Genomic DNA, 112,410 nt, shown 5'->3' on the forward strand with positions numbered 1-112,410 from the left:
CGGCCCTCCGCGTGCTCGGCGAGACCCCCGGGCCCGAGGCGAACGCAGCCATCGTCGAAGCTCTGCACAACGACGACTTCTCCGTCCAGCTGAACGCCGCCTGGGAGCTGTCGCACGCCGACCGCATCGACGACCACCGCGAACTCCTCGCACAGGTCATCGAGTCCTGGCCAGCAGATATGACCGGCCGCTCAGGTTTCCTCGCCAAGCAGATCCGCCAGCGCCTCCAGGAACCACGCCCAGTCAACTGAAAAGCTCAGCGGTAGCCTCCATCGTGGCCGCCCGCCTCACCCACTCCTGAAGCTGGTCGATGTCGCAACACGAGGTGATGCGCTCGCGCTCCACAGCGCTCACCTCAAGGCCACGGGCATTTAGAACGGTCAACAAGGCTCGTCGCTCACCCTTCTCTTCGCCACGGCGTTCATGTTCTTTAGCGAACGGGCTGCTCGCGGGCCAGGGAGCGGACTTCATGATCTCCTCCAGGACGCGTTGCTGGCGGTCGCGGCCGGTCAGCTGAAAAGGTCGGCGGTCTTGACGGCCGTTTTCGCCTGTTCGATCCACTTTCGAAGTTGATCGACGTCATGGCACGAGGTAATGCGTTCGTGCTCCGCAGCGCTCACCTCCAAGCCACGGATGTCCAGCAGGGCCAAGAGGGCTTCCGCAGCCACCTCGCAGCCTTCCTCAACGCCACGGCCGTAGTGTTCTTTGGCGAACGGGGTGCTGACGAGCCAGGGCGAACGTTCCATGGGGTGCTCCACAGCGCATTGCGGCCGTCGTGGCCGTTCAGCTGAAGACGTCGGCGGTGGCTTCGACCTTGACCGCCCGCCCGATCCACTCCTCAAACTGGTCCTCGTCAGAACACGAGGTAATGCGCTGGCGCTCCGCAGCGCTCACCTCCAGGCCACGGGCATCCAAGAGGGCAAACAAACTCCGCCGCATGCCCTCCGCGAGCTGTTCTTTGCCGAACGGACTGCTGACGATCAAGGGCGAGGGCTTCAAGGTCTCCTCCAGGACGCGCTGCAGGCCGTCGCGACCAGTCAGCTGAAGAGGTCGGCGGCGGCTTCAACCTTGTCTGCCCTGTCGATCCACATCTGAAGTTGGTCGATGTTGGAGCATGAATTGATGCGTTCGCGTTCCGCAGCGCTCACCTCGAGGCCGCGGACGTTCAGCAGGGCCAACAAGGCGCGTGCGGCCAACCGTCGGCCCTCTTCGCGACTGCGGCTTTCATGTTCCTTAGCGAACGGGCTGCTCGCAGGCCAGGGAGCGGGGCTCATGATCTCCTCCAGGACGCGTTGCTGGCGGCCGCGGCCAGTCAGCTGAAAAGGTCGGCGGTAGCCTCGATCGTGACAGCCCGCTGTACCCACTCCTCCAACTGGTCGGCGTCCGAGCATGAGGTGATGCGCTCGCGCTCTGCAGCGCTCACCTCCAGGCCACGTGCATTTAGCTGGGCCAACAAACTCCGCTGCATACCCTCCGCGAGCTGTTCTTTGCCGAAGGGACTGACGATCCAGGTCGAGGACTTCATGGTCTCCTCCAGGAGGCGTTTGACCGGTGTCGTGGCCATACCGTAGGCGTGTTCATAGTATCGCCCAGCGTAATCATTGTTCGCCAGTCCGCTGGTGAAGGCTTCCGTGGCCTTCCTGTCTGGGCCGTGCGCCCCAATGCCCAGGGTGGCCAGCTCAGGATGTGCCGCCACCTCGCTGGGATCGGTGATCACCGGGATCTGATTCGGGCCGAGGACGAACGGCTGGCAGATGTAGCCGGGCAGCTTGGTGTGGATCGGTTCGGCGTAACGGGACGCCACGGCGTCCTTGGGGCAGATCACCAGAAGGGTGACCGGGCGCTGCAGCTTCAGCCAGAGAGCCGCCGCGTAGCGAGGTAGCTGATCACGCTTGCGCGCGTCCCATTCCTGCTGGAACTCAATGATGATCGCGTGTGCGGGGTCCTGCGCTGGGCCCAGCGCGATCACCTTGTCGGCCTGCAGGTCAGACGATGGGCGGGTGTTGAACGTCCCGTCCATCACGCGTGCCGGAGCGCCGACGGGTAGCTCCACACGCAGGAGGTCGGTGAGGATCTCGGCGGCGAAGGCGGGCCGTTCGTCGAACAACGCTCCCAGCGCATCATGTCGATTGGAGGGCATGTCGCGGAAAGTTAGCATGCGGATACGCATAGTGGTGAATTTATTGACCGGCTGGCCACGCGACGAGCTCGAACCAGACGACCTTGCCCGCACCCTCGGTCAGGTGAACGCCGTGGTCGTGTGCGACCGTCGCGACCATGAGGAGGCCCCATCCGGATTCCCGGAGCTCGCCCACCTCGTCCCGCGCGTGCGGTAGATCGCGGCTCGGATCGTGCACCTCCGTAAGCAGGCGATCTCCGTCTCGGATGAGCGACAGCCCGAGCTCTGTCCCGGGACGTTTGCGGCCGACGTGGACGACACCGTTGGTCACGAGTTCGGACGTCAGCAGCTCGGCGTTGTCCATCGCCGCCGCGTCCGCCTCGTACAGCTCCAGCACGCCTCGTACTTGATGCCGCGCCACCTCGACCGCCGCCGGGCACGCGGGCAGTCGCACGCTCAGCAGGACCGACAGCTCTTCACAGCGGCAGCGCCCCCGCCGCCCCGCACCACACGCGTCGTACACGCCGGACTCCCTCCGGATGACTTCCGAGGCTTCCCAGCGTGGACGTGAACGATTACCGTGTGTGCACGGATCATCACAAGACCAACAACCTTGAAGATCACCGCGCGCTCTTGAAGGTCGTTGAACTCCACCCCCCGGAGAAGCCAATGACCGACCCGTACAGCCCGAAAGCCATCTGGGGCCGCGAACTCCGCCACTACCGCGAAACCGCCGGCTACACCCAGTCCCAGCTCGCCGCTCTGATCAACTTCGCGCCCTCGCTCATCAGCGGCATCGAGAACGGTCACGTCCCGGCCGTACCCGAGTTCGCCGAAGCCTGCGACGAGGTCCTCAACACCGGCGGCGCACTGACGCGCGGCCTCGACTACCGCAAGTCCAAAACGGAGCGCTACCCGCCCTGGTTCGGCGAGTGGCCCATCATCGAGACCAAGTCGACCGTGCTGCGCACTTACCAACTGTCCGTGGTCTACGGCTTGCTGCAAACGGAGGCGTACGCGACAGCGCTGTTCGACGGAGATAAGGAGGCAGTTGACAGCCGCCTAGAGCGACAACACGTGCTCACGCGCGAGGAGCCCCGTCCACCAAAAGTGCGCTTCGTGATGGATCAGGGCGTCCTGTACCGCCCTTTCGGGACTGCCGAAGTCATGCAGGAGCAACTGCTCCATGTCGCAGGCGCCGCAGAAGCGTCTTCCCGGGTCAGCGTCCAGATCCTCCCCTACGGTTCGAACACAGGGCTGCTCGGCTCCTTCGTGCTTGCCACTCTCCAGGATGGGAAGGGCGAGGTAGCTTACGTAGAGACGGCCGTGCGCGGGCAGATCCTTCGCGCCCAAGAGGACCTCGAGCACCTCAACGACGCCTGGGAAACCCTCCGCACGGACGCACTCCCAGAGCGTGACTCCCTTGAGCTCATTCGAAGAACGGCGGAAGAACGATGGACCTGACCGGCGCCCTATGGCAGAAGAGCAGCCACAGTGGTCCAAACGGCGGTGACTGCATCGAGGTGGCCGCGTGGCGCAAGAGCAGCCGGAGCGGCTCCAACGGCGGTCAATGCGTCGAAGTGGCCGCGTGGCACACGTCCAGCCACAGCGGCTCGAACGGCGGTGAATGCGTCGAGGTGGCGCCGTTGGCTGGGGTTGTTGCTGTGCGTGACTCGAAGGACCCCGATGGGCCGGCGCTGGCGTTCAGCCATGAGGCTTGGCGTGCGTTCACCGGTCGCCTGAAGAGCGACGACTAGATCAGGCCGAGTCGCTGAAGCGTCTCCTTATCCCAGGGGAGGATCGACGTGTCGGTGAAGAGGGCCTGATAGACGCGGACTGTGCCCGGGTCGGCGTTGAAGAGGTTGAGGTTTACCGGCTGCTCCATCTCCTCACGGGTCAGAAGCTTGAGACCCGCGCTGGAGAGCTTGTTGATGAGCCAGCGTTCCTCTTCGAGCAGACCCGGGACCGTCGCGGTGAGGATGGTGTCCCATGACTTGCCGAGGCGGGCGAACGCCGCGTAGGGGCCAACGAGGGAGATAGTGAGAACCCAGCGTCGGCCCTCGCGGTCCAGGCCGTACATGAAGCCGTGGTCGTCGTCCGGGTCGGTGTCGTCCTCGACCTGGAAGACCTGGCCGACCTCTTCCATGAGCGGCGCGTACGGGCGCGCTTCCAGACCCGACGCGATGAATCCGAAGTGCGGCTCCGAGAGGGAGCCGTAGGCGCTCTCGATGCGTCGCAGGATCTCATCCACTGTGCGGTGTCCTCTTCTACTTCGGGTGCCCGTGGATCATGCCTTCGTTGTTCATGTGGACCTTGACCTTGTGCTGCGGTTGGCCCTGTGGACTGTAGCCGGTGACATGGCCCGGCCCGTAGTCGTAAACGCGCACTTCAGGTCGCCTTGAGTCGGGAGTCCCCTTGTACCACGCCTCGAACGTGTGGGCGTTCGCGTAACTCTCGTCGCCGTTCCACGTCGAGGTGGCCTTGCCCTGTTTCCGCCGGTTGTCGTACTGCGGCGTGCCCTTGATGTGCCCCTTTTGCTGCTGATCATTGATGCCCCTCGGGTGTTCGTGGGGCGCGCCTCGGGCTCCTGGAGGTGTCCTGGGACGGGCGCCGCCGCCTCCTGGGGCGCCCTTGCCTGGCTTGAACATGCCCATGCGCAGCGGCCGGGCGATCGGGCCGCGCCCGCCCTTCTTTCCGCCGCCGCCCCCTCCGCCCCGACGGCGCCGAGCGGCCTGCTGGGCTGGGGCGGTCGTGATGGGGAGGGCCCTATGAACGGCGCCGGGCAGGAGAAGGGCGGCGGCCAGGAACGCGGCTGGGATCCGCCGTTTGAGATCAGTCATTGAGCAACGCCTCGATGGCCTGGTCGATCAGCAGATCGATGATGGTGCCAGCGATGATCTTGAAGATCGGGATCTCGGCGAGCGAGGCACCGAAGGTGACCGGGGCGGTCGCGATGGCCTGGGCGATCTGGATCGCCAGCATGATCAGCTGAACGATCACCTGGATCTTCAGGGCGAGCACGACGATCGCGGCCACCATCAGCCCGGCCGCGACCATCATGCAGCCGTTCGCGGCGCCGGCGAGGTTCTGGGTCGCCGATTCCTCGCCGGTCCATTCGGTGCGGAAGGCGTCGAAGTCCGTGCCCTTGTTGTCGGTCCAGATCCGCTGCGCCACGGCGTCGGCGTCGGCCACCCCCGACTGCAACGTCGAGGCGAGCCCCATCCACGCGTTGCCGAGCTCGAACAGCTTGGTCTCGTCCGCCTCGGGCCAGGTGTAACCGAGCATCCCGAGAAGGCCGATCAGCTCGCCCGGCAGCTGCATCCCCATCAGAGGAGCTCGTTGATCTTGTTGACGTACAGCTTGTTCGTGTCTTCCATCTGCACGTAGTTGTCGGCGACCACCCCGAGTGTCTCCGCGTGGCCGGTGATCTCGTCGAGGTTCGTGGTGAAGCACTCCATCGCGCCCTCGAACACCGCCGCGTGCGCCGTGCCGATGATCATCCCGATGTCGTCCGCTCCCCAGCAGTCCCCGAGCCCGGTCACCTCGCCCTGGAACGACTGCACGGCCTGCGACAACCGGTCGGCGACCGCGCGGAGATCCGAAGCGGACGAACGCACATGGTCGGGCGAGACCTCAAAGCCGTTCCCTGTCACGGGCCACCTCCACGTCGAGTCGCGTGCCACGGATGCCCACAGGGCTCAGACGCCACCCGGACCGCCAGGGTTCACACGAGATCGGGGGACTGTCGGACACGCACTTTACGGTGTGGGGGCATGGACGAGGACACCTTGGTCATCCCGCCGACGTGGCGGCGGCGGTTGCATCCCCGGCGCGGGGGGACGCCGGTGGCGGTCACGCTCGACGCCGGGGCCGGGCAGGCGTTGCGGTCCAGGATCGAAGACCAGGCCGACGAGATCGAGGAGTTGCTCGGGAACGCGCAGAGCGACCCCGGGCTCGTGGCGGCGGCCCGGCGCTATCTGGCCGGGGAGGACGATCCGCTCGGGGCCGCGGTGGTCGGGCAGATCGTGTTCCGGCGGACGGATTGGCGGGACGACCCGTACCTCTCCCTCGTGGACGCCTGGTGCGCGGAGCGCGGTGCCGCCTTCGCGGCGGCGGCCGCCGCCGGGATCAGCAGGTGCGAGCCCACCTGGCGGTGGATCGAAAGGGGGAAGGTGATGGAGGCGTGGGTGCGCCTCCGGGATCCCGAGGAGGAGTACGGCCACTGGTGGTCGACGCGGAGTGCCGTACGCCGGATCAGGGCCGTGCTCGCCGGCGCGGAGGACGTTGAGTACGAACGGGCCGTCGCTCGTCTGGCGGAGTGCCGGGACAACTTCCTTCTGCGCATGGTCACCGCCTACATCGTCCCGACTCGGCAGGACTGGGTGAACGAGTCGCTGGCAGAGCTGGGTCCCCTGCGGCACATGTACGACTGGATGTTGTGGTGTTCCGTTGAGTCGGCTGAACAGCTGCCTCCTCTCGGACCGCTCAGAGTGACGGCCACACAGGCCGACCTGGTGACCACGGCTGTGGAGGGCGTCGGTGTCGCCATGGCGCCGTTGCTGGCCGATGCCTACGACTCTGCCTACAAGGCCGCCGGGAGACGGCACTCCGCTGAGCTTCTCGCGATCCTCCCTAGCGACGAGGCCTTCCAAGCCCTTCTGGACCGGGCCGACAAAGAACGTGTGCGGCCGGCCTTGGCAGCAGCGATGAAACGTTTCCCCAAACGTGCTGCACGCCTGCTTCCGGCCGCCGCAGAGGGTCAGGGGAAGGCCGCCGCGATCGCCGCCGATCTTGTGGACCCGGGGCCTGTAGCAAGGGGAGTCGCCGAGGCGTCGGTGGCCGAGCTCCCGCGGATGCTCGCTGATCCACCCTGGAAGCGCGAGCGCCCTGCCCGCACGCTGGTCGTGATCAAGGATCTGGCGGCGCCGGATTGCGACGCCGTCACGTGGGCGCCAGGAGAACGCGGGGGGCACTCGTCGGACGCCCCGGCGGAATACTGGGCCGGGCAGATCGCCGAGTTCGAGGCGGGCAGACTGTCGGACTGGGAGGCCGCCATCCTGCTCACGGACGGTCCCGAGGCCTTGGTACGGCCGCTGTTCAACGGCTGGAAGCCACAGAATCTCCGCGCCGTGGAATGGCGCGCCAGGCAGCTCGGCGCCCGTTACGAGCTGGATGCCGTGCCGCTTCTGATCGACATCGCCGCCCGGAACCCCGGCGGCAACGGCGAGGCGCTGCTGCCGTTCCTCACCACGGAGATCGCCGCCTTGATGGCGGAATGGGCGCTCCGGTTGAAGTCCGCGCGGCACGTCGCGTTCAGCTGGTTCAAGCGCCATGGCGTCGCCGCCGCGGTGGCGCTGATACCGGCCGCGCTCGGTCCGGCAGGGCGGCAACGGCAGTTCGCGGAGGCCGCCCTGCTCCACATCGCCGACCGTGAGGGCGACAAGCCGATCGTGGAGGCCGCCCGTGTCCACGGTGAACGGGCCGCAGCCGCCATCGCGGACCTCATGACGGCCGACCTCACCCCGCTCCGGGTGCCGAAGGTCGGCGAGTGGGCCGATCCCAAGCTGCTCCCACAGGTGCTGCTCAAGGACCGTGACCGTGCCCTCCCTGCGGCGGCGACGCGCCACCTGATGACGATGCTGGCGCTGTCCGAGCCGGACGCGCCATACGTGGGCATCACCGAGGTCCGCGCGGCCTGCGACCCTGCGTCACTGGCGGCGTTCTCCTGGGCGATCTTCGAACGGTGGCAGGCGGTCGGCGCCCCGGCCAAGGACGGCTGGGCGCTCGGCCAGCTCGGTCTGATCGGCGGGGACGAGGCCGTCCGGGGGCTCACACCGTTGATCAAGATGTGGCCGGGCCAGAGCCGCCACAAGAACGCCTCGGCCGGTCTCGACGTGCTCGCCGCGATCGGCTCCGACCTCGCGCTGGCGCACCTGCACGGCATCGCCCAGAAGCTGAAGTTCAAGGGCCTCAAGCGGCAGGCTCAGGAGAAGATCGACCAGATCGCCGGCGAGCTCGGTCTCACGCACAAGGAGCTCGCCGACCGGCTCGTACCGGACTTCGGCCTCGGCCCGGACGGCAGCCTCGTCCTGGACTACGGGCCGCGCAGCTTCATGGTGGGCTTCGACGAGCAGCTCAAACCATACGTTCGTGACGAGCGGGGCAAGCCACGCCAGACGCTGCCCAAGCCCGGCGCGAAGGACGACCCCGATCTGGCGCCCGCTGCGTACAAGCGGTTCGCGGCGCTCAAGAAGGACGTCCGCACGGTCGCGGCCGACCAGATCCAGCGGCTGGAGACCGCCATGATCGAACGCAGGGACTGGGCCCTTCCAGACTTCCAGCGTCTCCTGGTGTCCCATCCCCTCCTCCGCCACATCGCCCGCCGCCTGGTCTGGCTGGCCGGGGACGGCAGCTCCTTCCGGGTCGCCGAGGACGGCACGTTCGCGGACTCCACCGACGACACCTGCACGCTCCCGCCCACTGCGTCTGTCCGCATCGCCCATCCACTCGACCTGTCCGGCCCCCTGACCGGCTCCTTGGCCGACTCCCTGGCCGGCTCTCTGGCCGGCTCTCTGGCCGCATGGTCTGAGGTGTTCGCCGACTACGAGATCGCCCAGCCGTTCCCGCAGCTCGGCCGTCCCGTCCATGCCCTCACGCCCGCCGAACGCGAGACCGGCCGGCTGGAGCGCTTCGAGAACGTTCCCGTCCCGCTGGGGCGGCTCCTGGCGCTGGAGCGGCGCGGCTGGGAGCACGAGACCCCGGCCGACGCGGGCATCGTCGGGAGCATGTCGCGCCGCCTGCCCGGCGGGGCCGAGGTGCAGATCGGCTTCGACACCGCGGTCGCCATCGGCCACCGCGACCCCGCCCAGGAGGTCACCATCGCCGTCTGGGTCACCGGCGATCTCGATCCGATCGTCGCCTCCGAACTCCTCACCGAACTCGCGGCGGTGACGGGCTCTCCGTAGGCCGGACGGCCTCACCGACTCCGCTTTCGGGGGCCGTGTTCGTGCGGCGCGTCGGGCCCATCGGCAAGCGGTAACGTTCATGTCATGCCCGTGCCCCGGCTCGCCGTCGTCGTCGACCTCGTCGTCCTCACCGTGCGGGAGCAGCGGCTCTGCGCGCTGATGTGGCGGCGTGACCGGGCGCCTTACGACGGCTGCTGGTCGCTGCCCGGCGGGTTCATCCAGCTGGAGGAGGACCTTCCGGTCGCCGCTGCCCGGTTGATGGCCGAACGGGCCGGGCTGGCGGACGTACGGATCCATCTGGAGCAGCTCGCCACGTACGGCTATCCGGACCGGGACCCCCGCCAGCGCGTGGTGAGCGTCGCCTATCTGGGGCTGGCGCCCGACCTTCCCGCGTCCACCCGGGCGCAGGTGTTGTGGTCGGCCGTCGACGAGCTGATCAGCCGCGATCGGGCCGCGTTCGATCATCGCCGGATCCTGTGCGACGGGGTGGAGCGGGCCCGGGCCAAGCTGGAGTACACCTCGCTGGCCGCCGCGTTCTGCCCACCGGAGTTCACCGTGGCGGAGCTCCGCAGGGTGTACGAGATCGTCTGGGGTACGCCGCTGGATCCGCGGAACTTCCATCGCAAGGTCACGGGCGCCGAGGGTTTCCTGGTGCCGACCGGGCGCACGACCACCCGTGACGGGGGCCGTCCCGCGCGCCTCTACACACGGGGACACGCGGAGCAGCTGCGCCCGCCCATGCTCCGCCCCTCTCCCCACGCCGTCTCGACGTTCTGACCTGGAACATTAAAGAAATGGCCCCGGCGGACCGGGCAGTCTCGGGGCGTTGCTAGCTTTTTGTCCTATGAGTGGCGAAATGTCCGAGGAGCTGACCCTTCTCGTGCGCGACATCGGGGACGCCGGAGTCGCCGAAATGGCCGGTGCACCAGGGCTTGCGGCGGCGGTCGACCAGCATGTGGCCGCCGTCCGCGACCAGATCGGGGTGGGGCGGCCGCCGCAGCACGCGCTGATGGACTACCTGCACGGCTTCGCGGAGGATGCGTTCCGGCGGGGCTGGTGGCCGGGCAGCACGCACGACTGGGAGTTCGTGCGCATCGTCGCGGTCTGCTGGATGATGCGCGAGAACGCTGAGGCGCATCAACGATCGGGGCAACTCGACGATTGAGGCACACCGCCTTCTTCACGACCTGGCGCGATCCGTAGGCTGAGCGCATCCCCACCCTGTACGACTGGAGGACAACGGTGTCCGAGGCAACCACTCCGCGCTTCCGCTCAGTCCTCGACCGGTTCGTGGCCTACAAGCCCGGCAAGGTCGTGGTGTCGCCCGAAGGGCGCTCCTACAAGCTGTCGTCGAACGAGTCGCCGAACGGACCGCTGCCCTCGGTCGTGCAGGCGATCACTGAGGCGGCCCAGAAGGTCAACCGTTACCCCGACAACAACTGCACCGCCCTGGTCGAGGCCATCAGCACGAAGTTCGGGGTCCCGGGTGATCGCATCGCGGTGGGCTGCGGTTCGGTCGGGGTCACGCAGATGTTGCTGGAGGCGGTGGCCGAGCCCGGCGCCGAAGTGATCTACGCCTGGCGCTCGTTCGAGGCGTACCCGCTGCTGGTCTCGCTGTCCGGCGCCACCTCGGTCCAGGTGCCGCTGCTCGACGAGACGCACGACCTGGACGCGATCGCCGCCGCCATCACCGAGCACACCCGGTTGATCTTCATCTGCAATCCCAACAACCCGACCGGCACGATCGTCCGGCGCGCCGAACTGGAGGCGTTCCTCGACCGCGTCCCTGCCGACTGCCTGGTGGTGCTGGACGAGGCCTACCGCGAGTACGTCCGGGACAAGGACGTGCCCGACGGCCTGGAACTGTACGGAGACCGCCCCAACCTGGCGATCCTGAGGACCTTCTCCAAGGCCTACGGGCTGGCCGGGCTCCGGATCGGCTTCATGGTCGCGCACCCCGTGGTCGCCGAGGCCGTCCGCAAGACCTACCTCCCGTTCAGCGTGAACGCCGTGGTCCAGGCCGCGGCCATCGCGTCCCTGGCCGCCACCGACGAGCTGCTGACGCGGGTCGAGAACACCGTCAAGGAGCGTGAGCGCGTCCGCGACGCCCTGCTGGCCGACGGCTGGTCCGTCCCGCCGACCGAGGCCAACTTCGTATGGCTCCGTCTGAACGAGCGGACCATGGAGTTCTCCGCCGCATGCGACGCCCAGGGCATCAGCGTGCGCCCGTTCCCCGGCGAGGGCGCCCGCGTCTCGATCGGCACTCCCGAGGAGAACGACGCCTTCCTGGCCGTCACCAAGGCCTTGCCGTACCGCAACTGATCCCCCGCCGCCCGGCGATCAACTAGCGGCCACCGGATCAGCCGTAAGCCAGTGAGTCAGTTCGTGGCCACCGTCAGTCCGTGACCACAGCGTCAGTCGGCAGCCATCCGTCGCCTCCTAGCCACCGGTCAGCCGACAGCCACCGGCCAGCCCGTAGCCACCGGCCAGTCGGCGCCAACGGGGTCAGCCGGTGCGGATTGGATCAGCCGGTGTTCGCTGGGTCGGGTGTGAGTGGCGGGTCACCGCCGGTCGGGGGGTCGGTCGCCGGGGGTGGGGTGGTCGCGCCCGGGTTCGAACCGGATTCGGGCTCTTCGACCGGCCGCACCTCATCGCGCGGCCGTCGGCTCACAAGTCTCCATGCTTGTCCGACGCGGCATCGAGCGGCCGGGTTGGCCCCGGCCGCTCGATACCTTGCGGAACCCCAACGGGCCTCAGGTGGTGGCCTTCGGCCCCAGCTTTTCGACGATGAGACGGTAGAGCTGGCGTGGCCGGCCGGGCTGCGGCGTGCGGTTGGGCGGGAGGGGCCAGGCAAGGCCCTCCTCGACCAGCGTGCGCAGCAGGCGCCGGGCTGTGCGGGGAGTGACGCCGAGCATCTTTCCGGCGTTCTCCGCGTCCACGATGAGCGGCTGGTCCTGATCGCCCAACTTGTCGGCCAGGCGGGCAAGGATCTCCAGCCCCTTCGGCTTGGCCTGCGGTTGCGCCCGGGGCGGCGTGCGGGGCGCGGGCACCAGGGCCCGGCCGTCGCGGTCGAGAGCGAAGCCCTGGGCGCGCTGCGAGCTCTGCGAGCGGGCCAGCGCGGCCCGGGCGTGGGTCTCGGCCTCGTGCGCCGTCCGGCCCATGCCGATGCCGACCTCGATCGCCAGCCCGAGCTCCTCCCGGACCCGTTCCACGAAGGGCGGCGTACGGAAACCCTCGGTGGACGCGGTGACCGACCCGCGTGTGGCGATCACCAGGTAGCTGTGGTCGTCCAGCGGCCATACCGACGCGTTCATCCGGTGCGCCTCCTGGAGGAGCACGCGGTGCAGCGCCAGCTTGAGCTCGTCCCGCCAGTAACGCGGCGTGACCCGGCGTGGTGTCTCGCGGAGCGTGGGCACGTCGACCAGGACGGTGACGAGCTGCGACTCCTCGAGACGGTGGTGTGCGCCCAGGAGCGCGGCGGTCTGCAGCGAACTGCGGATCGCGGCACCGGTCGGCCGAACCCGGATGGTGGGCACGCCGGCCATCTCCATACGTTCGGCGGTGGCGTGGACGCAGGTCATCGCGACCGTCGTCGCCCCGCGCCGCCACAGCCGCTCGTGGAACGCGGCCAGGGTGCCGGGCCCCGCCGCCTCCTCACGCAGATGGACCTGGTCGGTGGCCAGGTTGATCTCGGCGTACGCCTCCTCGACCTCGGCTCGGCCGAGCACGTCGATGCTCACCCGGGACGGATCGAAACGTTCGTCGAGGGAGGCGCGCAGCAGCGCACCCTGGAGTGCCGCCCCGTTCAGGGGCACGTAGGTGGCGGGCATCGTGAGCACGCCCGCCTTACGTGCGAAGTCGTACGGCACCGGGCTCGCGAACAGGCACACGTCCACGCCCGATCCCAGCCGTACGACCTTGTCGGCCGCTTCCTGTTCGTCGCGATATGCGGCGGCCACGAGCCGGCTCGGCACCGGCGTCGGGCCGTGGCCCATCAGCATGACCCGTTCCACAAGGTCATGCGGACCCACGACGCCGATCGTCAGGTCGGGGGTCACCGACCCCGTCCTCGCTCCCGTCATCAGCGCCCGCTCGCTTCCCGGTCTGCCTCGCTCACTTCCCGGTCTGCCCTGTGCCGGGGGCCCGGCCCCGGCCATGCGTTCGCGCACGCTCCGCCCAACGGTTGACTCATGGCTTGTCGCCCCTGCCTTCTGACCCAGCACCGCAGTTCCCGTGCGATTCGCCTTCGCTCAGCCCAACCACCCTTTCGTGGGAGGAGCTTCGCTCGGCGTCCTTCAAGTGGCAGATCGGGTCAGGGCGACGATGTGTGACGCCCAGACGCGAAATCGAATCAAGAGTGCGGCGAAAAAGTAACCTACGCGACCCCTTGGTCAGTAATTTGTCACCATTCGGTCAGTCTTGATTCTGCATCTTCGGTCGTCCGAAGATGAAAAACAAGACCCGAAAACACCGCAGGGGTCCCCCCATGGCGCTGATGCGCACTGAGGAGACCCCTGCGGCGTCCGTTTGGTTTACATGCGGCCCGAAAATCGACCGTCCTGGTAGCTCCTGCACGGCAGATGACCGTATCGGCTATCGGTTGGACGTTTGTCCGTGATTCGGGCGCACTGTCCGAGTAAAGATTGACCGTTTACGGTCAAGTCCGTCACCGGTCCCGTCACCCCGCCCGTCAGCAGCTCGTCAAGGCGACGGGTCAGCCGACGTCGCCGGTCGTTACGTCAGCCGGATCGCGGTCGTTACGTCAGTCGGTTTCGCCCGTCGTTACGTCAGTCGGTTTCGCGGACGATGTCGGCGCCCAGTTGCGAGAGCCGTTCCGCCGTGTGGGCGTGACCGCGGTCGAGGTAGTAGGCCGAGGTGATGGTGGTCTCGCCCTCGGCGGCCAGACCGGCCAGCACCAGGGCGCTGCCACAGCGGAGGTCGTGCGCCTCCACCTCGGCGCCGCGCAGCACGTTGGGGCCGTTCACCTTGGCGCGGTTGCCGTTGACCTCGATGTCGGCGCCCATCTTGGTGAGCTCGTCGGCCAGCTTGAAGCGGCCGTCGAAGATGCGCTCGTAGATGTAGGACGGGCCGTCGGCGAAGCAGGACAGCGCCATGATCGGCGACTGCAGGTCGGTGGCGAACCCGGGGTACTCGTCGGTGATGACGTTGATCGGCCGCAGCGGCCGCTCGCGGCGCACCTGCAGGACCGCGCCCTGCTGGTGGAACTCCACGCCCATCTGCTCCAGCTTGTCGGCCGCGACGCCCAGGTGCTCCAGGGACGCGCCGACCAGGCTGAGCTCGCCACCGGTGATGGCGGCGGCCATGACGAACACGCCCGCGTCGATCCGGTCCGGCATCACGGTGTGCTCGATGCCGCTGAGCTCGTCAACGCCCTCCACGGTGATGAAGCCGGTGCCGCCACCGCTGATCCGCGCGCCCATGCGCTGCAGGATCTTGATGTTGTCCAGCACCTCGGGCTCGAGGGCCGCGTTCTTGATCAGCGTGGTGCCGTGCGCCAGCGCGGCGGCCATGATGAGGTTCTCGGTGCCGGTGTGCGAGGGCGTGTCGCAGTAGAGCGTGCCGCCGCGCAGCTCGCCGGCCTTGATGTGGATGATGCCGTCGCCGTTGTCGGCGATCTGCTCGGTGACCGTGGCACCCATCCGCTTGAAGCCGTTGTAGTGGAAGTCCAGGTTGCGGCTGCCCAGATTGCAGCCGCCGACGCCCTCGATCACGGCCTCGCCGAGCCGGTGCAGCAGCGCCGGCACGAACAGGAACGAGCCCCGGAACCGGGAGGCGATGTCCGCCGGCAGCACCGGGCTGCTGAGCGTCGACGCGTCGATCACGAGTGTGCGCTCCGCCTCGTGCAGCTCCGCCTTGGCCCCGATGGCCCGGGCCAGCTCGACCGCGCGGCGGACGTCCTCGATGATCGGGACGTTGCGCAGGACCGTCCGGCCCTTGGCCGCCATCAGCGAGGCGCCGATCATCGGCAGGACCGCGTTCTTCGCGCCCTGGATGAAAACGGTGCCCTGCAGAGGTCGGCCTCCGCGCACGCGGTAACGAACGTCTTGGCCCATGCTCATGCCGCCTAACTCCTTTAACTGCGGAAAGTGTGTAGTAAACCACTGCGCCGGGAGTGAGGTGTCCGCCCAGCACGGCACGTAGCGGCGGTGTAGTCCCTCTTCCCCCGCCACGTTCACTTGGACTGCGACCAAGCCCGGAAAGTTCGCGTTCTGCCGCGTCTGGTGTGCGGGTCCCGCCGCAGCCGTCGTCAGCTCCCGGTCTGGCGTGTCCGAACGTAAGCGTGTCCGAACGTCAGCGTTGTCCGAACACAAGCCCCACGGCCAAGCCTAGACCGCCTCACCCCGCCACAAGGTAGGGCGCGTCTCTCATTTACGCCTTATGTCGTTACGGGTGCCTCTAGGGTGATCGCCCATGGGGATCGACGACACGGACGAGTCGCCTGGCTGGGCGGCGATCGACGGGGCGCTGGCGCACATCTACGGCGACGCCGAGCCGCATCACTGGGGAACACTCCACAAGTGGGTGCTCGGCGGGCCGGATCCGCTCGACGGGATCAGCGTCTACCCGCGTGACGAGCCTGTCCCGCACTGGCACTACGTCTCGTACGGCATGACCGAGTTGTACGAGAAGCAGTCCGAGAACCCCGACGAGTCCGGCTGGGGATTCGAGTTCACCTTCCGGCTCGCGCGGAAGCCGGGCGAGACCACTCCGCCGGTCTGGGCCGCGAACCTCCTGCAGAACCTGGGCCGGTACGTCTTCAACAGCGGCAACTGGTTCGAGTCCGGGCATCACATGGACGTCAACGGACCGATCGCCTCCGACCGCGACGACTCGGCGATCCGCGCGATCGCGTTCATCCTGGATCCCGAGCTCGGCCAGATCGGCACACCGCACGGGAGTGTGCAGTTCCTGCAGGTCGTCGGACTCGCCACTGAGGAGTACGAGGCCGCCCGGCAGTGGCGGACCGAGTCCCTCCTGGAGGTGCTCGCGCCACGGATCCCGCTCTACGTCACCGACATCGATCGTGGCTCGCTGCTCGATGACCCTCAGCTGGCCGCGACCGTGGCAGCGGGGATCGCACGCGACGGTTCGAGCGCCGGCCTGCTGTACGTGACGACGGCCCATTGGGAGTCCGGCTCCGGCACGACCACTCTCCGCGTCGGGGCGCTGCAGGCCACGTCGATCGCCGAGGCCCTGCGCGGACGCCTGCCGCATGGCAACGAGCTCATCCTCAAATCCGAGGACAGCCTGCTGCGGTTCGCCCCGGGCGACACGTTCGCCGTGGCGGAGGCGGAGCCGAACGCCCTCCACATCGATGTCCCGCTCGCGACCCTCGACGAACTCACCGCCGCGCTGCGACCCCAGGCGGGCAGCAGGCCGGTCGCCGCCCTGCCCGGCCTGGTCGTGGAGGTCGTCCCCACCACGATGCGCGACGAGTACGGCAACGAAACCGGCGAAGTAATCGGCTGAGTAATCGGCTATGCCAGGATTTCCACAGGGTCTCCGACGGTGAGCGCGCCGGTCAGCCGAGGGACCGCGTTCATCCCGAACCGGATGCCGCGGTCGATGGTCCGGTAGCGCGCCAGTGTCCGCAGCGGCTCGCGGCCCCGTTCGCCGCTCTCCTGGTCGGTGGTGGTGACGACGCACCGCGCGCAGGCCTTGACCAGCTCGATCTCCGTCGCGCCGATCCGCAGCCGCCGGACGGTGTCCTCGCCGAACGCGCCGAGCCCCGACACGACGAGGTTGGGACGGAAACGGTTCATCGGCAGCGGGACGTCGAGCCGTTCGTTCAGGTCGGCCAGCGACTCCGCCGAGATCAGCAGCAGGGGATAGCCGTCCGCGAAGGCGATCTCACCGCCGCCCCGGCTCGTGGCGCGGTGGCCGGTGAAACGGACCAGGCGCACCTCGGTGTCCAGCAGCGCGCCGAACCAGTCGGCGGCCTCGTCGCCCTGGTCGATGCCCTGGCACTCCTGCCGCTGCACGATCACGTCCAGTACCGCCCCGTCATCCACAGGCTTGTGGAAAAGTGGCGTGAACGCGAACGCCGGGTCGGCCACCTCGACGGCCAGTTCCACGCCGTCGTACGACGGACGCAGCAACGCCATGCGTGCGTGGTCGCGCTGCGACAGGAACCGGCCCTCCGGCGTCGTCAGCATGAACTCGCGGTCGTACGGCAGGCCCTTGGGCGTCAGTTCGGCGTTGTCGAGGCGCGTGCCGCCGCCGCTCTTGAGGGGATAGACGTTCAGCTCGGTGAGTACCGCGCCCAAAGAGATCTCCTGTCGGGTCGTGACTCAGACGAGCGCCGAGAGGCGGTCGAACATCGGGCTGAGCCGTTCGACGAAGCGCTCCGGGCGGCACACCGCGTCGAGCCGTCCCTCGTCCAGCGCCAGCCCCGCCTCTGCCGCGTGCTTGCGCAGCGTCTCGCGGAACGGGACACCGGTCTGCCACGTGTCCATCGCGGCCTTCTGTACGAGCGGGTACGCCTCGTCGTCACGGGACATCCCGGCCTCGACGAGCTCCAGCAACACCGTCGAGGTGTAGATCAGGCCACCGGTCGACTCCAGGTTGGTCTTCATCTGGCCGGTGTCCACGACGAGGCCGGACATCAGCCGGTTGGTGAGGTTGAGCATGTAGTCGAGCGCGATCGAGGCGTCCGGCAACGCGATCCGTTCGGTGGACGAGTGCGAGATGTCGCGCTCGTGCCAGAGCGGGATGCCCTCCATGACCGGGACGATCTGCGCGCGGACGACGCGGGCCATCCCGGCGAGCCGCTCGGAGATGATCGGGTTCTTCTTGTGCGGCATCGCCGACGAACCCTTCTGGCCCTTGCCGAAGGGCTCCCAGAGCTCGCGGACCTCGGTGCGCTGGCCGTGCCGCACCTCCAGCGCGATGGCCTCCAGGACCGTCGCCATGATCGCCAGGCTGGACACCCATTCGCTGATGCCGTCGCGGATGACCACCTGGGTCGACACGTCGGCGGACTTGAGCCCCAGCCTGCGCGCGACGTGCCGCTCGACCTCGGGGTCGATGTTGGAGTACGTGCCGACGGCGCCGGAGATGGCCATCACGCCGACCGCCTCGCGGGCCTTCTTGAGCCGGTCGCGGGACCGTGCCATCGCGAACGCGAAGTCGGCCACCCGGTGGCCCCAGACGTCGGGCTCACCGTGGATGCCGTGCGTACGGCCGACGCGGAGGCTGCTGCGATGCTCCAGCGCGTGGTCCCGGAGCGTCACGACCAGCGCGTCGGCCTTGGCCAGGAGGATGTCGGTCGCCTCGACCAGCTGCAGCGCCAGCGCGGTGTCGAGCAGGTCGGACGAGGTCATGCCGAAGTGCACGTAGCGCGCGGCCTCGCGGGGCTCGGTGTTGTCCGCCCAGGCCGAGAGGAACGCGATCACGTCATGCTGGGTGACCGCCTCGATCTCGTGCACGGCCTCCGGGGTGGGCGGCGGGGCCTTGCGGACCGGCTCCACCACCTCCGCCGGGATTGTGCCGGCCTCAGCGTGGGCCTCGACCACCAGGGTCTCGACCTGACACCAAAGCTCATATTTGTGCGCGTCACTCCAGACGCGTCCCATCTCCGGAAGGGTGTACCGCTCAATCACAAGGCGATTGTTCCAGGTGGCTCTAGATGCTCTCACCGGCGGGTGTCGCCACGGCCGTACGGGCACGGTATTCGAGCAACAGCGCCACCGTGACGACGAGGATCAGGGCTGCGAGCTCGGCGGCGGCCACCCAGAGCCCGAGGGGGATGGTCGCCAGGGAGACGACGGCTGTCGCCAGCCGGATACGGGACGGGCCGATGCGGACGATCCGGCGATAGAGGACATCGCCGGCGAGGTAGAGCGCGACGCCGCCCGCGAGAGCGACCGCGGGGCCTGTGGCGAGGTCTTCCCAGGCATGGCCGACGGCCTTCTTCAGACCCGCCGCCATCACGATCACGCCGATGATGACCGGGATGTGCGCGTAGAAGTAGCCGAACATCGTCATCTGGGCGCGGCTCGGATCGTCCGCCGCCGCCAGTGACTCCTCGGCTCGCTCGTCGTCGCTTACGAAGTACGTCCACCAGATCGCGGCTGCCAGGGCGAGCCCGAGCAACGCCGCCACGACCAGGTCGGCGTCCAGCTCGGCGCCCTCAGCACCGATGCCGATCGCGATGATCGACTCCCCCAGCGTGACGATGACCAGCAGGCCGTGCCGTTCCACGATGTGCGCGGCCTGGATGATGAAGCGCCCGCCCGGCGCGACGATATAGGGCTGCACGATGGGCACGATCAGCGCGATCGTCCACAACACGTACACCATGACGCCGTCGAGCAACCCCGCGACGATGATCAGCGCGGCCGCGAGCAGGTTGGCCGGCACCACGCGCAGGATGTTGGGGTTGCCCTGGGCGAAGAGCGCGACGTGGGCGAGGACGAGCACGAGATAGCCGAGGCCCCACACGACCCCGCCGTCCTTGAACGCGGTCGGGGTGGCGAGCGCGACCATGAAGAAGCCGCCCATGCCGATCAGGATCAGCAGCCTGCGCCGGGCGGAGGACGGGGCGAGCATGTTCGTCAGCCAGGCGTAGCCGCTGTACATCCACCACAGGACGCCGAACATGAGGACCACCTGGAACAGCCCGAGCAGGCTGAGCTCCTTGACGAGCACACCGGTGAGCTGCGTGACCGCGAAGACGAAGACCAGGTCGAAGAAGAGCTCCAGCGTGGTGACGCGGTAGATCTCCTCCCCCGGGGACGGGGCAGGAGGAGGTGGCGAAAAGGATGAAGACATGGCGGCCTCGGACTGCAGGGGGACGATGAAGACCCAGATGTAATCAAGTAATCATATGCCCGGGGCAAGGCCGTTCAGGCGGTGGCCCTTCAGGCGGTGGCCTTCAGGCGGTGGCCTTCAGGCGGTGGCCTTCAGGCGGTGGCCTTCAGGCGGGGGGCGCTCAGGCGGGGGCCGGAGCCACGGGCGAGGCCGATTTCAGCAGATCGTCGGCCTTTTGGTCCAGCGAACCCGTGAGCAGTTGCTGCCCGTACCCGAGAAGCAGTGCCCCGAAGAGCAGCGCGGGCTGCGAGGTGACCTCAGACGGCCCCGGTAGAAGGCCGGAGCCGAGCGCGACAAGACCGAAGACCGCGATGGCCGGCCCCATCGCCACCTTGAGCAGGACGAGCGGGACCGCGAGGGAGTACCGGGTGGGCAACTCCTGGTGGACGCGGAGCGCGCGGGCGGCGGAGAGCGCCGCGCCGATCAGGCCGAGCAGAGCCACCTGGGGCGCGTCGCCGCCGGTGGCCGAACGGTGCAGGCCGGTCGGGCACATGAGGCCGTCGCCTCCGGGGAAGCAGAGCGGCACGGCCCCAGGCCAGTGCACGCCCGCCGCCACGAATCCACCGACCAGCACGGTGAGGATGAGGAACGTTCCCAGGAGGCCGTTGCGGAAGCGACGCACCCGGCCGTTCGCCACGGCCTGCAGGAGGTAGGCACCCTGCAGTGCGGCCCCCAGCAAGTGCCTGTCGCTCTCGGCCACGTCGGAGGGCCTGAGGTCGTGAGCGGTGCCGAACCGCCGCTCCACCGCCACGCGGCGGGGATCCTCCGGCGGTAGGTAGGCCCGTACGAGCGCCAGCACCTCTGGCACACGCCCGCACACCTGCTCCGGCGGCTGGATCGCCAGAAGCTGCGTCGAACCGGTGTTGATGTTGAACCAGGCACCGTCGACGGCCCGACCCGACAGCCAGTCGCGCAGCCGCCGCCGGTTGGCTGCGTAATAACGGGCGAGAACGACCTGACGCAGGATCGCGTCATAGGTCACCGCGATGCTCATCGCGATCTCGTCAGCTTCCCGCGACCGATCCGCCCCCGTACAGCCTGAGTCCCGCAATCGAGCCGCCCCCGTACCGCCAGAATCCCGGGACGGGCGCGCGCGACTGGCATGGGTGAAGCTCAGCGTCCCGGACTGGGCGACCGAGCGCTTGGCGTCCGTGAGCACCTGGATGGCGCGCGCCTCCACGTACGTTCGCCAAGCCCCGGAGGCTCCGAACCTGCGGTACGCCCACCTCCTCGGCGCCCGCAATGTCCGCCGAAAGAGCCGCCGCTTACGCACCATCGTCGCCCCCATCGCCGAAGGTAGTCATTCGACTATCAGCAGCGACAGGCGCGTGCGCCATCGGAACGGCCCGAACTATGGCGTCGCAGTGAGTCCTCTACCCCCCTACCGGGACGCCTGGAGGACCCCTAACGGGACGCCTGGAGGGCGATGTCGGTGCGGTGGTGGGAACCACGGAGCCTGATCTTGGCGGTCGCCTCGTAGGCGGCGATGCGGGCCGCGGCGACATCGGATCCCGTGCCCACCACGTTCAGCACGCGACCTCCGGCGGCGACCAGATTGCCCTCGAAGTCGCGCTGGGTGCCTGCGTGCAGTACGTACGCGCCGGGCACCTGGGAAGCCTCCTGCAAACCCGTGATCACGTCGCCCTTGACCGGCGAGGCCGGGTAGTTCTCGGCGGCGATCACGACCGTCACGGCGGCACCGGGGTGCCAGGAAAGGCGGCCGCTCCGGGCAAGGCCGCCGATGGCGCACGCCTGGAGCAGGCCGCCCAGCGGGGTCGCCAGGCGGTCCAGCACGACCTGGGTCTCCGGGTCCCCGAAGCGCGCGTTGAACTCGACCACCCGAAGGCCCTTGGACGTCAACGCAAGGCCCGCGTACAGCACGCCCACGTACGGCGTCTCGCGGCGGCGCAGCTCGTCGACGGTCGGCTGGACGACGGTGGCCATCACCTCGTCGACGAGACCCTCTGGAATCCAGGGCAGCGGTGTGTAGGCGCCCATGCCGCCGGTGTTGGGCCCGGCATCGTTGTCGTAGGCACGCTTGAAGTCCTGGGCGGGCATGAGCGGCACCGCGTCCTGACCGTCGCAGAGCGCGAAGAGCGAGACCTCGGGGCCGTCCAGATAATCCTCGATCACGACGCGTTCGCAGGCGGCGGCGTGGTCGAGCGCGGCAGTCCGGTCATCGGTCACGACGACGCCCTTGCCTGCGGCGAGACCGTCGTCCTTCACCACGTACGGCGGGCCGAACTCGTCGAGCGCCTCGGCGGCCTCGTCGGTGCTCTCGCAGACCCGGGCGGCGGCGGTCGGCACCTTGGCCGAGGCCATGACCTCCTTGGCGAACGCCTTGGAGCCCTCGATGCGGGCCGCCTCCTTGTCAGGGCCGAAGCACGGGATCCCGGCCGCGCGCAGCGCGTCGCCGACACCGGCAACCAGCGGCGCCTCGGGGCCGATCACCACGAGCCCGGCACGCAGCCGTCCGGCGAGCTCGACCACCGCCGTCGGATCGGTCGGATCGAGCGTATGGTTGGCCGCGATCTCCGCCGTGCCGGGGTTTCCGGGCGCGCAGTGGAGCGCGGTGACAGACGGGTCGCGATGCAGGGCGCGGGCGATCGCATGCTCGCGGCCGCCGGATCCAAGGACGAGTACTCGCACGTCGGAGCAGCCTAGTCGGCCGGACGCCGGGACGGTTGCCCCGGGCGGGCTTTCGGGCGCGCGTCGCTGTGATCGGGACCATGTGACCGAGACCATGCTGCGCGGACGTCAACTTGAACGATGTCCACAACGTCAAATATGTCGACTGATAAGCTCGTCAAAGTTGTGGCCTGATGCCCAGGTGTGAAGGGAGGTGGTCGGGATGAGTCCTGGTGATCCTTGCAGTTCTGCGGAGCCCCCTCACAGTCCGAGCTGGACCGTTCACCCGACCGCCTCTACTCGGCGTCCGGCCACCATGTTCGCGCGCTCCCCTCGCTGACCGCGTGGGTTGAGCGCGCATTGCGCGCGTGGCCGGAGGCATAGGAGCACCTCATGGCCATGACTCGAGTCCGCCCTGGCCGGGCGACCAAATCCCTGTTCAAGACGCGCGGGCGTCCTGCCTCCATGACCGCGGCCGTCGTCCAGCGAGATTCGGCCGTCATCGACTGGGCCGCCTACATCGATGGCCATCGTGTGTCGACCGACACCATCGAGGACGCCGTACGCATGATCCGCGACGGCCAGCTCAAGCACGCCGCCGGCACCGCCCGCCGGGGCTCGGCGGCCGGGGCGGCGGAGAGCGCCGGCTTCGTGTGGGTCGGCCTGCACGAGCCGTCCGAGACCGAGCTCACCGAGCTGGCGGAGGTCTTCGGGCTGCACGAGCTCGCCGTCGAGGACGCCATCAACGCCCATCAGCGTCCCAAGCTGGAACGCTACGACGACGTGAACTTCTTCGTCATGAAGACGGTCGGCTACGTGCGGCGCGGGCCGGACGGCGCCGAGGTCGTCGAGACCGGCGAAGTAATGATCTTCTGCGGCCCGGATTTCGTGGTGACGGTGCGGCACGGCACGCACTGCGCGCTCGGCTGCGTCCGCAACGACCTCGAAGAGGACCCGGCGCGGCTCAGCCTGGGCCCGAGCGCGGTGCTGCACGCCGTCGCCGACCGTGTGGTGGACGGCTACGTGAACGTCGCGGACGCCGTTCAGGAGGACATCGACGAGGTCGAGGAGGCGGTGTTCTCCCCCGAGCGCACCGACGAGTCGCGGCGGATCTACCAGCTCAAGCGCGAGGTGATCCAGCTCAAGCGGGCGGTCGGGCCGCTGGCGGGGCCGCTGCGCAACCTCACCAACCGCCGGTTCGTCCCGAACGAGATCAAGGAGTACCTGCGCGACGTCGAGGACCACCTGACCCGCGTCCGCGAGCAGGTCGAGTCCTACGACGAGCTCCTGAACCCGATCCTGCAGGCGCACATGACCCAGGTGACGGTGGCCGACAACCAGGACATGCGCAAGATCTCCGCCTGGGGCGCGATCTTCATGGTGCCCACCGCGATCACCGGAATCTACGGCATGAACTTCGACTTCATGCCCGAGACCAAGTGGGCCTTCGGCTACCCGCTGATCCTGGGCGTCATCGCGACCGCCTGCCTGTCGCTCTACCGGGGCTTCCGCCGCAACGGCTGGATGTAGCGCAACGGCTTGCTCTGGCGGTAGCCGCTGGCCGTAGGCGCAATGGCTGGATGTAGGCGCAGCCGCTGGACGTTGCTGCAGCGGCTGGATGTAGGCCCGGCATGGGTTGAACGGCGCAAGGGAGCTGGCTCGCGCTGGGGACGGAACGTGCCGTCAGCGGAGGATGGGGGCGGTCAGGGGTTGCGGCAGCGGGAGCCCGTGGCCCTGGAGCACGGTCCGCAGGCGGTCGGGGTAGTCGGTCACGATCGCGTCCACCCCGTACGAGACGAAGCGCGACATGTCGGCAGGCTCGTTCACCGTCCACACCACGACCGGCAAGGCCAGCGAGTGGGCGGCGGTGACCAGCTCGGGCGTGGTGATCGAATGCTCGGGTGACAGGACCGTCGCGCCGATGTCCAGAGCGGCGCGTGCCGGGTCGTCCGGGAACTGCCCCCCGAGCCAGCGCGTGCCGAGGCCGAGCGTCTTGGCCTCGATCAGGGCCACCCGGCCCGCGTCGGGCGCGTACCGCCGCGCCTCGACGAGCACCCGCCAGTCGAACGCGAGCAGCCGGCTGCGGCCGAGGAGGTCGAACGCGCCCAGCACCTCCGCCGCAGCCGCGGCGAAGAACGCCACGTCGGAATCCGGCCAGTCCGGGTCTGTCTTGAGCTCGACCGCGAGCCCGACGTCGGGTACGCGCGACATGAGCGCACACGCCTCGGCCAGCGTCGGCAGCGGTGTCCGCTCCAGAGGCAGCTGGGTGAGAACGAACGGATCGTCATCGGCCGCTGGCCGCCGCACCCCGGCGTCCAGGGTCTTGATCTGGTCCAACGTGAGGTCGCGGATCGCCTTGCCCACGTACGGGTACAGGGGATCGCCAGGCCGGGCGGGGCCGGTGTCGGCGAGATTGACCGGAGACAGCACCTGATCGTGGTTGAGGACGACGACGCCGTCCGCCGTCAGACCCACGTCCAGCTCGACCGTGTCGACGCCGATCTCCATCGCGTGCACGAACCCGGGCAGAGTGTTCTCCGGCCGCAACCCACGCGCCCCACGATGACCGTGCAGCTCAATGGGCCCCCCGTTCAACATCACGGCAGGAGGTTACAGCGAGTCACCGATCTCCTGGTGGCCGATCGGTGGAAACTGGTTGAACGTTAGCGATCGTCAGACGAGCGGCCGCAGCTGAAGGGTCTGGTCACGGCCCGGCCCGACGCCGATGGCCGAGATTCGCGATCCGGACATCTCCTCCAGCGCGCGGACGTAGTCCTGCGCGTTCTTGGGGAGGTCGTCGAACGTCTTGGCGGCGGTGATGTCCTCCTGCCAGCCTTCCAGGTATTCCAGGATGGGCTTGGCGTGGTGGAACTCGGTCTGGGAGGCGGGCATCTCGTCGTGCCTGACGCCGTCGATCTCGTACGCGACGCAGACCGGCACCCGCTCCAGCCCGGACAGGACGTCGAGTTTGGTGAGGAAGTAGTCGGTGATGCCGTTGACCCGGGTGGCATAGCGGGCGATCACCGCGTCGAACCAGCCGCAGCGGCGGTCACGGCCGGTGGTCACGCCGTATTCCCCGCCGGTCTTGCGCAGGAACTCGCCCCACTCGTCGAGGAGCTCGGTGGGGAACGGTCCAGAGCCGACACGGGTGGTGTAGGCCTTGAGGATCCCGATGACCCGCGTGATCTTCGTGGGGCCCACCCCGGATCCGACGCACGCCCCGCCCGCCGTGGGGCTCGACGACGTCACGAACGGGTAGGTGCCGTGGTCGATGTCCAGGAGCGTGCCCTGGGCGCCCTCCAGCAGCACGACCTTGTCGTCGTCCAGCGCCTTGTTGAGGATGAGCGTCGTGTCGGCGACGAACGGCTTGAGGCGCTCGCCGTACTCCAGGTATTCCTGCACGATCGGCCCGGTGTCGATCCGGCGCCGGTTGTAGACCTTCGTGAGGACCTGATTCTTCTCGCGGAGGGAGAGGTCGAGCTTCTGGGTGAGGATGTTGGGGTCGAACAGGTCCTGGACCCGGATCCCCATCCGGTTGATCTTGTCGGCGTAGGCCGGGCCGATGCCGCGGCCGGTGGTGCCGATCCGCGCCTTGCCCAGATAGCGCTCGGTGACCTTGTCGAGGGCCCGGTGGTGGGGCATGATCAGGTGCGCGTTCGCCGAGATCAGCAGGCGTTCGCACGAGATGCCGCGCTCCTTGAGCCCGTCGATCTCCTGCAGCAGCACGGCCGGGTCGATGACGACCCCGTTGCCGATCACCGGGATGACGTCGTCGGAGAGCACGCCGGACGGCAGCAGGTGCAGCGCGTAGCTCTTGTCGCCGATGACCACGGTGTGGCCGGCGTTGTTGCCGCCCTGGTAGCGCACGACGTAGTCGACATCTCCGCCGAGCAGGTCCGTCGCCTTGCCCTTGCCTTCATCTCCCCATTGGGCTCCGACAAGAACGATGGCCGGCATGCCACTTTCCTTCCCACGACGAAGGCCCCTGATCGCAAGTGCGAAGGGGCCTCTTGCGATCAAATCGTACCCGTAGCCGGGGACTGAAGAAACCGCACGCTGCCATCCCGCAGCCCCCGCCCAACCACCCTTCCAACGGACAAGCTTCGCTTGGCAGGTTTTTGCGGAACACAAGTGACAAGTGAGCCTTTAACGGTCAGGCGTTCGGGGCCTCCGCACGGTCAGGCGTTCAGTACCTCCGCGGCGGTGGCGCTGCTGTCGCGCAGGAACGTCTTGCAGCGTTCGGCCTCGACGTCCTCGCCGATCGCCGCCGCGGCCCGTCCCAGCGCGTGCAGGGCGCGCAGGAAGCCCCGGTTGGCCTCGTGCTCCCAGGGAATCGGGCCCTGCCCCTTCCAGCCCGCCCGCCGCAGCATGTCGAGCCCGCGGTGGTAGCCGGTGCGCGCGAACGCGTAGGAGTCGATGACGCCGCCCCGGGCGAACGCGCGGTCGGCCAGTTCGGCCCACACACCCGGGTAGTCCGGATGGCGAGCCGCCACCTCGAACGGGTCGACGCCCTTTTCCAGGGCCTCGCGGGCCTCGGCGTTGTCCGGGAGTTCGGTCGGAGGCGGGCCGCCGAGCAGGTTCTGGGTCATGCCGGTCATCGTAAGTGGGCGGCCCCGGTGCGCATCAACCCGGGATCGCTTGAGCCAGCGGGAGCGGAAGCCGGTAATGCACGGACCCGCCGTCGTTGGAGGGCTTGACGGCGGGCCAGCCGGTACGGATGGCGGATATGGCCGTGCGGTTGGCGAGGACCACGTCGGCGTCGAACTCGCTGATGCCGCGCCGTTCGGCGAGCTGGGCCAGGTAGCGGACCATCCGGCTGGCCAGGCCGTGCCGCTGCCAGGGATCGGTGATCAAAACAGCGATCTCAGCCCGCCAGGGCGCCTTGCGGTCGCGCACGTATTCGGCGACGCCGAGCATCCGGCCGTCCAGCAGCGCCACCATGGCCTCGCGGTCCCAGTGATCGAGCTGTTGCAGCGCACGCACGTACGCCTCGGGGATCCGCGGCGTTCCCGAGAAGAACCGGGTGTAGAGGCTCTCGCTGGAGAGGCGGTCCGACATCTGCTGCAGCGCTTCGTCGTCGCCGATGCCGTACGGGCGGATGCGCACGTCGTCGGCCGTCACCGGCACGCCGTAGACGGTCGCCCGCACGTCGTGGACGGTCGCCGGCACATCAACGCAAGCGATGTTGCTCACATCGAGTTGCTTCATGAAACTATTGGACCGTAGACCGTTGCGTGAAGCAACCCTGTAGCGAATCCTGGGCCCGTCCCAAGGTGGACCTTGGGTTGTCTGACACAACTCAGGTACTGTCGAGGACGTGTTGCCCCGCACGTATGAATCCCAGAACTGCTCGATCGCCCGGGCTCTGGAGGTCATCGGCGATCGCTGGACGATGCTGGTGATCCGCAGCGCCTTCGAGGGCGTCCGCCGCTTCGACGACTACCAGGACGTGCTCGGCATCGCCCGCAACGTCCTGACCGACCGGCTCACCCGGCTCTGCGACGAGGGCCTGATGCGCCGCGTCCGCTACCAAGAGCGCCCTGAGCGGTACGAGTACCGCCTCACCCGCAAGGGCGTCGAACTCTGGCCGACCATCATGACCCTGATGATCTGGGGCGACCGCCACTACGCCCCCGAGGGCCCGCCGCTGGTGATCGCACACCGCGGCTGCGACGGCGCCCTCGCCGATCACCTGACGTGCGACTCGTGCGGCGCCCAACTGGGCCCCCGGGACGTAGAACCCCGCCCAGGCCCGGGCACACAAGCCGAGCCTCAACGAGCCCAAGCCATCACGTAACGCCCTCAAACACCACCTGACGCCCCCAGACGCCTCGGGTCATCCCCAGAACGCGATTCCACTTCAAACGCGCTCCACGGCCGTTTGACAATGGAAGAGGGTCAGCCCCCGGGGCGGGTGGGGCCCGTTTAGAGCGACCGCCCGGCCGCGGACAGTGCGATCACGCGGCCGGCCGCGGACGAGCGAGCGCGCGGCTCCGGACGAAGCGAGCGCGCGGCCGCCGGTCAGGTCGGCGGCCGCGCGGTTGCTGCTCGTTACTTGAGCTTCTTGCCTGCGCAGAGGAGGTTTTCGCAGGCGGTGACGATGCGGGACGCCATCGCCTCCTCGGCGGCCTTGCCGTAGGAGCGCGGGTCGTACTTCTTCTTGTTGCCGACTTCGCCATCCACCTTCAGGACGCCGTCGTAGTTGCTGAACATGTGCGCGGCGATCGGGCGGGTGAAGGCGTACTGGGTGTCGGTGTCAATGTTCATCTTGACGACGCCGTACGAGAGCGCCTCGCGGATCTCCTCCAGCGTGGAGCCGGAGCCGCCGTGGAAGACCAGGTCGAACGGCTTGGTCTTGTTGTACTTGGCGCCGACCGCGTCCTGGAGGTCCTTGAGGACCTCGGGGCGGAGCTTGACCGCGCCCGGCTTGTAGACGCCGTGCACGTTGCCGAAGGTCGCCGCCAGGATGTAGCGGCCCTTCTCGCCCAGGCCGACGGCCTCGACGGTGGCCAGGGCGTCGTCGGTGGTGGTGTAGAGCTTCTCGTTGATCTCGTTCGCGACGCCGTCCTCCTCGCCGCCGACGACGCCGATCTCCATCTCCATGACCACGCGGGCCTTGGCGCACTCCTCGATCAGCTCCGCGGCGATCTGGAGGTTCTCCTCCAGCGGCACCGCCGAGCCGTCCCACATGTGCGACTGGAACAGCGGCTGCTCGCCGCGGGCGACGCGTTCTTGCGAAATCTTTACGAGCGGCCGCATGAAGCCGTCCAGCTTGTCCTTCGGGCAGTGGTCGGTGTGCAGCGCGATGTTGACCGGGTAGCGCTCGGCCACCACACGGGCGAACTCCGCCAGGGCGACCGATCCCACGACCATGTCCTTGACGGGGGCACCGGACAGGTACTCGGCGCCGCCGGTGGACACCTGGATGATCCCGTCGCTTTCCGCCTCGGCGAAGCCGCGCAGCGCCGCGTTCAGCGTCTGGCTCGACGTCACATTGATGGCGGGATAGGCGAAACCGTCCTGCTTGGCACGGTCGAGCATCTCCGCGTAGACCTCAGGGGTCGCGATGGGCATTTGATCAGCGTCCTTTCGTACGCGTGGTGCCGCCGGGCATCCGGCCGGGCGGTGTGCTCCCGGATGACGTGCCCGCCGGACATGCTTTCGGACCAGGTCAGGGCTCCGAGGAGCGCAAGGGCCAGGTATGGGATGTCGCCCAGGCCAGTATCTCGAATTTTTCCGAGCGGGCCAGCCGCGGGGTGGACTCCAGCGCGTCCACCTGGTGTGGATCCGCTGAAGAGTGGCTGGGGGGATCAGAGGAGTTCCCGAGGAGTCACTTCTCACGGAAACCTGGCGCCCGGCCAGGTACGCTCGCGGTGTGGATCTCGCGCTAATTCTTCTCAATATCACCGAGTGGCTGCACCCGACAGCCTGGCTGAAGCTGTTCGGCACCTTCGCAACGATCGGCGTCATCGCGATCATCTTTGCGGAGACCGGGCTGCTGTTCGGATGCATCCTGCCCGGGGACTCGCTGCTGTTCACGGCGGGGATCCTCACCGCGGTCAGCACGGTCAACGGTCAGGAATTCCAGCCGCTGTCGCTACCCTGGCTGCTGATCGGCGGCCCGATCGCCGCGATCGCCGGCGCCCAACTCGGGCACTGGCTCGGCGAAAAGTACGGCCGCAAACTCTTCGACCGCCCCGACTCCAAGATCTTCCGTCAGGAGTGGGTGGAGAAGGCGGAGTACTACTTCAACCGTTTCGGCCCGGCCAAGGCCGTCGTCCTGGCCCGCTTCATCCCGATCGTGCGGACGTTCCTCAACCCGCTCGCCGGGATGCTCGGCATGGACCGCCGCAAGTTCTTCGTCTGGAACGTCATCGGCGCGATCTTGTGGACCGACTCGCTCTTCCTGCTGGGGCACTTCCTCGGCGCGAAGGTCCCCGACATCGAGCGCTACATCCTCCCCGGGGTGGCCATCATCCTCGTCCTGTCGGTCATCCCAATCGTCCGGGAGGTCCTGAAGGGCAGGGGCGGTCAAGGCAACGGTCCGAATAAGAATGACTCTGAAGAGTCACGTCCGTCGCTCAGCGGTGACAGTTATCGCTAACCTCCCCATGTGGGACGTCATCGGTCGGACCCTAGGGGTCTCGCGCGCATATTGATCGCGGCCATTGCCGTGGTGCTCGCCTTAGCGCTACTCATCGTGGGCGGCATCTCGTTGATCAACGCGCTGACGTCCGATTCCAAGCAGCCTGGCCCGGCCGGAACCTCCACCGAAACCACCGGTGGCAGCCCGACCGGCAGCGCTCCGTCCAGCCGGCCGCCGAGGACGGCGACCGCGAGCGCGGGGCCCTCCGTGGTGATCCGTGTGACCGGGTCGCCGACGAGCGTGACGGTCACGGTCGCCGGGACGGGCCAGGTGCTGCACACCGGCCTGCTCGACACCGGCGAGGCACGGCAGTACGACCAGGCGCCGCTGAGCGTGGTCGCCGCCGACGCCGGATCGGTCGAGGTCACGATCTACGGGCAGTTGCAGCCGCGCGGGCAGGTCGGCCAACGAGGCGAGTGGCGCGTGCCGGAACGCTGAGGCAGGCAGGGCAAAGGGCGGGGGCGCCCGATGACCGTTCGGGTTCATCGGGCGCCCCCACCGTTTCCCGCATGCCTCCGCGCGGGAGGCTGCGGCTTGGGTTGGCTAGTCGAGGCCTAGGTCGGGGACGCTGTAGGGGTGCCGGTACTCCAGGCCCTCGGCGGCGATGCGTTCGGCGGCGCCGCGTTCCAGGATGGTGGCCACGGCGACGACTTCGGCGCCGGCCTCGCGGAGCGCCTCCACGGCGGTGAGCACGGAGCCGCCTGTCGTGGAGGTGTCCTCGACGGCGAGGACGCGGCGGCCGGCCACGTCCGGGCCCTCGATCCGGCGCTGCAGCCCGTGCTGCTTGTCGGCCTTGCGGACCACGAACGCGTCCAGCTTGCGGCCACGCGCGGCGGCCGCGTGGAGCATCGCGGTCGCCACCGGGTCGGCGCCGAGTGTGAGCCCGCCGACGGCGTCGTAGTCAAGGTCGGCGGTCTCGTCCAGCATCACCCGCCCGACCAGCGGCGCGACCGCGCCGTCCAGGGTCACCCGGCGCAGGTCGACGTACCAGGACGCCCGTCTGCCCGACGACAGCACGAAGTCGCCGTGCACGACGGCCTTCTCTTGGATCTCTCTCAGCAGGTCATCACGATCGCTCACATCGAGAACCCTATTCCCGTGCTCGCGGACGGTGTCGTCCCCGGTACGGTGACTGGGCGGATCCGACCGGCAGGAAGGCACTGACGTGACCCCCGGCACGCTCGTCCTGCTGCACGCGCCGTCCAGCTCGGCCGCGGCGTGGGGCGACCTCCCCGAGATGCTTCGCTCGTACGGGATGGACGTGGTCACACCGGACGTCACCGAGAGCGGCACCCGGTACGTGGCGCGGGCGTCCCTGATCATCGCCGCGACGGCCCCGACCTCGCCTCTGGTCCTCATCGCGTACGGCGCGGCGGGCCCCCTCCTGCCCGCGGTCGCCCTGGCCCAGCGGGCCGCTCACCGCAAGGTCGGCGGATATGTCTTCATCGACGCCGAGTTGCCTCGGCCGCAACGCGAACATGACCATGAAGATCCGCCCGCCCCGGTGCCGGCGGACTGGCCCGACGCCCCGTGTGGCTATCTGCGCACGAACGGCGCAGAGCCGGACGAACACCGCCAGGCCATGCGTGAGGCGACGCTCCGGGGCTGGCCGGTGGTCGAGCACCGGCCGCCCGCGGCGGTGGCCCAGGCCCTCAGCGAGCTGATCGCGACGCTCTAGGCGTTCTTGAGGAGATCGTCCAGAAGGGCGTCGTAGTCGTCCTCAGCGCGCCCCAGGTCTATGCGGGCGCGGTAGCGGAGGCGGAGCAGGGCCTCCAGGCTGTCTTCGGCCAGGGCCACATCGTCCGGGCCAGGCGTGAAGGAGTCGGGTGCGTCATCGGGAGCCTCACCGGCGACGATGCCGGTGCCGACGGCGCGATCGCGGAGGGCGAGCACCACGTCCGCGCCGGTGGTGGCCCATTCGTGGGCTCCGGTGGCGTCACCCTGGGCAAAGAGCACCTCCGCCACCGCCCGGTAGACCTCCGGGTCACGGGGCGCGTCGGCGCGGATCTCCTCGACCAGGCGGCGCGCCTCGTCGGCGTCGCCCAGCTCGAAGAGCGCGTCGGCAAGGTACGCGCGGGGATCGCCGTAGGTCTCACCGCCGTCCTCGATGGCCTGGCGGTAGAGCTTCGCCGCCCGGTCATGATCACCCGCATGCTGCCACTGCTCACCGGCACGCAGCAGCACATTGGCACGTGACACCCCTCCGGACACCGACTCGGCGAGCTCGGAGAGCCGCCGGGCGGCCGAAATGTGATCGCCCGTGCGCAGGGTGTCGAACTCCAGATCGTCGAGATCGTCTTCCGTCACATGCGTCACGCTTCAACGCTACCCGCCGCTCGGCGGCCGAAGCGGGTGAATCACGGATGATCGTGAATTACCTACACGTACGAGCTACCGGCGCGACCGTTCGAGGGCGTCCCAGAAGCCACGGCGCAGGGCATGCCGCACTTCGTCGTGAAGCAGAAAATCAATCGGCAGCGAGGAGCCCTGGAGCAGGCGTGCCTCCAGGTCGGACGGCATGCGCGGCTTGCGGGCCAGGACCGCCTCCAGCCAGAGCGCGGGGGCGTCCCGGGCGACGGACTCACCGAAGTCCTGCCCCTCCTGGTGGGCCGCCTTGACAGCGTCTGACAGCGACGGCGCCGCCTGTTGCTGAGCGGGCAGCGGCGCGATCTGCTGGGGGCCGGTGTACGGGCCGTGCGGCTGGCTGGGCGGCGTGGAGGGCGGCGAGCTGTATTGCGGGCCCGTGCTCGAAAGCGGACCCGTGCCCGGCGCCGAGGGTGACGGCGTAGGCGTGGGCGCGGCGTGCAGGGAGCTCGACGACGGCGACTGCGTCTGCGGTGGTGCCTGTGGCGGCACGTTGGCGCCCGTCCCGGTGCTGCTGCCGAGGCCGGGCGGCATGCCTGAGCCCAGGCCGCTTGAGCCCAAGCCGTTCGAATTCAAACCGCTTGGGCTTACGCCGCCTGAGCTCAAGCCGCTTGAGTTCAGGCCTCCCGAGCCCAGGCCGTTGCCGGTGCCCAGGCCGTTGCCCGAGCCCAGACCGTTACCTGAGCCCATGCCACTGCCTGAGCCCAATCCGTTGCCTGAGCCCAGGCCATTGCCCGAGCCCATGCCACTGCCTGATCCCAGGCCATTGCCCGAGCTCATGCCACTTCCCGAGCCTAGGCCACTGCCTGAACCCAGACCGCTGCCTGAGCCGAGACCGCTGCCTGAGCCCAAACCGCTGCCTGTGAGCCCTGCGGTCGGATGCGCACCGGTCGACTGTGCGCTGTTGGACTGCGCGTTGGACGAGGGGACGCCCGTCGAACTCGGGTTGGTCGAGTGGTTGCCGGTGGACGAGCCAGACGGCAGCTGCGGCTGGCCGGTGATCGGCGACGAGGACGGCGGGCCGTTCTGCGGGCCGGCCGCCAGGCTGCCGAGCGCTCCGCCGGCGTGGGTGCCGTGCCCGTTGGACAACGGGCTCGTCGAGTAGGAGCTGCCGCTCGAGTAGGAGCCGCCGCTCGAGTAGGAGTTGCCGCCAGCCGTGTTGTCGAGGCCGGTCAGCAGATTGACGAACGGACGGAGATGGCCGGTGCCGATCTCGATCAGGTCGTCGCACTCCTGGCGCAGCACCCGGGAGATCGTCCAGTTGCCGTCGACGGCGACGTGCACGACGGTCACCCGTACTCCCAGATCCTGGGCGTCCGCGACGACCTGGGCCAGGTCCTCGTCACCGCTCACCACCACCGCGTCGGCCAGCGCGCCGTTGCGGGCCAGCGCCATCAGGTCACGGTGAATCTCGGTGTCGACACCCTCGCGGCGGCCAGGACGGATCCGGCCGAGCCGCAACTTGAGCCCCGGCAGGTCGGCCAGCGCCTCATGCTCGGGAGACCGGCGCCCCTCGACCGTTGCCTCGTACCAGTAGCAACGCAGCAGGGGCAGCCCGGTGCGCTCGCGCGCGAGGCTGCTCAGCAACTGGAGCAGCCCGCCGAAGTCCCAGGAGACGGTCTCTCGATGGCGGGTGCCGTGCACCGCCATGGCGCCGTCCGCCAGCAGGTAGCCGGCGTCTACGAACAGCGCGCAGCGATCCATGCGACACCGCCTTTCCTCAACACGGGACCTCTCCGGGTATCCACTCCACGATCAGGGTGGTGAGGGGGACCATCTTCTGGGTGGCCTGCCCTTCATGCTCTCGGGGACGTGGTCCGGCTCCTGACCCCGGGCCTCTATAGCGTAGTGAAGCCAGTTAGTCCCGTAGGCCAATACGGCGATTCGCCACTCTTTCACGAGAGTAAGCCGCGTGTAACCCCTCGACACTGCACTGCGATGTCGCGTTCTGTTCAGCGCCATCGCTTGCCGAAGGTCGACAGACGACAGCGCGGACGCTACCAGCCGTTCCGGTCTGTCCAGAATGCTTCCTCATGATCTTTACGAGAAGAATCGGTTACCCGGTTCAGCCGTGCCGGGCCGTTAAGCGCCGTACATCTGCTCGCTACCAGCGCTTCAGCTCCGCATGGGGGCGATGACCGTGACGACTCCGACCAGGTAAGCGTCCTGCTGCGTCGTCAGCCTGAGTTTTCTGGCACCGTCGAGCCGCGTCAAGAAGTAATCGACATCTATCCCGAAGGTGAGCTCCGCGCCGATGGCACCGTTCGCCGAGCCGTCGGCGACGTTGCCGGGCGAGCGGTCACCGGCCGCCGGGGTCAGCGGCCGGCCGTCAAGGAGCAGACGGTCTCCCTGAAGGCCGGCGTCGCCCTCCCATGCCACGACACCGATCCTGGCCGCCTCCGTCGTTGCGAGCAGACCGTTCACCGGCACGTCCACACGTTCGGCTGCATGCGGGCCGAGTGACCGTGCGCCGTCGAGCACCATCGCCTGCTGGTAGGGCGCCTTCGGGTGCGCCACGACGACCACCAGGCTCCAGCCCGCGTAGTGCGATGTGCCCGCCTTGGTGGGAACGTCGGCACCCCACCACTGGCCGCCGCCATGCCTGCGCACGAGCTTCGTCACGTCCGCGAACGCCTGGTAGACGCCGAAGTCCGGCATCCGTCCCCGGTCGACCTGCGCGGGCCGCACTTGCCGGTACGCACCACCCGGCGGCCGCACCTTCGCCGGACCTCCGCGACCTACACCCGACCAGTAGAGCCCTGCCCAACGCACCTTGCCGCCAGGAGGCAGCACCAACTTTGCTGCGCTCGACGCCTTGGTCGCACGCACACGGTCCAGATCGAGTGGCGCCATGTCCCACAGGTCGTTGTCGCGACGGTGCCCCTGCCTGCGCAGCGCCTTGGCGCAGCCGCGCTCCTCCTGCTCATCGCAGCTGAGCAAGGCGTTGCCCACTTGAACGACCCGCAGGTTGCCGTCGTCCGCGAACCTCGCGGGCATGCCGCCGGCGACCACCCCGTCGGTCGCACTGGCACCGGCGCGGACGTCGCCTGCCCGCAACCTGACTTGCGGAGGTTCGCTGAACGGTGCGTTCTCGCCGACATCGACGTGCAGGTAAGCCGATGTGGCAGCCCCCGCCCGCAAAGGCCCGTGTGTGCATCGCACCCGGGACGAGATGGGGCGACAATTCCAGCCGTCACCGGGAGCTTGGCGCGGCTTGAAGACGACCGCGTTGCGGCCGATCGTGCCTCCGGCGTACGTCACGCCGGACGGCAGGGCCACATCGGCAATCACGTCGCGGGACCGGCCGTCGCCCGTATTGCTCACCGACATCACGACGATGCCGGGATGCTCTCGCAGAAGAACTCCCACGGTGCCGATGCGGGCCGCGAGCCGGACGGGTGACGTCGGAGGCGGTGGCTGAGGAGCGGGCGACGGAGGCTTGGAGAAAGGTGAGGCGGGCGCCAATGGAGGTTGCCCTGGGCCCGCAGCGGAAGGCTTGGACGGCTCGGAGGCAGGGGGCTGGGCTGCTGGTGACGGCGTGCGCATCGGCCCGATCGGTTGCCCTCCGGAGACAAGGATGAGGCCGACGACGACGGCGGCGGCCACGGCGGCCGTACCTCCGGCCAGAACGTGCTGCTCGCGCTTGGGCAGATGGCGGAACCACCCGAAGACGCCACCAGCTGCGGCTCCGCCCTTCGCTACCGCCGCCAGGTAGGCAGTCGCGGCAGTACCGAGGACGAACGGGCCGAGGGCCTCGCGCAGCGCGGTGTTGATGTCGGCGAGTTCGAGGTAGATGGCATTGCAGCGGTCACACTCGTCGAGATGGCGCCCGACGGCGCGCGTCTCGCGTTTGCCCAAGCCGCCCCGTACGTAGGAACCGAGTTTGTCGAGTGCGAGCCGGCACTGGTCATCCGCGCCCTTCGCGCCGTCCGCGCCCATCGCGCCCGCCGCGGCCTTCGCGATCTCCGCGCCCGCCACCGCCTGACCAGCGCCGACAGCAGCGCTGGACGGAGTAGCCAGGTGCATCTGGAGGTACGCCTGGCGCAACCCTTCGCGAGCCCGGTAGGCGAGCGGCGCCACCCCGTTCGCCGTGAGACCGAGGAGCGGCGCGATGTCGGCGGGCTTGGCGTCCTCCACCTCGGTGTGCCACAGGACGGCCCGCCAGCGTTCGGGGAGCGACTGGTACGCCTGGACGATCATCGACCGTTCGAGGTCCTCCAGCGCAGGGTCGCTGAACGGCATGCCCGGGATGAACAACTCGATCTGGTCGGTGGATTGCAGCCGTTTCTCGCTGCGGTAACCGTCGTAGACCGTGCGGCGGACCGAGGTGAGGAGGTACGGACGGAAGCCCGACTGCGGACCGCCACCGCGGCGCAGCACATCGAGAATCTTGGTAAAGGTGTCTTGGACGGCGTCTTCGGCGCAGTCGCCTCCGGTGAGGTTGCGGGCCAGTTTGCGCGCCGCACCCAAATGCCGTTCGTACAACGTGCCGTATGCCGAGACGTCACCTTCGCGGATGCGTGCGATGAGCACCGCGTCGCTGGGCTCTGTCAGCTCCAGGTCGGACGCGGCTTCACCCACAGGAACCCCCTCTTTGCTAGCTCATTGTAATCGTTTGACCACGAGCCGTCGCGGAAGATGGTTCCGCAACCGGCGTCATGGCCAAACCGATTCGCGGGTGACAGATCCATCCAGCGCCGCCCGCACGACGAATCCCACGTGAGTCGACGGATCATCCCGGGCCAGCCGGATCACCCGGGGCCAGCCGGATCCCGGCCGCTTCACAGGGGCGTGGCCGGGATCCGCAACCCGGAAGACGCCATCGGCGCCGCGTCCCCCGGCAAAGGGGACCGGCGCCGATGGCTTAAGTTCGCTGGCTCACCCGTCAGCGGATGTCGGTGTGGCCCAACTCGGTGAGGGTGGTCTCGGTCGACGGGCTTTCCCACCGCACGTGACAGTCACGGCCCTTGAGCTCGACCGTGCAGATGGCGTTGTCGAACCAGGGGCCTTCGGTGCGCTTCCACGACAGCGGCGGCTTGGGCACCTTCGAGAGCTTGGCCAGCAGGCGGAACGGCGCCCCGGTGGCCCGCCACGAGGCGAACTTGTTCGCCATGCGGAACTTGCCGACCAGCGGATTGCGCAGCGGCGAGCACACGATCTGGGAGATCACCGACTGGGTGTGCGGGGCGGTGACCAGGGCCCGGTACGAGTAGTGGATGTCGCCGGACAGGAACGAGATCGTCGCCGGTGGCCTGCCGCGCTCCCCGTTGCCGACGGCGACCACATCCCTCGCCACCTCGCGGAACGACGTGTCGAACGCGGCCCAGTGCTCCAGGTCGGCGCCCTGCCGGAGCTTCTCGCCGAGCCGGGCGGCACGCGGCCCCCAGGCGCCCTCCGCCATCGCCTCGTTCCACCCCTCGGCATGGTGGATCGCGCGCGGCAACAGGTACGGCAGCGAACTCGCGATCAGCAAGTGGTCCAGGTCCCCCTGGCACTGCTCGTCCAGCCACTGGAACTCGCCGTCGTCGAGCATCCCCCGCCGCTCCTCGGTCAGCAGCCGTGAACAGCGGCTGTCCACGACGATCAGCCGGGTGCCGTTGAGGTCGTGCGAGTAGCTCCACCGGGTGGTCGCGGGCTCCTTGTCCGCCCGTTCTGCGAACTCGTCGAGGATCTTGCCGGCGTCGCCGCCCTCGGCGGACGCGGCCCGTACCGCCTCGTAGATCGCGTCGCTCGCGCGCTCCTCGGGCGACAGGTTGCCCAGGTGCTGGTAGATCCAGTACGAGCCGATGCCGCCGGTGATGCGGGCGCGCCACCACGGCTGGGCCCACATCTGCTGCCGCCAGGTGTACGAGGTGTTCCAGTCGTCGCGGATGTCATGGTCATCGAAGATCGTGAGTGTCGGCACCGTGGACAGGAGCCACCGCACCGCCGGATCCACGTACCAGGCCAGCTTGTAGAGGTAGGTGTACTCCTCGAAGTCGGCGAGCTCCCCGACCGGCGGCTCCCCGGGATCGCGGCGGCTCCGGATGAACGCGCGCATCTCCTCACTGAGCTCGTCGGCGTACACCTGATCACCGACCATCAGCAGCACGTTCGGCCAGTGCTCGGCGGCGTCCCCCTCGGCGAGCCGGTGCGCGTACGCGGCCAGCGCGTCGATCCCGTGCACATTCGCCTTGTCCGGCGACCGGCGGCACGAGCCGAACGAGATCCGCACCTTGCCGACCGGATCCAGCGTGCGGATCCGGCTCTGCGGGAACCGCGTCGTCTCGTCCGGCCACACGGTCTCACCGTCGATCGCCACCGAGTACGGGGTGTCCGAGCCGGGTTCGAGCCCGTCGATCTCGACGAGCGCGTAGTGATGGCCGTGCACCGTGAACGTACGGGCGGTGGCGTCGAGGCCGCGTTCCTCGTTGAAGACGCGGACCTCGCTGGGGTGATCGGCCTCCACCCACACCGTCGCCGTCCGATCTCCGACGTGACGCAGCAGGGGGCCGAGAACCAAAGCGGTCATACTCCGCATCCTTAGCGGACAGAAAGCCTTCCCGTCCATTGTTTCGAAGGTTCGCCCCCCGTACGTGACCCCGTCGCGATCAGCCCAGGGAGGGCGGGATCACTTGACGGTGTGGTGGTCTACGGCGGTCCGGAGGCGGGTGAGGATTTCTTCCAGGACAGGGCCGGCGGTGGCGAAGTTGAGGCGGGTAAAGCCTTCGCCTCCCGGGCCGAAGCTCGGGCCTGAGCTGAGCAGGACGTCGGCATTATCGAGAAAGAACGTGCTGGGATCCGTACCCAGGTCGAGCTTGCGGCAGTCCAGCCAGGCCAGGTAGGTCGCCTCGGGCACGTGATGCCGGATTGCGGCTGGCAGGCCCTCAGCGACGAGCTGGCGGTTGCGCGCCAGCGTCTGGCGGGTCTCGGACAGCCAGGCGTCGCCGCGTCCCCATGCGGCGAGGGTGGCGGCCACGCTGAGCGAGCTCACCTCTCCGAAGAGCGCGGGCGGCTGGGCGTCCAATGCCTGGCGTACGCGGGCATCGCCGATGTGGGCGACCGCGCAACGGAGTCCGGCGAGGTTGAAGGCCTTGCTGGCCGACGACAGGGTCACCGTGCGGTCCGGGCTGAGCCGGGCGAACGGGATGTGCTGATGCGGTGCGTAGGTGAGCTCGGCATGGATCTCGTCGGAGATGACGAGGAGATCATGGCGTTCAGCGATCTCCGCGATCGCGGACAGCTCCTCGCGGGTCAGCACGCGGCCGGTGGGGTTGTGCGGGTTGACCAGCACCAGGGTGCGGCAGCCCGAACGGGCGACGTCGTCCGCCAGGCGCTCGGCATCGAAGGTCCAGCCGTTCCCGTCGTCGATCATCGGGATGGGCACGAGGCGCCGGTCCATGTCGGCGAGGGTTTGCAGGAACGGCGGGTAGTTGGGCGTGTGCATCGCCACCGCGTCGCCCGGCCGGGTCGCTACGTGAAGCATGACCTGGAGCGACTGGATCAGCTCGGTATAGATGCGGATGTGGGCAGGGTCGAACGTGAGGCCGTAGAGGCGCAGCATCCGTTCGGCGAACGCCGCCCTCAACGGATGCGTCTCCGGCTGCTCGATCCATGTTGGGTAGCCGAGCACACCTCTGATGTTGTCCTCCAGCACCTCCCTGATGGGGGCGGCGACGGGGAAGTCCATGTCGGCGACCCAGGCGGGAAGCACTCCGGGCCCGACCTTGGCCCACTTCACACCCGGGCGGCTCCGGAGGGCCTCGATATCGAGATCATCGAACATGGTGCTGAATGTTTCCAGGTCACCGCCCCATTAGTCCCTTTACGGGGTGACTCCGGCGAAGTGGGATAGGCGTGCGCCCTTGCGCACAGTGTGCGCTATCCTGGGCTGAAGAAAAGTCGAGGAGGTCACCGTGCCAACTGCCGACAAGCCGATCCCTTCGGTGTGGACCCGCCCGCGCAAGCAGAAGGAACAACCGGCGTTGAGCCGGGAACGGATCGTCGCCGAGGCCGTCGCGTTGCTGGACGCCGAAGGCATCGACAACCTCAGCATGCGGAGCCTCGGCACCCGCCTCGGCGCCGGAGCCACCTCGCTCTACCGGCATGTCGCCAACAAGGACGAGCTGATCGAACTGGTCGTGGACGAGGTCTACGGCGAGCTTGAGGTCCAGAACGTCAGCGACCCCGCAGAGTGGCGCGCGGCGGTGGCCCAGAGCGCTCACAGCCTGCGGTCGATGGCCCTGCGGCACCCGTGGGTCGTCTCGGTACTCGGCCAGGTCGGGCTCGCCTATCTGGGCCCGAACATGATGAGCCTGACCGAGCGCATGCTGGCGATCTTCGAGGCGGCGGGCTTCGACCTGGTCGAGGCCGACCAGGCCATGAGCACGATGATCTCGTTCGTCATCGGCATGGTCACGAGCGAGGCCGCCTACCTCTCGGTGCTCGCGCGCAGTGGCCAGACCGAGCAGGAGTGGGTGGAGAGCCTCCGGCCCGCAGCCGAAGAGGCCACCAAGGACCACCCCCGGCTGAACGAGGGGTATGTCGCGCACCGCGACAGGGATCCCGCCGAGATCCGCGAGGAGACCTTCAACTACGGCCTCGACCGTGTCCTCGACGGGCTGGAGGTCCGGCTCAGGAACGCGAAGGGCTGACAGCCGGGCGCGAGTTCCGGTCGGCTGTCAGCCCTGATCGATCGGACGGGCCGTGGGCGGTCGTGCCCACGGCCCGGTCTAGCCGCGCCTCAAAGGCAAGCGGCAAGCGAGGTCAGGCTTCAGGAGTCTTCTTCACCGTCGAGACGGCGGAGGCCTCCTCGATGGGCTTGGGGGCGGCTCGGTTGGCCCCGTTCGCCCCGCTGGATCCGTTCGGGCCGCTCATGTTGTTGAGGAGCGTGCGGGCGACGCCCAGGCCGGTGCCGCCGAGGGTGAGCGCCTTGGCGAGCATGTCCTCGATGCCGTCGGCGCCGTTCAGGACGACCATGTTGTCGACGTTGCCGAACACCTGCGCACCGGCCTCGACGATCTGCGGCCACTGCTCGGCGAGCTGCTGCGCGATGACCGCCTCCTGGTTCACGGCCAGCGCCTCGGCGCGGGCCTTGATCGCCTCGGCCTCGGCGAGACCCTTGCGCTGGATGGCGTCGGCCTGCGCCTCACCGTGCAGGCGGGTGGCCTCGGCCTCCCGCTGCGCCCTGAGCTGGACCTCGGTGGCGGCGGCCTGCGCGTGCGCGATGCGCTCCTCACGTTCGGCCTCGGCCAGCTTCACCTGCTCGTACGCGCGGGCGTCGGCGGGCTTGCGGACTTCGCTCTCCAGGCGCTTCTCGGTGCGCTCGGCCTCCAGCTCGGCGTTGCGGGTCTCCTTGAGGATGACCTCCTGGCGGGCCTGCTGGGCGGCCTGCTGGACCTGCCCCTCGTACTCGGCCTTCTTGATCTCGGTGTCGCGGATGACGGCCGCGTTCTCCCGCAGGGCCTCCTGCTCTCGCTTGGTGGCCTCCTGGTCGCGCTCAGCCTCGGCGATGCGGGCGGACGCGGCGATCTTGGCGGCGTGCGGGCGGCCCAGGTTGGTGATGTAGCCGGTCTCGTCGTCGATCTCCTGGATCTGCAGCGAGTCGACCACCAGGCCGAGCTTGTTCATCTCCTCGGCGGCCGAGCTGCGCGTCTCGCCGGTGAGGCGCTCGCGGTTGAGGATCAGGTCCTCGACGGTCAGGTTGCCGATGATCGAACGCAGGTGGCCGGTGAACAGCTCGTGGATCGCGCCGTCCATCGAGCCCTGCTGCTCCAGGAACCGGCGGGCGGCGTTGGCGATCGAGACGAAGTCGTCACCCACCTTGTAGATGACCACGCCGCGCACCTTGACCGGGATGCCCTGCTGGGTGACGCAGCTGACCTCGAGATTGGCGGCCCGGCTGTCGAGACGCAGGCGGCGGGCGACCTGGAAGCCCGGCAGCACCGAGGTGCCCTTGCCGGTCACGATCTTGAAGCCGAGGCTGTCCACCCCGTCGATCGGCTTCGACTTGGCCCCGAGCCCAGAGATGATCAGCGCCTCGTTCGGCTCGGCCACCCGCCAGACCATCTTGAACAAGATGATGAGAAGGACGAGGGCGGCGACGGCGGCTATCGCCACCACGAAGATCAAGGGCATGGGACCTCCTACGGGACCGGGCTGGTGCGATCAGCGATGAACTGCGCGAATCGACGTCGCACAATAGACGCAGAGACCGTCGTGCCGGTTCGCATCAACGCAGGACAGCAGAATGGCCACCTGAGGCCGCCCCGCGTCATTCGACGCTACGCCGAGCCCGCCGAGCCCGGCGGGGGGCAGGCGGGGGTCAGGCGCCCAGGGCCTGCGCCACGTACACGGTGCGCGGCGGGTGATACTCGACGACCACGACGATGGTGCCGACCAGGATCTCGTCGCGGGGATCGACCGGATGGGCGTAGAACGCCTCCACCCCGCCGCGGATCGGAATCATGACCTCGCCGACCAGGCCGGGGCCGATCTTGCCGGTGACCCGGCCCTCCTTGCCGATCAAGATCTCTCCCGCTCGCTCATGTGGTCCGTCCGCAAGCCCGTACGCAGGCCCGTACGTGCCGCCGGTGTGCGGCGTCGGCGGTCCCGCAGGTGACAGGTGAACGCTATCCGTTGGACACGGCCCCTCGCGACCATGGTGGCCCCTCGTGACCCACGATCGTCAGGGATCCTCAGGGGAGGATCCGCTGTGCCTGGTCGTATGCCTGGCGGGCCAGGAGCTCGGCGTCAGCGCGGGTGGCGTTCGGGCCGTACAGGCTGACCGTGGCGAGGTAACGGCGGCCGTGCAGCACCACGTACCACGCCCTGGTGTGCGAGCTTCCCGAGACCGTCGTGATCCCGACGGTGCGCGAACCCTGGCCGATCGTGCCGGGCGGCGTCTCGACCACCTGGTGCTCAGACCACTGCGCCCCCACCCTTGTACGGAACGTCGTGCATCCGACGGGCACGCGGTTCCTGACGAGGCGTTCGGCGGTGTCCGTGGGCATCGCCACCAGCGTCTCCGTCGCGATCTGGCCGCTGCCGCGCGAGAACGTCGCGACGGCCGCCGGAAGGCCCGCATCCACGGCGCGCAGTGCACCGTTCGCAGCGCCGGCGCAGCGCGGCTTGTCCAGCCTGACCTGGCGTTGAAGTTGCGCGGAGTTCTGAACAGCCTTGAGCGCTCCGTACTCGCCGGAGTCGGGTTCGCCGGTGCGCTGGTAACCGGGCACGTCGAGGAGCAGTGCCTGCTCCAGTTGGTCGGAGGTATAGCCGGTGCCCGCCAATGCGGCCCGCCCGGTCGCCCGCACCGGCTCGAAGCGCTCGCCGTCACCGCCGCTGCAGGCGGACATCGCCGCCGTCGCCGTCAGGATTACCGCGATCGGAAGAACCCTCTGCGCCGCCATGCCGGTGACCCTAGGGGCACCCGGGTGCAAGACGGTGCAGACGACACGCCCTTGGCCCAAGTCGACCCAGACACACCACGATCGGACCGAGACGACGCGTGAAGGATCTCAACCAGCGCGGCCAGGGGCCTCAGCCAGCGGGCGGGGTGGATGCGTCGGCGCGGTCGTTGTAGACGCCGGTGTACTCCTGGCCGGAGAGCTTCTGGATCGTCTCGACGACCTCGTCGGTGATGGCCCGCCTGGCCTTGGCCGGCGCCAGGTCATCGTAGTGAGTGAAGTCCATCGGGGGGCCGATCCGCACCGTGGGGCGGGGGCCGAAGAAACGCGGCAGCGAGGCGCCGATCGGCTGGATCTTCTCGGTGCCTTCAAGCCCGACGGGCAGCACGCGCGCGCCGGACGCCAGCACCAGCCAGCCCAGGCCGGTGCGCCCGCGATAGAGCCGGCCGTCCGGGGATCGGGTGCCCTCGGGATAGACCGCGAACGCACCGCTATTGTCGAGGATGTCGACCGCCTGCTCCAGCGCGCCCATCGCGGCCCGCTGGGCACCACGCCTGACCGGCACGTGTCCGAGGTTGGTCAGGAACCAGCGGACGAAGCGCCCCTTGAGGCCGCGCCCGGTGAAGTAGTCGGCCTTGGCGATGTAGGTCACTGGGCGCGGGATGGCCAGTGGGATGATGAAGCTGTCGATGAACGACAGGTGGTTGCTGGCCACGATGATCGGACCGTAGTCCGGAACGTTCTCGCCTCCGATGACCCGGGGACGGAAAAGCACCCATAGGATCGGACGGACCACGCGGGTCATGAACGTGTAGAACACCCAGCCTCCTGAATTCGGCACCGACACTGTAACGCCCGCGCCGATCCGGGCTCCCTCCGCCATCCTTCTTTTCATCTTGACCGGATCATCATGAATGGACAACCAGCAGGTCAACAGGGTGGCGCGAAAGATATCTCACAGCAAGAACCGGCTCTGAAACCCCGGCAATATTGGACGTCTGATCCAATCCCTCCCGCCATTTCCTACCCTTGAGTAAGTTTCTCGCGCGTAGGTTTTCGAGAGCGTCCGGCCCCACGTGTCACACCCTGGGGACCTGTACCTGTTCCCCGGAAGCGCTTGGAAAGCGCCAGGGGGTGCGCAATCCTGAGGAGTCACCGGGCTGGGTCGCAGGTCCACTCCTGACTAAGGGTGTGAGGTAGGCCCCATGGACTTCGACGTGAATCTGATGCATCACGACCGCTGCACTCTCGTACGCGTGCAGGGTGAGATCGACGTGGTGTCCCGCCAGCAGTTCGAGAAGGCCCTGTTCGATGTGATCGACACCGGCGTGCCGGTGGTCGTGGACATGCGGCAGGTCACCTTCTGCGACTCGACCGGGCTGAACGCGATCGTCGCGGCCAACCGCCGGGCCGGGGAGCGCGGCACCGCCATCGCGCTGATCGCCCTGCCCGAACGTGTGCAGCGGGTGTTCCGCATCACCGGCATCGACAAGTTCGTCCCCGTCTACGAGACGCTCGGCGGCGCCCTCAACGCGCTCCCCTCCAACGCCACACCCTGACGACGGCCGACAAAACGGCCGGACGGCGGACGGCCCGACGGCCCGATGGCCGATGGCCGATGGCCGATGGCCGACAAACGGCGAACGGCGGATGGCCGACGGCGGGCATCGGACGGCCGTGATCAGGTGCAGCCTTCGAACTGCGGGACGCTGGTCGTGATCCGCAGGCCGGACTTGCTGAACCACTTGTCGAGGAACTCCTTGGCCTTGCCCTCCTGGTACATCTGGATGACGGCCCGGTTGACGGCCTCGCAGGCGGCCAGGTCCCCCTTCTTGAGGCCGACGCCGTACTTCTCGTCCGTGAACGGCGAGTTGATGATCTTGAGAGGCCGGCCGACGGCGAAGCCCGCGAGGATGAGGTCGTCGGTGGAGATGGCGTCGAGCTGGTTGGCGAGCAGCTTGGTCAGGCATTCGCCGTAGTTCTTGGCCTTGACCGTCGTCGCGGTGATCTTGCGTTCCTCGGTGACGCGTTTCCAGGAGTTGGAGCCCAGCACCTCGCAGAGCCGCTTGCCCTTGAGGTCGCGCACGTTCTTGATCGAGGAGTCGTCGGCGCGGACCAGGGTGTCCTGGTGCGGCACGTAGTACGGCCCGGCGAACGTGACCTTGGTCTTGCGCTGGGCGGTGATGGAGTACGTGGCGAAGATCATGTCGACGGCGCCCGTGGCGAGCGCGTCCTCCCGTACCGACGACGGCGTCGTGCGGAAGGTGATCCGGCTCGGGGGCACGCCGAGCTTGCCCGCGACGTACTTCGCCACGTCCACGTCGAAGCCCTCGTACGTACCATCACTCCGTTTGAGACCGAGGCTCGGCTGGTCCTCCTTGACCCCGATCACCAGCGACCGCTTGTGCAGGATCGAACCCTGGTCGGCCTCACCGCTCAGGCCGCAGCCGGCCAGGCCGGTCGCGGCGACCAGGATCGCGGCGACGGCGACGCGTGACGTGCGCATGGTCTTCCTCCTGTCAGCGTCAGCGGAATTCGGCCAGCCTGGGACGGACCCCGGCGAGGATCAGCCCGGCGATGACGACGGCCGTCCCCACCGGGATCAGGTTCCAGCCGCCGAGCCCGCCGTCGCCATCCTTGATGGCCTGGCCGAACGCGTCGCGGTGGGCCGCCGACAACCGCTCCAGCGCCCGGTCGTAGTCGTCGAAGTCCTTGATCGCTCCCGAGTCGCGGCCCATCCGGAGCGTGATCGCAGCGTTCCGGTCATTGCCGGTGGCGAGCCGCCGCATCCTCTGGTCGTTCTCGATGACCTTCTGGTACGCGCGAAGCGTGTCGTTCAGCGCCGCCGTCTCCTGCCCGGGACGAGCGCGGTTGGCCTCGTCCCCGAAGAACCCGAGGAACGCGCCGCGGTCCCTGACCGGGTCGAAGCCGCGCAGCACCTCCGGCAGGCGCGCGTAGTAGGTCTCCAGGTTGACGGGTTTGCCCTTCGGATCGACGAAGAGCACGGCGAGCGACTTGTCGAGATAGGTCTGTTCGTAGGTGTCGGCCCGGCCTGGGTCGAGGAGGTAGCGGCTCTCGTCGGCGAACGCGCTGTGGCTGATCGCCCGGGCCCGCGACAGCGCGAGGATCGAGTCGAACCCGTCCTCCTTCGCCTTTCTGAGATGGCCGGCCTGCCCGGACAGCAGGCCGGTGCTCACGGCCACGAGCACGAACGCGACGACCGTCGCGAGGGCGAGCGCCGGGTTGACCAGCCGCCTGAACCGCCCGGCCAGGTAGACCTGCAGGACGAGGAGCGCCGCCAGCAGCAGAGCACCGGTGACCACAACCCAGGTACGGCCGGACTCGATGGCCGTGCGCTTGCTCTCGTACGACTGCCGGACGGTGGCACCGCTCTCCATCGTGAGGTTGTAGGCCTTGGGCAGCAGCTCCATCTTCATCAGGTCCGTAGCGCGCCGGTATGTGTCGATGACCTGCTGCGGGAGCTGACCTGCGGCGTGATTCGCCTGCCGGTCGAGGAGCATGGCCTCACCGACGAGCCGCTCGTACCGGCCGAGCCCGTCGAGCACCTCGCGCACGGTCCGCTGCATGTTGACGTTGTCGCCGGCGAGCTGGGCCGCCTGCACCGCCGCCTGCCCGGCCTCGACGCGGCGCAGCTCGTACTGCCGCAGCGCCTCGTCATGGCCGATCCCGAGGTCGTGCTGCCGCCCGATCAGCAGGACGTTCGCCACCTGGGCGTCCATGTCGCTGAGCGCGAAGTAGAGCGAGCCGGTGGCCACGACCTGCGGCCCGGCGTCGTGCCCGATCGTCTGCACGCCGTCCCGGGCGTTCCCGATCGCCACGCTGAGCACCGCGAGCAGGACGGCGACACCGGCCAGGGCCACGGCCGCGTACGCGCGGATCTGGCCGGGGATGGTGCCGAGCCACTGCGCGCTCAGGAACGTTTCCAGCCGCGCGGCGATCCCTGCCGGCCGCCGCAGGTCGGGAGGTTCGCCTCCGGTCTCACGGCCACGCCCGCGTGCGGGGCGGCGGCCGGTGGGCGCGGTGGGCGGCGTCGCCGGGGCGGTCGCCGGGGCGGTCGCGGCCTCCGGCCGGGTCTGGCTCTCGGGCTTCGTTGTCATCGGCGGTTCTCTGTCATCGGCGGTTCTCTGTCATCGGCGGTTCTCTCCTTCGAGGAACAGCGTGATGGTGGTCCAGGCACCGACGTGGATCCGATCGCCGGCGCCGACCGGGACGGGCACGTTGACGGCGATCGGGTCTGTCGCGCTGTTCACCGTCGTGCCGTTCGTCGAGCCCGGATCGACCAGCACCCACGTCCCGTCCGGCTGGGCGAGCAGGACGGCGTGGAGGTGCGAGACCCCCGGGTCCTCCGGCGGCGCCGACAAGTCGATCTCCGGGAAGATTGCTCGTGAGGTGCTCCGGCGGCCGATGCGGACGCGCTCGCCGATCAGCGGGAGCCAGCGTTCGGGAGCGTACGGAGGGAACGTGAGCGCGGCTGCCTCTGGCCCGCCCAGAGCCATCATCGTCTCGTAGTAGTCCCGGTCTGCGGCGACCAGCACCAACCACCCCGTAGGCGAGGAAACCCTGTCCGGAGCCCGGCCGGCCCCGGCTCCCGCCTGCGCCTCGGAACCAGGTTGTGCCTTGGAACCAGGTTGCGCCTCGGGCCCCGCCTGCGCCTCAGGCTGAGGCTGCGCCTCGGCCCCAGGTTGCGCCTCGGACCTGCGCTGGCCGGCCTTCTGCTGAGTCGGTGGAGGAGGTGGAGTTGCTTGCGGCGGTGAAGGTGTTAGCGGCGGCGGTTGGGGGTGGCTTTGGGGCTGGGGAGGCGGGGGAGGCGGAGCGAATGACGCCAACGGATCTTGCAGGAGCTGGGTGGTCTGGCCAGTTGCCCCGGGCTCCGGAGGGGCAGCGCGGGGAAGCGCCTTGTATTCGAAGTCGTACCCGTCCACCTCGCAGAACCGGCCGTTGCGAGGCGTTCCGCAGTGCGGGCACTCCGCTTCACCGGCGACGCCGGACGCGGTCCCGGCGGCAGATGGCGCGGCCGACATCAGGTCGCCGCAGACGTCGCAGTAGTCGTCGGCGTCCGAGTTGTGACCGCGTGGACAGACCGGCATCGTGGTCAGCCTCCGCCCTGCTGCTCGCCCGTCGCGGTATCACCCTGGCGGGTCCGTACGGTCCTGACCGAACGTGTGTCGAGCGACATCTCGTCGGCCTTGGACACGTCCTTCTTCAGGCGAACGGTCCCTGACTCCTGGTCGATGACGTCCACCACGCGGTCGAGCAGCCCGGCGATCTGGTCGTTCCCGACCCGGTTGGCCAGCACCACCGCGCGCCCGAGCCGGGCGGTCGCCGTCTCCTCGTCGCCCGTGCGGCGGGCTTCGAGGCCTTCCTGGATCGCGTCGGCGAGCTCTGACTGGCCGGTGTGGATGGCCACGCGGCCGTTGATGCGGGTCGACTTGGCCTCGTCGTCGGTCCATTCGGCCAGCACGTTGCCGGACGCGAGCACCTGTTCCGGCTGCGTCGCGCCGCTGCCAGGAACGACGAGCTTCACCCAGGCCGCGCGCATCTGCCGTCCCACGTCCCCGGGCTCCACCTCAACGCACAAGTGATATTCGCGGTCTTCAGTGCCCCAAGCCCCGATCGGATAGTCGGACGTCTGCTTTCCGGACTGCCGATGCCGTCCGGTCAGGTCCTCGACGGTCGGGGTCATCTGCTTGAGGAATCGCAGGCGGGCGAACTGCGGCGTCCACACCCGCAACATGACGTCGGCGACCTCCTTGCCCATCGCCGCCTCGGTCATATCCAGGAAGTCGCGTTCCAGATCACGAGGGTCAGGCACGTCCAGGAAGGTCCCCAGCAACGTGGATGCGATCTTGCGCAGCTCGGCGACCTCCCAGTCCGTTCCCACGCCGCGCGCGTCGCAGACGAAGCTGCCCGCGCACTGCCCCAGCGCCGCGTCGAGCTCCTCCGCCGACTCGTGCTGGTTCTTGCCGTCCGTGAGGAGGATCGCGTGCCGGATCGCGGAACGGTGCTCGGCGAACAGCCGGTCCGCCATCCTCAGCCAGGTGCCGATCGCCGTGCCCCCAGCCGCGTCCAGCTTGGCCACTGCGGACTGCGCGTCGTGCCGCGTCTTGTCGGTCACCCGCACGAGGCGTTCACCCAAGGGATAGATCATGCGCGGCTGGTTCGCTCCGGCGACGACGGCGAAGTGCACGCCGTCGCGGAGCACGTTCAGGGCCGCTTTGGCGGCGCGCTTGGCGGCGGCCATCTTCCCGGAGTACGACATGGACCCCGAGGTGTCGATGATGATGATCTCCGCCGCCTCGGCGGTGGACGGCTTGGGCATGCCGGACGCGGCGCCGGTGGCCTCGACGGTCACGACGGCGTGCATCTCCCGGCCGCCGTCCGGAAGGTAGGGATTCTGGTCGACTTTGATCGTGAACTCGGGAAGGTCGCTCATGTGAGGGGCTCCCTGGGAGGTTCGGTCGGCGGCCTCGGTGGTCGATGTCCGGACGTCGGCGGGTACGGGATGAGCGCGACCGTGACGTTGTCGTGCCCGCCCGCGTCGAGTGCCGCCTGAACGAGACGCCGCGCGGCCCCGAGGGGATCGTCTCCGCCTGTCTCCCCCAACGCGGTGGCCGCGAGCGCGTCCGGCTCGGGAAGGTGGTTCCACAGCCCGTCGCTGCAGGCCACGACCAGCCCGGGCCCGCCCGGCTCGAAGGTCGTGACGTGCGGCTCGACCGACGCCACGTCGGCTCCCAGCCAGCCGGTCAGGAGGGGCGCCCGCGGGTCGGCGAACGCGACGTCCTCGGTCAGCTCGCCGCGCGCCACCATCTGGACGGCCCACGAGTCGTCCAACGTGAGCAGCGCGGGCGGTCGCGCGGGATTCGATCCGTTCGGCACGCCGCGTGGTGTGCTCGGACCGCCCGGCGTGCTGGGCTCGCTTGGTGTGCTGGGCTCGCTCGGTGTGCTCGGCTCGCTTGGTGTGCTGGGCTCGCTCGGTGTGCTCGGCCCGCCCACGCCGTTTCCGCTGCTCGTGGTGGTGCTCGCCTCGTTTGTCAGCCAGTAGGCGCGGCTGTCACCCACCCAGCCGACGGTGACGGTGTCCGGTCCGACAACGAGCGAGACGTACGTGCACGCGGGGGAGTTGTGGTCGGAGCCCGGGAGCCCCGCGACGGCGCGGGCGGAACGGGTCAGGGCAGCGCGCGTCGCGTTCTCCGGATCCGCGCCGAGGGTCAACCGGCGGACGAGCGTGGCGATGCCCGTGTCGGCGGCGATCTTCGCGGCCTCCTCGGAACCCGGCGCGGACGCGACGCCGTCGCACACGACCGCGCAGACGAGCCGTTCGGTGGGCGTTCTGTCCCGTGGCATCGAACCTCGCGCCGCCAGCCGTCCCCCTGACGCCGGGACGGGCTGGGGGAGTGCGAGGCAGGCGAGGGCAAGGGCGTCCTCGTTCCGGCTCCGCCGCAGGCCACGGTCGCTGATACCGGCCGCCGAGCCATCGTGCGCCGGACGAGGGGTGACCGTCCCGTCCCGGGCGACGGTGAGCTCAATTCGGTCGCGACCGCTGGGCTGGCGCAGCCCGCAGCCGCCGCAATAGCCGTCCGCGTCGACCGCTGTGGCGCCGCAGTCCGCACAGGTCTGCTTGGCGCCACCGGCCGGCCTCCTGCGCCCGGCCCCGGCGACCACGAGATCACTCGGCCGCCCGCAAGCCTCGCAGAACCGGTCGCCCGCGTTCAGCGGCTCACCGCACTCCTGGCAGACGGCACCGGCCGTGCGCGCCTGTGCCGCACGAGCCTGCGCTGCACGCGACTCCCCCGCGCGCGCCTCCCCGGCACGCGCCTCCCCGGCACGCGCCTGCGCTGCGCGGCTCTCATCGCCGTCTTCGGGTCGTCCGGTGCCCGCACTCATCTCAGAACAACGTCCTCGGCCGAACGGAATTGGCCCGTTTGACCAGCTCGTGCCGGTCGTCGGGCCCTTCGGCCAGCTTGGCCAGCAAGCGGTACGTCGCCTCCAGCTTCTGGCGCAGCGTGGCCTCGGCGAGCGGCGCCCCGAGCAGCTCCGTCTGGTTCGTGCCCGCGCGGCCTTTGCCGGCCCGCACCCAGCCGAGGCCCGCCTCCAGTACCTCGGCGGCGAACCTCGCATAACGCTCGGTGTCCAGCCTCAGCGTCTCCAGCCGCCGTCCGGCCTCCACGAGCTCGTCGCCGCCGAGCTCGCCCGTTCCCCTGCCGCGCACAGCAGCCGCGACGGCTGCGAGCTGGGCGGTCAGGTAGTGGCTCGAGATCGGCGGAACGGAGTCGAGAACCTGCTCGGCCCCGATCCGGTCACCGGCGGCGAGCCGTACGCGGGCCAGCCCGAACGCGGCGCTCACGTAGGTGGGATCCGTACGCCAGACGAGCTCGTAGAAGTGCCCGGCAGCCTCGGCGGCGGCCTTGCATTCGTTGGCGAACGCGAGGGCGAGCTTGGGCGCCGTCTCCCCCGGCATCAGGTCGTACAGACGGTTGAACGTCCTGATCGCCTCGTCGAAGCGCCGTCCGGCCAGAGCCCCGACACCGCGATACCAGTCCACTCGCCAGTCGTCGGGATTGTCGTCCGCGATGCCGTCGAGCATGCGGGTGGCCTCATCGAGTTCGCCGAGCTCGATCCGTACCCGGGCCAGCGCCAGCGTGACCTCCAGCGACGGCACTGATGGAGTGGCCAGCGCCGCCGCCAGCTCGCCGGGGTCGCGTGCCGTCAGCCCAGTCAGGAACCCGGCCGCCGGGTCAGCACTGTTGACGAGCGGCACGGGCAACGCCGCGGCTGCCGTCCTCGGATCCAAGGCCGCCAGCACCCGTCCGGCTCCATTGAGCCCCTCCGGTCCTTTGAGTCCCTCCGGTCCTTGAGGGCCCTGTGATTCTGTGAGGCCCTGCGATTCCTTAGGGCCCTGTGATTCCTTGGGGCTCTGCGATTCCTTGAGGCCCTGCGATTCCTTGCGGCTCTGTGGTCCTTGGCCCGTCGGAGTGCTTGTGGCCACTGCGGCCACGGCGGCTTGGGCGTTTCCGGTGAGTTCGAGGGAGAACGCGTCGGCGGCTATCGAGTCGATGATCTCCGTACCGGCCACCGACTGTTCGGGGCCGAAGAGCGACGAGGGGGCCGGGCGAGGCCGTCCGTCCTCGGTGGCGAGGACCTCGCGAAGGACGCCGGTGAGCTGCTCTTCCATCTCCGCGGCGCTCTGGAAACGACCGGCGGGATCCGGGTGGGTCGCCCGGCGGAGGAGGCGGTGGAACGACTCATGCCGTTGGAAGATCGGCACGTCCTGGCGGGGCGGTAGGCTGCGCAGGTGGCGGCCGGTGTAGCCGCGGAAGGGAAAGCTGAGGACCGCCAGGGTGCGCCCGACCGTGTAGAGGTCGGACGTGATCGACGGACCCCGATCAGCGATCTCCGGAGCCTGGTAACCCGGCGTACCGAAGATCGGGCTGTTGACGTCGAACGCGCGGCGGACCCCGCCCAGGTCGATCAGCTTGAGCTGTTCCTCGGATTGGATGGCGTTGTCCGGCTTGAAGTCGCAGTACAGAAGCCCCACGCCGTGCAGGTAACCGAGCGCCCGCAGCACCTCCAGGCCGTACGCGATGACCTGGCCGAGAGGGAGCGCCGCGTCCTCGCCCTCTTCGTGGCGGCGGCGGACCAGGATGTCCCTGAGGGACTGGCCGCCCACGTACTCCATGACGATGTACCCCGTGCCGCCGTGCTGCACGAAGTTGTAGATCTTGACGATGTTGGGGTGCTCGACCTCGGCGAGGAAGGCGCGTTCGGCGGTGGCGGCGGCCAGCGAATCGGCGTCGCCGGTGTCGAGCAGGCCCTTGAGCACCACCCAGCGGGCACTGACGTTGTGGTCGCGGGCGAGGTAGATCCACCCGAGGCCGCCGTGCGCGAGGCAGCCGAGCACCTCGTACTGCCCGCCGATCAGCTCGCCCTTCTGCAGCTTGGGCGTGAACGAGAACGGATGGCCGCAACTCCGGCAGAAACCCTCCGTACGGCCGGGGCGCCCGTCACGCCCGCGGCCGACCGGCTCGTCGCAGCGGCTGCAGAAGCGACGGCTCTCCGGCACCTCGGCCTTGTCCATGACAGCCGAGGCCGGGTCGCGGTACGGGACGGGCGGCACCTCGACCAGCCCGGCGCCGAGCATGCCGCGCCTCGACGAGCCACTGGATCCGGTGCCCCGCGTCGCCCAGGACGCCCCCGTCCGCCCAGACGAACCAGACGAACCAGACGAACCGGAGGAGCCTGACGAGCCGGATCCGCTGCTGCCTGAGGAGCGACCGGAATCCGGCGACGACCAGTTGTGGATCACCGAGCCCGCGACCACCGAATACGGCTTGGGGGCGGCTGCCGCCGCCATCGTGGGGGCATGGCCCACCGACGGCGTGGGGACCTCGGAGGGGTTCGCGGGCGGCGGGGCCGGAAGGGGCGCCATCCCGCAGACGTCGCAGAAGCCATCCTCGCCTACCGTCCCACCGCAACCGGGCTGGTTACATGGCGTCGTGGTCATCAGGCCTCCGCGTTTCGCTCTCACACGCCTTGATCGCGCGCTGGTATTCCGCCACCGCGGCGGTCGCCCGCCGCAGGTCGCAGGGCGCCGTCCATAGAAGTTCGCGGGCCTCCCCGTACAGTCGCGTGAGCAACTCGTCCTCGGCGAAACCGAGCCGCGCGGCCTTGGCCCTGTAGGCCCCCAGCCGTCCCCGAAGCTCGCCTCGCCGGTCGAGCAGTCCGGTACTCAGACGCAGGCCGGCCCGGGCCTGTTCCAATGCCGCGCCCGCAGCCCGATCGAGCTCGTCGGCGCGTTCGGCGAGTTCGATCCAGCGACAGGACTCGCGGAGGGCGTCAAGGGCCGCCAGCCAGTCGCGCAGGGCGGCGCCGGTCTCCGGCGGCTCCGGCAGCACCGCGCCCTCGATCTTGAGGAGGGCGACCTCCCGGGCCTCGCGCGCGTCCCGTTCGGCGGCCTCGACCTGTGTGATCGCCTCTTCGAGCCGGGCGGCGTGCGCCGCGTACCCGTCGCGGACCCGCGCCACGTTCGCCAATCCCGCACGCAGCGTGTCGAGCCCCTCGCGCACGCGGTCGAGGCGCCCGGTGTCGGCCTGCCCGTTCCGTACCAGCGACAGCGGGTCGGTACGGACGAGGCGGCCGAGAGCCGTCAGCTCCCGTCCCAGCCGGTCGAGCTCGGCGTGCCGGACGTCCTCCAGCGACTGAACGAGACGCGCGGTGTCGCGCCAGCTCTCCTCGGCCTCCTCCAGCGGTACGAGCAGGGCCGACCATGCCGCGTCCGCAGCCGCGATCACGCTGGCGGCCTTGTCGTAGGCGTCGGCCATCAAAGTGACCGTCTCGTCGAGCGTGAGCCGTTCTGTGGCTGGGCCGAGGAGCGTGCGCTTGTCCAGCGGGATCTCGCCGGGAAGCTCGATCGAGGGACCGGACAGCAGCCGGGTCAGCTCGACCAGGGAGTCATGATCAGGCCGGCGGCCGAGCCGGCCATGGAGTGCCGCCGCGGTTTCAAGTGTCCGGCTGTACTCATCGAAGAGCTGCCAGAGCAACGCGAACCGGTCGCGCGCCTCGCTCCACCGGAGCCAGGTCTCGCCCGCCAGCCGGGCGCCCGCGAGCAGCCGGTACCCGTCGTTGTCGTCCACGGCGAGCAAAGCGGCCAAGATCCGGTCCTTCTCCTCGCGGAGGCCGTCCAGGGCGTGCTCGATCCCCTCCCGACTCATGGGCGCGGCCGCCCCGGCCCCGCTCTCACTCACCTTGGCCCCGTGTTCGCTCTTCCCATGTCCCCGCAGCCGTCACCCCGTGTCCGTCGCGGCCCATCCCGGTCGTCCACCTTGGCCATGGCCGTCACCGCCGAACGGCCAGAAGGCGCGATCCATTTCAGAATCAGACGTACGCCCTGTGAACAGTGTGATCGGTGACACTTTCCCCGACAAGACCGCCCGTCGACCACGCCACAGATGATCACGTCCTGGGGGACGGCCACCAGTGGCCAACGGACAGGCATCGCCCGGCTGCCATCCGCGTGCGGGGGCGCCGCACTCAAACGTGACCGTGGGTGGACTGAGAGTCACCAACCCGTCCGTTCCGCCCTGACCAGCGGATTCGGAGGCCGATTTGAGGCGATGATCACCCCGGGGACCCTTGTGCTCATGGAACGTCCTGGTGTGAGGTGACGTTGCTCAAGGTGAAAATTGTCGATCGAGAGGAGTTGAGAGTCCGCAGTGCCGGACCCTAGTCATAGACCCGGTGCCCCATGCTGACCGCGGCACTCGGCGTGCTCGCCGTGGTCCTTCTCACGGCGGCGACCGGATACTTCGTGGCCCAGGAATTCGCCTACGTGGCCGCCGACCGGGCGCGGCTGGCCCAGGCCGCCGAACAGGGTGACACCGGTGCGCACCGGGCGCTCAAGGTGATCGGCCGGCTGTCGTTCATGTTGTCCGGCGCCCAGCTCGGCATCACGATGACCACGCTCGTCGTCGGCTTCATCGCCAAACCCGCGCTGGCCGAGCTGATCGAACCCCTCCTCGACGTGGCGGGGGTGCCCGCCGGGGCGACGGGCGCGATCGCGCTCGCCACCGGCTTCGTGCTCGCGACCTTGATCCAGATGGTCCTGGGCGAGCTGTTCCCCAAGAACCTGGCGCTGGCCCGGGCCGAATGGCTCGCCCGGGTCCTCGCGCCGTCCACCCTGATCTACCTGACGGTCGCCGGCCCGCTGATCCGGCTGTTCGACCGTTCGGCCGAACGGCTGCTGCGGGCGGTCGGCGTCGAACCGGTCGAGGAACTCCACAACGGCGCGACCCTGGAGGACCTGGGCGAGATCATCGGCCGTTCCCACAGCGCCGGTCACCTGCCCGCCGACCTGTCGGGCCTGCTCGAACGCGCGCTGTCGTTCGGCGACCTGACGGCCGACGAGGTGATGGTGCCGCGTCCCCAGGTCCAAACGCTCCACGGCGACGCCACGGTCCGCGACCTGGTGGAGCTGATCCGCGAGACCGGCCACACCACCTACCCCGTGTACGGCCAGGAGGTCGACGACGTCATCGGCGTCGCCGGGGTCCGCGAGGTCGCCGACGACACCCTGGACCAGGACGCCCCGGTCCGCCGTTTTGCGCGGCCCGCACTGCTGGTGCCCGGCAGCCAGCCGCTGTACGGGGTGATCGAGCAGATGCGCGACTCCGGCGAGGAGTTCGCGTGCGTGGTCGACGAGTACGGCGGCCTGGCCGGGATCCTCACGTTCGAGGACATCGCCGAGGAGCTCGTCGGCGAGATCACCGACGAGGTCGACGCCCGCGACGCCGTACCGTGCACCGAGGCCGATGGCTCCTGGCTGCTGGACGCGAGCCTGCGCATCGACGAGGTCAGCCGCATGACGCGGCTGCCTCTCCCCGAGAGCGACGCGTACGACACCCTCGCAGGACTGGTCATGGCCGAGCTCCGCCGGCTTCCGGCACCGGGCGACCGGCTCGTCGTCGGCTTCGACCCCGGGTCCGGCGAGCCGGGCCAGGTCGAGCTGGAAGTGGTCAGCCTCGCTCGCCGGGTGGCCAGCCAGGTCCGCCTGCGCGCCGTCTCGACCGGTGAGGCTCCTGAGCTGCCCGGTTGCGACTCCCCTGCGGTCCCAGAACCCGCCGTGGTGTCCGTCGCCGCAGGCCAGGAGGTCTCATGGACCCGCTGACCTCGTTGCTCGTGACAGTGCTGCTGCTCGTCGGCAACGGATTCTTCGTCGCCGCCGAGTTCGCCCTGGTCGCCGCCAACCGCCCGCAGCTCGAACGGGCGGCCGCGCGTGGCAGCAGGCCCGCGGGGGCCGCGGTCGCGGGCGTCAAGGAGCTGTCCCTGATGCTGGCGGGCGCGCAGTTCGGCATCACGATGTGCTCGCTCGGCCTCGCCATCGTCACCGAACCGGCCTTCGAGCACCTCCTCGAACCGCCCCTCCACGCCATCGGCATGCCGGAGGCGGGCACCAAGGCCGTCGCCCTGACCACCGCGCTCGCCGTGATCACGTTCCTGCACATGGTCATCGGGGAGATGGCGCCCAAGTCGTGGGCCATCGCGCATCCCGAACGTGCGGCGTTGATCCTCGCCCTGCCGTTCCGGGCGTTCGCCAAGATCTCCCGCCCGGTGCTGTCCGCGCTCAACACCACGACGAACGGCTTGCTCCGGCTCATCGGTGTCACGCCTCGCGACGAGCTGGACAGCCACGCCGACGCACAGGGGCTCAACCACCTCCTGGGCGAGTCCCGCCGCCTCGGCCTGATCGGGCGGCACGACCACGAATTGCTCCGCCGGGCCATCTCGGCACGCGAGATAACGGTCGATCACCTCGTCGTACCGGCCAGCTCGGTGACGACGATCGACGCCGACGCCACCGCGGCCCAGGTCCGTCGCACGGCGACCGCACGCGGGCACAGCCGCCTGGTGGTCCGCGACGCGAACGGCGGGGTGGTCGGCATCGTGCACGTCCGCGCCGCCATCACCAGTGACCGCCGCGCGCTGGAGCTGGCCACTCCGGCACCGGCCCTGACCGCAGGCACCACGGTGCTGGACGCGGTCAGCCGCCTCCGCCGCGCCCGCGCACAGCTGGCGGTGGTCACCGACGCGAACGGCGAGCTGACCGGCATCGTCACCCTCGACGACCTACTCGCGGAGCTCCTCGCCACCAACCCGCACTAGTCACATCGCCGGCGACCACCTGAACGAGCCACAACCGGTGCGGATCTCTGAACGCCACCACGGTCATCCAGGCCGTGGTGGCGGCCCTCTCTGGCTCACCACGCCGCCCCAGCAGACCACCGGTGATCCAAGACCTGTGAGACGTTAGTCCTGGGTATGAATGGAGACGACGGCCACGAGCCGAACAAGAACGGGGATGGCCGCGGTGCAACATCCGGGAGACACCAACGGACCGGGCGACGAGCCCCAGACCGAGCCGGCAAGCGAGCCTCGGCCCAAACTGACTGCCCGTTCAGGCCGAGCGGACACCGCCGATCTGCCCCTCCCGCCAGCCCCGCTCGACAAGACCAAGCCACTCCCGACCCTGGGCGAGCAAGACCAAGACAACCCCACGGACGCGGCGGATGTGGACGAACCCAGCCCAAGCCCGCTCGCCCCTGACGCGGGACTGCCCACCGCCGACGAGCCCAGTGCCACAGAGCCAGCCGAGCCCAGCGTGTCCGGTGCGAGCATGAGCGAATCCAGCTCGGCCGAGTCGGGCGCGAGCGAGCCCCAGGCGGACGATCACGGCGCAGACGAACTCGACCTACCTCAGGCCAACGAGCCCGCCCCCGCTTTGCCCAGCACTGACGAACCCAGGGGAGACGTGCCTGACGCGAGCGGTTTGAGCCCAGATGAGCCGGACGTAAGCGACCCCGCGGCTACACCAGCCGAACGTAGCCAAGATTCACTCAACGTGACCATGTCTGATCCAGGCGAGCTAAGTCCTGCTGAGCCCAGCATTTCTGAGCCGGGGGCGGGCGAACCAGGCCCGGAGCCGTACGCAAGCGAATCGAAGGTTCAGGAGTCCAGCGCGAGCGAGCCCGACGCAGCGGAGCTGGACACGGATGCGCTCGCCCCAGACCTGCCCAACGACCAGTCCAGCACAGACGCCCCCAAGGCAGACATCCCGGACGTAGACGAGCCCGCCCCGGATGAGACCAAAACGGACGACCTCGCCCCGTACGAGGCCAGCCCGAACGCTCCTGGCACAGACGCCCCCGGCACGGACACGTCCAGCCCAAGCGAGCCCAACGCGAGTGATCCCAGCGCGGAGGGCTCCGGCACGGATGACTCCAACGCGGACAGTCCCGGGACACGCGAGTCTGGCGCAAACGAGCCCAGCGCGACGGAGCCTGGCGCGCGCGTGCCTGAGCCAGACATTCCCAAAGCGACCGAGTCCGGCGAGGACGTCACCGGCGGAGGCGAAGCCAGCGCAGGCGAGGCTCGCGCGGACAATCTCAGTGGCCGCGAGTCTGGCACGGGCGAGCCCAGCGCGAGCGAATCCAGCATGAGCCTTCCCGGTCCGGGCGACTCCAGCCGAGGCGAGCCCGGCAAGGACATCTCTAGCTCGGAGGACCCCTCCGACGCGGGCGAGCCCGATGTGGATGACTCCGGCACGCGCGAGGCCGACGCAGACGAGCCCAGCGCGCGCGTGGCTGGGCGAGACATCCCCAAAGCAACTCAGTCCAGCGAGGACGTCCCCGGCGTAAGCAAGATCGGCACCGGCGAGGCTGGCACGGGCCAGACCGGGGCGGACGAGACTGGCCCCAGCCAGACCGGCACGGGCGGGCCCGGTGCAGACGAGACCGGCGTGCGCGTGCCTGGGCTGGACATCCCCAAAGCGACGGAGTCCATTGAGGACGTCACCGCTGTAGGCGAGTCCGGCCCGGGCGAGGCAGGCACGAACGAGGCAGGCGGGGGCGAGGCAGGGACGGGCGAAACCGGTGCGGGCGGGGCTGGGGCGGACGGCTCTGGTCGGGGTGAGCTGGGTGGGGATTCGACTCTGGCGTTGTCGGCTGTCGAGGGGCCGCTGGAGGAGTCGGTCGATGAGGTGTACGTGCCTCTGATCGGGGTCTATGAGGAACTGGAGGGTCGGCTTCGGGAGAGTTCGACACGCGGGGGCAGGCCGGTTGGATGGGTGGCGCATCTGGAGGCGATGCGTTCGTTCCGGGAGGCGCGGGTCAGCGGGGACTGGGAGGAACTGGCTCGGTTCCTCGTGGGGGGTCAGACAGGGGAGCACACGCGGCTGGTCGAGGTCGGTGATGACGAGGCCGAGGTGGCGGCGGCGTGCGAGGCCGTCCTGGAGGGCGGCGAGAAGGTGCTGCTCCTCGCGCCGACCGTGGAATTGGCCGATCGTGTTGCGCAGGCCGTCGGCGACGTGGTGTTCGTACTGGAGGTTGACGCGGCCATACCCGTTCAGGCGGATGTCGGGACGGTCATGGACATGGAACCGCCGACAAACCCGGAGGCTGAGCCCGCACCTGCGGGAATCATCCGGGGTGCCGTGGTCAAGGCGGCCGGGGAGGCCTGGCGGAAGGCTTGGCGGGCCGAGGCCAAACAGCTCCAGCGGGAACTCCTCTGGCTGGAGCAATGGCCGCGTGACGCCGAGGTCCTCAACAAGGTCAAGGCAGCGCACGAACGGCTCGGTGAACAGGTGAAGGCCGAGCTGGAACGCTTGAAGCAAGAGCTCACCGACCTTCGTACAGAGGCCACGCACGCGGAGCAGGCCATCGCCGAGGCCCACGAGAAGCGCGAAGAGCTCGCGGCCGAGGAGGAGCGGCTGGTCGAGGAGACGGCCGGCCCGCGCGCTGAGGCCGATCGGCTCCAAGCCGTGGCGGATGCGGCGGCGGCCGAGGCCGGGATGCACACTCGTACCGCCGACGAGGCGTTCGCACGCTGCGTCGCACTCGATCAGGAGACCGCCCGTTGTCAGACGGAGCTCCAGGAGGCGCGCCAAGCCGAGGCGTCGCTTGTCCAGGAGCTGACCAAGGCACAGGGGGATCTGCCCCGGGCGACCGAGGAGGCAGAACGGCTCAACAAGGCCGCAACGGACGCGGAGGCGGAGTGGCACGCCCGCTACTACCGCCTCAAGTCCGCGGAGTCCGCCCTCGCTACGCAGCGCCGCAAGCTGACGCTTGGCCAGCGCCTCCACGTATCGGCCCCACCGGCCAAGCTGGAGGAGCTTCGCGCCGAAGTGAAGGCGCAGACTCGCGAGGCTGAGAATGCCTCCATGCGCGCGCGCCAGGCCCACGAGACAGCGGAACGGGCGGTGACGCAGCACGCGGGGCTGGTCAGGTTCATCTCGGAGGGTGGCTCTGGCCTGGCGGCGGCTCGGGCCGCTCAGGAGCGGCTGACCGCAGATCTCACGCGTCTCGCCGCGGACCGGGAGTCCGCCGTCGCCCGGCACCGCGAGCAGGCGCACCAGGCGGCGGAGTCGGTCGACATCGCCACGCAGGCGAGCATGGCGGCCCGGCAAGCTCAGCAGGTCGCCCGGCAGGCCGAGGAACAGCTGGCCGTCGCGTACCGCGCACACCGGGACGCCGTGACGGCGGCCGAACAGGCCGAGGCGCGGGCCGAGTCGGCGGCGCAGCAGGCCGCCGCAGCCGCTACCGCGCTTGAACGACGGCGTGCCGAGTCGGAGAGAGAACTCGACGCCCTCAGTGCGGAAATCGACACCGCGGCCGAGGCCGAGGCCCGTTCCCAGGCGAACGTGAAACAGATCTGTGGCACGGAATCGATCGCGGCACACCAGAGGCAGGCGATGGCGCGGATCGAGGAGCTCTCCGGTTATCTCGAAGCCAAAGAGCTCTCCGGCCAGCTGCTCCTCGACATGGCCGGGTTGGTCTGCGGGACCCCTGAGACGATCGGCGCCTCACCAGTGGTCACGGCGGACTACGACACGCTGGTGGTCGTCGGCGCCGGTCGGCTGAACGATGCGGATCTTCTCGTCGGCGCCGTACACGCTCGTAGCCGGGTACTGATCGGCGTCCCTGGCCAGGCGCCGCCTGAGTACGCGGAGTACGCCGAAGTCGGAGACACCGAGCGCCTGACGCATAGCCCGTTCGAACGCGCCATCAGCTAACGCGCAAGGGCCCTGCCGATCGGCAGGGCCTGCGGTGATCGGGTTCAGTCGTCGTTCAGCAGCAGGTTGAGGATCCAGCCGACGACGCCCACCACGATCGCGCCCCAGAACGCGGGCCAGAAGCCGTTCACGTGGAAGGGGAGTTCGAGGCGTTCGGCCAGGTTGCTTGCGAGCAACAGCAGCAGGGCGTTCACCACGAGCCCGATCAGACCCAGCGTGAGCACGTAGAACGCGCAGCCGAGGGTCTTGACGATCGGCTTGATGACGACGTTGATCAGACCGAAGATCACCGCGACGCCGACCAGGGTGGCCGCGCGCCGCAGATCGGTGTCCCCGGTGACCGCGATGCCGTCGACCAGGAGGGTGGCCACCCAGAGCGCCGCCGCGGTGATGGCTGTTTTGAGGAGTATCCGCACACCACGATCATGCGTCGGGGCCGGGCCCGGTCCCATCGCACTGGGTGACCATATCTTCCCGGCCGATCTCATCTCCGAGAACGACCGGGCGCGGCTGCGTCAGTCGGCGCGTTCGAAGAACGCGGAATTGGTGGTGACCTGGGAACGGCTGGCGGGTGCGGTGGTGGGGGCGGCAGTGGGGGCGGCGGCGGCAGGGTTCGGTGCGCGGCTGGGGCCACCTCGGCGCTGGGCAGCGGCGTCCGAACGCTGGGGACGAGGGGCGCCACCGGCCTGGCGGATGCGGGCGAGCTCTCGCTGGAGCTCGCGCTTCTCCAGCTCCAAGGTGGTCAGCGACTCCTCGTGCTCCTCGCGCAGGTAGCGGAGGTCGCGGCGGGTACGGACCATCTTGCCCATCCCGACGAACGTGAACACCAGGCCCAGAACGAAGACGACGGCCACGGCCGCGCCTGCGAAGAACACTTGCCAGACGTTCGTCACGCCAGGCACCGTCTCGCCGAAGACGACCAGCTCGGCCGAGCCGGTGTTCTCCATTGCGATGCCGACACCGAAAACAGCGGCGGCGACGGCCAAGGCCAGTCCAAGGAACACCATGGGCAGTCTCCTCTCCAGTGCTCCGGAGGCGGGGGCCGGAGCGCCACCACCATGCCAGACCTTTGCACCTTTTTGCCTTACTTGCCAGATATCTGCAGGTCAGTGGGGATTCATCCGGAAGCAGCATGGAGGTTGCGTCCGGTTTCGCCGGGGTAGTGATTGTTGCCAGGGCGCGTGACACCCGGGTACCCCGCCGCCCGTCCAGGAGGAACCATGTCCGTACAGGCCGTCGTGTTCGACCTGGATGGCGTCCTGATCGACACCGAACCGGTCTGGGAGGAGGTCCGCCGCGCCTTCGTCGCCGACCACGGCGGCCGCTGGCTTCCCGACACCCAGGACCGCCTGATGGGTATGAGCACCCTGGAGTGGGCGGACTACCTCGCCACCGACCTCGTCGAGGGCCTCACCGCCGAGGAGGTCGCGTACGAGGTGGTCGACCGGATGAGCCGGCGGTACGCCGAGAACCTCCCGCTGATGCCAGGCGCGATCGAGGCCGTGCGCAGGATGGCGGAGCAGTATCCGCTGGGCCTGAACAGCTCGTCCCCGCGCGCCCTGATCGATCTGGTGCTCGGACGGCTCGGCGTGGACAGCCTGTTCCGCGCGACCGTCTCGACCGAGGAGGTCGACCGGGGCAAACCGGAGCCCGACGGCTACCTCGCGGCCGCCGCACGTATGGACGTCCTGCCGACGGAGTGCGTGGCGATCGAGGACTCCAGCAACGGCCTGCGTTCGGCATACGCGGCGGGCATGCGGGTGATCGCCGTTCCGCACCCGCGCTATCCGCCCGACGCCGACGCCTTGGCCCTGGCCTCGTACGTGGCCGAGGACCTCAACGCCGTGACCACGGAACTCGTCGCCAAGGTCGGCGCCGCACCACGCCCTGAGCAGTGACTCAGCTTTGAACAAACCGCGATCAGCAAATCGCGGGCTTGGGATGTCATTAGGATGAACCGGTGGCATCCCCCGAGAGCGGACCCGATGTGAACGAGGCGTACGCGCTGCCTGAGGAGCCGCCGCCGGACCCCTGGTTCGATGAGGATCTCCCTCCGGACGACTTCGACTACCAGGCGCCGGAACAGGCGAGCGGGCAGGCCTCGGCGGAGCTTCCGCCCCTCGCCGGGCAGCCCCCCGGCACGGCGCTTGAGGCTCTGCAGCGCGTCTTCGGGTACGACTCGTTCCGCGACGGCCAGCAGGAGATCATCGATCACGTCGTCGACGGCAACGACGCGCTGGTACTGATGCCGACCGGCGGCGGGAAGTCGCTGTGCTACCAGATTCCCTCGCTCGTGCGTAAGGGCGTCGGGATCGTCATCTCGCCGCTCATCGCCCTCATGCAGGACCAGGTGGACGCGTTGCAGGCGCTCGGCGTCCGCGCGGGATTCCTCAACTCCACGCAGGACCTCGACGAGCGGCGCGTAGTGGAGGCGCAGTTCTCGTCGGGCGACCTCGACCTGCTCTATCTCGCTCCCGAACGGCTGCGGGTGGAGTCGACCCTTCGCCTGCTCGAACGCGGCACGATCGCGCTCTTCGCGATCGACGAGGCGCACTGCGTCTCACAATGGGGCCACGACTTCCGCCCTGACTATCTGATGCTCTCTGAGCTGCACAAGCGCTGGCCGGACATTCCGCGCATCGCCTTGACGGCGACGGCGACGCAGGAGACGCGCGCCGATATCGCCCGGCGCCTCGATCTAGAGGATGCGCGGCATTTCGTCGCGAGCTTCGACCGGCCCAACATCCAATACCGCATAGAGCCGAAGACCGACCCCAAGCGTCAACTCCTGCATCTCATCCGGAACGAGCACGATGGGGACGCAGGCATCGTTTACTGTCTGTCCCGTAACTCCGTCGAGAAGACTGCGGAATGGCTCGTGCAGAACGGCGTTGAGGCCGTTCCCTATCACGCCGGGCTTGAAGCTCGGACGCGTGCCACAAACCAATCGCGGTTCTTGCGTGAGGACGGTTTGGTGGTGGTGGCGACCATCGCGTTCGGCATGGGCATCGATAAGCCTGACGTGCGGTTTGTGGCACATCTCGACCTGCCCAAGTCGGTCGAGGGCTACTACCAGGAGACCGGCCGCGCTGGACGTGACGGCCTGCCGTCTACGGCTTGGCTGGCGTACGGGCTGCAGGACGTCGTCAACCTGCGCAAGCTCATCGACTCGTCGGAAGGCGACGACGCGCATAGGCGCCGGCTGAGCATGCACCTCGACGCCATGCTCGCGCTATGCGAGACGGTGGAGTGCCGCCGCGTACAGCTGCTCAACTACTTCGGCCAGTCTGGCGACGCTTGTGGCAACTGCGACACCTGCCTGTCGCCGCCTGAGTCGTGGGACGGGACGATTGCCGCGCAGAAGGTCCTGTCCACGGTCGTACGGCTGGACCGCGAACGGCGTCAGAAGTTCGGCGCCGGGCACATCATCGACATCCTGGTCGGCAAGAAGACCCCCAAGGTGATCCAGTTCGATCATGATGCGTTGAGCGTGTTCGGGGTGGGTGCCGACCTGCGCGACACCGAGTGGCGGGGCGTCGTCCGGCAGCTGCTGGCACAGGGCCTGCTCGCCGTCGAGCCGAACTACGGCGCCCTCGTCCTCACCGACGGCAGCAGCGCGGTTCTGCGTAAGGAACGGCAGGTCAGGCTCCGCCGTGAGCCCGAACGCGCCGCGGCGACGGCCAAGGCGGCGAAAGCAGCCAAGACCCGCAAGGCGCCGGTGGACATGCCGGCCGAGGCCAAGCCGATCTTCGAACGGCTCCGCACCTGGCGGGCCGCCACCGCCAAGGAACAGGGCGTCCCCGCGTACGTGATCTTCCACGACGCGACCCTGCGCGAGATCGCCACCCTGGGCCCGACCTCGTTGTCCGAGCTCGGCAAGGTCAGCGGCGTCGGCGAGAACAAGCTGGCCAAGTACGGCGAACAAGTCCTGGAGACTTTGGCCGCCGACGCCTGACCGGCACGGCCCGTAACCGGCACGTCCCGGCGACCGACAGGGACCGGCGTCAGCGGGTCAACCGAGATCGCGGCGCCGATGGTCACAGCAGTGCCGTGATGGTCGTAGCAGTGCCCCCGATGAGCACGACGTCGAGGCCATTAAGCGACCAGAACAGATCCATCGAGCGGCATCGAAGCACGCAATAACGCCGCCCGCCACGCACGAAAACAATCCTCTGACGACCCGCACCCAACCGCCATCCTTGCAGGTCAGATAGTAAACATGAACAACTTGTTCGTGTTTGCAAATCTGGCACAGATCGCTAAGGATGAACTATCACCAAAGAGGCCCCGAAGGGTCTATTCGGCATGCCCGCTAACGGCAGCTCAGGGAGAAGTCATGACAATCTTGGTCACCGGAGCGACGGGCAATATCGGCCGGCTTGTCGTCGAGCGCCTCGTCCGTTCCGGTGCGTCCGTACGAGCCATGACCCGTTCACCCGCCACCGCCGCGCTCCCGCCCACCACCGACATCGTCAAGGGTGACCTCCACAACCCCCGTTCGCTCACCGAGGCCTTGCGCGGCGTCGAGCGCATGTACCTCTTCCCTGTCCCAGAGACGGCCCGGCAGGTCGTCGCCGCGGCCAAGCAAGCAGGTGTGCGCCGAATCGTCGTCCTCTCCTCGGGAGCAGTGACCGGCGGCTACGACACCGACTTCCATCTGCCCGTCGAGCAGGCCGTAGAGGAGTCGGGCCTCGACTGGACCCACGTACGACCGGGCGAGTTCATGCTCAACAAGGTGTGGCTCTGGGGGCCGTCGATCCGTTCGGAACTCGTGGTCCGCGACCCCAACCCCGACGTCGCCTGGTTCCCCGTGCACGAAGCGGACATTGCCGACGTCACCGCCGCCGCGCTCCTTGAAGACGGCCACGTCGGCGTCGCGTACGACCTGAACGGCCCCGAACTGATCTCGCATCGCGACCAGGTCCGTGCCATCTCCACTGCCATCGGCCAGGAGATCCGCCTACAACAGGTCACCCCCGCCGAAGCCCGCGAGATCTACCGCAAGCAAGGCGGCTTCGCCGCCGCCAACGCCGATTTCCTGCTCGGCTTTGAGGATTATTCGGGCAACGACTCCGATCCCAGCGCCGTCAAAGACTTCCAACTCCCCAATAGCCTTCCCACGGCCGAGCCCATCACAGGCAAGCCCGCCCGCACCTTTGCCCAGTGGGCCCGCGACCACGCCGAAGCCTTCCGCCCCGCCTAGCCTCTGGCGCGCGTGGCCGCAATCATGGACCGTTCCCGATGCCCGCTTCGCAACGTCGGTAGCCGCAGCCGGGAAGCTGGCAGGAATCCAGCGATAATTGGCAGTGCCCCGACGGGTACCGCCATTCGACATATGCAATGATCGCCTTTCCCCCTGGCACAGCGATCCGTCGGCGTGCAGTCGACGGTATCCGGACGATCAACGTGGCACCCGTCGCAGGATCGCCACGATCAGGGAACCGCCTGGTCCACAGGTACGTCTGGGGTGCGATGAGGCCAATGGGGCTCGTCTCGGATACTTCCAAGTGGAGGACTTTTCAATGGTCAACCGGATCGGCGCAATCAGCGCCGTGACAGCGTTCGCAGTCGCAGGGGCAACCCTTACCGGCTGCGGAACCGCCAAGCCACAGGCGAAGAACGAGTCTGCGGGGAACAACGCGGTTGCCGTTGCGGCGACCGCCGCAACTCGCGTAAGAGTCTATGAATTCGTCACCAAGAGCAAGCAGGGGTATTTCTACACGACCAACCGCAAGGAAGCGGACCGCGCTAAGAAGATCTACAAATTCACCCCGACCAATCGCAACCTCGGATACGTCTCCACAAAGCGCTTCAAGGGCGCACTCACCATGTACCGGCTGCGCTACAAGCACCGCTCGGCCTACCTCGTGACGCTGTCCGTCAAGGAGCGCAACAAGCTCGTCGCCTCCAAGCGCTTCGTCTATGAGGGCGTCCTGGGCTACACGGCCCCGACCAAGGGCGCTGGCAAGTTCCAGCTCGTGCGTGTGTCCAAGAACAGCTGGCGCGCCGTCACCGTCGCCCAGGCCAAGGTGCTGGTGAAGCAGGGCTGGAAGCTGAACGGACCGCTTGGCTACGTCTGGGCCAGGGCCTGATCGAACGATCGGCTGGGGAGGATGTCTCCTCCCCGCCGTTCGCCATAGTGCCTATTCGGCGTCCCACCACCACTTGCCGGTAGCCCAGTGCCCGACCCATCCGGCGAAACCGCTGTGGCCGGTGGTGAATCCGAACTCGGCGCCGAATGGTTGAGCGCCTTCTCCGCAGATATTCCAGACATGCCCGCGATGCGGTCCGGTGACCACGAGGTGCCAATACATGGCGCAGCCGTCGGTGCCCAGGACGATCGTGCCGTGATCGTAAACCTGCTCGATGGCCGCCTGGATCTTCTCCGCGGGACGCGGATCGTCCTCCCACAGCCACGGCTGGGTCAGCGGAAAGGGCCTGGCGAGCACGCGCTGGTCCAGGTCCCGCCAGTCACCGGGAACCGCCGCCAGCGGCAACAGCCCGTAGTCGGGTGGTCCCTGGGCGGCCCCGTCGCAGATCTCGGCGACGAACGTCCGATACGGCTCGGGCAGGACGATCGCGTGCTCGGTCTCGAACGCGCGCACCGCGTCCCAGCCCAGCGGAGGCTCGCGCAAGTCGACGTCGAAGGCCGCGCGGAGCGCGTCCAGTTCAGCAGGGCCAGCCTGATCAACGTCCATGAGACTCTGGATACCACCTTTCCCTGACGCTCCCTGCCCAGCCGCGAAGAGGACGAGACTGGCCGCTTGGAGGCGATGCGGGCTGGCATCCGGGCTCGGCTGCGGTCAGCCGGTGGTGGCTCCGCCGGGCTACGTCCTCGGGACTCATTGCGGCGATGTGCGCTGGAGCGTTCGGGCTGGTCTTGGCGGTGACGGCGGGCCTGTCCGACAAAGCGTGAGCTGAGCAGTATCCCCCTTAGGGCTGGTCCCGGTGGGGTTCAGGGATACTTCGCGTATGCGCAGCCATGCCTTCGCCTTGCTCCCCTGCGTGCTGCTGGCCGGCTGTTCCGCGGGCGAGGCCACCGCACCGTCGGCGGCTCCTGCCACGACCGCGTCACCGGCCCCATCACCCGCCACGTCGGCGCCGGCACCCGGGACGACCGCGATTCCGACCGAACCGCTCCGGCTGACCGATGAAATGACCCGGCCTGGGACGCAACTGCGGTTCGGCGCGAAGGCGATCGTGCCCGTCCGCCACTACTACCCCCAGCTGAAGACCTACGTCGAGGGTGTACTCGGCATCGTGGTGCAGCGCATCCGGACGACCCCGGGCTCGGAGGTCCAGGGCAACTTCGGCGAAGACAGCAGGGCGGTACTGAAGCGTCACACCGCGTACCACGCCAAGATCATCATCACCAACGAGAGTGGCAATGCCTTCTCGCCGGGCACGCCCCGCTTTACCGGCGAGTTCGGCGACTTCGGTCCCACCGTCACCGTGTCCGGCGAGATGCGGCTGCCGGGCTGCCGAGAAGGGTACCCACCCGCTTCCGACGAGTTCGACCGCAAGGGCGCCGAATGGAAGACCTGCTTGCTCGCCGTGTCATCACGTTCCCGCCCCATGACGGAGGTGGGGTACGAGGACCCGCCGTACGGCAAGGAGACTCAGTTCGAACAAGACCCGTCACCGGACTTCAACAAACACTACGACCTCGGAGCGATCACCTGGTCCTAGGCACTGTCGCGGTCGACCTGTAGGGGTAGTTAACGGCGCTGGTGGCGCCGTCTTCGAAGCACCGGACCTCAAGAAGCTGCGCGCCGCCCTGCGTCCCTACGTCGAGCGGTCCGTCGGCCCGTAAGGATTCCCTCTCATTCGACCTCTACCGCGGTGCGCCAGGTGTTAGCGATCATTCAAGTTGAGGATGACGGCGCCATTGCTGGTGAGGACGTGGTTATGCGCGTGGGCCTGCCAGGGGCGTCGGCCCCGCCAGGGGCGTCGGCCCCGCCAGGGGCGTCGGCCCCGCCAGGGGCGTCGGCCCCGCCAGGGGCGTCGGCCCCGCCAGGGGCGTCGGCCCCGCCAGGGGCGTCCTGGCGGGGCCGTGGTGTGCAGGCTGGCGGGGTGGTGGTCACTCTGTCGCGATGACCTCGTTGATGGCGGAGCCAGAGGCGGTTTCGTGCAGCGCGGCGGCGCCGTCGGTGAAAAGCGGGGCGGTGTGCTCGGCGAGTGCGACGTGGTGGCGCAGGCTGGACCTATCACTCGGTGGAACGAGCGGCACGCCCCAAGATCCGCGAGGACATCGCCGCCGTGCGCACCGAGCTGCTCATCCACATCGGTCGGAACAGCCGGTGATCCCGGCTACTTCCACGCCTGCGGGCGTAGGGGCTCGTCCAGTTCGATGCGGCCGGCGAGGTTGTCGACGAGGCCAACAAGGGTCGCGAACGCGCACTCGGTGACCAGTTGCAGCAGGTCGGCCGGCTGCAACCCGGCATTGCGGGCTCGCTCTACCACCTCCTGGGGCACTGCGCCGCGCTCGAGCACCAGCGCCCTGGCGAAGGCGTAGACGGCCCCATGGACCTGCCCGCGGGGCTCGGCCCCGTCCCGCATCGCCTTGATGTCCTGCTGATCCATGCCCAGGGCGCTGAGAACCGTGGAGTGGAAGGCGACGCCGTAGGCGTTGTCGACGGCGACCCCGACGGCGACTCCCGCGATCTCCCGGTGCACCGGGTCGAAGGAGTCGCCGCCGACGGCGCGGCGCAGCCCGTCGAAGCCCGCCAGAAGCGTCGGGCTGGCCGCGATAACGGCCGCGAGGTTGGGGACGAAGCCGAGGTCGGCGGCGATCCCGTCGAGGACCGGCCGGGACGCCTCCGGCACGGAATCGGAGGTGAGGATCGAGAGGTGCATCGGAGCTCCTTGGTAACGGGTGGTGATGCACAGACCTTCTCCCGCCCCGCGCCCCGTCACGATTCCCTCGGAGGGAAGCGCCGCGGCTCGCGCGCCGCCATAGGGTCGACTCATGTCCGAGACGATGACCGAGGTCTCTTTCGGCACCCTGGTTCGCTACTGGCGCCGCGTGCGGGCGATGAGCCAGCTCGATCTCGCGTCGGCCGCGATGACCACCCCGCGCCACATGAGCTTCCTGGAGACCGGCCGCTCGAACCCGAGCCGGGAGATGGTGCTCCGCCTGGCCGGTGCGCTCGAGGTTCCGCTGCGCGACCGCAACGGCCTGCTCCTGGCGGCCGGTTTCGCTCCGCTGTTCCCGCATCGCAGCCTCGACGATCCGGCCCTCGACCGGGTCACCATGGCCATCGGGCGGATGCTGGAGCGGCACGACCCGTTCCCCGCCATCGTGCTGGACCGCGGCTGGGATCTGCTGCGCGCCAACCACGGCGCGGCGCGCCTGTTCGGCGGGCTGATGGCTCCCGACCCGATCCCCGACGGCGTCAACGTGCTGCGCCTGATCCTGGAACCGGGCCCGGTCCGGGACGGCATCGCCAACTGGGACCAGGTCGCGCCCGCACTGCTCGAACGCGCACGGCGCGAAGCGGTGGGCGGGGTGCTCGACCTGGCGACCGCCGAGCTCGTCCAGGAACTGCGGGCGCGCCCCGAGGTCGAGGCGCTCATCGCTGCGGCACCGACGATCGCGCCGCTGGTCCCGGTCATCGACGTGCACTTCCGCCTCGGCGCCGATCTCCTGCGGTTCTTCTCGGTCGTGTCCAGCATCGGCACACCCGTGGACGTCACCGCCCAGGAATTGCGCGTCGAAGCGTTCTTCCCCTCCGACGACGAGACCGCCGAACGCTGGCGAATCCAGGCCTGACCTGCACGAGAACGCGACGAATACAGCGATGCGCCGCTGGCCACCTACCACCCCACGACGAACGACCGCGCGACCTGAGAAACAACCAGCCAGGGACGATCACCGCTGCAGATCGAAGCCGTTCGCGATCACGGTCCCCCACCAAGGGACCGTGATCGCCAACGGGTGCGGCCGCCTGTCTGGAAGGACGTCAGGGCTTCGAGGGGTGAGCTGATCGGTGGGAGGCTGAGCGGCGTTGCCGGCACCATCGGCCGGCTGGAGACGGCTGCGGAGCGTGGCGGGTGCAGGCCTCATGTACTGCACACGTTGAGCGCTCGGGGCGGTTCCCGTTGAAAGTACTGCGTTTCTAGTAGCCGGGATTGTCGGCAGTCGCACGACGACAGGCCGACCTTGCCTTGACCAGCATGGACGGGTATCCGACCCAAGAAGTGGGGTTCCTTTCCGTGGCTACTTTTCTCTATCGACTGGGCCGTTGGGCGTTCCGGTGGCGCCGGTACGTCGCGTTGTTCTGGGTGGCCGTCATGGTTGCTGTCGGATGGGCGTTCCTCAAGGCGCCGGATGCCCCCGACGAGGAGTTCTCGATGCCGGGCATCGAGTCGCAGCAGGCGTTCGATCTGATCGAGCAGCGTTTCCCGGGGGCCACGGCTGACGGCGCGACCGCACGGGTGGTCTTTGTCGCCCCGGACCGGCAGAAGGTGACCGCATCGGCCCACAAGGCGGCCATCGAGCAGTCCGTGGCCGAGTTGGCCGGCGGCTCGCAGGTCGCCGACGCCACGGACCCGTTCACGGCGAAGGCGGTCAGCAGGGACGGCTCGACGGCGTACGTGACCGTCGCCTACAAGGTCAAGGCCGACGAGGTCACCGATGCCAGCCGCAAAGCCGTCGAGCAGGCCGCTGATCAGGCCCGGGATGCGGGGCTGACCGTCGAGGCCGGCGGGGATGCGCTGGACAGCGGCGGCGGTCCGGGCGGCGTGGCCGAGGCGGTCGGCATCTCGGTTGCCGCTGTGGTGCTGCTGCTCACCTTCGGTTCGCTGGCTGGGGCGGGGCTGCCGCTGCTGACCGCGATCCTGGGCGTCGGGGTGAGCTTCGCCTCGATCATGGCCCTGGCCGACGCGCTCGGCCTGTCCACCAACACCGGCACGCTGGCCATGATGCTGGGGTTGGCGGTCGGTATCGACTACGCCCTGTTCGTGGTCTCCCGCTACCGCGAGGAACGCGCCCGGGGACGAGCGCCTGATGAGGCGGCCGGGCTGGCGGTCGGCACTGCCGGTTCGGCGGTGGTGTTCGCCGGGCTGACGGTGGTGATCGCGCTGGCCGGGCTGTCGGTGGTCGGCATCCCGGTCCTGGCCAAGATGGGCCTGGCCGCCGCCGCCGCGATCATGGTCGCCGTCGTCATCGCGCTGACCATGGTCCCGGCCCTGCTGGGCTTTTGGCCCAACGCCGTCCTGTCGCGGGCCGTCCGGAAGGGGACGCGCAGAGGTGCGCGAAGGAGCGCACGGAAGGAATCGACCTACGACACCGAGCAGAGCAGTCAGGCCAGCGAGAGCAGTCAGGGCAGCGGGAACGGCCAGGAGGCCGCGACCGGCAAGGATGGCTGGGGTGTGCGGTGGGCCCGGTTCGTGCTGCGCCGTCCCGTTGCCGTGCTGCTTGTGGGCGTGGTGGGGCTGGGTGCGTTGGCGATACCGGCGACAGGTCTGCAGCTGGGCATGCCTGGGGACGAGGCCAAGCCCACCTCCAGCACCGAACGCCGCGCCTACGACGACCTGGCCAAGGCGTTCGGTCCCGGCTTCAACGGGCCGCTGACCATCGTGGTGGACGCTAAGGGCGCCGCGGATCCCAAGGCCGCGGTGAAGACCATCACCGACAGGATCGGCGCCACCGCCGGGGTCGTCGAGGCGTCGCGGGCCCAGTTCAACGACGCCGGGGACACCGCGGTGTTCTCCGCCACCCCTTCCACCAGTCCCACCGACGCCAAGACCAAGGACCTGGTCAAGACGATCCGCGGCGAACGCCCCGCGCTCGAATCACAGACCGGGGCGACCTTCGAGGTCACCGGGCTGACCGCGGTGAACATCGACATGGCCGCCAAGGTCCAGGCCGCGCTGATCCCCTACCTGGCACTGATCGTCGGACTGGCCGTGCTGCTCCTGCTGGTGGTCTTCCGGTCGCTGCTCGTGCCGATCAAGGCAGCCGCCGGGTTCCTGCTGTCGGTGCTGGCGTCGCTGGGCGCGGTCGTCACCGTCTTCCAGCACGGCCACGGCGCCGGCCTGCTGGGGGTGGAACAGACCGGGCCGATCATGAGCCTGATGCCGATCTTCCTGGTCGGCATCGTGTTCGGGCTCGCCATGGACTACGAGGTCTTCCTGGTCACACGGATGCGCGAGGCATACGTCCACGGCGAGAAGCCCGCCCAGGCGATCGTGTCCGGCTTCCGGCACAGCGCCCGGGTGGTGGTCGCCGCCGCACTGATCATGATCGCGGTCTTCGCCGGCTTCGTCGGCGAGAACGACTCCATGATCAAGATGATCGGGTTCGGGCTGGCCTCGGCCGTGCTCTTCGACGCGTTCGTCGTCCGCATGGCCATCGTGCCCGCCGTCCTGGCCCTGCTCGGCCACCGCGCCTGGTGGCTGCCCCGCTGGCTGGACCGGATACTGCCGCGCGTCGACGTGGAAGGCGAGGCCCTCAACCGCCGGCAGGAGGACACCCCGGCCGCAGTCCCGGCCGACACGGCCGAGGCGCGCGTCTGATCTCCGTTGCGGGGTCGCCCGTGGCCATGAGGCCACGGCCCGAGGGCGACCCCGCAACGGTCCGGTACAGGGAGTCATCCATCATGGACGCAGTGCACTTATGGGGGATTCCGATGTCCACCAACAAGCTGGAGCAATTCACCGAGCGCCATCCCAGCGCCATCGACGCGGTCGTGGTCTTGGCGTTGCTGGCCTGCGCGTCCATCGGCGCTGCGATCAGCACGCCGGGTGCGCAAATTCCGGACAAGGACTGGCCGGCCTTCCTCCTGGCCTGCGTCTCGTGCGTCGCTCTGCTGCGGGCTCGCAGCCACCCGCGCGCAGCCGTCGCGACAACCGCGATCTGCACCGCCGCCATGAGCGTGCTGGGCTACCTGCTCACCCCGCTGCTGCTGGCGCCCGTGATGGCGGCGCTTTACTGGCTGGCCGCTCTCACCGATCAAAAGACCACCCGCGTCTACGGTTTGACGACCATCGCCGTACTGGTGCTCATGGCAGCGGCCAACGATCCCTCGGATATGACGCTGCTGCTCAAGACGGCCGGCCCCGTCCTGTGGCTGTTGCTGCCGCTGGTCGGCGGCAGCCAGGCTCGGTTCCGCCGCGCCTATCTGGCGTCTGTGCAGGCCCGAGCCGAACATGCCGAGCAGACCCGTGAGGAGGAGGCGCGCCTGCGCGTGGCCGAGGAACGCGTCCGCATCGCCCGTGAACTGCACGATGTCGTGGCCCATCACCTGGCGCTGGCCAACGCCCAGGCCACCGCCGCCGCCTACCTGTCGCGCACCGGACCCGAGCAGGTACAGAGGATGCTCACCGATCTGAACGACACCACATCCTCGGCGCTGCGCGAACTCAAGGCCACCGTGGGCCTGCTACGCCAGACCGGGGACCCCGAATCCCAGTCCCTGGAACCGGCCCCCGGCCTGGACCACCTCCCCGAGCTGATCTCAGCGTGCGAATCAGCCGGACTCCACGTCACCGTGACCACCCAAGGCAAGCAGCAGCCGCTCTCCCCGGTGGTCGATCTGACCGCGTACCGAATCGTGCAGGAAGCGCTCACCAACATCGCCAAGCACGCCACCTCGGCGGAAGCCGACGTACGGCTGGACTACTCCGGCACCCGCCTGGCCATCACCGTGACCAACAACGGCCCCGTCCTCACCGACCCTGACCCAGGCCACGGCTTCGGTCTCATCGGCATGCGCGAGCGTGCCCATTCCGTCGGCGGCGACCTGCGCGCCGGCCCCCGGCCCGAGGGCGGCTTCGAAGTCGCCGCCGCACTGCCACTCCAACCGCACGTCCTACACGAGGGGAACCCGTGAGCATCCGCGTCCTGCTCGCCGACGATCAGACCCTGCTGCGGACCACCTTCCGGACCCTGATCGACTCCCGCGACGACATGGAGGTCGTCGCCGAGGCGGCCAACGGCGCCGAAGCGGTCGAGCTCACCCGCGCCCACCATCCCGACATCGTCCTCATGGACATCCGCATGCCCGGCATGGACGGGCTGGCCGCCACCGCCGCCATCTGCAGCGACCCGGACATGTCGGCCACCCGCGTCCTCATCCTCACCACGTTCGAGACCGACGAGCACGTCGCCCGCGCGCTGCGCGCAGGCGCAAGCGGCTTCCTCGGCAAGGACATCACCGCCGACGACATCTTCACCGCCATCCACACCGTGGCCGCCGGTGAAGCCCTCCTCTCGCCCGCCGCGACACGCTCCCTCATCGCCCGTTTCCTCGCCGCACCCGAATCCGACACCCAGCTGGCGCCGCCCGAACGCCTGGCCGACCTGACCGCGCGCGAAAAAGAGGTCATGACCATGGTCGCCGAAGGCCGCTCCAACACCGAGATCGCCGACCAGCTCGTCGTCAGCCCGCTCACCGTACGCACCCACATCCACCGCGCCATGACCAAACTCGACGCCCGCGACCGCGCCCAGCTCGTCGTGATCGCCTACCAGACCGGCCTCGTACAGCCCACTCCGCCAGGCCTGTAAGCCATCCGCTCCGAGAGGCGCACTCGTGACCGAGCAAACCCTCCATCGCCGACGACGCCTTGTCCTCTACCCCGAAACGCCCACCCGCCGGGCCCGCCAAATGGCGACCGACATTCTGCTGCTGGCCTGGGTCGGCGCCTGGGCATGGCTAGCCGTCAAGCTCCACGAGCAGGTGACGAAACTCGGCGCCATCGGCGACACGATCCACGACACAGGACAACGAATCGCGGACAACATCGCCACTGTCCAGGACAAACTCCACAACCTCCCCCTCATCGGCGGCCAGGCCTCCGAGCCCCTGAACCGGGCCGGCGCCGCAGCACGATCACTCGCCTCAGCCGGACAGGCCGAACAAGGCCTCGTCGACAACCTGGCCATCACGCTCGTTGTCCTGCTGCTCATCGGCCCCGCAGCTCTCGTGGCGCTGCGCTGGCTACCCCGCCGGATCCGATGGATCACCCAGGCGACCACCGCGGCCAAACTGCGCGACCACCCCGCCGGTACCGATCTGCTCGCCCTGCGAGCCCTCGCCACCCAACCACTGCGCAAACTCGCCAAACTCAACACCGACCCCGCCGCAGCCTGGCGCCACCGGCAACCAGCCGCCGTCCACACCCTCGCCGCACTCGAACTCCGCCGCTACGGACTCCGCCCGGCAGCGCAGCAACTCCCGCAACCGCCCACCCCCTTGGACGAAATGCAGGTTGCTGACCCGCCCGCAACAAAATGACCGACAGCGCCGCAGCAACAGACTGCTCCCGGCACCCGGACCTGATCCACCCACACCCAGCACAGATACGCAGAGCAGGCTTGGCCCCAGGGCGGGTGGTCGGTCTGGTCGTTGTCCGGACAAGATTGCCACCGTGCAGACTGCAGAGTGCAGGGACGATGTTGTCCCCCGGTATGCGGTTGTCCCCCGGTATGCGGCCGGAAACGGGCACGTTCGGCGTAACCGCATAAGCGGCGGCGGGTGCTTCGTAACTTCGAGAGGTGAGCAGCGGTACGCCGGACGGGGCGGCCGGTGTGTGAGGCGGGTTCAGCTGGTGAGGGCGGCGGGGTTGGTCAGGGTTTGGACGACGATGAGTGCAGCCACAGCGAAGACGAGGTAGGCGAACCAGCGGCGCAGCCGGGCGGCGTGCAGACGGCGGGCCAGACGGGCGGCGGTCAGGGAGCCGCTGATCGCGGCGATGGTGAACGCACCTGTGATGGCCCAAGTGAAAGGGGCGTCGCCGTGGGCGGCCAGGCCGGCGGCGGCGTTGGCGGTGACGATGAGCAGGCTGGTCCCGACGGCGGTGGTCATGGGCAGGCCGAGGCCGAGGACGAGGGCGGGGATGATGAGAAAGCCGCCGCCGACGCCGAACAGGCCAGTGAGCAGGCCGACGGCGGCTCCGGCGGTGGCGGCCTTGGGCAGGCAACCGCGCCAGTTGACGCCGCCGCCGGGCAGCGCGCACGCCCCGCCTCGCGCCATCTGCTCGGAGAGCATGCGCCAGCCGGCCACGACCATGATCGTGGCGAAGCCGAGCATCACGGCGGAGGCGGGCAGGAGCCTGTTGAGGGCGACGCCGCCGAACGCGGTGACCGCTCCGGTGCCGCCGACGACGGCGGCGATGCGCCAGCGCACCTGTCCGGTGCGGATGCGGGGCAGTACGGCCGTGGCCGAGGAGATCCCGACAACCAGCAGGGAGGTGGGGATCGCCGCTGCCAGCGGCAGACCGGCGCCGTAGACCAGGGCGGGCACGGCCAGGATGGAGCCGCCACCGCCCAGCAGGCCGAGCAGGATCCCGATCACGGCTCCCAGTAGCAACGCGGTCAACATCGTCGGCCTCGTCGCGTCGGCGCGACCGCCAAGCACACCGGCAGGCTCACCCTGTCTGGCCGGCCGGGTTGTGCGGATGAGTGCGAGAGCGTCATGGGCGTCCTTCGGTCAGGGCAGACACGACGGCGTCCAAGTCGGTGCGGGGACCGCGGTTGTAGGGGAGCTTGGCCAGGGCCAGGCCCATCGCGCAGGTGTTGGTGAGGGCGGCGAACGTCAATCCGGCGCCGATGAGACCGGCAGCCCATTTGGCGGGCGGGACGACGGTGCTCACCAGGATGGAGGTCGCCACGATCGTTCCGGCGACCAGGCGGACCTGGCGTTCCAGGTCCCAGCGTGGCCTGCCGGTCGACAGGGGGCCGTCGGATGACTGCCAGGCGGTGAGGCCGCCGGTTAGGACCTTCAGGTTGGGCAGGCCGGCTTCGGCCAGGGCCTGTTCGGCCTGGCTGGCGCGCTGGCCGGAACGGCAGATGAGGACCACCGGCTCGTCCAGGTGGGCGCGCAGTTCGGCGCGGTGTTCGCGCAGCAGGTCCAGCGGCACGTTGTAGGAGCCGGGGATGTGCGCGGCCTCAAATTCCCCAGAGGTACGCACGTCGATCAGCCGGGGCCCGTCGCCTTCCTCCATGAGTCGCCGCAGCGCGGGGGCGTCCAGGCCGGTCGAAGCGGGAGTGGTGCTCATACGGTGTCTCCTCTGTCTGGTGGCAGCGCAGCGCGCCGGCCGGCTCAGACCGGGGGCTGCGGGGCACGGTGTGCCAGGGGCGGTGATGTTCAGGGGGTGGTGATGGTCAGGCCCGCGTCGGCGGCGTCGGCGTAGTTGTCGTCGATGTGCACCACGGTGCGGTCGGGGTGGGCCGCCAGGAGGCTGGCGGCGGCCGCGGCCCGGTAGCCGGACCCGCAGTGCACCCACACCGTCCCGGCGGGCACCTCATTCAGGCGGCGGGGCAGGTCGGGCAGCGGGATGTGGAGGGCACCGGCGATGTGCCCGGCCTTCCATTCATTGCCCATTCGCACGTCCATCAGCACGTCAGGTGCGGGCAGGCCGTGCGAGGCGTGTCCGGCCTGGGCGGCAGCCAGGTCGGTGAAGGAGGCGGTCGTCAGCTCACCAAGGCGGGCCTGGTCGCCGCCGGCCCACTGGACGGGGCCGCCGGTCGCGGCGGCGGCCGGCCGGTCGATGCCGATGCGGGCCAGTTCGCGCTGGGCGGCGGCGATCTGCTCAGGGCCCTCACCGAGCAGGGTGATGGGGGCACCCCAGGGAGCCATCCAGCCCAGCCAGGTCGACATCGGTCCGTCCAGCCCGAAGCTGAGAGTGCCAGCCAGGTGCCGCTGGGCAAAGGCCTTGCGGGAGCGCAGGTCAACCACCCACTCCCCGGCCTGGATCCGCGCCTGAAGCTGATCGACGTCCGCGGCCTGGACCGGGGTGAGATCGATCAGGTCGGCGCCGACGCTGTTGCGGGCGCCCATATGGGCGTAGTAGGCGGGGAAGGCGTCCAGCCCGGCCAGAGTCTGGGTGACGAAGTCGTCGGCCTCCAGCCGCAGCACTGGATTAGCGGTGCGCTCGCGGCCGATCGTAGAGGCCAGCGCGTCGGACTGGCTGGCCGAACAGAAGCTGCCGAAGCCGTGGGTCGGCCAGATCTGCGCGCCGTCGGGCAGCAGGTCGGCCAGCCGGCGCGCCGAAGCGTGCTGCTGGTGGGCCAAGGTGTGGGCGTGCTGGTGGCCCAGCAGATCGGTGCGGCCGGTGGTGCCGAACAGCAGCGACCCGCCCGTGAAGACCCCCGCCGGCCCATCGGCGCTTTCCAGCACGTACGAGAGATGGTGGAAGGTGTGCCCGGGGGTGGCCACCACCGCCAAGCGCATCGCTTCGGAGACGGCCACGGTGTCGCCGTCGGCCACCGCCACCAGGTCGAAGCCGACCTCATCGGCCCCCGCCACCAGGTAGGCCGAACCGGTCACCTTCGCCAGCGCCAGCCCGCCCGAGACGTAGTCGTTGTGGATGTGGGTCTCGGCCACGTGCGTGATCCGCACCCCCAGTCGGCCGGCCAGCGCCAGGACCCGGTCGATGTCGCGCTGCGGGTCCACCACCAGCGCCACCCGCCCGTCATGGGCCAGGTAGGACCGGTCTCCCAGGGAGGAGGTCTCCACCACCTCGACGTGGATCGTATTCATCATCTGCCACCTTCACGCTCGTTCTGGCTGTGCAGTGTCCGGCGTTCAGGCCATCCGGCGCCGGGTCTGCCTGATTTCGGAGGTCTGTGGCTGCGGCGTCAGCGGCGGTGCTCCACCGGCAGGCTTGCCTGCTGCCAGACTGCGGTCCCGTCAGCCAGCGACCGCTCCGCCGGCCCGGCCTGCTGCCTTGCCTGGGCTGCGAGCACGCCGTTCCCGGCCGATTGGGGTACTGCTACTCCCGTTATCCCCGCATAGACCGCAGCGACGGCTCGCCAGCTCCTCCAATGGCACGTTCACCGGCGAACTCCGCCCGGCTGCGCACATCCAGCACCGTCGCCCAGCCAGGCCGACGGTGTGCAACTCCAATCTCACGGACCATCAGTTCCAACTCCTCTAAGTGCATACCCCCGGGGGTATATGCAAGACACACGGCTCGTCCGCTCGCGAACCAGAGCCCGCGCCGATCCGGCGCGCAGTCCCTATGCGATCAGGAGAGAGCCAGGAACAGCTTCTCCAGCCGCTCAGGGGTGATCGGCGGGTCCTCCCCCCGCTCCCGCGCCGCCTGGCACTGCTGCAACCCCGTCGATATGATCTTGAAGCCGGCGCGATCCACCGCTTTGGACACCGCCGCCAACTGGGTGAGAACCCGCTCACAGTCCTCGGCGTTCTCGATCATCGCGATCACCCCGCCCAACTGGCCATGGGCCCGCTTCAACCGGGTCAACGCATCGGCCAGCACCGTCGCATCCATCTCCACTGTTCCACCTCCGGAGCCCAATATACCCCCAGGGGTATCTGAGTGAGACATCGCGGGTTCCCAACCGCGACATCGAGTACGAGGCGGTCGGCGCAGCCGGGGACCTTGCAGACGTAGCGGCACAGGTTCCCAGCCGACCGGTCAAGCCGCCATGATCGGAAGGATTCCCGGTATCGCGGACTCGACAGGACGGGTGTGCCATTGGACGTGTCGAAACGAGCCTGGCGGCTGCACGGCCGGCTTCTGGAACACGGCGGACGCGGAAACCACCGCAAGGTCCTCGCCGTCGCCAAGAAGCTGATCGCGGTGCTGGAACGGGAGCCGCCCTCCGCCGACCGGGACCTCATGCTGGTCAACGCGCTCGCGGTCCGTGCGGACGTCCTCGGCCGGCAAGGGGCCTTCTCCCCGGCCATCGCCGACGGCCGCCGCGCCATGGCCCTCTTGGCGGAGTTGCCGGACACCGACGACATCACGATCGTCCGCGTCCAGTCCAGCCTGGTCCAGATCCTGGCTCTGGCGGACCGGGCGGAGGAGATCCGGGCCATGGACCACGGCGCCTTCACGGCCTACCGGTCACGGCTGCCGAACCTGAGCGACGACGCGATCCCCCCTGCGGTGAGCGCGCTGAGCCCGTACGCCGCCGCGCTGCACATGATCGGCGACGATGAGGAGGCCTGCGCCGTCGACCGCGAGCTCGCTGCCGCGTTCCGCTCGTACGGCGGCACGCCCGGCGCGCAGGCATGGGGCTTCTACTGCGCCATCCTGCTCAACCTGGCCAAGGCGACACCGTCGGCGGCGGAGTCGCGGGACGTCGCCGAGGAGGTGATCGAACGGCTGGGCGGCCTGATGAACGACGGCCACTTCTTCGTCGCCGGGCAGCTGGTCGACGCCATGATCCAGCGGGGCCTCGCGCTGCGCCGCCTCGATGACCCCGAGACCGTGCAGCATCTGATCGACGCCGAATTCGTGCTGGAGTCCCTGCGGCTGGCCGTCCCCGACTACGACGGTCACGCCGCCGAACTCGCCACGCAGATCACTCCCGCCGAGCGGGACGAGGGCCGACCCGTCTCTGAAGAGGTGGCTGTCATGGTCGGCGACTGGAAGCGGAAACTGGACATCACCTTCCGCCGCTGAAAGAAACCGGGCCTTGGCCCCCAACCGGCCGGTGAACGTTCGCGCCTTCCAAATGCGCGCGCCTAAGATTCGCGCGCTCCAGTTTCGCGCCCGGCAGATGCGCCCCTCGCAGAGTCGCGCCCTCCAGGACCACGCCCTGGAGATCCGCGCCCCGCAGCGTCGCACCTTTCAGTTTTGCCCCCTTCATCTGCACACCCCGCAGAACCGCGCCCTGCAGGTCCGCGCCCTGCAGGTTCGCGCCCTCCAGGACTGCGCCTTGGAGATCCGCGCCCCGCAGGTTCGCACCCGCCAGGTTCGCGTTCCTCATCTGCGCGCCCCGCAGAACCGCGTCCTGCAGGTCCGCACGCACCACGTCCACACCCTGCAGGTTTGCCGCATCAGATCCACGCCCTGCAGGTTCGCAGTGTGGAGATTGGTTACGGCCAGGCGGGCCTGGCGTAGGTGCAGGCCGCTGAGATCCAAGGTGCGGCGTTCGAGCAGGCGGGGGCGAGCTCCGAGCGTGGTCAGCGTCGCCTGGACGTCGGCGGCGGGTCGTTCGGGGAGCGGGGGGCGCGGGGCCAAGCTGGGGCTGTCATCGTCAGGGCGCGCGACAGGCGTGCGGCGACGCAGGAAAGCCTCCAGCACCTCCACGACGTCGTCATGGTGCGTCCGGGAGTCGGCGGCGACGTGGGCCAGGGCGTGGATGCCGCCCAGGCGGGCGTCGATGTCGGTGGAACTGAGCCGCTCCAGGGCCTTGGCGAAACGGTCGGTGACCTGCCCGCGGCGCGACAACCGGTAGGAGCGGGCGGTGTACAGCAGCGAAACCGCCACCACCACCGCGCCGCCAGCCGATACCACCAGCAACCTGGCATTGTGCCGGTCCTTGGCATCGCCCTGTTTGCCCTGCAGACCCATCCAGGCGGGCATCTTCCACAACGCCACCGCATACGTGGCTGCAAAGGCGGCTAGTCCGAGTCCGGCCAGCACCTTCCCCGCACCGCGCACAGCCGGCCGCGCGAGCTCGAACTCTGTCCGGCGCCGAACACGCCTCATCCGATCCACGACGATCAGTTAACGAGCCATGCCAGCGCACCGCCACTGGGTGGCCACATGGGGCTATCACGAGCTCGCTGTTGCGTCCCGTCGAACATGAGGCAGGACACCGGCCCTGACCACGGTGCCTCAGATAGGTGGGACGACGCTGAGCGGATGCCCCATTGATCATGAGGCAGGATTTGGCCAGCTGTGCCAGTGGGCGACGGAATACCGATCCCGAGTACGGGCCATGACCCGAATGAGGTCGTTCTCGTCTTCCACATCCTCGCTGACCAGGGCAGATAACCCGGAGGACACCACGCTCACAAGAGCGTCGACCTCCCGCAAGTCTCGACCTGGCAGGCGATCACTCAGCCACCACCGATTACGGGACAGAGCCGTTAGCTGGACAGACCTCAGAGGTACGCCACTTGGTCTGTCGGCTCGCCGTCGTTTGGCAACTTGACCGGTGCCGGAGTCCGGATGCAGCGGTGGTATCGGCGAGTGCTGTGTCGAGATGGTCGGGGCTCGCGGTTGGCGGGGAGCTGATTGAGACTGGGTGTGTGGATGTCCGGGAGTTGATCCTTCGTTCTGGTGGTCGTGTGCGGGCGTCGGGCCGTGTGGTGTCGCTCGATGACGCAGTCTGGTTCGAGCCTCCGCTGCCGCAGAACCAGCCGTTGTATCCCCCGGGGCAGGAGCCGGCGCCCTGCCGGAGTGGTTACGGGGTCGGGGTCACTGGTGTGGATGTGCGGCGTCTGGATCGCCGGCGGGATAAGGACGGCGCTGTCGAGGGATATGCGAGGTTGACCGGCACGTGGCTCGGCGATCATCTGGTGGCCGATCTGCAGGAGCCGCCCGTTTGGCACAGCCCGGTCGTTCCCGAATGGAAGCTACCGCCTTGCCCGGCTCCGGCCGGTGGCTGGCCGCACCAGGCTCGTCGGCTGGAGGGGCCGTCGGAGCAGGAGTGTGCCGCACTGGGGATCACGTGCGTGGTGACTTTCCGGCCGAGCCCGAGCCAGGCTGTTTTGGTGCTGGCTGCTGAACGTCCGCAGCAGGCCCGGAAGGTCCTGGGCCCTCGTTATGGTGAGCGGCTGTGCGTGGTGCCCAGCCGCTGGTCGCAGGCGCAGCTCAAGGCCGTGACCGAGCAGGCGGACATGGTCGAGCAGTGGCTGGCCTATAAGTGGATGATGACGGCGACGGCCGATGGGCAGGTGCTGGTGACTATTGATGTCGTTCATGTGCTGCCCGCGTTCGCGCAGTGGATGACCACCACTCCCGACGGGCTTATCCGCGTCCGCGCATGGCTGACCCCGGTGACCTAACGGGCTCCTGATATGCGGCGCAGGGAGAAATCGTGGCGCACCGCTTGCGTGAGGGCACGGAGAACCTACCGGAAAGCTTGCGGAATGAGTCTGAGTCATCACATTGGTGGTGGGAAGGCTGTTGCCCGTCCTTAGGCCACCTTGTTTCTATCCGGGTGGGATGACACCCGTCAGGACGCCCAGTTCAAAAGCTGCGGCGCAGCGACTGCCCCGGTGAACAATCCTTCGTCGAAGGAACGGTGCTGGGTGTGGTCAGCGGGTCGAGTCGTCGCGGGGCTCTGGGCGGCGAATCATTTGAGCCATCGACACGGCGACAAGCTAACAGCCATACCCAGAGCCCTGGGCCCGACGATCGACCGCCTCAGGGCGGTGCTTGGAGGTAGGACGAGCTCAGGCGTTCAAGATGCGGCGCATCCACGATGTGCGGGCCGCCTTGGCCGCCTGGGACACGGCCGCCTGCGGTGCCATCAGGTCGAAGCCGTGGAATCCACCTCGGCGCGGGGCAGGAGAGATCATCGCCGTTTGCCTCAGGGGTCAGCGTTCTTAGCACCACCCCACGTTGGGGTGCCCGGCGACCCGGTTGGGCTCCGAGCCCAACGGGTCGCCGCACTTGCGTATCCAGGCTCAGCGCCGCCCGGGCCCGGTGGGTTCCTCGTAGGCGGTGAGGGTCCATTGGCCGTCGGGCCGGACGTTCCGGGCGAGAGTGCGGAGTCGCTCGCCGTCGGGTCGTGGGGTCTTGGTCAGCGCGGGATTGGTCACCGAGGCGGGGTAGACGGTGATCCGGACGCGTTCGGTCGCCGGGATCCTCCAGGACGTACCTGCCGCCTCGGCCTTCTCGCAGTCGATCGGCCGCCCGGGAACGCCGTTCCGCCAGAGGATCGCCCATCCCGCGCCGTCCAGGCAGGTCAGCCGCAGCACAGCGGGCCGCCCGCGCAGGGGGATGTCCTTGTCGCGGGCGTCGGCGGTGCCGCGCACCGTGGCGAACGCCTTGAGACCGGTCGTCGGAGGGCCAGCGGGCTCGGAGGACGGCGCGGAGCGGGGGCCGCAGGTCCGGACGTCGCAGGTGCCGCTGTAGATCTCGATAGTCCATTCGCCGGGGCCGGGCCGGTGCTCGGCGAGGTAGGCGGTCACCATCGACTCGACGCTGCCCGGGATCTCGACGGTGTCCGGCACGGCGACGAACTGGTAGACAACCTTCGCGCCGGCGGTGGCCCGGCGGATCGTCCGCCACCCGCAGTTGGTCGCGTCGCCGACGTCGGGGGACACCACCATGAGGCCGCGGCACCTCGCCAGGACCACGACGTCGGGTCCCGTGGCGGTGAACTCGACCTTCTCCTGATTGGCCACCTGGCCGAACGTCACGCGGTTGGCCAGCGTCATGCCGGGTGTCGTCGTCGGCCCGCCGGGGCCGAGTGCATGCCGTCCGGGTGGGTCCCCCAGGTCGCCGTCCGGCACCAGGAGCAGGGCCGCGGCGCAGGCCGCGGCGGTCAGCCCGGCCGCGACGCCGATGCGCGCCCGCCGCTCCCGTCGCACCCGGCGGCGGGCGCCGTCCATCAGGCCGGGCGGCGGCACGGCCGTGTCGGCAGCAGAACGCAGGGTGTCACGAAGCTCCTCGAGCGTCGTCATGTCAGTTGCTCCTCTCGCTCACGGGTTCCATGACCTGCGGATTGACGCGCAGCTTGGCCAGCGCCTTGCTCGCCTGGCTCTTCACTGTCCCGACCGAGCAGCCCATCACCGCGGCGACCTGCGGCTCGGTCATGTCCTCGAAGAAGCGCAGCACGATCACCGCGCGCTGCCGTTCCGGCAGCTTCGCCAGGGCCTCCAGCAGCCAGGTCCGGTCGTCCAGGTGGCCGGTCTCGTCGGCCGAGGGCGTCTCCGGCGGCACATCGGTCGGGATCTCCCGCCGCCACAACCGCCGCATGGACGAGGCGTGGGAGTTCACCAGGATCCGGTAGACGTACGGATCCGGGTCGTCCTGGATCCGCCGCCACGCCCGCCACGCCTTCACCAGCGTGATCTGAACGAGATCCTCGGCCTGCCCCCGGTCACGGCACAGCAGGAACGCCGTCTTGAACAACCGCGGCGACCGTTCGGCCGCGTAGCGTGCGAACTCCGGACTCTCTCGCACCAGATCTCCTCCTCAGGCAGGTCCTCGCGGGGAACCACGCCTCGGCACGCCCCAACGGTTGCCCGCGGCACGAACGAGCGCGTTCAGGCGGGGTGGTCGCCGATGTCCGACTTACCCGACAGTCACCACAAACCGTTCCAGATCATCGCGGTTTGCCTCAGAGGACAGGGTCCTTAAGGAACACCCTGGACCGGGCTATTGAGCATGATTCGCCGACGTTGTTGTTCAACCTGGCATGGCTCCAGCGGGCGCATCCATCCAGCCAGTGGCGCTAACTTCCCGCCAGGCGCTTGGCCGCTTCGTCGTGCCTGTCGATGGCGGAGGCGGCCAGCGTTCGTCATCTTCAGTAGCCCGGCGTAGATGGTGCCTGAGCACTACCTATGCCGTCGTGCCTTGGGCCTCTGAGCCCTGGGAGCGTGCCTGCAGCGCCTCCTCCGCTTGCGGACACGAACGTCCGCTCGCAGGGATCATGAAGGTGACCTCTCCCAAGAAGTGCACGCCCGGCGGCGCCTGAGATCCTCCCGGCGGCGCCGGTGTACTGGCGCTGCACCCCGACGGTGTGCGTGCCCTTCTTCACGCCCCCCGGTCTCGTCGACCACCAGGACCGCGTCCTCGTCGCGCAGGTGCTCCAGCACGTACTCGCGGACGTCGTCGCGCACGGCGTCTGCCTCCCGCTTAGCCCGGCCGCTTCGCCCTGGACTGGGAACACCGGTTCAAGCCCGGGCTGCCAATGTACGTGCAGGTATCGCGCTCATCAGCCGTGCTGCATCTCTCCGAGCACCACGGCGATGGCAGCCCCAACTGCGCGGTCTGGATCGGTGCGCGACGTGGCCGCGCTGCACAAGGAATTGCTCGCCCGACCGAACGCGCCGGAACGACCCGGAATCGATCCGGACGCGCCCGGAGGGCCGACGCTGCAGGTCATCGACCCGTACGGCAATATCCTGAGATTCACGCAGCCGCCATCCGCGCAGTAGCCGACCCCGGCGGAGCGCGCCGCAGCGCGCTCCGCCGACGCGATCCCCCACACGGACACTCCACCGAGAGACGGCAGCCAGACCACGATCTACGGCTGGAGTATTGGGGCGGAAGGCAGGACCGAACAGGTCGGCCACGCTGGCTTCGCTTGGGGTGAGAGCGGAGGCGGGGTGAGGTCTTCGGAGATCTTCGCTGGTTGCTGTAGGTGGTGAGCTTCGAGTCGATAGACGTTGCGTAGGCCTAGACCACGAGTTCGAGATCGGCTTCTCCGCCCCTCATCCGAGGACTTGACCCAACACTGGAGCCGCCACGGTGACGGCCGGCGTGCGGGAGAAGTCCTCAAGAAATTTTCGAAGGCGGTGTCGGATCGGGTCAGTCGTGTTCGTGGAAGTGGTGAAGCCGCCCAACGGAGGTGGCGCAAGAAAAGGGAGTAGCACCATGAGCACCACCTTCACTGTCGACTTCTTCTGCAGCCTCGACGGCTACGGCATGGCCACAGGTTGGCCCGGGTACTGGGGGAAGGAAGGCCCTGAGCTCATCGAGGACCGAGTGCGCACCTTCGCGCAGGACCAGGTGCTCGTCTTCGGCGCGACGACGTTCCGGCAGTTCCGCAAGTTCGTGGGCATGTTCGACGAGCCCTACTACGACAGCCTGAACGAGCTGCCGAAGATCGTGTTCTCCAGCACGCTCGAAGACCCGCTCGGGTGGCAGAACTCGACGGTTCTCAACGAGGATGCAGTGACGGCGATCGAGCGCCTGAAGCGCACCACCGACGTCCCGATGCGTTCACACGGCAGCATCTCGCTGAACCGCGCTCTGCTCGCCGCCGGCCTCGTCGACCGACTCGAGATCATTATGTTCCCCGCCGTCTCAGGCCGCGCCGGCGGAGCGGCGCTCCTCCACGACGGGGCGGAGTTCGACCTGGAGCTCATCGAGTCGACCGTGCTCGACGGTCGGACGCAGAAGCTCGTGTACACCCCGCACCTTCACGGCGAAATCCCCGAGGGCGTCGGGCCACAGCTCCGAAACGCGGGCTAGGTGTGGCAGGGCCGGAACGCAGCGTGGCGGGGACAGGGCCGAGAGGATTGAGCATGCAGTGTCTGGTCAACGTCATCGGCAGCCGCAGCAACTCGGGCACCGCTGAGGAGGCGGACGCGACCGACGCGTTGAACGACAGGCTCCGCGACGGCGGCCACTGGGTGTTCGCCGCCGGCCTGGCCGACCCGGCCATCTCGACCGTGATCGGCGGCCGCGGCGACGAGCCGGTCTTCACCGACGGCCCGGATCTTGCGCTCGACCTGGTCGAGTCGCGCGTCGGCTCCAGGGCGTGACGATCCAGGTCTACCGGCCGACCGGGCGCCCGCGGTATGCCCCACGCATGGGCGAGCGGCAGGCCAAGGCGAGCGTGTGAGATCGAGCTGGATCTCTTGAGCTCGTCCGGATCAGAAGTTGGTGCGGTTGATGTAGGAGATGCGAGCGGTGACATCCCAATACAAGCCGTTCCAGTCGAACTGGTAGCGGGGAACACCGACGGACAGGTTGTACTTGGGCACTCTGCCCTGGGGGACCTTCTGGGTGTACACGGTCTCGACGCGGCGGAGGCCACCGGCCTTGGTGGACGTGTAGCGGGCGTACTTCGCGGAGTAGCTGCTGCGCTGGACCGTGTAGCCACTGCAGATCTTGGGGGAGACCGAGGCGCCGAAGAAGCCGGCCTGGACGCCGACGCTGAACGACTGATTGCAGCTGCGGTTGGACTTGTGGGTCGGGGTGGCGGCATAGACGTTGCCGCGGGCCTCGATGCTGGACTTGATGTTCTGGAACATCCGGGCACCGGCCTTGGCGTCGCCGTCTCTGAACCGCCAGTTCGATTGGATCTGGACGGCCCAGTAGTCGTACCTGCGGTCGCTGTCGGAGATCTTGTACTTGGTGAAGCAGATGAAGACGGTGCCGCGCGGCCGGTAGGTGTAGGCGGACGCAGACGACGGACCGCCGCCCCACCACTTATAGGGGGAGCTCTGCGACGTGCAGGAGCTCTTGTTCACCCTCGCGGAGACGGAGAAGGAGGCGGCGGAGGCCGTCGTGGACGTGGCGATGACGGCGGTCGCGGCGGCGGCGGTGACGAGGACCGCGCGAGCGGGGCGAGACGACAGACGCAAAGGGAACTCCGATTGGCCGGGATGACCGGGGGAGCTTTTCGGTCACGCACGGATGAAACCAGTGCTAGCACGGCAGAACGTACCATGATCGCAATTCTGCGATGGTGGTCGTCCACTCCCAGACCCTCGGCCCGCCGACCCAGGACACCGAGCCCGCCATCGATGTCCTCTAGCTGCTGAACGATCCCGCGCCCCACCTGGCCAAGGCTGGTCGTGGCGAGCCGACGCATACCAGCGCCGGCTCCCCACGACAATGCGGCAGCCTCTCGCCGCACCAGCTCCTCAACAGTGAGCCCATCGTGGTCGCCTCCACCCCGAACGGCAGAAGACCCCACCACCCACAGCGACCCAACGCTCAAAACGCCAGCTCACCCAGGTCCTTCACGCAGAACCGCCCCTTAGCGCGGGTTCTTCGCATGGGTGAGGGTCTCCCAGGCCAGGAAGCGCGAGGCACCGACCGGGCGCTTCTGCTTCACCCACTTCTCGGCATAGGGCATGTCGTATCCGAGACGCTGGTGCAGCGCGTTGTAGCCGACTTCGAGGTTCGGCCCGAGGCCGAGGGCGACCTTTCCGCCGCACAGCCACGATGGCACCGTCGCGCCCAGTTGCAGGCGAGCGTGGAACTCCATCGCGAATCGCAGCCGGTGTTTTGCCGTGGCGTACAGGTTCACGCCCTGGTGACGGGCCGTCTCTGCGACGTGGGAGATGGCCGCGATCCCCCATCCGGTGTGCCCGAAGTCACGGCAGGTTTCCTGGGCCAGGCCGTTCACGAACTTGGTCTGCCCGTGCCAGTAGTCGATGATCTCGGCTTTGGTGTCGTGCTTGCTGTTCGGTGGCGCTTTGGGCAGCGAGCCGTCCGTCTTGAGGTAGATGTACGCGGGCAACCTGCCGCGCCAGGTCGTGACCGCTCGGTTGAAGGAGGCACGGTCGTCCAGATGCACGGCGATGCCGATGGCGGCATCGGTCATGATCAGTTCCCAGTTGCCCTGGTTGTTGGGCTTTCCGGCGATCAAGGTCGGCAGATATACGGTGCGCAGCTTGCCGGCGAACCGGCCGGCCCGAGTCCAGCCGGTGTAGGTGTGCTTGATGAGCTCGGCGGCGCGGGAGAAGTTGGCGCCCGCAAAGCCGGTCTGTAGCGGCGCATTGCTCCCGGTGTGTTTGGTGATTACGGCCGACCAGGCGTCCATGATCTGGATCGCCTTCTTGGCGTAGCGGGAGTCCTTGGTGAGATACCACTGCAGGGCGTGTGTGTAGGCCGCATTGGCGTCCTCACGCTCGTCCGAGCAGCCGTGGTCGGGCTTCCCATACATACCGCACTCCACGACGGCGCGGGGCTTGGCCTTGTAGGACAGCGAGGCAACGGAACTGCGTTGCAGGGCTTTCCAGGCAGACTTCCACGGTTCGTTGCCGAGGTTTTTTCTGACGAAGTCGAGCTGAGCGCGGCTGACCAGGACGCCGGGATGCTTGAACGCGGCAGCCTGCGCGGGCTGCGGGACGGAAAAAGCGCCGACCACGAGCATGATGGCGGCGAGAGGGCGAGCGAGACGCACGGGTTTCCTTCCAAGGCGCGGACGCTCATTGAGCCAGCCGCCGACTCAGCTGTCAATTTTCGCGCCTGGACATCGGCCGCTATACGGCGCATACCGTACCCACGGTTGGACACCCCCGCTCGGCAATCGTGGAGGCCTAAGGGGTCATGGCAAAAGAATGTGGTTCTGCGTGAAGGACGTGGGTGAGCTGGGGTTTTGAGCGTTGGGTCGCTGTGGGTGGTAAGGTCTTCTGCCGTTCGGGGTGGAGGCGACCACGATGGGCTCACTGTTTAAGGAACTGGTGCGGCGGGAGGCTGTGGTCCGGCCGCCCGGCGGAAGGCACCAATCCACATCATTCTGGACTTGGTTCATGTGATCGAAAAGCTCTAGGCAGCGGCCTGGGATCTGCACTCACCGGGCGACGACGCGGCCGAGGACTGGGTCCACGCCCTGGCGCTGCCCGCCGGACACACCGACTCACCCGAGCCCGCGAGATCGATCAACAACACCGGCACGAGCAAGCCGCCCCATATCCGCCGACACCCTGCGCATCACCCTCGGCGTGGGATCAGCCCGCGCCCGATCACTCGTCGCCTCGCTACGCGCCACACACCCGTACACGTCATGATCCAAGGGCCTTCAGAGAACTTCCGCCCGAGGCTTCCAGTCGGCTGCGTCCAAGCGGCAAGGTCTCTGGTCATCGGTGTCAGCGCACGTCAAAGGCGTCAACCAGGTCGTGTGACAGTGGCCTGCTCCAGCAGGGCATGGGGCAGGGCGTTGCGGTGGCTCATGCGGCGGGCGTCCAACGCCGCCCAAATGAGCGCCTTGGCCGCCAGCGGTGCGGTGCGGAAGCGCTCCAGCAACTCCGGGCCTCCGGCCAGGTACTGGGTGAGCTGACCATCGTGGGCGCTGTCGACTGCGCCTGCAACTGACCGCACCCGGGCAATGGGCCCCGATCCTCACTGCCCCCAAGACCGAGTCCGGCGCCCGCCAGATCCCACCCGATGCCGACACCATCGCCATCCTGCGGGCCCACCAACTCCGCCAGCAAGCCGAACGCCAGCGCTGAAGGCCCTGGCCGGACCCGATGCCTGGTCCGACCTCGGACTGGTGTTCACCACCGAAACCGGCCAGTCCACCCGCAGTCGATCTCCGAACACTTCAAAGACCTCTCCGGCCAGGCCGGACTACCCCCGATCCGCCTGCACGACGCCGCCACCGTCATGCTCGCCGCCGGCATCGACATCAAAATCGTCCAAGAGATCCTCGGGCACTCCGACCGCGCCACCACCTCCGACACCTACACATCCGCGCTCCCCGAACTGGCCGCCGCGGCCATCGGTCAGGTAGCCGACGTCATCAACCGGCACCACCAGACACCACCAAGGACGCACCGGTCCCCGGGGCGCTCGGGCACACCGACCCCCGAAAGCGACGAGGGCGCCCTCCCAGAAAGGGAGAACGCCCAGGTCAGAGGTTGATCATGTGCGCACCCGAAGGGATTCGAACCCCTAACCTTCTGATCCGTAGCTACCGGCGATCATGGAACGACCCCTCTCACCTGCTGTTACTACGTCCGTGGGCGTCCGCGACGGTACCCACTGTGCCGCACAGGTTGCTGTACTTCCCGGCTGTACGTTGCGATGGCAGGACGCCCGAAGCAGCGGAGTTGTCATAAGGACGTGTTGCGGGCGTCGAACTGAACACAGCGACGCTGGCCGTTCATCGAGAGCGGATCTACAGAGGGACCATGCCTGCAAGCCCCACCCCATAGCAACCTGACCTGCATCGGAAGCACGCTCAACTAGGTTCCATACACCAGTCGTTCCACACGGATTTCAGAGCTTCAGGTCACCGGTGACCTCAGGGACATCCTGACCGCTCCACAGAACCGGTCGGACCAGTTGATCAACGTGTGGAACGGCATGGTCCAGGTCGGCTGTCACCACAGTCTGAAGACTACTGAACAACCTCGAAGCAGGTGCAAACACGGATTTCTTTGAACCATGCTGACCTGAGGCGTGAGGCCGGTAAAGTTATGACAGTTTCCCTCCATTTTCAACGCTGGGGTAGCGATGATAGGCCGAGTCCGTCGAAGGCGAGTCACCAGAAGGCAAAGACGATCAGAGGAACGACTGCGAGTCCGGCCCCTCGCAGCTGGGTTCTGGATGTTGGCCGCCGGAATTTGCGCCATTGGTGCCACATGGTTTACCACATATTGGCTGTTGGAAAGTTCAAATGAAGCAGAAACTGCAACCGACCGGGCCAAGGTTCGAATAGAGGCGGTACGCACCGGTCTCGCTGCTGGCGCTGGCGCTGGCGCTGCTGTGGGATTGATGCTTGCTTTCCATAGACAGCGTCACCAAGAAATTGCTACCGCTCTCGGCGACCACGATGCGACAGAGCGGCGCGTGACCGAACTATATAACTCTGCTGCGGATCAACTCGGTTCAGATAAAGCACCCGTTCGACTGACTGCACTGTATACGTTGGAACGACTCGCCAACGACAACCCGAGACATCGACAAACAATTGTAAATATTGTATGCGCCTATCTCCGGATGCCATGGTCTCCACCATCTAATGATGCTGACAGGCAGTATGTGGAGCAGGTTCGGAAGCATGTCATACGCTACCGCTCGGCACGCCTGGGCCAAAGTCAGCCAACTGAGGCCACCGCCCATTCTGGCCCCGACCCCGACCCCGACGAGGAGATTCAAGTCAGACAAACAGCACAGCTGATACTTGCAAGTCATTTGGCCAGAGACAGTGGGCATAGCAGGCCTCCCTTCTGGGAGGACATTGATATCAATCTAGAGGGCGCCCTGCTAATAGATTTTCCTTTCAACTACTGCTCGATGCGGCGGGCGGAGTTCAGCGGTGCGATTTTTGGAGGAGTTGCCGGTAATTTCTTGGGTGCCATCTTCAATCACCAAGCACACTTTGAGGGTGCAACCTTTGAGTGGGCTTCGTTTCATGACGCCGCCTTCCACGGCGGCGTGCGCTTCTCTGGCATGAAATGCGAATTCGCCGAATTTAGCAATACTAAATTCACCAGCTTTGTTGAGTTTACTGGCATGGAGATTCAGCGGAGAGCAACGTTCACAGGCGCTGAATTTGAAGACGAACGCGTGATACTTTCAGACCACGGCCCTTGGCCAAAGGTAGCGAATCGCGACCTGGAGCACACTCTTCCATTGGGATGGTGGATCGAGCCTTCGGAAGGCACCGAGGGCCTTCTACGAAACGATTCGCAATCGGAGGCATAGAAGCAGATACCCTGGGGCTTGCTCCCGACTGGTACCGGCGTTGAGCGCGCTCAGACGAGCCAGACTCGGGCGGCTTGTGGGTGTGTGGTCGTTCGCCGCGTGGATGGGGCGGCTATCTGGCGGGCCGCGCCAATCGTGGTCGGCCTGGGCCTGGTGGTGCTGCTCACCGTCCGGATCGTCTGCGAGCGGGTGATCGTGAGTTACTGGCGGGCGTTGCCTCCGCCCCATCCTCCGGCCGCTCCTCCTGCGTGCCGGCCCTCTGAGCCGCGTGGTGCCCATTCTCCGTGAGGCCCTCGGCATGCGGCGCATTGGATAGGCCTCAGGGAGAGATGTGGGGAAGTCCCTGGGGCCCATGACCCGTGCGGAGGCTTGGCCACCGTCACGTCGCGCGCCGCCGGTAACGGCGCGGTTGGGTGGCTTGCCTGCTGCGCGCGGGAAACTGGAAACCTGCGCGGGAGCCTCAGGGACGCGTCAACTCCCGCGCAGGCGTTTCTAGCGGTCCTTCGGTCGCTTGCCGGGGAGCCACAAGCCGCCGAGCGGTGCTTTGGACCCCGCTACAAGGACGCTTTGATCCAGGGACCCATCGGGCCGCAGGAGCAGCGTCCGCACGCCCTGCGCCTGGAGGATTTGGAAGTTCATCCACGCGCGGAACGTGATTACGAGCATGTCGTTGGTGCTGACTGCCCACCGTGCTGCCTCGTCCTCCAGCTCCCGCAGTACGCCGCTGGGGAGCTGCATCGCGACCATGACCGCGTCGTCTGCGCGGTGGTCGCCGTTCGACGCCCCGGTCACTTCGTCCGCCATTAGTTCGGCTCCTGGGGAAGCGTGGGCATGCCGAAGTGGTTCGCGACCGTACACACGCCGTTCATGAGATCGTCCAGCCCACAAATGATCTCGTCGTCGCACGAGTCGTGGGGATCGTCAGTCGCCCACCGAAAGACCTTGCCGTGTTCGTCCCATACGACGAAGAACGGTCCGACCTCGGCGGAGGTCAGCCGGAGATGGCCAGGCCACGCGGCGAACGGCTCGTCAACGAGCGTGGTGTTGATCGTCTTCAGCATGTGCCGGATCGCAGCCTCGAATACTTCCAGGGGCGGCGGGGGTGGAGGGTCGACCTCGGGGCCGGACGTGGTGAGGAAGTACAGACTCGCTTCCATGGCGTCGATCACGTCGGACGCCGTGCCGTTCAAGACCCCGTGCTGTGACAGATAGCGGCGAAGGACCGGACGGACGGCGGCGAACCCTTGACGGATAGCCAGGGTCGCGTCCGTCTTCGGATAGTGCTTGAGGTGCGTCTCCGCCTCCTCGAACGCGAAGCTCCGCACCATCTGCGCAAGACGGGGGTGAAGGCGGGCTTTGGCAGCCTCCTCGAACGCGTCCATCACAATCGACAGGACGTGGACCGGCTTGCGTTCGGTCACCAACGCATCCGTCATGGCGTGGGCTGTCTCCGGCCCGTTCATAGCCGCATCCCCCGCTTGACCTCGTTCGCAGCCGTGGCGGGCTGATCGGCACGCGCGAACGCCTCGTACCCCGGAACGCCAAACCACCAATCACCGTGCCTGTACCTGCATTCGACGATTAGCGACCACGAGTCCACCTCGCGGACGACAGAGAGCACGGGGAAGCCGTCACGCTCTACGACCACGACCGCTAGACGCGTCTCCGGCTTGAGCGCCTCCAGGAGCCCACCGAGGTAGTTCAGGCGTTCGGTGTGCACACCTTCCAGGACCGGGAGTAGTGACGGGGGTGGCGGGAAACCCATGCGGTACACCTCGCGGGGTTGGCATGCCGGAACGTTGCGTCACCTGCACGCTAGGTCGCGCGCCTTGGCAGGGCCCACGGGTGTGACGAAGTGTGGCGCGCGAGCTTCAGTCCAGGGCGTTCCGTGCCTTGGTGATCAGTGCGCGTGCGGCGGCGCCGTAGGCGGCCAGCTCGGCGAACTCCTCGAAGGCGGCGGCATACTGGGCCACCTCGGCGGGCTGAGTGATGGTCAACCAGCCGGACACGGTCTCGACCGTGACGCGCTCTCGGTCGAACATCCAAAAGCCCTCGACGGGCCATAGCTCTCGGTCGGCGTCGGCCGGAATGATTCCCAGAGACACGCTCGGCAACGTCATCACCTGGAGCAGGTGGCCGAGTTGGTAATGGGCCACCTCGGCGCCGCCCAGGCGGGTCCAGATGGCCGACTCTTCCAGGATGAACGCGAACCGGCGTGCCCCTTGCCGCAACACCCGTTGGCGGGCGATACGCGCGGCAACCGCTTCGTCCAAGTCGCTGGTGGGGACGTCCCGGAACGAGCCGACCTTGGTGAGGACCGCCCTGACGTAGCCGGCTGTTTGCAACAGGCCCGGTACGACGCCCGGTTCGTAGATTCCAAAGGTGCGCGTCCGCTCGTACAGGGCCGCGCGGGACTCTTGCAGACGGCGAAGGCCCGAACGCTGGAGGCGCTTCCACTCCACGAACGCGCCCTCGACGGCGCGCAGGCTCGCTATGAGGTCGCCGGTCTGGTCCTCGGCGCCGCACACGCGACACCAAGTCTTGATGTCTTGGGTGTTGGGGGCACGGGCGGCATGTTCGATCTTGCTGACCTTGGTGCGGTCCCAACCGGCCGCCGTCGCAAGGGCGCGGCCGGTCAGGCCCGCGTCAAGACGAAGCTCGCGAAGACGGTCAGCCAACGCTTGCCGCGCCTGTTGAGCGCTGGATGAGGGCGATGTGGTGGACACGATGCTTCAGGCCGGCCGGAACTCCGCGTGATCGATGCCGCGTTCCCACACCGCATCAAAGGCGGATGAGCACAGCTTGAGCACGGCCGGATTGGTGGTGGTCTCCTTGTGCACAGGACGGCCGTCGCCGTCGAAGTGGTTCCACAGCACCAACTCCCCGTCGAATACCCAGAAGTCGGTGCCCGGTAGGCAGAGGTCAACCGCGTGCCGCCGAGGCAGCCACCGCACCCGTTCGCCTGCGTAGACGTTGGTGAACGTGCCGTCGTACTCGAACCGGATGTACTCGCTCACCGGCTCGGAGACGATACGGGCGCGGCGTACCTCAACCCCTCGGGCGGACACCTGTTGAACGAGGGTGAGCCACGGTCGCCACCACGACGCCGGATCCGCAGGGTCGTCCCGCTCCCCAGCCTTCCAAGCCTTGAATTCCTCGTCTTCCCGGCTCACCCAGTAGACGTCACGCATCTCCAGGTGCACAGCACTCGATCGCGCCGACTGGAGGAGCTCAGCGGGTGTCGAGGGTGTCTTCATGCGGTAGCTCCCTGAGCAGCGGCAGGAGGCGCCCCGGAATCCGGACGATCGCCTCATGAGAGGGAACGTGGTCGCTGCCAGAGGTTGCCAGGAGTTCAGCGATCACTGCCGGATCCTCCTCCTTCCACCCCTGTACCGCCACGCTGCCGTCCTTGTCGTCGTACCAGAACGCGGGCGAGTCACCGTCCTTGCTGTCCGGGTCCTTGCCGAGGAAACGTAGCGCCATGACGCCCTCCCAGGTTGGGGGTGTGCCCGAACGTGGCACACCCAGCTAGTCACTACGGCGATAGGTGCCTGGGGAAACCAAGCTGGTGGTTGATCTCGCGTGCTGCTTCGTGTGGCTGGACTAGTGAGGTGTCTAGAACAACGTCCGCGTCTTGTAGAGGGTCGGTCTCGTCCCACGCCTTCAGGCGGGCTTCTGTGTCGCCGGTGCCACGGGCCGAGATGCGTTTCTCGGCGATGCTGCGCGGACACCACAGGTAGACCGTCAACCATCGGGCCTCTGGCAGCGCGCTCGTCACCCGGTGAACAGCCTCTACCTGGCCAAGGTGCAGGACAGGCACGCCATGGGCTAGATGCTCTGCCAGGGCCGGACGGTCAACCACGTAGGTGTTGCCGTATCGATGGTTCTCCCACACGATCTGATCGGCTTGCCGAAGCTTCTCTACCTCGGTCGCACTCGCGAGCCGGTACCCGTCCGTTCGGCCAGTGCCTACTTTGATCCTTTGGAAGAGGGTGTACGTCGGGCTCAGAGCGTGCAGAGCTTGTGTGACGGTGCTCTTTCCCGAGGTCGGGGGGCCGTAGAGGATGACGCCGGCGTGCGTCATGTCTCCGCCTGGCCGCTGAAGACCGCCTTCAGGAGATCCCGCGCCTGATCCTGCAAGGGGCTGCTGGAAGCGCTGTTGTCGATCAGGACATACGGCGCCGTAGGCCGAAAGTTGAGATCCACGGTTTCCAGGTAGCCATCCCAGTCAGCGACCTTTGCGGCATCACGGGCTGCGCCACGATGGCGGACGTAGGTGCGCATCGTCTCGGCGTCGCAGTACACCCACACCAGCGTGGTGATCGCGTTGATCGAGGTGAGGTATGCCTGTGTCCGGTTCACCCAGGCGCCATCGTTGAACTCCCGGATGAACGGTGCGGTGACGATCGTGCTTGTCCCGCACTCCACGTTCTCGTTCGCCGCTGCGATGAGCGCCTCGTACTCACGGGGCCGGATCTGTTTGACGTAGGTCTCCGACTCCCTGTCGTGCGGTGACTTCCCGAGTAGCTCTAGGGCGGCCTCGACCACGGGACGCGTGAGCGTGTCCTTGTCGAGCATTGGCCATCCTGTTTCGCGGGCGAGGATGCGACCCAGCTCGGTCTTGCCGCTGCCTGCGTAACCCCCGATGAGGATCACGTGCGGTCGTTCCAGCCGGACGCGGTTGGTTTGGGCCTGGTCGGGCGCGTGAACGACGCGCTTGGACCGCGACTTGCTGACCACGAGCCCCTCTTGGGCGAGCACCTTCATTGCCTCGCTGATCGTGAAGACGCTGACACCCCATTGATCAGCGAGTTCACGCGTTGAGGGAAGTGTGTCGCCGTCGCGCAGGACCCCGGCCTCGATCTCGTTGCGGATGTTGCGTGCTACCTGCTGGTGAAGCGCTTCGGAGCGCGCCAGGCGCGGACGTGGAGGCGACATCGGGTCTCCCTTCTGAGGTGCCGACCTTGATGCTGATAGGCAGGCTATCAGGCAGATAACAGATGTTAGCTACCTTGTTGATCGCTAAACATGCTGGTCAGAGTCCAGTTCCAAAGTTTCTTCAGCCTAACAGTTGACCATGATTCATATCAGTTGTTAGGTTCCTCACATCGCACCACGGACGGCCGCTCCGAGGTGAGGCCCTCAGCAAGGAGGCATGTCGATGTTGCAGCAGCCGAAGAAGATCTGGCCGAGTCTCGCGAGCGTCGTGCTCGTGGTCTTTGCCTTCAAGAACCCCGAGAAGGCCGCCAACTTCATTGACCAGGGGCTCATGGCCATCGAGCGCTTCGCCAACGCCCTCGGCTGACTCCTCCGCTCATCCCTCTCCGCACCCCCCAAGCAAGGAGCCCACGTCATGATCCACATCGCGTTGACCAACCTGGCCGAGACCACCGATCTGCGCGGCGAGCCCATCGAGGGCGCCCAGTGCCGCTTTGACCCCGAGCTGCACACCGGCCCGATCCTCGCCGAAGAGAGCGCCGAGGACCGTGAGGTGCGCGAAGCGGTCGCGATCGGTGTCTGTGAGACCTGCCCGCTGCGCCGAGCGTGCTTTGAGTACGCGGTGGCGACGCTGCCCGAGTTCGGCATCTGGGCGGGCTGCACCGCCGAGCAGATCGCCGAGTTGGCGGTCATCGGGCTCGGGGACGTGGCGTGAGAGGCGAATCAGCGTCGATGCCACGGCGCCCCGCATCATGACCTCGTTCGCAGCATCGGGGCGGCCCTGTTCCCGCCAAGAAACCGGCCGCCCCGATGACTCCCAGCCCTCTCACAAGGACACAAGGAGCACCCCCATCATGGCCGACGGTGTCACCACGCCCCCGCCATCCTTCGGAAATCCTGACCAGCCTCGGCCGCAGGCCCGCGCGCTGAGCGGCAACGAGTTCACTGCCGTTGCCACCGTGGCCGCCTGTGTGACCGTCCTGGGGTTGCTGGGGTTCGTCAACAGCTTCGCCGCCGTCGAGCAGGCCGCGCGGCCCTCGTTCGGCTGGTTCGCCTGGACCGTCCCGCTCGGCATCGACCTCGGGATTGCCATCTTCGCCGCGCTGGACATCGTCCTTGCCCGCCTCGACATGCGGGTGCGATGGCTGCGCCTCATCCCCTGGACGCTCACCGCCGCCACGATCTACCTGAACGTGGCCGAGGAGGCCACCGCGTTCGGTGCGGTCGCGCATGCGGTCCTGCCGTGCCTGTGGGTGCTGGCCGTCGAGATCGGCTCACACGTCGTCCGCATCCGCGCAGGCATCGAAGCAGGCACCCGCATGGACGGCATCCGCCCCTCGCGATGGTTCCTGGCGCCGTGGCCGACGCTCAAGCTCTGGCGCCGCATGGTGCTGTGGGAGATCCGCTCCTACCCCGAGGCCCTGCACCGTGAGCGCGGTCGTGTCCTGGCGCTGACCGACCTGCAAGACACCTACGGCCGGTGGTCCTGGCGCCGCAAGGCACCCCGCCGCGTCCGCGCCCTGTACCGCCTCGGCGAACTCACCGCCGCGCCCGAGACCGTCCACACCGCCATCCCGGACCGTCCCGCGATCGATGCGGGACCGTCCACCGACGCTCAGCCCGAGCCGTCCAAGACCGAGCCCGAGACGGCACCCAAGACGGCGCGTGGACGGTCCGCCTCGCCGTCCGGTGCCCGGTCCCGGACCGGCGCCAAGGGCGGACGTAGCCGCAAGGCCCGTTCGGTCCCGGACGTGGACGACCTCATGCCGCTGGGCTGGCGGATCGCCGCCGACCTGGCCAAGCAGGGCCAGGCCCTCACTCGGGATGCACTGCGTGCCGAGTTGCGCAAGGCCGGAAGCGGCGCCGGTAACGAACGCGTCGGTGCCCTGCTGGCCCGGTTGAAGACCGAGGCGCCGACCGACCCCACCGCCCAGACCACCGAGCCTGCCGCCGTGGCCGTGAGCGCGACCGAGGGAGACGACGCCCGATGAGGATCAACGGCACCACCCCCGAGCCCATGGCCGACGTCTTCCGCCTGCCCCTGCCGTCCGCCACGCCCGATCCCGACACGATCCCCCAGACCGCTCAGCCCATCGAGGACGCCACAGCGCAGGAGACCGCGCCCCAGATGCAGGACACCTCCTATGCGGTGGCGCTGGATGAGCCGGAGCAGGAGACCGGCGACACCTCCACCGGCCCGGTGTTGACGGGTACGGTCCTGCCCCCTGCGGGCGACGACACCACTACCGAGGGTGCGCGGCGACCGATCATCCCGCCGGTGTTCCGTGACCGCGTGACGTTCAAGGCCGCCGTCCGCAAGCTGGTCGGCAGATGGCTGCACATCACCGGCTATCACGCCGTACGCGCACCCTGGTACGCGGTCAAGATGACCGGCTACGCCCTGCTCGGCGCGGCCAAACTCGCGGGAAAGCAGGTGCGTTGGTGGTGGTTGCTGGAACAAGAGCCGTTGCGCCAAGCCGCCGCGAGCAAGGGTGATGCGGACCTGTGGCTCAAACTGCACCGTGAGGCCGCCCGCGTGCGTACCGGGCGCGGCCTGGCCGTCCTCGGCGAAGCGGCCCTGATCGGCGCCGGAGGGGTATTCGTGGCCGGGTCGCCGTGGGCGGTGGCGGGCGCGGTGGCGGTGGTCGTGCCGCTGCTGGCCCGCTATGGCCGCCCCGCCGGCCTCAGCATCGTGGGGCACGCGGTCATCCCGTCGCGGTACCGCGTCATCACGCATGACGTGGTGCTGCGCGCCTACTACGCCGCTGGGCTCGGTCACCCCGACAAGCCCCAGCAACAGGTCCAGTTCGCCGCGCCCGGCCTGGCCGCCGATGGCGACGGGTCCAAGGTCACCGTGGACCTGCCGTACGGGAAGGGTTTCAACGACGTCATCAAGGCCAAGGACGCGCTCGCGTCCGGGTTGGACGTGGCGATCTCTCAGGTGTTCGTCACCCGCGACGCCACCTCACACCGCCGTCACACGCTGTGGGTCGCCAACCGTGACCCCCTGGCCGTGCCTGTGGGACGTACACCGCTGCTGCGCTGCAAGCCCACCGACATCTGGGAGCCCGCCCCGGTGGGCATGGACGAGCGAGGCCGCGCGGTCACGGTGCCGCTGCTGTGGAACTCCACCATGGTCGGCGCGCAACCTCGCCAAGGGAAGACGTTCTTCGCTCGGCTGCTGGCGCTGTACGCCGCGCTGGACCCCTACGTCCGGCTCAGCGTCTTTGACGCCTCCGGCAAGCCGGACTGGCGCAAGTTCGCGCTCGTGGCCCACCAGTTCTCTTCCGGCCTGGTGATGACCCGCGACGGCGACCCCGTCGAGATCCTCATCGAGGCGCTTCGCGAACTGAAGGCCGACGTCCAAGACCGCTACCAGCGGTTGTCGGACCTGCCCACCGACGTATGCCCCGAGGGCAAGCTCACGCGAGAGATCGCCCGTGACCCCTCCTACGGGATGCCGGTCCGTGGGGTGTTCCTGGATGAGTTCCAGGAGTACTACGACACCCCTGACGCCGAGGCGAACAAGGAGATCGCTTCGCTGCTGTTGTTCTTGGTCAAGACCGCTCCGGCGGCGGGGGTGTTCATGGTGGACGCCACCCAGAAGCCGTCCGGTATCGGTGCGGGGCAGGTGGCGACGTCGTTCAACTCTTTCCGCGACAATCACCAGACCCGCTTCAGCCTGCGCACCGGTTCCTGGCAGGTGTCCGATCTTGTCCTTGGAGCAGGCGCCTACGGCGAGGGGCTGGACTCCTCGCTGCTGCTGCCCTCCTACAAGGGCGTGGGCATCCTGCGCGGCGCCTCCGACGACACCCCCACCGTGCGCTCCCACCTGGCCGACGCCGAAGACGCCGAGAAGATCCTGACCGCCGCCCGCGAACTCCGCGAGCGCACGGGGACGCTGTCGGGGCACGCGGCGGGTGACCGCACCGCGCGGCAGGTGCGGGACGTGCTGGCCGACGTGCACGCCATGTTCCTGCCGGGTGAAGGGTTCCTGCCCTGGCAAGAACTCGCCGCGCGTCTGGCCGACAAGCTTCCGGCCTCCTACGGCGACCTGACCGCCGAGGCGATCTCGGCTCAGGTTCGCTCGTTCGGTGTACCGAGCGTGAACGGCAAGCGCGACGGCCAGGTCCTCAAGGGCGCCAAGCACGACGCCATCACCGACGCCCTTAAGACCCGCTCGACGTGACCCCCGTCCGCCCGATCACGGGTCACCCGTGGTCGGGCGGACGGTAGCGGACACCCCACAGCGGTAGCGACCGCGCTACCGCCCCCGCTACCCCACTGATCAGCGTCGATACCCGCAGGTAGCGGGTAGCGCGCCCTGCTTTCCCTGCCCGGAAACCGCGCCCGGAGGCACCATGACCCCCCTCATCGCCGCTACCGCTACCTCTACCGACGCTACGCCCGCCCTGCTCGCCATCGGCCTCCTGATCGCCGCCGGATACGTCGTCGCTTGTTGGATCTGGCCCTTCCGAGCGTGCACGCGCTGTCACGGCACCGGCAAGTTCCGCTCACCGTCCGGCCGCACCTGGCGCTACTGCAACCGCTGCTCGGGCAAGGGCGCCCAACTCCGCCACGGCCGCCGCCTCTGGAACGCCCTCAACAAGCACTGACCGCAGGCCCGCCGCCGCGCCCCACTCCGTTCACTCGGGAGGAACCCACCTTGACCACGCCCCGCCTCCACGTCATCCACGGCGACGACCCACACGGCCCCGCCGCAGACCTGGCCGAGTTCGTCCGGCCACTGCCCCACAACATCCAAGCCGAACAACACACCCTCGGCGCCCTCATGCTCGACCCCACCGCCCTGCCCGAAGTGCGCGGACTGCTCGACGGCACCGAGTTCTACCGCCCTGCCCACGGCGTCATCTGGTCCGCCATCGTCGCCTTGGCCGGCCGAGGCGCCCCGGTCGAACCCGTCACCGTGGCCGCCGCCATCGACCCCCGCGACCTGGCCGCCCTCGGTGGCGCTCCCTACCTGCACACGTTGATCAGTCAAGTACCCACCGCCACCAACGCCACCTACTACGCCCAGCTCGTTCGGGACCTGGCCTACGCACGCCGTGTTGTCGCCTCCGGAACGCGGTTGCTGCAACTCGGCTACGCCTCCACCGGAGACAGCGACACCGATCTACGCGGCGCTGTGGTCGCCGAGCTGGCCGCCGTCACCGCCTCCCAGTCCCAGGGATGGCCCGACTCCACACCGCTCTCGGCCACGCCCGAGCTACCGCCGTTCCCGGTCTGGGCGTTCCCGGACTGGCTCGGCGAATACACCGCCGGACTGGCCGAGGTCACCCAAACCCCGCCCGACCTAGCCGGATCATTGGCCCTGGCGGTGCTCGGCGTCGCCGCCGGCGGCAAGGTGTGGGTCCGCGCTACCACCTGGACCGAACCCACCAACCTGTTCACCCTCGTCGTGCTGCCTCCGGGCAACCGCAAATCCGAGGTCTACAAGCACATGACCGCCCCCATCAAGGCCGCCGAAGCGATGCTGATCGAGCAGGCCCGCCCGCGCATCGCCGAGGCTGCCGTAGCGCGCAAGGTCGCCGAGGCCAACGTCGAGAAGACCGAGAAAGCCGCCACCACAACCCAAGACCCCACCCAACGCGCGGTCGCCATGGATGAGGCCACTGCCGCGCGCCTGGACCTGGAAGACACCCCGATCCCCGCTGAGCCGTGCCTGTTCTCCGATGACGCGACAGTCGAGGTGCTGACCACGCGGGTTGCTGAGCAGGGTGGCCGGTTCGCGATTCTGTCACCCGAGGGCGAGATCTTTTCGATCGCCGCTGGCCGTTACTCAGGCGCCCCGAACCTGGCCATCCTCAAGTCCGGGCACGCGGGCGAAGAGATGCGCATCGACCGCATGGGACGTCCAAGCGAACGCATCGCCGCCGCAACCATCACCCTCGGGATCTGCACCCAACCGGGCGTCCTGGCCCGCCTCGGCGAGACCCCCCAATTCGGCGAGCAGGGCCTTTTGGGGCGCCTGCTGTACTCGGTGCCCGCGTCACTGCTGGGCTTCCGCAACGAACGCCCTGAGCCCGTTCCCGAGCACATCCACGACACCTACAACGGCAACGTCCAAGCGCTCATTCTGTCCCTGGCCGCCCTCGACAAGCCCGCCACACTGCACTTCGCGCCGGACACCCAAGCCGCCATTCTCGACCTGGCCCGCGAACACGAGATCCGGCTACGGCCAGGCACCGGCGACCTAGCCCACATGACCGACTGGGCAGGCAAATACGTCGGCGCCGTCGTCCGCATCGCCGCCCTACTCCATTTGGCCGAGCACATCCGCGACGGGTGGGACCGCGCGATCACGCTCGCGACTTTCCAGAACGCTCGGCTCATCGGCGAGTACTTCACCCTTCACGCCCAAGCCGCTTACGACGCCATCGGTGCCGATCCTGCCGTCAATGACGCGCGCGCCGTTGCGGAATGGATCGAGCGCACCAGGGCGACTCGGTTCACCGCGCGGGACCTTATGCGAAGTGGCCTCAAGAGCCGCTTCAAGAAGGCCGCCGATACCGAACCCGCATTGCGTGTACTGGAAACTCACGGCTGGATTCGGCGTCTTCCCAGCCCGCCTAACACGCGTAGTCGACCCGCCGCACCGGCCTACGAAGCGCACCCCGAGCTGGCCAACGTTCCATGACTCCCGAGGTAACCCACCGTGACCACCTGGCGGGCCGCTCCGACGTCCGGGGACAAGGTGACACGGTGACAGAAGTCGACAGAAGTACTTCTGTCGACTTCTGTCACCACGTCACCGCGTCACCAACCCCCGTCCGGCGGCCACCTGCCCCCGCCGCTCGTGACGCTCCGCGATCGCCGCTCTCGCCGCCTTCAGCCCAACTCCCGGAGGTACACGCCTTGACGGTGCAGCCCATCGACTTCCCGCCCAACATGCGGCTTTTCAAGGTCGAAGAGGCTATGGAACTTCTCTCTCTAGGACGCAACACAATCTTCGAGGAAATGCGTCTCGGGCGTCTCCGCTCGGTCACCGTTGGCCGTGCTCGGCGAATCTCCGGCGCCGCAATCATCGAGTACATCGAGAACCTAGAGCGCCTGGCGCTCGAAGAGAGGGCGGCCTAATGCCCAAGCGCGCCAACGGCGAAGGATCAATCTTTCCCTACCGCAACGGCTATGCCGCCTATGCATGGGTCACCACTCCGGCCGGAGAACGCCGCAAAAAATGGGTCTACGGCAAGAACCGCGAGATCGTCCATGGCAAGTACGTCAAGCTTCTCAACGAGGCCAAGCAACGCCCCATCGCCACGACCGTCCCCACTGTTGAGCAGTACATCGCGTATTGGCTAAAAGAGGTCATCGAGCCGAATCGTGAGCCAAACACGTACTCGCACTACGAACTCATGGCACGCTTGCACGTCCTGCCAGGGTTGGGCAAGAAGCGACTGGACCGGCTCAGCGTGCGCGACGTACAGCAATGGCTGAACAAGGTGCCGGGGGCATGCCAGTGCTGCGCCCAGGGCAAGGACGCCAAGCGCCCGACTGATCACAAGGACGCGCGCAAGCGGCAACGGTGCTGTGCAATCGGGAAGTGCTGCGAGGACTTCCCGAGTCGGCGCACGATCCAAGCCGCCCGAAACACCCTCCGGGCAGCACTCACCCAAGCCCAGACCGAAGAGATCCTGTCCCGAAACGTCGCCAGTCTCGTCAAGCTCCCAACCGCACGGAAGCGGACACGCAAGGCGTCTACGTGGACCGTCGAGGAGGCCCGCCGGTTCCTTGAATACGCTCGCGAGAACGATGATCCGCTGTATGCCGCATGGGTGCTCATCCTCGTGATGGGGATGCGTAAGGGCGAGGTCTTTGGCCTTCGCTGGGCGGACATCGACTTCGAAGCCGAGGAACTGTCCATCGGTTGGCAATTGCAACGCGTCGGCACACGCCTCATCCACAAGGAGCGCACCAAGACCGACGGCTCAACCGATGTGCTGCCGCTGCCGTCACTCTGCACGGCGGCCCTCCGAGTTCGGCACGGGCAACAGGCGGTGGCTCGCCAGGCGAGCGGCAAGGGCTGGCACAAGGGTGACCTGGTGTTCACGACGCGGACTGGCCGCCCAATCGAGCCTCGCAACGTCAATCGCGCGTTCGAGACGCGGTGTGCCGCCGCTGGCGTCAAGGCGATCAGAGTGCACGACACCCGCCACACGTGCGGCAAGCTCCTGGCGGCGCTCGACGTGCACCCGCGCGTCGCCATGCAGATCCTTCGGCATAGCCGGATCAGCATCACGATGGAGATCTACACGGAGGTTCCCTCAGAGGACACTAGGGCCGCCCTGAAGCGCCTCGGAGATCACCTCCGGCGCCCCGACGACCAGGGCGGATCGCCCCCTCAGAGCGCCGCGTAGCTGTACTTTGCGGCTGTACGACCAATACAAAGCCCCCTTGCGATGATCGCAAGGGGGCTTTGACCTGTGCGCACCCGAAGGGATTCGAACCCCTAACCTTCTGATCCGTAGTCAGATGCTCTATCCGTTGAGCTACGGGTGCTTGCCGGGGATTACTGTACCGGCTGTTTGGACCTAACCGCGAATCGATTGCCAGGACCGCGCGTCCGGGCTTTCGACGACGCGATCGACTGTGTGACGTGGGTCATGGAACCGTTCGGTCAGCTGGAGCGCCGAAAGGGTTACTGAGACGGCAGTGACCTGAGGGGTCTACTGTCATCCGGATCAAACCCCCCTCAAAGGAGAACTCCCATGCGCATGTCTGCCACCAAGCTGGTCGGCGTCCTCGCCATCGGTGGCGCGATGCTCACCTCCACCGCCTGCGGCCCCCTGGACGCGGTGACCGGCGGGGGAGATAAGAAGGCTGCCTGCGACAACATCAAGTCCGCTGCCGAGCAGTTCGCCAGCGCCGGCATGGCGAAGCCGGACATGAACAACCCGACCGCCAGCATCTCGGCCAACGCGCAGAAGCTCAGCGACTTCGCGGCCAAGGTCCGTACCGAGGGCCAGAACGCCGGTGGAGACGTCGAGTCGGCCGCCACCAAGTTCGCGGCTGACGTCGACGGCGCCGCCAACGCCATGCGTCAGATGGCCTCGAACCCCAGCAGCGCCTCGAGCAGCATGTCCAGCATCAGCTCCATGCAGCAGAGCGGTCAGGCCCTCTCCAAGGCCTGCGGCATCGCCGGTTTCCGCCTCGGCTGATCATGCGGTCGGCCGTCTCCCGTCGTGCGGGGACGGCCGACCGTCGCTATGCTGGGCTCCGCTTTGCCGGGTGATGCGAACACCCGGTAACCTGTTCTCGGCCTGTTGGCCTCCTGGAGGATTCGCCTAGTCCGGTCTATGGCGCCGCACTGCTAATGCGGTTTGGGTGCAAGCCCATCCGGGGTTCAAATCCCCGATCCTCCGCCGGTAGAAGCGCCCTCGTTGAAGTTGATGACTTCGGCGGGGGCGTTTTCGGCTTCTGGTGGGCACATCGCGACGACGGGGCACAACGGCGGCCACCTCAGGCAGCAGCGAGGTGCAAGTGTCTGCGGTGAATGATGACCGAGAGTGGCGCTGATCACCTTCATGTCGTGGGCGCGATAGTCGTCCCCGGACGACCCGAAGTTGGAGGTCGTCCTGTGCACGACTACCCCGAGGTTCGGGTGCTGAGGATGCCCCGCTCATCGTGGATGCCCGGACTTCGTTCTAGCAGGTAGGTGGAGGGGGTGGTGGGCTGGAAGGCCGCCCCGGTTCATCGGATTTGCGGTCTTCCAGCTGGCGCGGCAGTCGGGTCTGGTCAGGCGATGCGGAGGATGCTCTTGCCGCGGGTGGCGCCGTCGGCGAGTCGCTGGATGGCGGCGCCCAGGTCGGCTGGTTCGTATTCGGCGGTGATGTCGATGTGGACGTGGCCGTCGGTGACGAGCTGGAGTGCCTGGCGGGCGCTGTCGGCAAGGCGGTCGGGGTGGGTTTGGCTAAGCAAGTTGCTGTTGTAGGTCAGCAGGGACTTGCCCTGCATGAGCAGGTCGTTGACGGAGATCTCGACGGGTTCGAAGGTGGCGATGTTGCCGTAGACGGCCAGTCGGCCGTGGGGGGCGAGGCGTTCTAGGTTGGCGTGGCGGGTAGGTCCGCCGATGGGATCGAGGATCATCTCGAAGTGCTCGTCGGCCAGGGCATCTGGGAACTCCTCACGCACGAGCACCTGGTGGTAGCCGAAGTTGGCGGCGTAGTCGGCTTGGTCGCTGTTGCCGACGACACCGACGATCCTGTCGGCTCCAGCGGCTTTGGCGAACTGGACGGCCAGGGTGCCGACGCCGCCGGCCGCGGCGTGGATGAGCACGCTTTCGCCGGGGCGCACGCGGGTGAGGGTGTTGATCAAGTCGTAGGCGGTGGGGGTGACCCAGCCGAAGCCCGCAGCGACCCGCGGGTCGAGGGCGGCTGCGTCGAAGGTGAGCGCGGCGGGCGCGAGGACCACTTCGGCATAGGCGCCGGCGCTGGTCAGCGCGGTGGCCTGCTCGCCGATGCGGGCTTGGTCGACGCCGTCACCAACCGCGATGATGCGTCCGGCGGCCTCAAATCCGGGCACGAACGGCCGCGGCACAGGGAAGTGGCCGTTGCGGACCAGCACATCGCCGTACTGGATCCCGGCGTAGGCGACGCCGATGGCCACTTGGCCGGGTCCGGGGGTGGGCTCATCGAGGTCGGTGAGACGGAACTGGTCGTCGGTGTCGAGCACAATGGCCTTCAAGATTGCAGCCTCCTGAGTTGACTCAGTACCCTGATATCGAATGACCGTAGCCAGTATCAGGATGCTGAGTCAACCCAGTGGGCTGTGAAAGTGGTGGGGATGATGACCGAGATCCCGGTCGAGGAGTACCTGTGCACCCGGATCAGGCGCACCGAACAAGCACTGATGGGCCACCACGAGGCGGTGCTGCGCGGCTACGGGCTCACCATGACGCAGTACACGGTGCTGCTGGCGCTCTCACGCGAGGGCGGCATGTCCGGCGCCCAGCTCGCCCGTGCCTGCGGCGTCACCCAGCAGACCATGGCCACCGTCCTCACTGGCCTGCAGAACAAGGGCCTCATCGGGCGCCAGCCGTCTCCTGTGCACGCCAAGGTCATGATCGCGACACCAACCGAGCAGGGCCGGCAGCTACTGGACCACGCCTATCAGGAGGTGATCGTGCTGGAGCGAGCGCTCACCGACGCGTTCACGCCGGCTGAACACGCCGCATTCTGCGAGCTGTTGGAACGAGCGACCACCATCCTGACCCAGCAGACTCCACGGGCAGAGACCAAGCCCACCACCTGAGCCCGTCAACGCTCAGGCAGCTGACCTCCGGCCCTCGCCATCACCGGCGACGTGTCGCTCAAGCCCGGCACGCAGGTTCTTGAGATGCATGAAACCGTTGACGCGGCGGAACTGCTTGGCGGCCTCGATCATCCCGGCGGCGCACCACGGCAGCGCCATCTGCCCGTTGCGCCAGTTCACGGGCGTTGGCGGCGCGATCACGGCAGATCCCGATCACCGACTCGATCGGATTCGTGCTGCGCAGCGTGCGCGTCGGCGGGACGTCCAGGTGCACGATAGTGAGCGTCCCCGCCATGCCTCGCGCAGCGATGGATCGGCTTGCTCTTGACGCAGGGCCCGGCTACGCCGATGTGCCTGGACCAGCTCACGCACGGGTGAAATGAGGTCTATTCAAGCATCAACGGTTC

Annotated in this window: 110 protein-coding genes, 2 tRNA genes and 2 pseudogenes (1 of these 114 running past the window's edge); 46 read left to right on the forward strand and 68 right to left on the reverse strand. The window is 68.3% G+C overall.

The features are described 5' to 3' along the window. Positions 1-251, forward strand: the end of a protein-coding gene (locus tag ACH34W_RS21970) for a hypothetical protein (protein WP_395962828.1). It extends 1,210 nt beyond the left edge of the window; only the last 251 of its 1,461 coding nucleotides appear in the window; its start codon lies beyond the left edge, outside the window; the stop codon is at positions 249-251. Here the strand turns inward: ACH34W_RS21970 and ACH34W_RS21975 are convergent. Genes ACH34W_RS21975 through ACH34W_RS22000 form a run of 6 tightly spaced genes read right to left on the reverse strand, consistent with a single transcriptional unit; the run spans position 244 to position 2,642 of the window. Then, complete coding sequence (locus ACH34W_RS21975) at positions 244-471, reverse strand: hypothetical protein (protein ID WP_395962829.1); 228 nt, start codon at positions 469-471, stop codon at positions 244-246. The genes ACH34W_RS21970 and ACH34W_RS21975 overlap by 8 nt on opposite strands. Positions 472-509: 38 nt before the next feature. After that, positions 510-746 (reverse strand): hypothetical protein, encoded by a 237-nt coding sequence (locus ACH34W_RS21980; protein WP_395962830.1) that lies wholly within the window; start codon positions 744-746, stop codon positions 510-512. Between the two features lie 37 nt (positions 747-783). Continuing rightward, positions 784-999, reverse strand: coding sequence for a hypothetical protein (locus ACH34W_RS21985; protein ID WP_395962831.1), 216 nt, complete (start codon positions 997-999; stop codon positions 784-786). A 38-nt stretch (positions 1,000-1,037) separates the two neighbouring features. Next, positions 1,038-1,274: a hypothetical protein gene (locus tag ACH34W_RS21990; RefSeq protein ID WP_395962832.1), complete on the reverse strand. Its 237-nt coding sequence runs from the start codon at positions 1,272-1,274 to the stop codon at positions 1,038-1,040. A 38-nt stretch (positions 1,275-1,312) separates the two neighbouring features. After that, on the reverse strand, positions 1,313-2,170 hold the full coding sequence (locus ACH34W_RS21995; protein ID WP_395962833.1) for a hypothetical protein: 858 nt from the start codon (positions 2,168-2,170) through the stop codon (positions 1,313-1,315). Positions 2,171-2,180: 10 nt separating this feature from the next. Then, on the reverse strand, positions 2,181-2,642 hold the full coding sequence (locus tag ACH34W_RS22000; protein WP_395962834.1) for an ATP-binding protein: 462 nt from the start codon (positions 2,640-2,642) through the stop codon (positions 2,181-2,183). A 38-nt stretch (positions 2,643-2,680) separates the two neighbouring features. On the opposite strand from ACH34W_RS22000, the gene ACH34W_RS22005 reads away from it, so the two are divergent. After that, on the forward strand, positions 2,681-3,583 hold the full coding sequence (locus tag ACH34W_RS22005; protein ID WP_395962835.1) for a helix-turn-helix domain-containing protein: 903 nt from the start codon (positions 2,681-2,683) through the stop codon (positions 3,581-3,583). Beyond that, the gene (locus ACH34W_RS22010) at positions 3,574-3,876 is read left to right on the forward strand and encodes a DUF397 domain-containing protein (protein WP_395962837.1); all 303 of its coding nucleotides are present in this window, start codon (positions 3,574-3,576) and stop codon (positions 3,874-3,876) included. Before ACH34W_RS22005 ends, ACH34W_RS22010 begins: the two co-directional genes overlap by 10 nt. Here ACH34W_RS22010 and ACH34W_RS22015 read toward each other — a convergent pair. Genes ACH34W_RS22015 through ACH34W_RS22030 form a run of 4 tightly spaced genes read right to left on the reverse strand, consistent with a single transcriptional unit; the run spans position 3,873 to position 5,772 of the window. Beyond that, on the reverse strand, positions 3,873-4,370 hold the full coding sequence (locus ACH34W_RS22015) for a hypothetical protein (protein WP_395962838.1): 498 nt from the start codon (positions 4,368-4,370) through the stop codon (positions 3,873-3,875). The two genes, ACH34W_RS22010 and ACH34W_RS22015, sit on opposite strands and share 4 nt — an antisense overlap. 16 nt (positions 4,371-4,386) lie before the next feature. Continuing rightward, positions 4,387-4,959, reverse strand: a complete 573-nt coding sequence (locus ACH34W_RS22020; RefSeq protein WP_395962839.1) for a hypothetical protein — start codon at positions 4,957-4,959, stop codon at positions 4,387-4,389. Continuing rightward, on the reverse strand, positions 4,952-5,446 hold the full coding sequence (locus tag ACH34W_RS22025) for a hypothetical protein (RefSeq protein ID WP_395962840.1): 495 nt from the start codon (positions 5,444-5,446) through the stop codon (positions 4,952-4,954). Before ACH34W_RS22025 ends, ACH34W_RS22020 begins: the two co-directional genes overlap by 8 nt. Then, the gene (locus ACH34W_RS22030) at positions 5,446-5,772 is read right to left on the reverse strand and encodes a WXG100 family type VII secretion target (protein ID WP_395962841.1); all 327 of its coding nucleotides are present in this window, start codon (positions 5,770-5,772) and stop codon (positions 5,446-5,448) included. The genes ACH34W_RS22025 and ACH34W_RS22030 overlap by 1 nt, the downstream gene beginning before the upstream one ends. 120 nt (positions 5,773-5,892) lie before the next feature. Here ACH34W_RS22030 and ACH34W_RS22035 point away from each other — a divergent pair, with 120 nt between their 5' ends. From ACH34W_RS22035 to hisC, 4 genes are all read left to right on the forward strand, one after another. Continuing rightward, positions 5,893-9,084, forward strand: a complete 3,192-nt coding sequence (locus ACH34W_RS22035) for a DUF4132 domain-containing protein (RefSeq protein WP_395962842.1) — start codon at positions 5,893-5,895, stop codon at positions 9,082-9,084. Positions 9,085-9,168: 84 nt separating this feature from the next. Next, positions 9,169-9,861: an NrtR DNA-binding winged helix domain-containing protein gene (locus ACH34W_RS22040; protein ID WP_395962843.1), complete on the forward strand. Its 693-nt coding sequence runs from the start codon at positions 9,169-9,171 to the stop codon at positions 9,859-9,861. 67 nt (positions 9,862-9,928) lie between these two features. Next, the gene (locus ACH34W_RS22045) at positions 9,929-10,249 is read left to right on the forward strand and encodes a DUF6401 family natural product biosynthesis protein (RefSeq protein WP_395962844.1); all 321 of its coding nucleotides are present in this window, start codon (positions 9,929-9,931) and stop codon (positions 10,247-10,249) included. A 77-nt stretch (positions 10,250-10,326) separates the two neighbouring features. After that, positions 10,327-11,406: a histidinol-phosphate transaminase gene (hisC, locus tag ACH34W_RS22050; protein WP_395962845.1), complete on the forward strand. Its 1,080-nt coding sequence runs from the start codon at positions 10,327-10,329 to the stop codon at positions 11,404-11,406. A gap of 431 nt (positions 11,407-11,837) precedes the next feature. Here the strand turns inward: hisC and ACH34W_RS22055 are convergent, their stop codons facing one another. Both ACH34W_RS22055 and murA read right to left on the reverse strand, forming a co-directional pair. Continuing rightward, positions 11,838-13,166, reverse strand: coding sequence for a transcriptional regulator (locus ACH34W_RS22055; RefSeq protein ID WP_395962846.1), 1,329 nt, complete (start codon positions 13,164-13,166; stop codon positions 11,838-11,840). 705 nt (positions 13,167-13,871) lie between these two features. Further along, entirely contained in the window at positions 13,872-15,158 is a 1,287-nt protein-coding gene (gene murA / locus ACH34W_RS22060) for a UDP-N-acetylglucosamine 1-carboxyvinyltransferase (RefSeq protein ID WP_395963128.1), read from the reverse strand. A gap of 358 nt (positions 15,159-15,516) precedes the next feature. On the opposite strand from murA, the gene ACH34W_RS22065 reads away from it, so the two are divergent. Beyond that, entirely contained in the window at positions 15,517-16,575 is a 1,059-nt protein-coding gene (locus tag ACH34W_RS22065; RefSeq protein WP_395962847.1) for a suppressor of fused domain protein, read from the forward strand. Between the two features lie 8 nt (positions 16,576-16,583). On the opposite strand, the gene ACH34W_RS22070 is transcribed toward ACH34W_RS22065, so the two are convergent. The 5 genes from ACH34W_RS22070 to purD form a co-directional block, all read right to left on the reverse strand. Beyond that, positions 16,584-17,372, reverse strand: a complete 789-nt coding sequence (locus ACH34W_RS22070) for an MOSC domain-containing protein (RefSeq protein WP_395962848.1) — start codon at positions 17,370-17,372, stop codon at positions 16,584-16,586. 24 nt (positions 17,373-17,396) lie between these two features. Then, the gene (gene purB / locus ACH34W_RS22075; RefSeq protein WP_395962849.1) at positions 17,397-18,707 is read right to left on the reverse strand and encodes an adenylosuccinate lyase; all 1,311 of its coding nucleotides are present in this window, start codon (positions 18,705-18,707) and stop codon (positions 17,397-17,399) included. A gap of 22 nt (positions 18,708-18,729) precedes the next feature. Continuing rightward, positions 18,730-19,878 carry a low temperature requirement protein A gene (locus ACH34W_RS22080; protein WP_395962850.1) on the reverse strand — a complete coding sequence of 383 codons (1,149 nt, stop codon included), beginning with the start codon at positions 19,876-19,878 and terminating at the stop codon, positions 18,730-18,732. 160 nt (positions 19,879-20,038) lie between these two features. Then, positions 20,039-20,911 (reverse strand): hypothetical protein, encoded by an 873-nt coding sequence (locus tag ACH34W_RS22085; RefSeq protein ID WP_395962851.1) that lies wholly within the window; start codon positions 20,909-20,911, stop codon positions 20,039-20,041. A 410-nt stretch (positions 20,912-21,321) separates the two neighbouring features. Next, on the reverse strand, positions 21,322-22,566 hold the full coding sequence (gene purD, locus ACH34W_RS22090) for a phosphoribosylamine--glycine ligase (RefSeq protein ID WP_395962852.1): 1,245 nt from the start codon (positions 22,564-22,566) through the stop codon (positions 21,322-21,324). A 372-nt stretch (positions 22,567-22,938) separates the two neighbouring features. Here purD and ACH34W_RS22095 point away from each other — a divergent pair, with 372 nt between their 5' ends. Further along, positions 22,939-24,075 carry a magnesium and cobalt transport protein CorA gene (locus ACH34W_RS22095; protein WP_395962854.1) on the forward strand — a complete coding sequence of 379 codons (1,137 nt, stop codon included), beginning with the start codon at positions 22,939-22,941 and terminating at the stop codon, positions 24,073-24,075. 153 nt (positions 24,076-24,228) lie between these two features. Here ACH34W_RS22095 and ACH34W_RS22100 read toward each other — a convergent pair whose 3' ends face one another. The 4 genes from ACH34W_RS22100 to ACH34W_RS22115 form a co-directional block, all read right to left on the reverse strand. Further along, on the reverse strand, positions 24,229-25,143 hold the full coding sequence (locus tag ACH34W_RS22100) for a glycerophosphodiester phosphodiesterase family protein (protein ID WP_395963129.1): 915 nt from the start codon (positions 25,141-25,143) through the stop codon (positions 24,229-24,231). Positions 25,144-25,218: 75 nt separating this feature from the next. Beyond that, positions 25,219-26,502 (reverse strand): adenylosuccinate synthase, encoded by a 1,284-nt coding sequence (locus tag ACH34W_RS22105; protein WP_395962855.1) that lies wholly within the window; start codon positions 26,500-26,502, stop codon positions 25,219-25,221. Positions 26,503-26,723: 221 nt separating this feature from the next. Further along, positions 26,724-27,143, reverse strand: a complete 420-nt coding sequence (locus ACH34W_RS22110; RefSeq protein WP_395962856.1) for a DUF3151 domain-containing protein — start codon at positions 27,141-27,143, stop codon at positions 26,724-26,726. Between the two features lie 25 nt (positions 27,144-27,168). Continuing rightward, a complete protein-coding gene (locus ACH34W_RS22115; RefSeq protein WP_395962857.1) occupies positions 27,169-27,753 on the reverse strand; it encodes a GNAT family N-acetyltransferase in 585 nt (194 codons plus the stop codon). Between the two features lie 109 nt (positions 27,754-27,862). Between ACH34W_RS22115 and ACH34W_RS22120 the strand changes: the two genes are divergently transcribed. Next, a complete protein-coding gene (locus ACH34W_RS22120) occupies positions 27,863-28,342 on the forward strand; it encodes a winged helix-turn-helix transcriptional regulator (RefSeq protein ID WP_395962858.1) in 480 nt (159 codons plus the stop codon). Between the two features lie 254 nt (positions 28,343-28,596). Here ACH34W_RS22120 and fbaA read toward each other — a convergent pair whose 3' ends face one another. After that, entirely contained in the window at positions 28,597-29,619 is a 1,023-nt protein-coding gene (fbaA, locus tag ACH34W_RS22125) for a class II fructose-bisphosphate aldolase (protein ID WP_395962859.1), read from the reverse strand. Positions 29,620-29,920: 301 nt separating this feature from the next. Between fbaA and ACH34W_RS22130 the strand changes: the two genes are divergently transcribed. Beyond that, entirely contained in the window at positions 29,921-30,649 is a 729-nt protein-coding gene (locus ACH34W_RS22130; RefSeq protein ID WP_395962860.1) for a DedA family protein, read from the forward strand. 51 nt (positions 30,650-30,700) lie between these two features. Continuing rightward, complete coding sequence (locus ACH34W_RS22135) at positions 30,701-31,129, forward strand: RodZ domain-containing protein (protein ID WP_395962862.1); 429 nt, start codon at positions 30,701-30,703, stop codon at positions 31,127-31,129. A gap of 105 nt (positions 31,130-31,234) precedes the next feature. On the opposite strand, the gene pyrE is transcribed toward ACH34W_RS22135, so the two are convergent. Then, a complete protein-coding gene (pyrE, locus tag ACH34W_RS22140; RefSeq protein ID WP_395962863.1) occupies positions 31,235-31,771 on the reverse strand; it encodes an orotate phosphoribosyltransferase in 537 nt (178 codons plus the stop codon). A gap of 85 nt (positions 31,772-31,856) precedes the next feature. Here pyrE and ACH34W_RS22145 point away from each other — a divergent pair, with 85 nt between their 5' ends. Continuing rightward, positions 31,857-32,369, forward strand: a complete 513-nt coding sequence (locus ACH34W_RS22145) for a hypothetical protein (protein WP_395962864.1) — start codon at positions 31,857-31,859, stop codon at positions 32,367-32,369. On the opposite strand, the gene ACH34W_RS22150 is transcribed toward ACH34W_RS22145, so the two are convergent. The 5 genes from ACH34W_RS22150 to ACH34W_RS22170 all read right to left on the reverse strand — a co-directional run bounded on the left by ACH34W_RS22150 (position 32,366) and on the right by ACH34W_RS22170 (position 40,820). Next, on the reverse strand, positions 32,366-33,007 hold the full coding sequence (locus ACH34W_RS22150) for a tol-pal system YbgF family protein (protein WP_395962865.1): 642 nt from the start codon (positions 33,005-33,007) through the stop codon (positions 32,366-32,368). The two genes, ACH34W_RS22145 and ACH34W_RS22150, sit on opposite strands and share 4 nt — an antisense overlap. A 75-nt stretch (positions 33,008-33,082) precedes the next feature. After that, a complete protein-coding gene (locus ACH34W_RS22155; protein ID WP_395962866.1) occupies positions 33,083-34,759 on the reverse strand; it encodes an NYN domain-containing protein in 1,677 nt (558 codons plus the stop codon). 411 nt (positions 34,760-35,170) lie between these two features. Beyond that, positions 35,171-37,636 (reverse strand): sigma-70 family RNA polymerase sigma factor, encoded by a 2,466-nt coding sequence (locus ACH34W_RS22160; RefSeq protein WP_395962867.1) that lies wholly within the window; start codon positions 37,634-37,636, stop codon positions 35,171-35,173. Positions 37,637-37,940: 304 nt separating this feature from the next. Continuing rightward, on the reverse strand, positions 37,941-39,566 hold the full coding sequence (locus ACH34W_RS22165; RefSeq protein ID WP_395962868.1) for an alkaline phosphatase D family protein: 1,626 nt from the start codon (positions 39,564-39,566) through the stop codon (positions 37,941-37,943). Between the two features lie 99 nt (positions 39,567-39,665). Further along, positions 39,666-40,820 (reverse strand): MalY/PatB family protein, encoded by a 1,155-nt coding sequence (locus ACH34W_RS22170; protein WP_395962869.1) that lies wholly within the window; start codon positions 40,818-40,820, stop codon positions 39,666-39,668. 130 nt (positions 40,821-40,950) lie between these two features. Here ACH34W_RS22170 and ACH34W_RS22175 point away from each other — a divergent pair, with 130 nt between their 5' ends. Further along, on the forward strand, positions 40,951-41,688 hold the full coding sequence (locus tag ACH34W_RS22175; protein WP_395962870.1) for a TetR/AcrR family transcriptional regulator: 738 nt from the start codon (positions 40,951-40,953) through the stop codon (positions 41,686-41,688). Positions 41,689-41,800: 112 nt separating this feature from the next. On the opposite strand, the gene ACH34W_RS22180 is transcribed toward ACH34W_RS22175, so the two are convergent. The 4 genes from ACH34W_RS22180 to ACH34W_RS22195 all read right to left on the reverse strand — a co-directional run bounded on the left by ACH34W_RS22180 (position 41,801) and on the right by ACH34W_RS22195 (position 45,259). Beyond that, positions 41,801-43,171: a flotillin family protein gene (locus ACH34W_RS22180; protein ID WP_395962871.1), complete on the reverse strand. Its 1,371-nt coding sequence runs from the start codon at positions 43,169-43,171 to the stop codon at positions 41,801-41,803. Positions 43,172-43,358: 187 nt separating this feature from the next. Then, positions 43,359-43,562 (reverse strand): hypothetical protein, encoded by a 204-nt coding sequence (locus tag ACH34W_RS22185; protein ID WP_395962872.1) that lies wholly within the window; start codon positions 43,560-43,562, stop codon positions 43,359-43,361. A gap of 169 nt (positions 43,563-43,731) precedes the next feature. Next, positions 43,732-44,442 carry a hypothetical protein gene (locus tag ACH34W_RS22190; RefSeq protein WP_395962873.1) on the reverse strand — a complete coding sequence of 237 codons (711 nt, stop codon included), beginning with the start codon at positions 44,440-44,442 and terminating at the stop codon, positions 43,732-43,734. Positions 44,443-44,572: 130 nt separating this feature from the next. Further along, positions 44,573-45,259, reverse strand: a complete 687-nt coding sequence (locus tag ACH34W_RS22195; RefSeq protein ID WP_395962874.1) for a lysophospholipid acyltransferase family protein — start codon at positions 45,257-45,259, stop codon at positions 44,573-44,575. 385 nt (positions 45,260-45,644) lie between these two features. Here ACH34W_RS22195 and ACH34W_RS22200 point away from each other — a divergent pair, with 385 nt between their 5' ends. Then, positions 45,645-45,998, forward strand: a complete 354-nt coding sequence (locus ACH34W_RS22200) for an STAS domain-containing protein (protein ID WP_395962875.1) — start codon at positions 45,645-45,647, stop codon at positions 45,996-45,998. A gap of 122 nt (positions 45,999-46,120) precedes the next feature. Here the strand turns inward: ACH34W_RS22200 and ACH34W_RS22205 are convergent, their stop codons facing one another. From ACH34W_RS22205 to ACH34W_RS22235, 7 genes are all read right to left on the reverse strand, one after another. Further along, positions 46,121-46,945 carry a glutamate ABC transporter substrate-binding protein gene (locus ACH34W_RS22205; protein ID WP_395962876.1) on the reverse strand — a complete coding sequence of 275 codons (825 nt, stop codon included), beginning with the start codon at positions 46,943-46,945 and terminating at the stop codon, positions 46,121-46,123. Between the two features lie 19 nt (positions 46,946-46,964). Beyond that, positions 46,965-48,557, reverse strand: a complete 1,593-nt coding sequence (locus ACH34W_RS22210) for a hypothetical protein (protein ID WP_395962877.1) — start codon at positions 48,555-48,557, stop codon at positions 46,965-46,967. Between the two features lie 30 nt (positions 48,558-48,587). Next, a complete protein-coding gene (locus tag ACH34W_RS22215) occupies positions 48,588-48,995 on the reverse strand; it encodes an FHA domain-containing protein (RefSeq protein WP_395962878.1) in 408 nt (135 codons plus the stop codon). A 557-nt stretch (positions 48,996-49,552) separates the two neighbouring features. Further along, on the reverse strand, positions 49,553-50,893 hold the full coding sequence (locus ACH34W_RS22220) for a VWA domain-containing protein (protein ID WP_395962879.1): 1,341 nt from the start codon (positions 50,891-50,893) through the stop codon (positions 49,553-49,555). Then, the gene (locus tag ACH34W_RS22225; RefSeq protein WP_395962880.1) at positions 50,890-52,344 is read right to left on the reverse strand and encodes a protein phosphatase 2C domain-containing protein; all 1,455 of its coding nucleotides are present in this window, start codon (positions 52,342-52,344) and stop codon (positions 50,890-50,892) included. The genes ACH34W_RS22220 and ACH34W_RS22225 overlap by 4 nt, the downstream gene beginning before the upstream one ends. A 1-nt stretch (position 52,345) precedes the next feature. Then, positions 52,346-54,961 carry a tetratricopeptide repeat protein gene (locus ACH34W_RS22230; RefSeq protein WP_395962881.1) on the reverse strand — a complete coding sequence of 872 codons (2,616 nt, stop codon included), beginning with the start codon at positions 54,959-54,961 and terminating at the stop codon, positions 52,346-52,348. Beyond that, on the reverse strand, positions 54,942-56,201 hold the full coding sequence (locus ACH34W_RS22235; RefSeq protein WP_395962882.1) for a hypothetical protein: 1,260 nt from the start codon (positions 56,199-56,201) through the stop codon (positions 54,942-54,944). The genes ACH34W_RS22230 and ACH34W_RS22235 overlap by 20 nt, the downstream gene beginning before the upstream one ends. Positions 56,202-56,701: 500 nt before the next feature. Here ACH34W_RS22235 and ACH34W_RS22240 point away from each other — a divergent pair, with 500 nt between their 5' ends. The 3 genes from ACH34W_RS22240 (at position 56,702) to ACH34W_RS22250 (ending at position 63,019) form a co-directional block, all read left to right on the forward strand. Then, positions 56,702-58,120 carry a hemolysin family protein gene (locus ACH34W_RS22240; RefSeq protein ID WP_395962883.1) on the forward strand — a complete coding sequence of 473 codons (1,419 nt, stop codon included), beginning with the start codon at positions 56,702-56,704 and terminating at the stop codon, positions 58,118-58,120. Next, positions 58,108-59,115, forward strand: coding sequence for a hemolysin family protein (locus ACH34W_RS22245; protein WP_395962884.1), 1,008 nt, complete (start codon positions 58,108-58,110; stop codon positions 59,113-59,115). Before ACH34W_RS22240 ends, ACH34W_RS22245 begins: the two co-directional genes overlap by 13 nt. 1,186 nt (positions 59,116-60,301) lie before the next feature. After that, positions 60,302-63,019 (forward strand): hypothetical protein, encoded by a 2,718-nt coding sequence (locus ACH34W_RS22250; protein WP_395962885.1) that lies wholly within the window; start codon positions 60,302-60,304, stop codon positions 63,017-63,019. A 44-nt stretch (positions 63,020-63,063) separates the two neighbouring features. Here the strand turns inward: ACH34W_RS22250 and ACH34W_RS22255 are convergent, their stop codons facing one another. Together ACH34W_RS22255 and ACH34W_RS22260 are read right to left on the reverse strand one after the other, a co-directional pair. Continuing rightward, positions 63,064-63,435: a phage holin family protein gene (locus ACH34W_RS22255; protein ID WP_395962886.1), complete on the reverse strand. Its 372-nt coding sequence runs from the start codon at positions 63,433-63,435 to the stop codon at positions 63,064-63,066. A 99-nt stretch (positions 63,436-63,534) separates the two neighbouring features. Further along, a complete protein-coding gene (locus ACH34W_RS22260; protein ID WP_395962887.1) occupies positions 63,535-64,026 on the reverse strand; it encodes a hypothetical protein in 492 nt (163 codons plus the stop codon). Between the two features lie 213 nt (positions 64,027-64,239). Here ACH34W_RS22260 and ACH34W_RS22265 point away from each other — a divergent pair, with 213 nt between their 5' ends. The 4 genes from ACH34W_RS22265 to ACH34W_RS22280 all read left to right on the forward strand — a co-directional run bounded on the left by ACH34W_RS22265 (position 64,240) and on the right by ACH34W_RS22280 (position 69,111). After that, positions 64,240-64,917 carry an HAD family hydrolase gene (locus ACH34W_RS22265; protein ID WP_395962888.1) on the forward strand — a complete coding sequence of 226 codons (678 nt, stop codon included), beginning with the start codon at positions 64,240-64,242 and terminating at the stop codon, positions 64,915-64,917. A gap of 62 nt (positions 64,918-64,979) precedes the next feature. After that, the gene (gene recQ / locus ACH34W_RS22270; protein ID WP_395962889.1) at positions 64,980-66,974 is read left to right on the forward strand and encodes a DNA helicase RecQ; all 1,995 of its coding nucleotides are present in this window, start codon (positions 64,980-64,982) and stop codon (positions 66,972-66,974) included. Positions 66,975-67,355: 381 nt separating this feature from the next. Further along, positions 67,356-68,222, forward strand: a complete 867-nt coding sequence (locus ACH34W_RS22275; protein ID WP_395962890.1) for an NAD(P)H-binding protein — start codon at positions 67,356-67,358, stop codon at positions 68,220-68,222. A gap of 319 nt (positions 68,223-68,541) precedes the next feature. Further along, the gene (locus tag ACH34W_RS22280; RefSeq protein WP_395962891.1) at positions 68,542-69,111 is read left to right on the forward strand and encodes a hypothetical protein; all 570 of its coding nucleotides are present in this window, start codon (positions 68,542-68,544) and stop codon (positions 69,109-69,111) included. Positions 69,112-69,162: 51 nt separating this feature from the next. Here the strand turns inward: ACH34W_RS22280 and ACH34W_RS22285 are convergent, their stop codons facing one another. Then, complete coding sequence (locus tag ACH34W_RS22285) at positions 69,163-69,717, reverse strand: SMI1/KNR4 family protein (protein WP_395962892.1); 555 nt, start codon at positions 69,715-69,717, stop codon at positions 69,163-69,165. 274 nt (positions 69,718-69,991) lie between these two features. Between ACH34W_RS22285 and ACH34W_RS22290 the strand changes: the two genes are divergently transcribed. Continuing rightward, positions 69,992-70,708: a hypothetical protein gene (locus ACH34W_RS22290; RefSeq protein ID WP_395962893.1), complete on the forward strand. Its 717-nt coding sequence runs from the start codon at positions 69,992-69,994 to the stop codon at positions 70,706-70,708. Positions 70,709-71,099: 391 nt separating this feature from the next. Here the strand turns inward: ACH34W_RS22290 and ACH34W_RS22295 are convergent, their stop codons facing one another. Together ACH34W_RS22295 and ACH34W_RS22300 are read right to left on the reverse strand one after the other, a co-directional pair. After that, complete coding sequence (locus tag ACH34W_RS22295; protein ID WP_395962894.1) at positions 71,100-71,249, reverse strand: hypothetical protein; 150 nt, start codon at positions 71,247-71,249, stop codon at positions 71,100-71,102. Positions 71,250-71,329: 80 nt separating this feature from the next. Continuing rightward, entirely contained in the window at positions 71,330-71,875 is a 546-nt protein-coding gene (locus ACH34W_RS22300) for a carboxymuconolactone decarboxylase family protein (protein WP_395962895.1), read from the reverse strand. A gap of 112 nt (positions 71,876-71,987) precedes the next feature. Here ACH34W_RS22300 and ACH34W_RS22305 point away from each other — a divergent pair, with 112 nt between their 5' ends. The 5 genes from ACH34W_RS22305 to ACH34W_RS22325 all read left to right on the forward strand — a co-directional run bounded on the left by ACH34W_RS22305 (position 71,988) and on the right by ACH34W_RS22325 (position 78,261). After that, positions 71,988-72,791 (forward strand): helix-turn-helix domain-containing protein, encoded by an 804-nt coding sequence (locus tag ACH34W_RS22305; protein ID WP_395962896.1) that lies wholly within the window; start codon positions 71,988-71,990, stop codon positions 72,789-72,791. Between the two features lie 521 nt (positions 72,792-73,312). Next, positions 73,313-75,538: an MMPL family transporter gene (locus ACH34W_RS22310; protein WP_395962897.1), complete on the forward strand. Its 2,226-nt coding sequence runs from the start codon at positions 73,313-73,315 to the stop codon at positions 75,536-75,538. Positions 75,539-75,651: 113 nt separating this feature from the next. Further along, a complete protein-coding gene (locus ACH34W_RS22315; protein WP_395962898.1) occupies positions 75,652-76,854 on the forward strand; it encodes a sensor histidine kinase in 1,203 nt (400 codons plus the stop codon). Beyond that, entirely contained in the window at positions 76,851-77,531 is a 681-nt protein-coding gene (locus tag ACH34W_RS22320) for a response regulator (protein WP_395962899.1), read from the forward strand. The genes ACH34W_RS22315 and ACH34W_RS22320 overlap by 4 nt, the downstream gene beginning before the upstream one ends. Positions 77,532-77,556: 25 nt before the next feature. Beyond that, positions 77,557-78,261 carry a hypothetical protein gene (locus ACH34W_RS22325; protein ID WP_395962900.1) on the forward strand — a complete coding sequence of 235 codons (705 nt, stop codon included), beginning with the start codon at positions 77,557-77,559 and terminating at the stop codon, positions 78,259-78,261. Between the two features lie 306 nt (positions 78,262-78,567). Here ACH34W_RS22325 and ACH34W_RS22330 read toward each other — a convergent pair whose 3' ends face one another. The 4 genes from ACH34W_RS22330 to ACH34W_RS22345 all read right to left on the reverse strand — a co-directional run bounded on the left by ACH34W_RS22330 (position 78,568) and on the right by ACH34W_RS22345 (position 82,258). Then, on the reverse strand, positions 78,568-79,347 hold the full coding sequence (locus tag ACH34W_RS22330) for a TSUP family transporter (RefSeq protein WP_395962901.1): 780 nt from the start codon (positions 79,345-79,347) through the stop codon (positions 78,568-78,570). Between the two features lie 91 nt (positions 79,348-79,438). After that, on the reverse strand, positions 79,439-80,023 hold the full coding sequence (locus tag ACH34W_RS22335) for a rhodanese-like domain-containing protein (protein WP_395962902.1): 585 nt from the start codon (positions 80,021-80,023) through the stop codon (positions 79,439-79,441). Between the two features lie 89 nt (positions 80,024-80,112). After that, positions 80,113-81,510 (reverse strand): rhodanese-like domain-containing protein, encoded by a 1,398-nt coding sequence (locus ACH34W_RS22340; RefSeq protein WP_395962903.1) that lies wholly within the window; start codon positions 81,508-81,510, stop codon positions 80,113-80,115. A 484-nt stretch (positions 81,511-81,994) separates the two neighbouring features. Further along, positions 81,995-82,258: a metal-sensitive transcriptional regulator gene (locus ACH34W_RS22345; protein WP_395963130.1), complete on the reverse strand. Its 264-nt coding sequence runs from the start codon at positions 82,256-82,258 to the stop codon at positions 81,995-81,997. A gap of 213 nt (positions 82,259-82,471) precedes the next feature. On the opposite strand from ACH34W_RS22345, the gene ACH34W_RS22350 reads away from it, so the two are divergent. Beyond that, on the forward strand, positions 82,472-83,398 hold the full coding sequence (locus ACH34W_RS22350) for a hypothetical protein (protein ID WP_395962904.1): 927 nt from the start codon (positions 82,472-82,474) through the stop codon (positions 83,396-83,398). Here the strand turns inward: ACH34W_RS22350 and ACH34W_RS22355 are convergent. Together ACH34W_RS22355 and ACH34W_RS22360 are read right to left on the reverse strand one after the other, a co-directional pair. Continuing rightward, on the reverse strand, positions 83,382-83,756 hold the full coding sequence (locus ACH34W_RS22355; protein WP_395962905.1) for a pentapeptide repeat-containing protein: 375 nt from the start codon (positions 83,754-83,756) through the stop codon (positions 83,382-83,384). The two genes, ACH34W_RS22350 and ACH34W_RS22355, sit on opposite strands and share 17 nt — an antisense overlap. Next, positions 83,702-84,430 (reverse strand): hypothetical protein, encoded by a 729-nt coding sequence (locus ACH34W_RS22360; RefSeq protein ID WP_395962906.1) that lies wholly within the window; start codon positions 84,428-84,430, stop codon positions 83,702-83,704. The genes ACH34W_RS22355 and ACH34W_RS22360 overlap by 55 nt, the downstream gene beginning before the upstream one ends. A gap of 545 nt (positions 84,431-84,975) precedes the next feature. Between ACH34W_RS22360 and ACH34W_RS22365 the strand changes: the two genes are divergently transcribed. Then, positions 84,976-85,734, forward strand: coding sequence for a hypothetical protein (locus ACH34W_RS22365; protein ID WP_395962907.1), 759 nt, complete (start codon positions 84,976-84,978; stop codon positions 85,732-85,734). 390 nt (positions 85,735-86,124) lie between these two features. On the opposite strand, the gene ACH34W_RS22370 is transcribed toward ACH34W_RS22365, so the two are convergent. From ACH34W_RS22370 to ACH34W_RS22385, 4 genes and pseudogenes are all read right to left on the reverse strand, one after another. Beyond that, entirely contained in the window at positions 86,125-86,250 is a 126-nt protein-coding gene (locus ACH34W_RS22370) for a hypothetical protein (RefSeq protein WP_395962908.1), read from the reverse strand. 108 nt (positions 86,251-86,358) lie between these two features. Further along, the gene (locus ACH34W_RS22375) at positions 86,359-87,360 is read right to left on the reverse strand and encodes a hypothetical protein (protein WP_395962909.1); all 1,002 of its coding nucleotides are present in this window, start codon (positions 87,358-87,360) and stop codon (positions 86,359-86,361) included. 1 nt (position 87,361) lies between these two features. Further along, positions 87,362-87,862: a SigE family RNA polymerase sigma factor gene (locus tag ACH34W_RS22380; protein WP_395962910.1), complete on the reverse strand. Its 501-nt coding sequence runs from the start codon at positions 87,860-87,862 to the stop codon at positions 87,362-87,364. Positions 87,863-88,367: 505 nt separating this feature from the next. Next, a pseudogene (locus ACH34W_RS22385) lies at positions 88,368-88,545 on the reverse strand (transposase); the annotation flags it as partial. A gap of 144 nt (positions 88,546-88,689) precedes the next feature. Between ACH34W_RS22385 and ACH34W_RS22390 the strand changes: the two are divergent. The 3 genes from ACH34W_RS22390 (at position 88,690) to ACH34W_RS22400 (ending at position 90,171) form a co-directional block, all read left to right on the forward strand. Continuing rightward, positions 88,690-88,839: a hypothetical protein gene (locus tag ACH34W_RS22390; protein ID WP_395963141.1), complete on the forward strand. Its 150-nt coding sequence runs from the start codon at positions 88,690-88,692 to the stop codon at positions 88,837-88,839. A 439-nt stretch (positions 88,840-89,278) separates the two neighbouring features. After that, positions 89,279-89,878, forward strand: a complete 600-nt coding sequence (locus ACH34W_RS22395) for a dihydrofolate reductase family protein (protein WP_395962911.1) — start codon at positions 89,279-89,281, stop codon at positions 89,876-89,878. A gap of 53 nt (positions 89,879-89,931) precedes the next feature. Beyond that, a complete protein-coding gene (locus tag ACH34W_RS22400) occupies positions 89,932-90,171 on the forward strand; it encodes a hypothetical protein (RefSeq protein ID WP_395962912.1) in 240 nt (79 codons plus the stop codon). A gap of 111 nt (positions 90,172-90,282) precedes the next feature. Here ACH34W_RS22400 and ACH34W_RS22405 read toward each other — a convergent pair whose 3' ends face one another. From ACH34W_RS22405 to ACH34W_RS22415, 3 genes are all read right to left on the reverse strand, one after another. Further along, positions 90,283-90,996 (reverse strand): hypothetical protein, encoded by a 714-nt coding sequence (locus ACH34W_RS22405; RefSeq protein WP_395962913.1) that lies wholly within the window; start codon positions 90,994-90,996, stop codon positions 90,283-90,285. A gap of 398 nt (positions 90,997-91,394) precedes the next feature. Next, positions 91,395-92,546, reverse strand: a complete 1,152-nt coding sequence (locus ACH34W_RS22410) for an alginate lyase family protein (protein ID WP_395962914.1) — start codon at positions 92,544-92,546, stop codon at positions 91,395-91,397. Between the two features lie 704 nt (positions 92,547-93,250). Next, positions 93,251-93,463 carry a hypothetical protein gene (locus ACH34W_RS22415; RefSeq protein ID WP_395962915.1) on the reverse strand — a complete coding sequence of 71 codons (213 nt, stop codon included), beginning with the start codon at positions 93,461-93,463 and terminating at the stop codon, positions 93,251-93,253. A 66-nt stretch (positions 93,464-93,529) separates the two neighbouring features. Here ACH34W_RS22415 and ACH34W_RS22420 point away from each other — a divergent pair, with 66 nt between their 5' ends. Beyond that, a complete protein-coding gene (locus tag ACH34W_RS22420) occupies positions 93,530-94,006 on the forward strand; it encodes a tyrosine-type recombinase/integrase (protein WP_395962916.1) in 477 nt (158 codons plus the stop codon). 687 nt (positions 94,007-94,693) lie between these two features. Further along, positions 94,694-95,794 (forward strand): pentapeptide repeat-containing protein, encoded by a 1,101-nt coding sequence (locus ACH34W_RS22425; RefSeq protein ID WP_395962917.1) that lies wholly within the window; start codon positions 94,694-94,696, stop codon positions 95,792-95,794. A gap of 492 nt (positions 95,795-96,286) precedes the next feature. Here the strand turns inward: ACH34W_RS22425 and ACH34W_RS22430 are convergent, their stop codons facing one another. The 8 genes from ACH34W_RS22430 to ACH34W_RS22465 all read right to left on the reverse strand — a co-directional run bounded on the left by ACH34W_RS22430 (position 96,287) and on the right by ACH34W_RS22465 (position 100,732). Next, a complete protein-coding gene (locus ACH34W_RS22430; protein WP_395962918.1) occupies positions 96,287-96,598 on the reverse strand; it encodes a hypothetical protein in 312 nt (103 codons plus the stop codon). Beyond that, complete coding sequence (locus ACH34W_RS22435) at positions 96,598-97,230, reverse strand: hypothetical protein (protein ID WP_395962919.1); 633 nt, start codon at positions 97,228-97,230, stop codon at positions 96,598-96,600. The genes ACH34W_RS22430 and ACH34W_RS22435 overlap by 1 nt, the downstream gene beginning before the upstream one ends. A 23-nt stretch (positions 97,231-97,253) precedes the next feature. After that, a complete protein-coding gene (locus ACH34W_RS22440; protein ID WP_395962920.1) occupies positions 97,254-97,559 on the reverse strand; it encodes a hypothetical protein in 306 nt (101 codons plus the stop codon). 106 nt (positions 97,560-97,665) lie between these two features. After that, entirely contained in the window at positions 97,666-98,472 is an 807-nt protein-coding gene (locus ACH34W_RS22445) for a helix-turn-helix domain-containing protein (RefSeq protein WP_395962921.1), read from the reverse strand. Positions 98,473-98,526: 54 nt separating this feature from the next. Further along, on the reverse strand, positions 98,527-99,051 hold the full coding sequence (locus ACH34W_RS22450) for a DUF6879 family protein (RefSeq protein WP_395962922.1): 525 nt from the start codon (positions 99,049-99,051) through the stop codon (positions 98,527-98,529). Then, the gene (locus ACH34W_RS22455) at positions 99,026-99,277 is read right to left on the reverse strand and encodes a hypothetical protein (RefSeq protein ID WP_395962923.1); all 252 of its coding nucleotides are present in this window, start codon (positions 99,275-99,277) and stop codon (positions 99,026-99,028) included. Before ACH34W_RS22455 ends, ACH34W_RS22450 begins: the two co-directional genes overlap by 26 nt. 52 nt (positions 99,278-99,329) lie before the next feature. Continuing rightward, positions 99,330-99,878 (reverse strand): guanylate kinase, encoded by a 549-nt coding sequence (locus ACH34W_RS22460; RefSeq protein WP_395962924.1) that lies wholly within the window; start codon positions 99,876-99,878, stop codon positions 99,330-99,332. Then, positions 99,875-100,732, reverse strand: a complete 858-nt coding sequence (locus ACH34W_RS22465; protein ID WP_395962925.1) for a GntR family transcriptional regulator — start codon at positions 100,730-100,732, stop codon at positions 99,875-99,877. Before ACH34W_RS22465 ends, ACH34W_RS22460 begins: the two co-directional genes overlap by 4 nt. 223 nt (positions 100,733-100,955) lie before the next feature. On the opposite strand from ACH34W_RS22465, the gene ACH34W_RS22470 reads away from it, so the two are divergent. The 8 genes from ACH34W_RS22470 (at position 100,956) to xerC (ending at position 109,110) form a co-directional block, all read left to right on the forward strand. Further along, positions 100,956-101,099, forward strand: coding sequence for a hypothetical protein (locus tag ACH34W_RS22470; protein WP_392589964.1), 144 nt, complete (start codon positions 100,956-100,958; stop codon positions 101,097-101,099). Positions 101,100-101,147: 48 nt separating this feature from the next. Further along, positions 101,148-101,447: a WhiB family transcriptional regulator gene (locus ACH34W_RS22475; protein WP_395962926.1), complete on the forward strand. Its 300-nt coding sequence runs from the start codon at positions 101,148-101,150 to the stop codon at positions 101,445-101,447. A 139-nt stretch (positions 101,448-101,586) separates the two neighbouring features. Further along, positions 101,587-102,723, forward strand: a complete 1,137-nt coding sequence (locus ACH34W_RS22480) for a DUF2637 domain-containing protein (RefSeq protein ID WP_395962927.1) — start codon at positions 101,587-101,589, stop codon at positions 102,721-102,723. Further along, positions 102,720-104,921, forward strand: coding sequence for a hypothetical protein (locus tag ACH34W_RS22485; RefSeq protein ID WP_395962928.1), 2,202 nt, complete (start codon positions 102,720-102,722; stop codon positions 104,919-104,921). The genes ACH34W_RS22480 and ACH34W_RS22485 overlap by 4 nt, the downstream gene beginning before the upstream one ends. 172 nt (positions 104,922-105,093) lie before the next feature. Further along, positions 105,094-105,348: a hypothetical protein gene (locus ACH34W_RS22490; RefSeq protein WP_395962929.1), complete on the forward strand. Its 255-nt coding sequence runs from the start codon at positions 105,094-105,096 to the stop codon at positions 105,346-105,348. A 50-nt stretch (positions 105,349-105,398) separates the two neighbouring features. Beyond that, positions 105,399-107,390 carry a DUF3987 domain-containing protein gene (locus ACH34W_RS22495; RefSeq protein WP_395962930.1) on the forward strand — a complete coding sequence of 664 codons (1,992 nt, stop codon included), beginning with the start codon at positions 105,399-105,401 and terminating at the stop codon, positions 107,388-107,390. 224 nt (positions 107,391-107,614) lie between these two features. Further along, positions 107,615-107,830, forward strand: a complete 216-nt coding sequence (locus tag ACH34W_RS22500) for a helix-turn-helix domain-containing protein (RefSeq protein WP_395963131.1) — start codon at positions 107,615-107,617, stop codon at positions 107,828-107,830. Further along, a complete protein-coding gene (xerC, locus tag ACH34W_RS22505; RefSeq protein ID WP_395962931.1) occupies positions 107,830-109,110 on the forward strand; it encodes a tyrosine recombinase XerC in 1,281 nt (426 codons plus the stop codon). The genes ACH34W_RS22500 and xerC overlap by 1 nt, the downstream gene beginning before the upstream one ends. A 69-nt stretch (positions 109,111-109,179) precedes the next feature. Here the strand turns inward: xerC and ACH34W_RS22510 are convergent. After that, positions 109,180-109,252 (reverse strand) — tRNA-Arg (locus tag ACH34W_RS22510). A 209-nt stretch (positions 109,253-109,461) separates the two neighbouring features. Between ACH34W_RS22510 and ACH34W_RS22515 the strand changes: the two genes are divergently transcribed. Together ACH34W_RS22515 and ACH34W_RS22520 are read left to right on the forward strand one after the other, a co-directional pair. Beyond that, complete coding sequence (locus tag ACH34W_RS22515) at positions 109,462-109,911, forward strand: hypothetical protein (RefSeq protein ID WP_395962932.1); 450 nt, start codon at positions 109,462-109,464, stop codon at positions 109,909-109,911. A gap of 115 nt (positions 109,912-110,026) precedes the next feature. Beyond that, positions 110,027-110,115: transfer RNA gene (locus ACH34W_RS22520), tRNA-Ser, on the forward strand. A 373-nt stretch (positions 110,116-110,488) separates the two neighbouring features. On the opposite strand, the gene ACH34W_RS22525 is transcribed toward ACH34W_RS22520, so the two are convergent. Then, positions 110,489-111,436 carry a zinc-binding alcohol dehydrogenase family protein gene (locus tag ACH34W_RS22525; protein ID WP_395962933.1) on the reverse strand — a complete coding sequence of 316 codons (948 nt, stop codon included), beginning with the start codon at positions 111,434-111,436 and terminating at the stop codon, positions 110,489-110,491. Between the two features lie 99 nt (positions 111,437-111,535). On the opposite strand from ACH34W_RS22525, the gene ACH34W_RS22530 reads away from it, so the two are divergent. Then, on the forward strand, positions 111,536-112,003 hold the full coding sequence (locus ACH34W_RS22530) for a MarR family winged helix-turn-helix transcriptional regulator (protein ID WP_395962934.1): 468 nt from the start codon (positions 111,536-111,538) through the stop codon (positions 112,001-112,003). 12 nt (positions 112,004-112,015) lie between these two features. Here ACH34W_RS22530 and ACH34W_RS22535 read toward each other — a convergent pair. Next, positions 112,016-112,301: pseudogene (locus ACH34W_RS22535) on the reverse strand (IS256 family transposase); the annotation flags it as partial. Between the last annotated feature and the right edge of the window lie 109 nt (positions 112,302-112,410).

It is taken from the genome of Actinomadura sp. 6N118, from assembly GCF_044326415.1.
In the GTDB taxonomy this organism is placed as follows: domain Bacteria; phylum Actinomycetota; class Actinomycetes; order Streptosporangiales; family Streptosporangiaceae; genus Spirillospora.

What these genes read in the sequence shown, in the direction of transcription:
- ACH34W_RS21975 (WP_395962829.1), bottom strand. Translation starts at nt 471, where the DNA reads ATGAAGTCCGCTCCCTGGCCCGCGAGCAGCCCGTTCGCTAAAGAACAT.
- ACH34W_RS21980 (WP_395962830.1), bottom strand. Translation starts at nt 746, where the DNA reads ATGGAACGTTCGCCCTGGCTCGTCAGCACCCCGTTCGCCAAAGAACAC.
- ACH34W_RS21990 (WP_395962832.1), bottom strand. Translation starts at nt 1,274, where the DNA reads ATGAGCCCCGCTCCCTGGCCTGCGAGCAGCCCGTTCGCTAAGGAACAT.
- ACH34W_RS21995 (WP_395962833.1), bottom strand. Translation starts at nt 2,170, where the DNA reads ATGCGTATCCGCATGCTAACTTTCCGCGACATGCCCTCCAATCGACAT.
- ACH34W_RS22010 (WP_395962837.1), top strand. Translation starts at nt 3,574, where the DNA reads ATGGACCTGACCGGCGCCCTATGGCAGAAGAGCAGCCACAGTGGTCCA.
- ACH34W_RS22020 (WP_395962839.1), bottom strand. Translation starts at nt 4,959, where the DNA reads ATGACTGATCTCAAACGGCGGATCCCAGCCGCGTTCCTGGCCGCCGCC.
- ACH34W_RS22025 (WP_395962840.1), bottom strand. Translation starts at nt 5,446, where the DNA reads ATGGGGATGCAGCTGCCGGGCGAGCTGATCGGCCTTCTCGGGATGCTC.
- ACH34W_RS22035 (WP_395962842.1), top strand. Translation starts at nt 5,893, where the DNA reads ATGGACGAGGACACCTTGGTCATCCCGCCGACGTGGCGGCGGCGGTTG.
- ACH34W_RS22040 (WP_395962843.1), top strand. Translation starts at nt 9,169, where the DNA reads ATGCCCGTGCCCCGGCTCGCCGTCGTCGTCGACCTCGTCGTCCTCACC.
- ACH34W_RS22045 (WP_395962844.1), top strand. Translation starts at nt 9,929, where the DNA reads ATGAGTGGCGAAATGTCCGAGGAGCTGACCCTTCTCGTGCGCGACATC.
- ACH34W_RS22055 (WP_395962846.1), bottom strand. Translation starts at nt 13,166, where the DNA reads ATGACGGGAGCGAGGACGGGGTCGGTGACCCCCGACCTGACGATCGGC.
- murA (WP_395963128.1), bottom strand. Translation starts at nt 15,158, where the DNA reads ATGGGCCAAGACGTTCGTTACCGCGTGCGCGGAGGCCGACCTCTGCAG.
- ACH34W_RS22065 (WP_395962847.1), top strand. Translation starts at nt 15,517, where the DNA reads ATGGGGATCGACGACACGGACGAGTCGCCTGGCTGGGCGGCGATCGAC.
- ACH34W_RS22080 (WP_395962850.1), bottom strand. Translation starts at nt 19,878, where the DNA reads ATGTCTTCATCCTTTTCGCCACCTCCTCCTGCCCCGTCCCCGGGGGAG.
- ACH34W_RS22085 (WP_395962851.1), bottom strand. Translation starts at nt 20,911, where the DNA reads ATGAGCATCGCGGTGACCTATGACGCGATCCTGCGTCAGGTCGTTCTC.
- ACH34W_RS22095 (WP_395962854.1), top strand. Translation starts at nt 22,939, where the DNA reads ATGGCCATGACTCGAGTCCGCCCTGGCCGGGCGACCAAATCCCTGTTC.
- ACH34W_RS22100 (WP_395963129.1), bottom strand. Translation starts at nt 25,143, where the DNA reads ATGTTGAACGGGGGGCCCATTGAGCTGCACGGTCATCGTGGGGCGCGT.
- ACH34W_RS22105 (WP_395962855.1), bottom strand. Translation starts at nt 26,502, where the DNA reads ATGCCGGCCATCGTTCTTGTCGGAGCCCAATGGGGAGATGAAGGCAAG.
- ACH34W_RS22110 (WP_395962856.1), bottom strand. Translation starts at nt 27,143, where the DNA reads ATGACCGGCATGACCCAGAACCTGCTCGGCGGCCCGCCTCCGACCGAA.
- ACH34W_RS22115 (WP_395962857.1), bottom strand. Translation starts at nt 27,753, where the DNA reads ATGAAGCAACTCGATGTGAGCAACATCGCTTGCGTTGATGTGCCGGCG.
- fbaA (WP_395962859.1), bottom strand. Translation starts at nt 29,619, where the DNA reads ATGCCCATCGCGACCCCTGAGGTCTACGCGGAGATGCTCGACCGTGCC.
- ACH34W_RS22155 (WP_395962866.1), bottom strand. Translation starts at nt 34,759, where the DNA reads ATGGATCGCTGCGCGCTGTTCGTAGACGCCGGCTACCTGCTGGCGGAC.
- ACH34W_RS22165 (WP_395962868.1), bottom strand. Translation starts at nt 39,566, where the DNA reads ATGACCGCTTTGGTTCTCGGCCCCCTGCTGCGTCACGTCGGAGATCGG.
- ACH34W_RS22170 (WP_395962869.1), bottom strand. Translation starts at nt 40,820, where the DNA reads ATGTTCGATGATCTCGATATCGAGGCCCTCCGGAGCCGCCCGGGTGTG.
- ACH34W_RS22180 (WP_395962871.1), bottom strand. Translation starts at nt 43,171, where the DNA reads ATGCCCTTGATCTTCGTGGTGGCGATAGCCGCCGTCGCCGCCCTCGTC.
- ACH34W_RS22190 (WP_395962873.1), bottom strand. Translation starts at nt 44,442, where the DNA reads ATGGCGGCGCAGAGGGTTCTTCCGATCGCGGTAATCCTGACGGCGACG.
- ACH34W_RS22200 (WP_395962875.1), top strand. Translation starts at nt 45,645, where the DNA reads ATGGACTTCGACGTGAATCTGATGCATCACGACCGCTGCACTCTCGTA.
- ACH34W_RS22205 (WP_395962876.1), bottom strand. Translation starts at nt 46,945, where the DNA reads ATGCGCACGTCACGCGTCGCCGTCGCCGCGATCCTGGTCGCCGCGACC.
- ACH34W_RS22210 (WP_395962877.1), bottom strand. Translation starts at nt 48,557, where the DNA reads ATGACAACGAAGCCCGAGAGCCAGACCCGGCCGGAGGCCGCGACCGCC.
- ACH34W_RS22220 (WP_395962879.1), bottom strand. Translation starts at nt 50,893, where the DNA reads ATGAGCGACCTTCCCGAGTTCACGATCAAAGTCGACCAGAATCCCTAC.
- ACH34W_RS22225 (WP_395962880.1), bottom strand. Translation starts at nt 52,344, where the DNA reads ATGAGTGCGGGCACCGGACGACCCGAAGACGGCGATGAGAGCCGCGCA.
- ACH34W_RS22230 (WP_395962881.1), bottom strand. Translation starts at nt 54,961, where the DNA reads ATGACCACGACGCCATGTAACCAGCCCGGTTGCGGTGGGACGGTAGGC.
- ACH34W_RS22240 (WP_395962883.1), top strand. Translation starts at nt 56,702, where the DNA reads ATGCTGACCGCGGCACTCGGCGTGCTCGCCGTGGTCCTTCTCACGGCG.
- ACH34W_RS22245 (WP_395962884.1), top strand. Translation starts at nt 58,108, where the DNA reads ATGGACCCGCTGACCTCGTTGCTCGTGACAGTGCTGCTGCTCGTCGGC.
- ACH34W_RS22260 (WP_395962887.1), bottom strand. Translation starts at nt 64,026, where the DNA reads ATGGTGTTCCTTGGACTGGCCTTGGCCGTCGCCGCCGCTGTTTTCGGT.
- ACH34W_RS22265 (WP_395962888.1), top strand. Translation starts at nt 64,240, where the DNA reads ATGTCCGTACAGGCCGTCGTGTTCGACCTGGATGGCGTCCTGATCGAC.
- ACH34W_RS22275 (WP_395962890.1), top strand. Translation starts at nt 67,356, where the DNA reads ATGACAATCTTGGTCACCGGAGCGACGGGCAATATCGGCCGGCTTGTC.
- ACH34W_RS22280 (WP_395962891.1), top strand. Translation starts at nt 68,542, where the DNA reads ATGGTCAACCGGATCGGCGCAATCAGCGCCGTGACAGCGTTCGCAGTC.
- ACH34W_RS22285 (WP_395962892.1), bottom strand. Translation starts at nt 69,717, where the DNA reads ATGGACGTTGATCAGGCTGGCCCTGCTGAACTGGACGCGCTCCGCGCG.
- ACH34W_RS22290 (WP_395962893.1), top strand. Translation starts at nt 69,992, where the DNA reads ATGCGCAGCCATGCCTTCGCCTTGCTCCCCTGCGTGCTGCTGGCCGGC.
- ACH34W_RS22300 (WP_395962895.1), bottom strand. Translation starts at nt 71,875, where the DNA reads ATGCACCTCTCGATCCTCACCTCCGATTCCGTGCCGGAGGCGTCCCGG.
- ACH34W_RS22305 (WP_395962896.1), top strand. Translation starts at nt 71,988, where the DNA reads ATGTCCGAGACGATGACCGAGGTCTCTTTCGGCACCCTGGTTCGCTAC.
- ACH34W_RS22310 (WP_395962897.1), top strand. Translation starts at nt 73,313, where the DNA reads ATGGTTGCTGTCGGATGGGCGTTCCTCAAGGCGCCGGATGCCCCCGAC.
- ACH34W_RS22315 (WP_395962898.1), top strand. Translation starts at nt 75,652, where the DNA reads ATGTCCACCAACAAGCTGGAGCAATTCACCGAGCGCCATCCCAGCGCC.
- ACH34W_RS22330 (WP_395962901.1), bottom strand. Translation starts at nt 79,347, where the DNA reads ATGTTGACCGCGTTGCTACTGGGAGCCGTGATCGGGATCCTGCTCGGC.
- ACH34W_RS22335 (WP_395962902.1), bottom strand. Translation starts at nt 80,023, where the DNA reads ATGAGCACCACTCCCGCTTCGACCGGCCTGGACGCCCCCGCGCTGCGG.
- ACH34W_RS22340 (WP_395962903.1), bottom strand. Translation starts at nt 81,510, where the DNA reads ATGATGAATACGATCCACGTCGAGGTGGTGGAGACCTCCTCCCTGGGA.
- ACH34W_RS22345 (WP_395963130.1), bottom strand. Translation starts at nt 82,258, where the DNA reads ATGGATGCGACGGTGCTGGCCGATGCGTTGACCCGGTTGAAGCGGGCC.
- ACH34W_RS22360 (WP_395962906.1), bottom strand. Translation starts at nt 84,430, where the DNA reads ATGAGGCGTGTTCGGCGCCGGACAGAGTTCGAGCTCGCGCGGCCGGCT.
- ACH34W_RS22370 (WP_395962908.1), bottom strand. Translation starts at nt 86,250, where the DNA reads ATGATCTCTCCTGCCCCGCGCCGAGGTGGATTCCACGGCTTCGACCTG.
- ACH34W_RS22375 (WP_395962909.1), bottom strand. Translation starts at nt 87,360, where the DNA reads ATGACGACGCTCGAGGAGCTTCGTGACACCCTGCGTTCTGCTGCCGAC.
- ACH34W_RS22395 (WP_395962911.1), top strand. Translation starts at nt 89,279, where the DNA reads ATGAGCACCACCTTCACTGTCGACTTCTTCTGCAGCCTCGACGGCTAC.
- ACH34W_RS22400 (WP_395962912.1), top strand. Translation starts at nt 89,932, where the DNA reads ATGCAGTGTCTGGTCAACGTCATCGGCAGCCGCAGCAACTCGGGCACC.
- ACH34W_RS22420 (WP_395962916.1), top strand. Translation starts at nt 93,530, where the DNA reads ATGCCGACACCATCGCCATCCTGCGGGCCCACCAACTCCGCCAGCAAG.
- ACH34W_RS22425 (WP_395962917.1), top strand. Translation starts at nt 94,694, where the DNA reads ATGTTGGCCGCCGGAATTTGCGCCATTGGTGCCACATGGTTTACCACA.
- ACH34W_RS22430 (WP_395962918.1), bottom strand. Translation starts at nt 96,598, where the DNA reads ATGGCGGACGAAGTGACCGGGGCGTCGAACGGCGACCACCGCGCAGAC.
- ACH34W_RS22435 (WP_395962919.1), bottom strand. Translation starts at nt 97,230, where the DNA reads ATGACGGATGCGTTGGTGACCGAACGCAAGCCGGTCCACGTCCTGTCG.
- ACH34W_RS22440 (WP_395962920.1), bottom strand. Translation starts at nt 97,559, where the DNA reads ATGGGTTTCCCGCCACCCCCGTCACTACTCCCGGTCCTGGAAGGTGTG.
- ACH34W_RS22450 (WP_395962922.1), bottom strand. Translation starts at nt 99,051, where the DNA reads ATGAAGACACCCTCGACACCCGCTGAGCTCCTCCAGTCGGCGCGATCG.
- ACH34W_RS22455 (WP_395962923.1), bottom strand. Translation starts at nt 99,277, where the DNA reads ATGGCGCTACGTTTCCTCGGCAAGGACCCGGACAGCAAGGACGGTGAC.
- ACH34W_RS22460 (WP_395962924.1), bottom strand. Translation starts at nt 99,878, where the DNA reads ATGACGCACGCCGGCGTCATCCTCTACGGCCCCCCGACCTCGGGAAAG.
- ACH34W_RS22465 (WP_395962925.1), bottom strand. Translation starts at nt 100,732, where the DNA reads ATGTCGCCTCCACGTCCGCGCCTGGCGCGCTCCGAAGCGCTTCACCAG.
- ACH34W_RS22470 (WP_392589964.1), top strand. Translation starts at nt 100,956, where the DNA reads ATGTTGCAGCAGCCGAAGAAGATCTGGCCGAGTCTCGCGAGCGTCGTG.
- ACH34W_RS22475 (WP_395962926.1), top strand. Translation starts at nt 101,148, where the DNA reads ATGATCCACATCGCGTTGACCAACCTGGCCGAGACCACCGATCTGCGC.
- ACH34W_RS22480 (WP_395962927.1), top strand. Translation starts at nt 101,587, where the DNA reads ATGGCCGACGGTGTCACCACGCCCCCGCCATCCTTCGGAAATCCTGAC.
- ACH34W_RS22485 (WP_395962928.1), top strand. Translation starts at nt 102,720, where the DNA reads ATGAGGATCAACGGCACCACCCCCGAGCCCATGGCCGACGTCTTCCGC.
- ACH34W_RS22490 (WP_395962929.1), top strand. Translation starts at nt 105,094, where the DNA reads ATGACCCCCCTCATCGCCGCTACCGCTACCTCTACCGACGCTACGCCC.
- xerC (WP_395962931.1), top strand. Translation starts at nt 107,830, where the DNA reads ATGCCCAAGCGCGCCAACGGCGAAGGATCAATCTTTCCCTACCGCAAC.
- ACH34W_RS22515 (WP_395962932.1), top strand. Translation starts at nt 109,462, where the DNA reads ATGCGCATGTCTGCCACCAAGCTGGTCGGCGTCCTCGCCATCGGTGGC.
- ACH34W_RS22530 (WP_395962934.1), top strand. Translation starts at nt 111,536, where the DNA reads ATGATGACCGAGATCCCGGTCGAGGAGTACCTGTGCACCCGGATCAGG.